This is a genomic window from Loktanella sp. F6476L (assembly GCF_023015725.1).
In the GTDB taxonomy this organism is placed as follows: Bacteria; Pseudomonadota; Alphaproteobacteria; order Rhodobacterales; family Rhodobacteraceae; genus Yoonia.
Genome location: NZ_JALKAR010000001.1, coordinates 173015 through 284346, shown reverse-complemented (window position 1 = coordinate 284346; position 111332 = coordinate 173015). Strand labels below are relative to the sequence as shown.

Sequence of the window (111332 nt, the reverse complement as noted above, 5' to 3'; positions counted from 1 at the left end):
CCCAAAAACAACCAAGACCCAAGCGCGATCACTGTGGCGACCATCGCTCCCCGCGCAAACGATCCGAAGATATACCCTGCCAGCAGTTCGCCCGCGGACAAGGGCGGCATCAATGTATCGACGATATTGCCCTGCACCTTGGCGGATGCCATCGACGACGATGTGTTTGCAAAAGCGTTCTGAATAACGGTCATCGTCAGGATTCCTGGGGCTAGAAACGTCATGAAGTCGACGCCCATCACATCGCCGCGGTTCGGGCCAATCGCAATGGTGAAAATCATCAGCAACAGGCCCGCATTGATCAACGGCGCCATAATTGTCTGCGACCAGACGTTCATAAACCGCCGGACTTCACGCTCCATTAAGGTCGCTGTGCCAGTCCAGTTCACGCGCCCAAACCGGCGTTCACCCATGTTTGCTGCTAAAGTTGTCTGTTCCGACATTGCCATACCTCATTTCATTTCAGCGGATGCGCTTCACATCCCCGCTTGCAATGCTTAGAATAGGGGATCAAGGAATTAGACAAGGCCAGATGTCAAAACATTCGGCACCCTGACATAAGGAAATTGCATGTCCTGGACAGACGAGCGCGTCGAGACGCTCAAAAAAATGTGGGGCGAAGGCCAGTCGGCAAGCCAGATTGCCAAGGAACTTGGCGGCGTCACCCGCAACGCGGTTATCGGCAAAGTGCATCGGCTTGGGCTTTCCAACCGTGCGGGATCAGGTGCGTCTGCGCCTGCCAAACCTGCGGCCAAGGAAAAAGCAGCACCCGCTGCCCCCACAAAGATGGAAACCAAACCCGCGATCAAGCCAAAGCCAGCCGCGCCAAAGGCATCCGTGCCTGCGGTGAAGGAAGAGGTTTTGCTGGACGAAAACGGTATTCCTATTTCCGCCGCCCGTCGCGCGATTATTCCGGCCGGTCAGCCGCTGCCGCCGCAACCGTCTGCGAACGAAATTTCGCCGGAAGCATTGGCTAAGGTCAATGAGGTTGAAAAGACGGCCAAGAAGATCAGCCTGATGGAATTGACCGAAAAGACCTGCAAATGGCCTGTTGGTGATCCTGCGACACCTGACTTCTGGTTCTGCGGCCTGCCTGTACAATCCGGCAAACCATATTGCGAAGCCCACGTCGGCGTGGCCTTCCAACCGATGAGCAGCCGTCGCGATCGCCGTCGGTAAGACCGACGAGCAAAACAGATTTAAAAGGGCGGCAGATCATCTGCCGCCTTTTTTGTGTCTGGCCGTTCGTTTCGACTGCAATCCCGAACGATCACCCCAACGACTTATCAGCTAAGAAGCCAAGCGGTTTCCGTTGCAGGCACTTCGCCCTTAAATCCACCCGGAACGTCCTGCGTTTTCAGGTTTGTCAGTGTGTAGCTGTCCGCATACAGCGCTTTGATCATATCCTCAGATATCGAAAACGGCGGGCCATTCATCCGGCTTTGATCGTAGGTGAACGTGACCACCAATTGCGCCGCATTTCCTGTAATTTCAAGAAGATGCATCGCGTATTTCCCGCGCACAGCATCCGGCAAAGCAACCAAAGCCGCACGATCAAACACCGCATCAATCGGCCCCAAAAGCTGTGCAGTCACTGCAAAAACATCACCAACAAAGACGGTGACATCACCGCTCGCGTATCGCTTGAGGTCCCCCAAATCGACGACTTCGGGAACGACGCCCATCTCTGCGAACAGGTCCTGCACTGCGATTTCGGACAGTTCCGCCCCGATGACCTTGCACCCTTGATCCCTGATCCATGCGATGTCGCGGGTCTTGCCGCATAGGGGCACAAAAACGCTCGCCCTTTTGGGTAATTTCAGGTGATCGAAATACGCGACCAACAGCGGGTTTCCTGCGCTCTGATGAAACCCGATCTGCTGCTTTTCCCATTTATCGTGCCAAAACGCAGCATCCATCAGTCAGCAACCCCTAGCCAAAGAAGCGCCAGCCATACCACGCCGACGCCAATAAAGATGATAGCCACAACGCCAAGCACAGGACTGGATAAAACTCCACCTAACCAGCCGATGCCAACACCGAGCGCAATCAAGATCAGCGGCGTCAGCGTCCAGAATGCAATGTCTTTCAAAAGACCCCAAAGAAATTGCACCACGTTATCGTCCCGTCATCGCTACCAGTTTCGCAACCGTGTTCATGTTTCGCGCGGTCCCCGCCGCGGCGGCGGGGATCATCAATTTCGACCCACCCTGCCCCCGCGGATAATGCACGTATATGTCGCGCGATCCCAGCGTAATGGCTTCGTCTTTGATATTGCGCGCCCGTGTCGCTGCATCCGTCGGGATCAGGTCGTCGCAAAAGATGGTCACGACCTTATTGCCGGCCGCGTCGGCATACGGATTAGCCGCCAGCACAGCCGCCATTTCGTCCGCCGTTCGGATCATGACAGGAACGGCCTTTCCGGCATACTGCGCGAGGCTTTGTTCCAATTTCGCTTTGGCGTTCCCCACATCCAACGCAGATGAAAATACGACGTTCCCGCTCGCAATGTAGGTGGCTACGTCGATGAACCCGATGTCTGCACACATCGCGCGCAAATCCGCCATCGGCAGCTTGCCCGTGCCGCCGACGTTCACCGCCCGCAGAAGGCCAACATAGCGGTTCATTTCACCACATTTCCTTGTAAAGACCGACAATCTCCGCCTCAGTCGGGACCTTCGGGTTATGTGCGGGCGATCCTGATGCCAGCGCTTGTCGCGCCATCAAACCCAGCATGTCATCATCTGCAACATGGCCCAACGCGGACGGCGACGGCACCGCCAGATCATCGTTCAACCGCCGCAAACCGTCGATCAGCTTGCCGCATGCTACAGTGTCTGTGTCCGTGACCTGCGCCATACCCATGACGCGCGCACAGGTCGCATATCGGTCTGGCGCGGCATCAACAGAATACGCGGTCACCGTTGGCAACAGCATCGCATTCGACAACCCATGGGCCACGTGGAAATGGGCACCAATCGGGCGGCTCATGCCATGTACCAATGCCACAGAGGCATTCGAAAAAGCCATTCCGGCCTGCCCTGCCGCCAACATCAATGCCTCGCGGGCGACGGCATCTTCTGGATCGGTATAGGCGCGGCGCACATGATCCGTGATCAACGGCATCGCGGACAGGGCAAAAGCGTCAGTATAGGGAAACGCGCGACGGCTGACGAAGGCTTCAATCGCATGGGTCAGGCTATCAACTGCAGTATCCGCAGTGATACGCGGCGGCTTTGTTACGCTAAACGTCCAGTCGATCAACGCGACCGTCGCAACACAGGCGAGGCCAGAAAGGTTATACTTTTCAGGGCTTTGCGTATCAGCAATCACGCACCAACGCGTCAATTCAGACCCTGTGCCGCCGGTCGTTGGGATCAACACAATCGGCACGCCACACCGATCAATCTGAAACGGCGCTTTATAATCGCGCACATGACCAGGGTTGACCGCCATGAACGACACGGCCTTCGCCGTGTCCATCGGACTACCACCACCAAACCCGATCACGCAGTCGAAATCACCCGCACGAAATGCTGCTAAGGCTTCATCGACACAGGTATCCGTCGGGTCTTCAACAACGCCATCAAACACCGCGTAGGACATCCCCGCAGCATCCAAAGGTCCGGTCACCGCGCCCAGATGGCCAAGCGACCGCACGCCCTTGTCCGTCACAATTAACGGACGCGACAAACCAAGCTGCGCTAAGGTTTCCGCGACTTCACCCGCAACACCGCCACCGATCCGAATTATCCGCGGCGATTGCACCCGCCCTATCGTTCCTGCCAGCATCCGTTCGTCCCCCAATTGATGCGACCAGCAAACCGGACGCACCCGAAACACACAAGGTTTTTCGCCCAATCGCCCAAGACTTTTGCAACGAACGGGAACCAATCGACCTGCCTGCGGTACCTCTAACGCAATGACAAACGGGCGTCGGACCCACTGACAAACACCATCCGACGACTTACATCTTCACAAAGCCTGCCACAAAAGGACGACATCACATGGCAAATACAGCACTTGTAACTGGCGCTTCCTCTGGGATTGGCGCGGAATTTGCACGGTATCACGCGGAAAAAGGCGGCGATCTGATCATCACGGCACGCCGTGGCGACGCGTTAGATGTGCTCAAAACCGAAATAGAGGCAGCCCACGGCGTCACGGTCACCACCGTCGCGCTTGATCTAGGCGCCGCAGACGGTGCGCAGGCGCTGTATGATGCGGTGAAAGGTCACAAGATCGACATTTTGATTAACAATGCTGGGTTCGGCGGGCACGGTTTGTTCATCGAACGCGATCTCGACGCGGACCTCGCGATGATCGACCTGAACGTCAAAGCCTTGGCATCGCTGTGCCACATGGTCGGGTCCGACATGGTCAAAAATGGCGGCGGCAAAATCCTGAACGTGTCGTCCACAGCATCCTACATGGCCGGACCGTTGCAAGCGACTTACTTTGCGACAAAGGCCTATGTGTCCAGCTTCTCGATGGCGTTAGACGAAGAACTGCGAGACAAGGGCGTGACCGTCACAGCGCTTGAACCGGGCTATGTCGAAACAGAATTCGCGACCTCCGCAAACCTCGAAGATACGCCTCTGACCAAATCCGGCGCGACGCCGCGTTCGGTCGCGAAATACGGCTACGACGCCATGCGGCGCGGCGAATTGCGCGCGATCAATGACGGAAAACTGCGGTTTATGTTGAACTGGGTGTTCCCATGGCTGCCAAACCGTATGAAGCTGAAGCAAGTCCGCAAAATGCAGGAAAAATCCAGCTAAAAGCGGCGGCTTGGCCAGAGCTTTCTGGCCAAGCGCAACTGACTACTTCTTCAGATACGCAAACAGATCATCCTTCAACGCGATCCGTTCTTTCCGCATCTGCGCAAGGTGATCATCCGACGTTGGTTCCACATCGGTTTCGGCACGATGAACGTCGCGGTTCAGCTGATGATAAGCATCGGCCATCTTCACAAAATGCGCATCCGTTTCACGCAGGCTGTGGATTTTGTCTGCAAACTCAGGCAAGTCCGCGGCGAGTTCGTGTGGGGTATGTGACATTGTAAGCCTTTCTTTTGGATAGATTTGTTGTTTTCAGCATCCACTAGAAATGCGGGGCGCTGTGCACCACATCATCGGGGTTGTGAACGATTTTGGGATCAGGTGCCTTGGCCACCTTCAGATCCTTATCCGGATAATCCAACACGGATAAAAAGTGACGCATGCAGTTCAAACGCGCCCGTTTTTTGTCGTTGGATCGGATCACGGTCCACGGCGCGTCGGCGGTGTCGGTGTAAAAGAACATCGCTTCCTTGGCTTCGGCATACGCGCCCCATTTATCCAAGCTGGCGCGATCAATCGGCGACAGTTTCCATTGCTTAAGCGGGTCGGTTTCGCGTGATGCAAAACGCAGCCGTTGCTCTTCTTGCGTGACCGAGAACCAATATTTGAACAGCCTAATCCCGCTGCGGGTCAACATGCGTTCAAATTCAGGCGTTTGGCGCATGAATTCGAGGTATTCATTCGGCTCGCAAAACTGCATGACGCGCTCGACGCCCGCGCGGTTGTACCAAGACCGATCATACAAAACCATTTCACCGGCAGTCGGCAAGTGTTTGACATAACGCTGGAAATACCATTGCCCGCGTTCTTCGTCCGTTGGTTTGTTCAGCGCGACAACGCGCGCCTGACGCGGATTCAGATGTTCGGTGAACCGCTTAATCGTGCCGCCCTTACCGGCGGCATCACGACCCTCGAACAAGAGCACAAACTTCTGATCTGTCTCCTCGATCCAGTGCTGCACCTTCAGCAATTCGACCTGCAACGCAGCCTTCTCAGCTTCATAAGCACGCCGGGTCAAACGCGTCGCATACGGATATTCGCCCTGTTCAAAACCAGTTATCTGTTGGGACCGGACCTTACGATCCTCACCCAGCTTCGTCTCTTCATCATCCACCATCGCGGCCCCCTCTTTGTTAAGGTCTACCTAACAAAGAGCAGCAGCGACGGCTTTGACCTGCGTCAAGAAGATCAAACGATAATGCCAGCGTATTGCCCCAGGCGTCGCACAACGTCGTGACTGGGAGGACTTAGTTCGTCACCCCAATTGCGCTGACGGCAAGCGTTGGCAGAGACGACCGATCTGCGAGGTTACCGTCTATCCGACCACCAAACGCGATTCCGCCTTCGACAAATGCCACTTCATTCGGCCCATGGACCGAAACGAATGTATTTTGCATGTCATCCGGCGCGTCAGGAAAGACCACCGAACCAATCAAATTAAGGCTTGCATCTATCGGTGCGGACGGGTTGACTCCTGTTTCATTCACGTTGCCCGTCATTGAAACTGAGCCAAGAACGGAACGCGCCCCAGCGGAATCGCCCAAAATGGTGGACCCTTCAGGAAAATATACAAACGATCTCGCTATGCCACGCATGTCATCACCGTTGAACGGTACAGTCAGGTTAAATTGGCCTGAAACGAAATCATCAGACATTGGTCCGGTATAGCCGTCAGCACGCCGAATTGTCATGATCCCATGGTAAAAAGCGCGTCCAACCGGCGCGTCCATGTTCGTCAATTCCGGGCCCGCGAAATCACCATTACGCAGCGCTAAAGCGACATCAGCTGCGTTATTCTGCAGTTCATCCAAGGCCTGAAATGAAGGCGTCTCGACAATAATTGGCTTTTCAACAGCTGGTACCGTCGGTTCGTCCGGCGTACCATCATCGACATTTCCTTGATCTTCATCGAACGCGAGGATTTCGTCAGTCACCTCGTCCACCGCTATGTCGGGCGTTTCGACATTTTGGATGGCTGGTCCGCCTGATCCACCACAAGCAGACATAAAAACGAAGCCAACAAGCCCCCAACAAATTCCTTTTAGCATGCGTACACCGCTCCATAGATTACAACCGTCGCTGAGGGATGCCTATTACAAAAAAGAGTGCCCGATCAAGCCCTCGCTGCCCACGCGATATCTTTCCATTCCCAACGCCCCGCACATCAGCTAAACCCGCCAAATGTCCCAGAATCCGCCAAATCTTCGCCCCGACCTTGCCCCGAAAGCCACTTTCACAGAGCCAAAGCGCCCTGATCAGCCGACCATCGGTATGGTGTCGCTGGGCTGCCCTAAGGCTTTGGTCGATAGCGAACGCATCCTCACGCGCCTGCGGGCCGAAGGATACGCGATTTCGCCTGATTACGCAGGCGCTGAGGCGGTCATCGTGAACACCTGCGGGTTCCTCGACAGCGCCAAAGCCGAAAGCCTCGATGCCATTGGCGAGGCCCTGCAGGAAAACGGCAAGGTTATCGTCACAGGCTGTCTGGGCGCCGAACCGGACTACATCCGCGAACACCACCCGCAAATCCTCGCCGTCACGGGGCCGCACCAATACGAACAGGTGCTCGACGCCGTGCATGCCAACGTGCCGCCCGCGCCCGATCCGTTTATCGACCTGCTGCCTGCATCCGGCGTGTCCTTGACGCCGCGCCACTACAGCTACCTCAAGATTTCAGAGGGCTGTAACCATAAATGTAAGTTCTGCATCATTCCGGACATGCGCGGCAAACTCGCGTCACGGCCCGCCCACGCGGTGCTGCGCGAGGCGGAAAAACTGGTCGATGCTGGTGTCAAAGAACTCCTCGTGATTTCTCAGGATACCTCAGCTTACGGGCTGGATCGTAAATACGACGTAAACCCGTGGAAAGATCGCGATGTGCGCAGCCATATCCTTGATCTTACACGGGAATTAGGGACGCTGGGGGCGTGGGTGCGGCTGCATTACGTCTACCCCTACCCGCATGTGCGCGACCTGATTCCGGTCATGGCGGACCCGTCGAACGGGGTTCTGCCCTACCTCGACATCCCGTTCCAACACAGCCACCCCGACGTGCTGCGGCGCATGGCGCGGCCTGCGGCGGGGGCCAAAACGCTCGATGAAATCGCAGCTTGGCGCGCCCAATGCCCCGACATCACACTGCGATCGACCTTCATCGTCGGCTACCCCGGTGAAACCGAGGCCGAATTCCAACACCTGCTGGATTGGCTGGACGAAGCACAACTGGACCGTGTTGGCTGCTTCCAATACGAAAACGTCGCAGGGGCACGGTCAGCCGCACTGCCCGACCACGTCGATGCAGCGGTAAAACAAGACCGCTGGGACCGCTTCATGGCCAAAGCCCAGGCAATTTCAGCGGCGAAGCTAGAGGCGAAAGTCGGGCGGACGCTAGAGGTTATCGTAGACGAAATCGACGACGAGGCCGCCACCTGCCGCACATGGGCCGACGCGCCAGAGATCGACGGGAACCTGTTCATCGACGAAGGGTTCGAGGGGCTTTCAGTCGGAGACGTCGTTCGCGTTGAAGTTGAAGAAGCTGGGGAGTATGATTTGTGGGGGTCACTCGCGAAATAGAATAAGGTCCAGTGGACCTTTTCAGCGAGTGACTGGCGGAGCCCGTGACGACGACGGGAGAATTGCTTCCCGATTTGGTGTTTGAGTAATACTCAATCAGTATTTACTTCAATTTCCGAAACCTTCTCAGCGATTGAGTCTGCTAGTTTGTTAAACTGCATAATAACCCTGACAGTCTCACTGTGTGCGTTTTCAATAGCAACAATGCCGATATTTCGTTGGCGCTTTACCGAACCGCCAAATAGACCAAAAGACATCGAACCCAGCTTATCTTTCATTGCGACAAATATTTCGGCCGCTTCTTCCAGCTCTGCTTCAAGCACAATCATTTTCTCCTCCTCGAAGGAAACACGTTTTCCGAATGTGTCTAACTTGGATGGAGTAATGCCACGGCCGCCGCTGAGTGAGTTAATTGCTTTATTAAGGCGCGACACGATTGCATCGCCCTTCTTTGCTATTGCCTCAACTCGGTCTAGCCGTTTGCCAGCAAGTTCCATAATTCCAGAAATCACTTGGGCATTGGAATTGGATGTTCCCGCATTCCAACCAGTTGTTCTTGACCACGACAAGCCTGTTCCCGGTATATTTGCAGTCTGGGTAACACCGCGTTTACCTACGTTAAGTGTAGCCCCCTTGCCTCCAACGCTGAGAGATGTTCCCCCACCCGACAGGTTCAGCTTTACACCAGGCATCACACGAACACTTTTTCGGAATCGCAACATGTTCCGTTTCTCCTCAAGCCACATTCAACCCTAGGTAACTCAGAATCGAAGGCCAGCCTCAAGCGAAATTGCGAGCAATTTTTTTGATTCTTCTGCATTTTGGCAATATCGCTATTTACATCGTCTCGCCCGGCATCGCCGGGCAGCGCCCGGACCTCCCCCATGGGGAGGGCGCTATACGCAACGATCCACCAACAACCATCATCAAAAATAGTATTAAGGGCTCGCCACACGACAGCCTCCCCGAGGTCCATGCGCTGGCCGACACTGTTCCGCGCAACAACAACCTCCGGCTGGCCGCTGGCCGGCTGCGTTCCGCCCTACTTCAACCCCGCAAACACATCCTTATTCACGCAATAGCTTGGCGCCGCGTCGAGCGTTGGTTTGTCCTCCAACAAACGTCCACACGCCGCGACGCCCCTACATCCACGGCACCGATTGATCATGGCTGCGTGGTCGGCTGTCGAAAGCTCTCCCTTGTCCCAAGCATCTGCTAACGACACCCCCACGGCGGCAGCCATATCGGTTACTTTCCAGTAATGATCCCGGGCCGCGCCCAAGGGTTTCAGGTTTGGTTTGGTATCCATCGCGTTCTCCTTTGGTGGGTTCAGCCTGCCCTGCCGGAAAACGCTGCGCTTTGCGCTAGATCAAATGACGCCCTCAATCGCCGCGAAGCCCGACATCGCGGTGCACGGGTTGTGCACGCCTTGTGCACGCAAGTCACAATTGGTTTTAGCCCAGATCGTCCAGATAGACGCGGACCGCATCTTGGACACGGCGGAACCGATCCCCGCCCAGTTTTGTGCCCCCGAACCAGCGGGTGACGACGATAATATGGCCCGTCAGGTCTTCGCGTTCGAGCATCCGCAAGATCACGATCCCCGCCCCGCTTTCGCCGTCGTCGTTCTTGATCGGGGTTCCGTCCGGCAGGATCACCGCCCAAGTGTTGTGCGTGGCCTTGGCGAATTTCTTGTTGCGGCACAGCTGTTTAACAAAGGCCTTGGCGTCGTCCTGCGTCGTTACAGGTCCGCCAGACACCGCGTATTTCGATCCACGGTCTGTTAACGCATTCATGATAGTCTTAATGACGCACCCCCTTGTCCGGTGCTGCCCAGACGGTATCTGTGTCTTATGACAAAAACCGACGTATTATATAATGGCGAATGTCCCGTTTGTTCGTTCGAGATGGATCATTACGCGAAAATCGCGGATCGCGATGATCTGCCGATGACGTTCCAACCGCTAAAGGATAACGCCGCCAATTGGGGCATTGATCCGGATGATGCGGCGAAGCGCATCCATGTGCGCCGCGATGGTCAGATTTATGTCGGTATGGATGCGTTCATTCTGCTGTGGCGGGATTTGCCCCGCTATGGGTGGCTTGCGACGCTGTGCTCATGGCCCGTCGTTCGGCCCGCGACCGTGTTTCTGTATGATCGTGTGGTTGCCCCGCTGATCCATGGCTGGCACAAACGCCGCCAACGCAAGGCTGTGACCTAAGGGAACGATTGACCCAGTGCCTCGCGGGCCGCACCCTATCGCCAAACGATAAAGAGGCCCAGATGTACCCCACCTACGCGAAATCAGAACGTATTGCCGACGGCAGCATGCACGCCATTGGCGTGATCGGCGCGTTGACCGGAACGATCCTGTTGATGGTTTGGACAGCGGGCGATGTATCGGCGTGGCAGATGACCGCGCTTGCCATTTATGGCGTTGGGCTGATCACGACCTTTGCCGCGTCTGCATTTTACCACATGACGCCCTGGCCCACGATCCGCCCGATCCTGCGCCGGATTGATCACGCCGCGATCTATCTCAAGATTGCCGCCACCTACACGCCCTTGGTCGTTATGGTCGGCACGCCATTTGCTTATACGATCCTTGGTGTAGTCTGGCTGTTGGGGCTGATTGGCATGACACTGAAGCTGTTCTTCTGGCAGACACCCGGTCGCTATGGTCCCGCCCTTTATCTGGTGATGGGTTGGCTGAGCGTCGGGCTGATCTGGTCGATCTGGCCTGTGTTGCCCGGGTCCGTCATCGCGCTGATCGCAGCGGGCGGGCTGACCTACACGGTCGGCGTTCTGTTCTACATCAGCAAGAAAAAGTACACGACAGCGATCTGGCATGGCTTTGTCGTGGCAGCATCCGCTTGCTTCTGGGCCGCGATTCTGATCGGTGCCATGTCGTCAATCTGACAGCGCATTCCGAAAAGGCGGGGAAACCTTACCCTGCATTCCCCTCAAAGTCAGGATTGCCTGACCTGACGTCAGGGATGGCCGTTTCTACAGTGTTCATACCGCACCGTGGACGGCCTCCCAAAGGACTATTTGCTTCCTTGTTCACGGTGCTCTTTTTGACAGGACACATAGAACGATGACGTATTTTAGCAGTCTCCCAACCGAAGTTCTCGACGCCATCGGCGTCGCGGGCTTCGGTTTATACGTTTTGAATTACAGCCTTTTAACCGTACAGCGGATCCAGTCCCATCAGGCCTTGTATTTCATGATCAATGGCTTGGCGGCGACCATGGTTTTGATTGGCCTGTTGAGTGCATTCAATTTGGCCGCAGCCCTGATACAGATCTTCTGGATCGTGATCTCGATCATTGCGATCTTCATCCGGCTGCGCAAACGGGTCGACCCCGTTTTTGCCCACCAATCCAAAAGCTAGAAACCAAACCGTGCGGCGGTCCGCTGCACGATTGCGACCCGATCAGCATTGGCCGGATGGGTGCCCAAGAACGTATTGCCCGGATCAGGAATACGGAAAAAGAAGTCAGCACCGCGCAACGGATTATAACCTGCTTTTGCGGTGATAATGGTGCCTAGCGCATCGGCCTCGAGTTCGAAGTCTTTCGAATAGGTCCGCGCCCCCAAGGCCGCACCAAATTCTTGCGCTGCCAACACAGCATCCGGATTTGCCCCCCCGATCAAGCCTGCCACCTGTCCAAAGACCGCAGCCCCTACGGTCGCGTTCTGACGCTGCCGCATCAAATGTCCTTCGATGTGATGGGCCGCTTCATGCGCAAGGATAAAAGCCATTTCGTCGCGATTACGGACCTCGACGATCAGCGGAATTGTGAATGCTACAATTGGCCGACCGTTGTCATCCAGCGTCTGATAGGCATTGGGCGGCAGGTTAGGACGGTCGTCCACAACGATGCGGAAATCACAGTTGGCTTGCGGGGCTCTTGCGCGGCATTCGGCTTCGGCGACCGGTTCGACGGTTTCGATCACTTCAATAAAACTGCGGACCGCATTGCGGGCAAATGCACGCGATCCTTCAGGAATGGTCGCGGGGTCAGGCGCGCTGACCTCTACGGGCGTTTTGGCGATTGTATCGGGCGTGTTGCCGCCGCGATCAATTGGAACCGCACATGCGCCAAGCAAACCACACAGAAGCAATGGGAGGTGTCTGACCATGTTGATCGGCGTCCTTATCGTTTGCATGGTGTTCTAGCGACCATTCATGAACAATCCTTGTATGACGGCAGCTTACGAAGCTTCGCGCAGTTCTTCTAGCCCTTCACAGCCCGTGATCACACGATTGGCATACTGTCGCTTGCAAACCGTCCGGACACAGGTAAGCTTCTGATATGTTTACAATCGAGCACACATTTGACTGTTCCGTTATCACCCTAGTGGACGAAGGACAGGCCCCCCTGAACGAAGACGTGATCCTGAATGCATTTGAAGACTGCATCACAGTCACGCAGTTTGATCCACGCACGGAAGAAGCTGTCAAAATCACGCTTTCCCTCGAACAGGTCCGTGATCTGGGGGCCGCTTTGGATCTGCCGGAAGGTATTTACCGGATCAGACCTGAACAAGATTAGGCGCGTGGCGCAGGCCCCTCCGGAGGGGGTATTTAAGGCCAAAAGTAACAAAGGGACCGATGATGACGACTGGGTTTTATTGGGATGAACGGTGCTTTTGGCATGGCGGCGGCAACTATGCAGGCACCTTGCCCGTCGGTGGTTTGGTCCAACCTTTGGATGGTGGGCTTCCTGAAAGTCCCGAGACAAAACGGCGGTTGAAGAATTTGATCGACGTAACGGGACTGGCCCGCGATCTTGATCTGCGGGGTGCGGCCTCTGCCAGTATGGAAGACCTTTTGCGCGTTCATCCCGAAAGCTATCTGGCGACGTTCAAAGCGATGTCAGACGCAGGCGGTGGAGAAATCGGCCTGCGCACGCCCTTTGGTCAGGGCGGGTTCGAAATCGCAGCCTTGTCGGCGGGGTTAGCGAAACAGGCTTTGATCGATGTTTTGGACGGTCATGTCAGCAATGCATATGCCCTTTCGCGCCCGCCCGGACATCATTGCCTACCCGATTTCCCGAACGGGTTCTGTCTGCTGGCCAATATCGCAATCGCGATTGAAGCCGCCATGGCACAAGGCAAGGCCCAGAAGGTCGCGGTGCTGGATTGGGACGTGCATCACGGCAATGGCACAGAGGCGATTTTCTACGACCGTGCAGATGTGCTGACCGTGTCCCTGCACCAAGAACACAATTACCCGCTTGATACCGGCGACTTTGCAGATCGTGGGCGTGGCACCGGCGAAGGCGCAAACCTGAACATCCCCCTGCCTCCCGGAACAGGCCATATCGGGTATCTGCAAGCGATGGATCGCCTTGCCCTGCCCGCGATCCGTGCTTTTGCCCCTGATGTGTTGATCATCGCTTGCGGTTTCGATGCAGCAGCGACAGACCCGCTGTCACGCACGATGGCGCATCAAGGCACGTTTCAAGCCATGACCGCCCGCGTCATGGACCTCGCCGCAGAGGTCTGCGCGGGTAAATTGGTGATGGTGCACGAGGGCGGGTATTCAGAAACCTATGTCCCGTTTTGCGGCCATGCGGTGCTGTCGGAAATGTCCGGCAGCGGGATCACGGCACCTGATCCTTACGGCGAAACCTGGATCAAACGCCAACCGGATGCCCGTTTCGATGCCTACCTCGACGGGATCATTACAGATATGGCACAAGCGCTGGGTTAACCTTATAACACGTCCAAACGGTCTTTCGGAGCTTTCATGCCTATACGTAACGACGCCGCCCTCGATTTCCTGATGACCCGCCGATCACGTCCTGCGAAGACGCTGACGGGACCTGTGCCAGATAGGGACACGTTGCTGACATTGCTGACGGCCGCAGCCCGCACGCCAGATCACGGTAAACTGGAACCTTGGCGCTTTATCGTTCTGGAAAAGCCGGCGTTGTTGCGCCTGTCATCGCTGGTTCTGGATCGCGGGACAGCTTTGGGTAAAGACAAGGACATGATCACAAAAGCCATTGATCAATATGCGAATGCAGAATTGGCCGTGGCGGTGATTAGCGCACCAAAACCGTCCGAAAAAATTCCTGCGATTGAACAAACCTATTCGGCGGGCGCGGTCTGTTTGTCGTTGCTGAACGCGGCGCTGGCTGCTGGATGGGGGGCGAACTGGTTATCCGGATGGGCATCACACGATGCAATCTTCGCGCGCGAGGGACTTGGTCTAGCTGATCACGAAACGATCGCGGGCTTTATCCATATTGGAACAGAAACATCTGCGCCGCCCGAACGCCCGCGTCCGGACATCGACGCGATCACCACATGGGTGGCCGAATGATATTCGACGATTTTTTCAAAGCCATCGGCCAAATGCCGGACCCACGATTCCGGCGGGTTCTGTGGCTAGGGATTATGCTGACGATTGCATTGCTCGTCGGGGCTTATGCGCTGATCCTGTGGTTCATTTCAGCCACCACCAGCGAAGGGATCGAGATTCCGGGCGTTGATGGTCCTGTGACATGGATTGGTGATTTGCTTGGCTGGGGATCACTTGCGATCATGCTGGTCCTGTCGGTGCTCCTGATGGTGCCCGTGGCGTCAGCGATTACATCGCTCTTTCTGGACGACGTCGCCCAAGCCGTCGAAGACAAACACTACCCACATCTCAAACCTGTGCCGCGCGTACCGTTCTTTGACGGATTGCGGGACACCGTGAATTTTCTGGGCGTTCTGATTGGCGCAAATATCCTTGCGATATTTGCTTATATGGCGCTGCCGTTTCTGTCGTTTGCCATCTTCTACGGTCTCAACGGCTATCTGCTCGGTCGGGAATATTTCCAAGTCGTCGCGATGCGGCGCTTGGGACACCAAGGCGCAAAAGACCTGCGCAAACAACACAAAGGCCAGATCTGGATGGCAGGTTGCCTGATGGCTGTCCCGCTATCGATCCCGCTGATCAATCTTGTGATCCCGATCTTAGGCGCGGCGACATTCACCCATCTGTTTCACAGGCTTAGTCAGCGCTGACTGCAGGGGTGGCCATCCGGTCGAACCAATCAAGATCGCGCACAGTGATGGCACCTGACAGGATCGTTCCCGCGATGATGACCCAAAGGCCAATCGCCCAATAGGTCGTGATCTTGGCCTTACGTTTCACCTGCGGGTGGGCGGGTGCGGACGCATGGGTGCCCGGCACGATTTCGCCTTCGTCGCCTTGACTGACCATGCGCAAGGGCAGCACCACAAAAAACACCATGAACCAGATCACGGCAAACAGAACAATCGCAGACGTAATGCCCATCATGGACCTTTCCGGGCACTAGGCCCTGTTTCTTTTGGCTCTAAATATCCCCGCCGGAGGCTCCGGCAAGGACCAATCGCGCAATCAGTCGTTTAGACCTGTTCAAGCTCAACCAAGCATCCGTTGAAGTCCTTGGGGTGCAAGAACAAAACCGGCTTGCCATGCGCACCGATTTTCGGCTCGCCGGATCCCAAGACCCGCGCACCTTCGGCCAGCAAATGGTCGCGTGCAGCAAGGATATCATCAACTTCATAGCAGATGTGATGGATACCACCTGCTGGGTTCTTTTCCAGAAAGCCGTTGATCGGGGATTCGTCGCCAAGCGGGTACAACAACTCGATTTTCGTATTCGGCAATTCGATAAAGACGACCGTCACACCGTGATCCGGTTCATCCTGAGGGGCGCCGACATTTGCACCAAGCGTGTTGCGATACTGCGCGCTTGCGGCTTCTAGATCAGGAACGGCAATAGCAACGTGGTTCAAGCGACCGATCATATCGGGTCTCCTTTGGATCAGGTATTCGTCTTTGACTTGGGGTGTTATGCCAGCCAACCCCTGCCCCCGCAATTGGCCAAGCTGCGGCATTCTGGCCTGTCTTAAGGGCCTGTTCACCTTGAGATGCGTCAATAGGAGCAGCTATCAGAATCGGGGAACAACATGGATGGCACAGAGGATCTATTTCTACACCAACCCGCCACCGCGCGACGGCCCCTTCTGGGATTGACCGTCTTGGTGGTCGAAGACAGTCGTTTCGCAAGCGAAGCAATCCGTCTGCTTTGCTTACGTTCAGGCGCACGTATTCGGCGCGCCGACAGCCTGTCGCATGCTGAACGACATCTGCGCATTTACCGGCCTTGTGTGATGATCGTGGATGTTGGCCTACCCGACGGATCGGGGCTGAAGCTGATTAACGATATGTCCAGCGCCGTGCCACGGATCGACGTTATTCTCGGCACCAGCGGTGACGATACAATGGCATCGCAGGTCATGGCAAACGGGGCTGACGGGTTTCTCGCGAAACCGGTCCTGTCATTGTCAGCGTTTCAAGACGCGATCCTGTCGCACCTGCCGCAAGACAGGCAGCCGCCCGGTCCGCGTTTGTTAAGCGATGAAGAAGTGCAGCCAGACATGATCGCGTTTCACGACGACCTAAGCCACGTGGCACAAGTGCTTGATGGCGGTCAAGAACTTGCATCGATCGACTACGTGACACAATTCCTTGGCGGCGTTGCGCGTAGTGTATCGGACCCTGACCTAGGTAATGCGGTCGACGAACTTGCCCTGCGACGCACCAATGGCGAACCGCTAAAGCCGCAAATCGCGCTGCTTGCAGCGCTGGTGCAGGCGCGATTAGCGAGCGCGGAGTTTATGTGACCGGATCGGCCTGAAACAGATATGGCCGCGTTAAATCGGCCAGCGACACCCGTTGTTGGCCAGCCGCATCGAAATTGGACGGATCGAACCATTTCACAAATGCAGACTGCACATTGGGCCAATCATCGTCCGTCAGCGCGAACCATGCTGTATCCCTGTTCCGGTCTTTCACAATCAGATGTTTACGAAACACGCCCTCATACGAAAAACCCATACGCTGCGCCGCTTTGCGCGACGGCATATTCAGCGCGTTACATTTCCATTCGACGCGGCGATATCCGTTGGCAATCGCCCAATCGATCATCAGGAAAAACGCCTCTGTCGCGATGGGTGTTCGTTGCAACGTGGGCGATAGGTTCACATTCCCGATCTCGATGCTGCCCATATCAGGGTCAACCGTCCAAAAGCAGGCATAGCCGAGCGGTTTTGGATCATCGGTCGCAGTGATCGTATAGCAAGGTTGCATGGGGCGTGATGCGTTATCGTGCACGATCTTGGTAAACGCTGCTTTGTCTGCGGGCGCTTCCCCGTAAAGGTAATCCCAGACCTGAGGCGCATCACGAAAGACGTCCCACAAACCATCGACGTCAGTCGCCGCGCTGAGCGGACGTATTGCGGCCCAACGTCCCGACAGTGTTAGATCTGCCGGACGTTTGGCAGGTTTCCAGTTCTCGACAATCGGACCAAGCGGGCGGGACATAATTCACTTTCTTTCTCGATTTTGGCCAACGTGGCCCAACTTGGTGGACATTTGCTAGGGCAAAACAACAAGACAGCGATCAAAAACGAAAATGGGCGCGGAAGCCAATGCCCGCGCCCATTCCCAAACTCTAATAATCTTTAGCTTTCGACCGGCAGAACGCGCAGGTTCAATTCGCGCAGCTGTTCGTTCTGCGGATCGTTTGGCGCGCCCATCATCAAATCTTCAGCGCGTTGGTTCATCGGGAACATGATGACTTCGCGAATGTTAGTGGCGTCGGCCAGAAGCATCACGATCCGGTCGATCCCAGCGGCGCAACCACCGTGTGGCGGGGCACCGTATTGGAATGCATTCACCATCCCGCCGAAGCGCTTTTCGACTTCGTCTGCGCCGTAACCTGCGATTTCAAACGCCTTGAACATGATTTCAGGACGGTGGTTCCGGATCGCACCGGACACCAATTCGTAGCCGTTACAGGCCAGATCGTATTGGTAGCCCAAGACATCCTCTGGATCGCCTTCAAGTGCGGCCATACCGCCTTGTGGCATAGAGAACGGGTTGTGTTCGAAATCGATTTTGCCAGTCTCTTCGTCACGCTCGTAGATCGGGAAATCGACGATCCATGCGAATGCAAAGCGGTTCGTGTCGGTCAGGCCAAGTTCGTCACCGATAGTGACACGAGCACGGCCAGCGACCGCTTCAAACGCTTTCGGCTTACCGCCAAGGAAGAAAGCCGCATCGCCAAGACCAAGGCCCAGCTGCTGACGGATCGCTTCGGTCCGTTCTGGCCCGATGTTTTTCGCCAGTGGCCCTGCGGCTTCCATGCCGCCTTCCACTTCGCCGGATTTCAGTTTGGCCTGCGCTTCTTTTACAGTGATCCCAAGCTCTTGGGCCACAGCATCCGCTGTCTTTTCGCGCCAGAAGATATAGCCCATGCCAGGCAGACCTTCTTTTTGCGCAAAGGCATTCATGCGGTCGCAGAATTTACGCGACCCGCCTGTTGGGGCAGGAATGGCGCGGACTTCGGTGCCGTCCTGTTCCAGTAACTTCGCGAAGATCGCAAAGCCGGAATCTTTGAAGTGTTCGGACACGACCTGCATCTTAATCGGGTTCCGCAGGTCAGGCTTATCAGACCCGTACCACAGGGCAGCATCGCGGTACGAAATCTGTTCCCACGTCTGGTCAACCTTACGGCCACCGCCGAATTCTTCGAAAATACCAGTGATGACAGGCTGGATCGTGTCGAACACGTCCTGCTGTTCAACAAACGACATTTCGAGGTCGAGCTGGTAGAAATCTGTTGGTGAACGGTCAGCGCGTGGGTCTTCGTCGCGGAAACATGGCGCGATCTGGAAGTATTTGTCGTAGCCAGACACCATGATCAGCTGCTTGAACTGCTGTGGGGCCTGCGGCAATGCGTAGAATTTGCCCGGATGCAGGCGTGATGGGATCAAAAAGTCGCGCGCACCTTCAGGCGATGACGATGTGATGATCGGCGTTTGGTATTCGCGGAAACCGGTGTCCCACATGCGTTTGCGCATGGACGCAACAACGTCTGACCGCAGCTTCATGTTCTCTTGCATCGCTTCACGACGCAGGTCGAGGTAGCGGTATTTCAGGCGTGTTTCCTCAGGATATTCCTGATCGCCGAATACCATCAAAGGCAGTTCTTTGGATTCACCCAACACTTCAATCGCGCGGATGAACACTTCGACTTCGCCGGTTGGCAATTTGCTGTTCACCAGTTCAGGATCACGTGCCTTCACTTCGCCATCGATGCGGATACACCATTCTGAGCGCACCTTTTCCACGTCCGCAAAGGCCGCCGAATCCGGGTCACATAGCACCTGCGTGATGCCGTAATGGTCGCGCAAATCGATAAAAAGGATACCGCCGTGATCGCGCACCCGATTGACCCAACCGGACAGACGAACAGTTTCGCCAACATTGGCGGCAGTCAGGGCGGCGCAGGAATGGGAACGATAGGCGTGCATTATAAGGTCCTTCACGAGACGAATTTGCCCCGTCTACACCTTGTTGCACAGCCAAAGTCAAGCAAACCACAGCGCGACATGGTCTGTTTTGTGCAAACAGCCCGACGCACCCCGAGTTTTCGCGAAATTTCATCCGATTTTTCCGGAAAAATCGCCGTGCCACGCCGACTGTGAAAAACATCCAAAATCTACCTTGCACATGCCCGCGCCATCCCTATAACGCAGGACAATTTGCACATACTGGGGGTCTACCATGCCAAAACGTGATGATATCAAGTCGATCATGATTATCGGTGCAGGCCCTATTATTATTGGGCAAGCCTGCGAATTCGATTATTCCGGTGCTCAGGCCTGTAAGGCGCTGCGCGAAGAAGGCTACCGCGTCGTTCTCGTGAACTCTAACCCTGCGACGATCATGACTGATCCGGGTCTGGCGGATGCGACTTATATTGAACCGATCACGCCTGAAGTCGTCGCCAAGATCATCGAAAAAGAACGTCCCGATGCGCTGCTGCCAACAATGGGCGGTCAGACTGGTTTGAACACATCCCTTGCCCTCGAAGAAATGGGCGTTTTGGAAAAGTTCAACGTTCAGATGATCGGCGCAAACCGCGAAGCCATTGAAATGGCAGAAGATCGCAAACTGTTCCGCGAAGCGATGGATCGCCTCGGCATCGAAAACCCGAAGGCCACCATCGTCACAGCACCTAAGAATGACAACGGCAAATTCGACATCCAAGCAGGTCTTCAGCTTGCGATTGATGCTATCGAATACGTGGGTCTGCCAGCCATTATCCGCCCTGCCTTTACTCTTGGCGGCACCGGCGGTGGCGTCGCATACAACCGCGAAGAATACGAATTTTACTGCCGCTCTGGGATGGAAGCGTCCCCTGTTGGTCAGATCCTCGTCGATGAATCACTGCTCGGCTGGAAAGAGTTCGAGATGGAAGTCGTCCGCGACAAAGCCGACAACGCGATCATCGTGTGTGCCATCGAAAACGTCGACCCAATGGGTGTTCACACGGGCGATTCGATCACCGTGGCCCCTGCCCTCACGCTGACTGACAAAGAATATCAGATCATGCGGACCCATTCGATCAACGTTCTGCGCGAGATCGGGGTCGAAACCGGCGGATCCAACGTACAGTGGGCTGTGAACCCTGCTGACGGTCGTATGGTCGTCATCGAAATGAACCCGCGGGTGTCGCGTTCGTCCGCTTTGGCATCCAAGGCAACAGGTTTCCCGATTGCGAAAATCGCCGCGAAACTGGCGGTTGGTTACACGTTAGACGAGTTGGACAATGACATTACGGGCGTCACCCCTGCGTCGTTTGAACCGACAATCGACTATGTCGTCACCAAAATTCCGCGTTTTGCGTTTGAGAAATTCGCAGGTTCTGAACCACATCTGACCACCGCGATGAAGTCCGTTGGCGAAGCCATGGCGATTGGCCGGACGTTCCACGAATCCATGCAAAAGGCGCTGGCGTCGATGGAAACGGGTTTGACTGGTTTTGACGAAATCGACATTCCCGGTGCGCCTGAAATTCCTGCGATCACCAAAGAGCTGGCCAAACAAACACCGGATCGTATCCGTGTGATTGCCCAAGCCATGCGGCACGGCTTGTCCGACGACGATATCCATGCGGTCACCAAATTCGACCCTTGGTTCCTCGCGCGTATCCGCGAGATCGTTCAGAAAGAAGCCGAAATCGCGGTGAATGGCCTACCCCTGACCGAGGCCGGTTTGCGTGCCGTTAAGATGATGGGCTTTACCGACGCCCGTCTTGCAAAGCTAACAGGTCGTGATGAAGATAACGTGCGCCGCGCGCGTCAGAACCTCGGCGTGAATGCATCGTTCAAACGGATCGACACTTGCGCGGCAGAATTTGAGGCGCAAACGCCATACATGTATTCCACCTACGAGGCCCCCGTGATGGGCGACGTGGAATGCGAGGCGCGTCCGTCTGATCGCAAGAAAGTCGTGATTCTTGGCGGCGGTCCAAACCGGATCGGCCAGGGGATCGAATTCGATTACTGCTGCTGTCACGCCTGTTTTGCGCTGACAGATCAGGGCTATGAGACGATCATGATCAACTGTAACCCAGAAACCGTGTCGACCGACTATGACACCTCTGACCGTTTGTATTTTGAACCGCTGACGTTCGAACACGTGATGGAAATTCTGCGGGTTGAGCAGGAAAATGGCACGCTTCACGGTGTGATCGTCCAGTTTGGCGGTCAGACACCGTTGAAACTGGCGAACGCGCTGGAATCCGAAGGCATTCCGATCCTTGGCACCACGCCAGACGCAATTGATCTGGCGGAAGACCGTGAGCGTTTCCAACAGCTTGTGAACAAACTTGGTCTTAAGCAGCCTGTGAACGGCATCGCATCGACAGATGCTGAGGCGCTCGAAATTGCTGAAGGCATCGGTTTCCCGCTGGTTATCCGCCCATCCTTCGTTCTGGGTGGTCGCGCGATGGAAATCGTACGCGATATGGACCAGCTGCGCCGCTATATTTCAGAGGCCGTTGTGGTTTCTGGCGACAGCCCTGTTCTGCTCGACAGCTACTTGTCCGGTGCGGTTGAGGTCGATGTTGACTGCTTGTCCGATGGCAAAGCGACCCATGTCGCGGGTATCATGCAACACATTGAAGAAGCTGGCGTTCATTCCGGTGACAGTGCCTGTTCACTGCCGCCGCACAGCTTGTCCGACGCGATGATTGCTGAAATTCGTAAGCAGACAGAAGCACTTGCAAAGGCGCTGAACGTTGTCGGCCTGATGAACATCCAGTTCGCGGTTAAAGACGAAGAGGTCTATCTGATCGAGGTGAACCCACGCGCATCCCGGACGGTGCCGTTTGTTGCAAAAGCAACGGACAGCGCAATCGCATCTATCGCTGCGCGTCTCATGGCGGGTGAACCGTTGTCCAACTTCCCGCTGCGCGACCCGTATCCGGTGTCTGAAAATCCAATGGATGTGCTTCCGATGGGCGACGCGTTTACATTGGCCGATCCAAACACACCGTGGTTCTCGGTGAAAGAAGCCGTACTGCCATTCGCGCGCTTCCCCGGTGTCGATACGATCCTTGGGCCGGAAATGCGGTCCACTGGTGAAGTTATGGGCTGGGATCGTAACTTTGCCCGCGCATTCCTGAAAGCGCAGATGGGCGCAGGTGTTGATCTGCCAACCGAAGGCACCGTGTTCCTGTCGATCAAAGATATGGACAAAACCGACGCGATGATCGAAGCCTGCACCATTATGACATCGCTTGGCTATGACATCGTGGCGACGCGCGGGACGGCATCATGGTTGTCCGAGAACAACGTTACCTGCGAAGTTGTGAACAAGGTCTATGAAGGCGGATTGACGATCGTTGACCGCCTGAAAGACGGGCATATCGCGCTTGTCATGAACACCACCGAAGGTGCGCAAGCTGTTGAAGATAGTCGTGAAATCCGCGCCGTCGCACTTTACGACAAGATCCCGTACTTCACCACGGCTGCGGCGTCCCACGCTGCCGCCTTGGCCCTGCGCGAACAAGCGGGTGGTGAAGTTGGTGTGCGGTCTTTACAGGGCTAACCTGACAACAATCGGTTTGAAGAATGGCTGTGCTGAAAAGCATGGCCATTTTTTATGGGATGATGATCCTCGGGTCGTCCGCGAACATAGTAAACGGGAATTCTAACCGCCCTTCCCCGAACCGTTGGGTCGCGAAAAGGCCGTGTTCCCCAAATCGAAACCACCACCCTTGGGTTTCACCGATGCCAGACTTGAACGCGGCACATGTGAGCACGGCAAGATTCACCCCGCCCTTATCGCGAACCGACGGGAACCGGATAATTTGGCCATCTGCCGCGCGAACTTGTGCCGCCAACGTGTGAGGTGCCGCATAACTCGTAGGGTCCACGTATGGCCCAACGTCGTCAAAAGTTGTGATATCAGCAGTTGCCCCCCCTACTTGCGTCCGAAACGCCGTCATCTCAAATGGGCGCGGTGACGGGGATGTATCGGGGCTTTCGAGGTAAAATAGCACACGATAGAAGGCGACTTCGGTCGCGCATGTTTCTACCTTTTCAGAGGCGTAGTAGACGCCGCGTCGGTCCCCTTTTTCGCGAAATCGCGTAGCATGACGGGCTGTGTATCTGAAGGGCGTGTATTGCAGATAGTGCAGGTGCTGGCAGGCCGCAGGCACAGGCGGCTTAGACACATCCAGCATGTCTTCCAGCAACGCCTGTTCATCCACGCTATCGACAAGTTTCATCGTGGAGGATGTATTCTGATCCTCTACAAACCGCCAACAGGCCCCCAGATAGGGGCTTAATTCAAAGGGGGGCGCGGCGTTGGTCAAGGTAGCTGACGGTATCAACGAGCCCGTAAACAGATTTCATGTACTGCAATGGCGGCGCACCCAATGCCGTGTTTTCATGACGCAACCAAGCGGCGGCAGTCATTTCGTCGCCACCAACGATCGCATCCAATGACCGATACGCACGGATAAAATGAGCCGCAAGTTCCGCAGGTTTGCTTTCCATCGCCAAAACGGCGGACCCAGATTTCAGGTTACTGACAAACGAAGGGGAAACGCCAATAATTTCAGACAGTTCCCTATTTGTGACCTTTAACAATGCCGCAGCGCGCAACACTGCCTTGGTCAACACAGTTGCCCTTTGATCAACGTCACGTGGTTTCAATTGTAAGGTCATTGGTGCTCCTTTACAGGATCAACATAGCAACACTGGTGCATTATTTCAACCAGTATTACACAGGTGCTCAATGACGGCAGCAGAATGCCCCCTATGCAATCACAGCTGTAGCTGCCAAACTCCATGCATTCCAATTATAGTAAGACGCTTGGCATTATCATGATCCTATTGCGACTGATTACAATGATTGCTGCCCTCTTGGGGTACAACTGGACAGCCAGCCCGCAACCCGTTGTGCCTGAGGCAATGATCGTGGTGCCAGATGCGCCATGGGATGGCGGTGATATCAACCGCGGGTCAGAACCCCCAATCGCAGAACTTTTCCCTCAAGCGGTGCCACCACCACCGGTCGCTGCCGCGCCGCCGCCAGTGCAAGACGAAAACTACGCGACCGTTGATCTGACCTTTGCAACAAACCGTGCCGAAATTCCCAACGCCCCGCTACCCGAGCGATTTGGCGGGGAACTGGCTGATCTCGTCTATGGTACAGCAACGGTATCGATCCCACACGACCACGAACCAGGTGTGCTTGAAAGCCAGAACTGGTTCATGTCGCTGATCGTCGCGCCGAATCCGGAAAGCCATGTGTTGGTCCAAGACCTTGCAGTCATTGACCGCGACACTGTTTTGTCGATCCTGAACGGTCAAGCCGCCGACGGGAACCGCGCCATTTTGGCTTACATTCACGGGTACAACACTAGTTTCGACAAGGCGGCGCGGCGCATGGGGCAGATGGCGTATGACCTGAATTGGACGGGTGGGACGTTCTTTTATAGCTGGCCGTCGCAAGGTCAGGCGAAGGATTATCTGGTTGATGACACCACGGCAGAACGATCCGTCAGGGTCATGAAACAAGTGCTGACTGACCTCGGAACGTCCGCAGATGCCGACCGTATCATATTGATTGCACATTCGATGGGAACGCGTGTTTTGAGCCGCGCACTGCAAGAACTTGTCGCCGAACGAAACCCAGCGGCGGACCGGATCACAACAGTCATCCTTGCCGCCCCTGACATCGACAAAGCGGTTTTCATAGACGATATCGCGCCGCGGCTAACCGCCATGACGAACGCGACCGTCACTTTATACGCGTCATCCGAAGACACCGCGCTGAAGGCATCACAGGCCGCACGCGGTTTTCCACGAATCGGCGATAGCAGCGACGGGCTTGTTCTGATCGACGGGATTGAGATCGTTGATGCGACAGGTGCGGAAAGTGATTTCTTTGGACACACGTATTTCGGGGATAATGCGCGGATCATCGACGACATGAGCGGGTTGATCAACGACGGATTGCCAGCTGCAAGTCGCCCTATGCTGTCGCCCGTTCCCTTTGGCGACGGTACATTTTGGCGCATACGTAACGTAGAGTAACGTGTCGTTAAGATGGACGCTCCGCCTAACCCCGCATAAGGTTTGCGGACCTAAAATGGATGGGCACATGTTCAAAGTTGCAATCACCGGCACCGGCGTCTTTACCCCTAAAGACGCGATCACCAACGACGAATTGGTCGTCGCGTTTAACGCCTATGCGGATAAGCAGAACGCCAAAAACGCGGACGCGATTGCGGCCGGAGATATGGACCCCGTACCGCATTCATCTGCGGACTTTATCGTTGCGGCATCGGGCATTGAACAGCGCTATGTCTTGAATAAATCAGGCATTCTTGATCCCGACCGTATGTCCCCATCGCTGGCGCCACGCGAAGACGACGCACCAAGCATCATGGCCGAGATCGGCGTCGACGCCTGTCAAAAGGCGTTGGACGAAGGAGGCATCGATGCCGCTGATGTCGATCTGGTGATCTGTGCAGCGTCCAACCATGAACGCGCCTATCCCGCCATTGCCGTTGAAATTCAACAGCTTCTTGGTGCGGGCGGCTTTGCCTTCGATATGAATGTCGCCTGTTCTTCTGCCACCTTTGGCATCCAGACAGCCGCCGACATGATCAAATCCGGATCGATCCGCCGCGCGTTGGTCGTGAACCCAGAGATTTGTTCGGCGCATCTGGAATGGCGCGACCGCGACTGCCACTTCATCTTTGGCGACGTTGCCACAGCGACTTTGCTGGAACGCGACGAAGGCCTGACCAAGCCGCATTTCAAAGTCAAATCGACGCGGTGTGCTACACAGTTTTCGAACAACATTCGCAACAACAATGGTTTCTTGCGCCGCGCCCATGACCAGATGGGTGATCAGCGCGACATGCAATTTATGCAGAACGGGCGTAAAGTTTTCAAAGAGGTCCTGCCGCTTGTCAGCCGCCATATTGCGGAACACATGGCCGACGAAGGCGTTCAAGCGGACGATTTGAACCGTCTCTGGCTACACCAAGCCAACAAGACGATGAACGATTATATTGGCAAAAAGGTACTGGGCCGTGAACCTGCCGAAGGTGAACAGCCGAACATTCTGCAAGACTACGCCAACACATCCTCTGCAGGATCGATCATTGCGTTTTCACAAAACTCCAAGGATTTGCAGGCAGGTGACACCGGAATCATCTGTTCGTTCGGCGCGGGCTATTCTGTTGGTTCGGTGATCGTCACACGCAGCTAAAGCTTGATGACACGCTCGTGCGTCTGTTCCAGCGTTTCAACGCGTTCGGAATAGCGATCTGTTAATTGCGGCCGACCCCGCGTCATGATCGTGAAACGCGCGAGTTCTTCCATCACGTCAACGATCCGATTGTAATGCGACCCGGGCAGCATCCGGCCCTTTTCAAACTTGTTGTAGGCGGCGGGTACGGACGACTGGTTCGGGATCGTGATCAGACGCATCCAGCGGCCCAGAATGCGAAGCTGGTTCACAGTGTTAAACGATTGCGAACCGCCACACACCTGCATCACAGCAAGCGTCTTGCCCTGCGTCGGGCGAATTCCGCCAATCGGGGATAAGGGAATATGGTCGATCTGCGTCTTCATCAAACCCGTCATCGCGCCATGCCGTTCAGGGCTGGACCACACCATCCCTTCGGACCACATCACAAGATCACGCAATTCTTGAACCTTACATTCGTCCGCTGTCGGATCATCCGGCGCGCCAAGACCTGTTGGATCGAAAAAGCGGACATCGCAGCCCAGAACACGCAAAACACGCGCCCCTTCTTCGGCGGCAAGCCGCGAATAGCTGTCAGACCGCAGGCTTCCGTAAAGAATCAGGATGCGTGGCGGATGTTGCGGCGCATCCGGCCCAGCGAGTGACGTAACGTCGATTGGATGCAATGCACCCGGCACAATCAAGGGGAGATCAACTAGATCGGTAGCTGACCATGAATCGTTATCACTCGTGCTCATCTTCTAGATGCAACTTCATTTCGATCAGAACTTTTTGCAAAGCGAGCGTTTCGCGCAGCAGGCGCTTTGCTTCGTTTGCAGAGATTACACCGTCTTCTATCGACTGATTGTATTCGCCCATCAACATCGCAAAACGCTGGCTCAGCATGATCACATCAGAATTGATGCCGCCTTCTTTGTTCGGACGTTCATCATTGTAAGACATTGTAATGCCGCGCATTTCTGCCAATGCTGACGTGACATGCGGATAGGATGCAGCTGCTTCCAATGCGGCAACAGCATCAACAGGCATGAACCGATCAGAATGCTCTTCGCTGTCCGAATAGTACCGTCCCAACGTTGCCTTGGACCGACCAGTTAGCTTACATGCGTTTTCGATACCGACATCCTTGACCAAGGCTTCGGTGTGCTTCTTTAGGTAACCGTTATATTCGGCCATCGTGTCCCCCAAGGTGTTTCATGCACTTTACGCACCCCACCACGTATAGGCAATGGAGGGGAAAAGCATTCTGTCATTCCCATTATTCAAATCACGGTTGTTTGTCATTTGGAAAGTGTCCTTGGGACGGGGGCACACAGAAGACCCGACCATCTATTGCATTCGCTTTCTGATTTGAAACGCGGTGCAGCCAGTTTCCAACAACTGGCCACTCACGGTTGATGGTAAGGGTCTGACGTCTGGTGGCTAAAGCGCAGATGACGATCTTGCATTTAGTCGCCAGGCGACGCTATTTGGGCGCATGGCAAAGCTCTATTTCAATTACTCGACAATGAACGCAGGCAAATCGACTGTCCTTTTGCAGGCATCCCATAACTACATCGAACGGGGCATGCAGACCTATTTGCTGACCGCCCAATTCGACAATCGTGCGGGCGAAGGACGTATTGCCAGCCGCATTGGTATTGGCGAAGATGCCGACACGTTCTGCCCCGGCGAAGACCTTTTTTCTAAGGTCAAAACCCGCCTCGACGCAGGTCCATGCGCTTGCGTCTTTATCGACGAAGCACAATTCCTAGGTGAAGATCAGGTTTGGCAACTGGCCCGTGCAGTGGACGATCTGAAAGTGCCGATTATGTGCTTTGGCCTGCGGGTCGATTTCCAAGGAAAGCTATTTCCGGGCTCTGCTGCATTGCTCGCGATTTGTGACGAAATGCGCGAAGTCCGCACGATTTGTCATTGCGGGAAAAAGGCGACGATGGTCGTTCGCAAAGACGACACTGGCCGCGTATTAACGGACGGGGATCAAGTATCCATCGGCGGAAATGAACGCTATGTTTCTTTGTGCAGGCGCCATTGGCGCGCCGCCGTTGGCGACACGAATTAACTACCCAAAAGAATAGCGACCCTAGCCGTAAGAATTTCCGGCGGTCACGGAAATTTGTTTGTTCTGCGCAACAATCGTTTCAATTCAAACGGATTGCGCCGGAGCGTTTCCATTTGACCACGCAATAATATTGTCCAAAGCCATTTGGCCCATCGCCTGCCGTGTTTCGACTGTCGCGCTGCCAAGATGCGGCAGTAGCACACAGTGATCCATTGCCTTGAGCGCATCAGGCACGACCGGTTCGTTCTCGTAGACGTCCAGACCAGCCCCCGCGATTTGTCCCGCTTCAAGCGCCGCGACCAATGCAGGTTCATCAACAACTTCACCACGACTGATGTTTACAAAAATGCTGGACGGTTTCATCGCCGATAGGGCGGCGCTGTCGATCAGGTGAGTTGTCGCGGCACCACCGGGTGTTGCCACAACGACAAAATCAGCGGCCCCCATCGTATCCGCGAGCGTGGGCAGTTGCGTCGCAGGAAAATCAACGGTCTTCGCGGAACGGTTGTAGAAAACGACGTTCATTCCGAAACCAAAATGGCATCGCCGCGCAATCGCTTGGCCGATCCGACCCATCCCAACGATCCCGACGGTTTTCCCTGTCACATGCGTGCCAAGCAGGTCCTTGGGGCCAAAGCCGCCCCAGTTGCCGGACCGGACAAGCCGTTCGCCTTCCCCTGCCCGCCGCGCCGTTGCCAAAATCAACGTCATCGCGATATCTGCTGTCGCGTCGGTCAGCACGTCAGGCGTGTTGGACACCAGCACGCCGGCCTGTTTTGCAGCGGCCACGTCGATATGGTTGTAGCCCACCCCAAAATTGCCCAGCATTTTGCAACGCATATTTCCAGCCGCCCCTGCAAACGCCTGCGCGCTGAATAGATCGCCCAAAGTCGGCAAAATAGCGTCGTAGCTTTGTAACGCTTGTTCCGCTGCGGCTTCATCCAATGCGCCCGTTTCGCTGACGGTCACATCAAACAATTCACGGGCTTGGTCGATCACCGCTTCGGCGATGGGTCGCGTAATCAGAAGTGTTTTCAATGTAGTCGCCCTCCCACGGGTACATTCTGGTCTGGCCCTACAAGCACCACACCACCATCTTTGTCCGGCATGCCAAGCACAAGAACCTCTGACATGAACTTACCAATCTGTCGCGGCGGAAAGTTCACAACGGCCAGAACTTGTTTGCCAATAATCATATCAGGATCGTAATGCGCTGTGATCTGAGCGGACGTTTTTTTCTCGCCAATCTCTTCGCCAAAATCGATCCAAAGCTTGATCGCGGGCACGCGTGCCTCTGGGTAGGCTTCGGCGCGCAGGACGGTACCGACACGCACATCTACCTTCAGGAAATCGTCAAATGTAATCTCGTCAGTCACGGCCCAATTCCTCTGATCTGTCAGCAGCAGCATCAACAGCGCGCGCTAATAACGCTGGAAAACCGTCATTCTGATTCATAAGCACATTAAGTGCCGCTTGCGTCGTACCACCCGGCGATGTCACGTTTACCCGCAATTGGTCGGGTCCTTCTTCCGCTTGCGCGGCCAGTGCACCCGCGCCAGCAACTGTCGCTTTCGCAAGCTGCATGGCCATATCCGCAGGCAGACCACGCGCTGTTCCTGCTGCGGCCAAGGTCTCTATCAGGTGGAAGACGTAAGCTGGGCCTGATCCAGACACAGCTGTCACCGCATCTATTTGTCCTTCATTTTCCAAACGCACCGTCTGCCCTACTGCCGCCAAAAACTGATCCGCGAGATCAAGCTGGGCATCGGTCACACGAGCATTCCCGATCAACGCTGTGATCCCCTGCCCGATGGCAGCGGGTGTATTTGGCATGGCGCGCACGATGGGGGTCTGTGCCCCCAAAACCTCTTCGAATGTCGCAATTGAGGTACCAGCAGCAACGGACACGAACAATGTTTCGCCATTGCCAAGCGCCTGTAGGCTGGGCAAAGCATCGCCCATCATTTGCGGCTTCACAGCGACCAAAATGATCGCGGGGTTAGCGGGTAAATCTGTATTGATATGAACGCCTTGGGCCTTCACCCAATCCGACGGATGCGGGTCCAACACCCAGACCGACGCAGCGGGCAAGCCACCCGCCAGCCATCCGGCCAGCATTGCAGATCCCATCTTGCCGCATCCCAGCAAGACCAAACCGCGTTCAGCGACATCGTTGTTTTGCATCACGTCCCCCTTTTTCAAAATGTCTAAGGGGTCATCGCACAAACGGCAATCAAATCAGGCGGAGTTTTTCAGCCAACCAAGGATGCTCTGCCACGGCCGGGTCAACGATCATGTCTTTGAGCAACGGGCGCAACCGTTCCGCGATCGTCGCGGGCATCGTTGACAGCACATCTCTGCGGGACGTCAGCGTGATTTTGCGTGAAATTGGCGCAAACGGCAGTTCAATCAGATCCACATCATCGCGGAACCGCGCAGCCCGCATCCAACCAAGCGGCGTCAGGATAGACCACCCTGCCCCTTCAGCGACCATGGCCATAATCGCGTGATAGCTGTCCAATTCGAACCTGTGGGACAACGTAATACCTTCTTGATCCAAGTGCGCTTTGACCATGCGCCCCATATGATGGCGCGTTGTGTATTGGATCAACGGCATGCGGCGTAGCTGTTTGGCGATGTCGCCTTCTTTGATCCGGCCCTTTGGCACAGCGGCGACAAACGGCTCTTCCATCAGCGGGTAAACTTCAACGCCCGGATCATGGCGACCTGTCTCAGCAGCAACGATAATATCCAAAGCCCGAGAATCGAGAAGTTCGGTCAGTTGATGGGTCGCGCCCGTCTCAAGCAGGAAGTGGCAGTTCATCAAATCAGCGGACATTTCGGCGAGTAAAGCTGGCGTCACATCCGCCGAGAAATCTTCGACCATCCCTAGACGTAACCGCGTCAGACGCGACAAATCTGCCATCGCCAATTCGGCGCGGGCTTGTTCCGCTTCGTTCAAGATCGTGTTCGCGCGGCGCAGGAACATTTCGCCAGCAGGTGTTAACGTCACAGGACGTGCGCCCCGATCAAGTAGGGTCGTGCCAATCGCGCCTTCAAGGTTCGTCAACTGTTGGCTTACCGTCGCTGCAGAGGTGCCCAGCCGCCGCGAAGCTGCTGAAATCGCTCCTTCTTCTGCCGTCGCCACAAAGACTTCGATCCCCCATAAGGTGACACGTCCGGCCGTCGTAACCATCGTTTTATCCTTCGCGCCGAAAAGGCGTTATTTGCCCATTTTGGCTAGTTTTTCTTGCAATGCGGACAGCTGGTCCTTGATGTCACTCAGATCGTCGCCGGATGATTTTTCGGCGGATGAACTGTCCGGTGTCGTGCCACCAGGCATCATGCCACCGGTCATCGCCTTCATGAACATCTCTTGCTGCGCACGCATTGCATCGAACCCAGGCATCGCGGCCATCGGGTTCACCTTGGTCATGTTTTCCATCGCTTTGGATTGACCGTTTTGCAGCATCTCAAAGCTTGCCCGCAGAAAATCCGGAACGACGGAAGACGCCTGACTGGTGTAGCTGCGCACGAGATCGGTCAGAATATCAACGCCCAACACGCTTTCGCCGCGGCTTTCATGTTCGGCGATAATTTGCAGCAGGTACTGACGGGTCAGGTCATCGCCAGATTTCAGGTCAACGATCTGGACCTCGCGCCCCTCACGAATGAACGTCGCGATATCTTCCAGCGTCACGTAATCGCTCGTCTCGGTGTTGTAGAGACGACGGCTCGCGTAGCGCTTGATAAGCAATGGTTTGTTAGCCTCGGCCATATGCTGTCCCTCCCTAGACGTACTGCATTGCAGCAAAGCCTAAGCGGCAGTGCCGCAAAAGAAAAGAAAAGAAAACGGGCGGGGTTGTCGCTGAGAAGGCAAAGGGGGCCGCGCGGCCCCCTTTTTTGGTTTGCTTAACCGACGATCGCAGTGATCCCGAAGAAGATCAGCGCAGACAAAATCGCGGCAGCAGGCACAGTAATGACCCATGCGGCGATGATCGTCATGAAGTGTGAACGGCGCACCAATTTACGGCGACGGCGTTCCTCTGGACCGTAGCTTGGCCGATCAGGCATCGCCTGACGCGCGGCTTTGATCCGGCGTTCCGCATCCCATTCGCGGAAGAAACCAACACCAAACACACCACCAACGGCAATGTGAGTAGAGCTAACAGGCAGCCCCAGCCAACTGGCCACGATTACGGTAATCGCCGCAGACAGCGCCACACAATACGCACGCATCGGGTTCAGCTTTGTGATCTGACCACCCACCATGCGGATCAGCTTTGGCCCGAACAGGAACAGACCAAAGGAAATCCCGAAAGCACCGATGATCATAACCCAAGCAGGGATGCTAAACGCCTGCGTGAAATCACCGGATTCAGCCACCTGCACAATCGCGGCCAATGGACCAACGGCGTTCGCAACATCGTTCGCACCATGCGCAAAGCTGAGCAATGCAGCCGACACGACTAACGGAATACCGAACAAAACCTTCAGGGATTTGTTGCGATTTTCCAGACCTTCGGATTGCTTTTTGATGACTGGGATCATCACCAGCCACGTGATCACGCCGATTGCAGCACCAATCATCAACGCTGTCAGGATGTCGATCTTGATCAGTTTCTTGATGCCTTTCAACGCCAGATAAGCGGCAAAAGCAGCCGCCATGATGCCCACCAAGATCGGCACCCACTTGCGCGCAGCGGCTATTTTGTCAGGCGTGTAAATGATCTTCGACTTGATCAACCACAAGAAACCGGCGGCAATCGCACCACCCAGCACAGGCGAAATCACCCAGCTTGCGGCAATCGCGCCCATCGTCGGCCAAGTCACCGCAGCAAAGCCAGCCGCGGCGATCCCCGCGCCCATCACGCCACCAACGACCGAATGGGTCGTGGACACAGGTGCGCCGACCCACGTGGCAAGGTTCACCCAAAGTGCGGCGGACAAAAGCGCTGCCATCATCGCCCACATAAACGTTTGGGCGTCGCCCATGCTTTCTGGTTCAATGATGCCCTTAGCAATCGTGGACACCACGTCGCCGCCTGCGATCAATGCGCCAGCACTTTCAAAGACAATCGCGATCCCAATCGCGCCGCCCATCGACAACGCATTGGCACCAACGGCTGGCCCCATGTTGTTGGCAACATCGTTCGCACCGATATTCAAGGCCATGTAGGCGCCCAAACATGCTGCGATCACAACGATCAAGGTGTTCGTCGTTTGTCCGAGGAACAACAAGGCCAACAGGCCTGCAAGTACGACGAACAAGATCGAAATCCCGGGCCCGACCATCGGGCGGGACACATATTGTGTCGCAAGTTCTAAATTTGAAAATCGTGCTAAGTCACGATCGAGCGTATCTAGGTGACGCCCGTCGTCGTTTTTGTTGGTCATGTCCCACTCCCGTATAGTCGGGGGCAGCTTTCAACGATTATTCGCAATAAAGCAACAAAAGCCTATCGTTTTAGATGCTGCGCAGAATGTTCTGCAATTCCGGTTCTTGCACCAGATCAGCGGCGTCGTCGGGGCTTACCCATTGACGTTTGCGCTGTGACACCTCTGGAAATTCATCCTCGATGGTTTCCACAGCGACAGGATAAACCATCGTCTCAACGGGTATGGACCAACCGGTCGACTGGCGTTTGTCGTATGTATACGTGCCAATCGCATCGGCATCAGTTGTGCCTTTACGCACGCCGGCTTCTTCCCACGCTTCCTGCATCGCAGATTGCGGGCCGTTTTTGCCGCGGATCGGCCAGCCCTTTGGAATAATCCAGCGGCCAGTATCGCGACTGGAGATCAGCAATACCTCTTTGTCCGCCCCATCGCCACGATAGCAAAGGGCAGCAACTTGCTGGCGCTTAGGACGCTGCAAAAGCGGGCCGAGGACGTTATCCCAGACGCTGTTAAAAATTGTGAACATTAGAAGAAACCGCTCAAGTCATTATTTTTATTGGAAACGTTATACGCACTTACGACAAAAGTTGCAAATCACAGCACTTCAGCGCGACGTGATCTGGATTGTTTTGCACCACCAACCTTCACAAATCGTTAACCGGATGTGACGGCTGTTCGGTACGAAAAAAGGCGGCCTGCATTGCAGACCGCCTCGAAATACCGACACCTAAGGGAGGAGAGGCGCGGTTAATTTCTTACGACGCTTACTTTGCAGAAGCAGTCGCTTTTTTCGCAGCTGTTGTCAGCTCTGTCTGTGCTTTCTTCGCAGCAGCAGTCATGTCTTCGGACATGTCTTTGCCAGCAGCCATCATCAGTTCCATTGTCTGAGTCTGAACTTTTTTCGCGATTTCAGCGAATGCTGACATGTGCTCTGCAGCAGCTTCAGCAGATGTAGACGCGAAGTCTGTCATTGCTTTTGCGTAATCAGCAGGCTCTGCCTTTGCTTTGGACATTGCTTCAACTTTAGCAAGTGTGTCCTGTGTCCATTTTGCGGACAGCTCAGCAGATTTGCCAGCAGCGTCGATTGCAACGCCGGACATTTTTTCAGCCAAAGTCGTGGAAGACTTGAACTGCTCTTCAACTGCTTTTGTGTCGATTGGGAAAGAACCCATCATGTCTTTAAAAACAGCTGTGAAATCTTGTGTGTTAGCCATGGTACTGACCTTTCAGGTAAATGGTTTCGCGGGGGAGGACCGCATCATTTCGTCTGACACCAATATGCATGCTGCAATGCGGCATTTCAAGTCTTTTTCTGCATTGCAGCATAAAAATTCTGCACATGCATATTATCCAGTCTTTACGTGGGGTTAAGTCGCATAGCCCTTAAAAACAGGGATCATACAAACATAAAAATTGGAAAAAACACGCTTCAGGCGAACGCGATTTCGCGACTCACTTGGCCACATATGTCCCCGGAGCAGGCCCAAGAACCGGGTGTTTTTTGTCCCCCGGCGTGCGCGCCTTCACCTGTTTACCTGACCGCGGCGCAAGCCATGCATCCCAACGTGGCCACCACGATCCTTCGTGTTTGTCCGCATCAGCGAGCCAATCGTCCGGCGTCAGCCCCAGTTCGGGATTGGTGTAGTGTCCATACTTCTTCTTGGACGGCGGATTGATGATACCCGCGATGTGACCAGACTCTGACAGAATGAACGTCTTGTCCTTCGACCCCATCCCCTGAACCCCACGGTAGCTGCTTTTCCAAGCCGCAATATGATCGGTTTCGCAAGCAATGGCGCAGATCGGCACTGTCACCTCTGACAGGCGCACAGTCGTGTCCGCGATATCAAAACCGGACGTCGCGAAATTATCGCCTTGGCAGAGACCCCTTAGGTATTCGACCGACATTTTCGCAGGCAAGTTCGTCCCGTCCCCGTTCCAATACAGCAGATCAAACGCAGGTGGGGCTTTGCCCAGCATGTAGCTTTTGATCGCCGGACCGTAGATCAAGTCATTCGAACGTAGGAAGCTGAACGTCCGCGACATATAATACCGGTCAAGCACGCCTGCTTCCGCGACTTCGGCTTCGATCCCGTCAACAAAATCGTCATCCAAGAACACACCAACTTCGCCCCGATCCGAGAAATCCGTTAGAGTTGTGAATAAGGTGGCTGAGTTGATCGACTTATCCCCGCGCTGCGCCATCAATGCCATGGTAATCGACAGGGTTGTGCCTGCGATACAATAACCAACTGCGTTCACCTTCTTGACGCCGCAAATCGATTTCACTTGATCAATCGCCGTCAGGTAACCGTCTTCGACGTAGTTTGTCATCGACGTGTCACGGTAGGTTGCGTCTGGGTTGACCCAAGACACCACAAAGACCGTGTACCCCTGCTCTACCGCCCATTTGATCATGCTGTTGGCTGGTTTCAGATCAAGGATGTAGAACTTGTTGATCCACGGCGGGAAGATCACCAACGGGATTTCATGCACCTTTTCGGTGCTCGGGGTGTATTGGATCAATTCAAACAGATGATTGCGGTACACGACCTCGCCGGGTGACGTGGCAAGGTTGCGCCCCACTTCAAACGCTTCCTTATCGGCAAGCGTCACAACCAGATCACCGTCGTTTGCTTCAAGATCACGGATCAGGTTTTCTAACCCCGCGACAAGGCTTTCACCTTCTGTCTCAGCGGCGAGACTTAATGCTTCGGGATTGGTGGCAAGGAAGTTTGTCGGGCTGAACATGTCGACAATCTGTTCCCCGAAATATTCGAGACGACGCTTTTCGCCGTCGTCCATCGTATCGATCGCGGAAATCGCATCACGTACGGCGTCTGCGTTCATCAGATACTGCTGCTTGATGAAATTGAAATACGGGTTCGTGTCCCACAGTTCATGGGCAAACCTACGGTCAGGCGCGGTTTCATCCGCGGGATGCGCCAATTTGCCTTGGGCAAGCAGATGCTGCGACTCAATATAGTGTTTGACCGATTTGCCCCAGAACGCGACCTGCTGTTCGATTATCTTGCCCGGATTGTTCATCATTTCGGTGACGTATGCGGATGCTGCTTTTGCATAAAGGTCTGGAGACGGGCCTTGCAACGACGTCGGGACGTGCCGTTTGGGATTCATTGCAATAAGCAACCGCTGAGTAAGCTCTTCTATTCGCGAAAGATTCGCTTCAAGGGTCGTTGCATTTGTTTCATTTATTGCGCGGTCGTCTGATTCAGTTGTTGTCATCTTAATCTATGCGTCCTACCGTGCAGCTGCAGCATTTCGTTACTTTTGTATTAACAGGCGTTAATAAATACCAAGTGCGCGCGAACAGGAGCCGTCTCAAATGAAATACATGATGACATACGACCTCATGGAAGCCACTCGCAACACCAACCAATGGTTGGGCGCAACAGCACGCGCATTTGCAGACTACCCGATGATGTCGCTTACCACAAACCCCGCGATGGACTGGTTGCGCGCTTGGGGCGAAGTAACTGAGCGGACATTTGGTCGCATGGTTGTAAAACCGGATTGGAATATCCCGCCTGTCCCGACAGGCGACGGCCGCGATCACCCTGTCGACGTCAAAGTTGTTCTGGAACGCGATTTCGGCGATTTGATCCATATCGAGGTCCAAGGCCGCGAACCTATGAAGCGTCGCGTTCTGCTGGCCGCACCAATGTCCGGCCACTATGCCACATTGCTGCGCAAAACGGTGATCAGCCTTCTGCCCGATTGCGAAGTCTACGTGACCGACTGGCACAATGCGCGCGACATCCCCGTCAGCGCAGGCAAGTTCGACGTCGAAGACTACACATTATACCTCGTTGATTTCATGAAAGAGCTTGGATCAGACATCCACGTGATTGCCGTTTGCCAGCCCGTGCCGCTCGCACTTGCTGCAACCGCCTATCTCGCGGGTGAAGATCCGACTGCCCAGCCTAAATCCCTGACATTGATCGGCGGCCCCGTTGACCCCGAAGCGAACCATACTGAAGTCACAGATTTTGGCCGGTCCGTCACCATGGGCCAGCTTGAACAGACTATGATCCAGCGGGTTGGTTTCAAATATGCAGGCGTTGGCCGCATGGTCTACCCAGGTTTGCTGCAATTGGCGTCCTTCATTTCGATGAACGGCGAAACCCACGCAAACGCATTCCGCGACCAGATTATTAAGTCCGCGAAGGGCGAAGCCCGCGATCACGACAAACACAACATCTTCTACGACGAATACCTTGCCGTGATGGACATGACCGCTGAATTCTACCTGTCGACGGTTGAACGTATTTTCAAAGGCCGCGACATCGCGCGCAACGCCTTTGTCGTGAACGGCCAACAAGTCGATATCGGCAAAATTGATAATGTCGCAGTGAAGATTGTCGAAGGCGAAGAAGACGATATCTCAGCGCCGGGCCAATGCCTTGCGGCCTTGGGGCTTTTGACTGGATTGGACGACAGCAAAAAAGCGTCACACCTCGAACCGGGTGCTGGTCACTACGGTATCTTTGCGGGGCGCAGCTGGCGGGACAACATCCGCCCATTGGTGCTGGATTTCATTGACGCCAATTCCGAAGACCCAGCACCCGCGGCAAAGCCAGCACCAGCTAAGGCTGACCTGAAGGTCGTCGCAGACAATCCACCGAAGAAACCTGCCGCCAGAAAGACCAAAGCGGCCCCGAAGGCCGAACCGGTGAAAGCTGCGGAAAAGCCGGAAAAGAAGCCGACCAAAGCGAAAGCAGCCCCCAAAACAAGGGCCGGACGCAAAGCGGCAAACAGCAAGAAATAAAAGAAGGCGGTCCCAGCGACCGCCTTTTTCTTTAGCGCAACACCAGCGGTTGGCGGCACCAATCCCTGAGTATCTTTGACAACTGCGCGGGCTGTTCAAGCGATGGCAAAAGCCCTGCGCCTTTGATCACCTCGTGTTTGGCATACGGGATCATCTCGGCCACGAAATCTTGCCTGCGTTTCGTGTTGTCTGGGTCGCTGTCGCTTGAAATCACCAATGCAGGCTGCTTGATCTTGCGCAGCACTGCTTGTTGGTCTTTGCGGCGCTGGACCGCACGCGCCTGCTTTACGAACGCCTCTGCGCCAATGCCCTCCGCCATATCCTGCAGCAACGGCATCAAGGCTGTGACGTCGGTGTCGTCGCAAAACCGTTCTGGTGCGAAGCGTTCGGCGATCACATCGTTAAAGCGGCCCGCCTTGGCGGCAATGATGATCGGTTCGCGGTCTGCTGCGGTTTTAGGTGTATCGGCTTGGGCATTCACATTGATGAACGCCACACGCGTGATGCGTTTGGGCGCGCGGCGCAGCAATTCAAGCGCGACCATGCCGCCCATGCCACCGCCAGCCAAAGCAAATTCCTGCGGTGCCCATGACAATATCTGGGCCGCAATCGCCTCGATCGTATCCATGTCGCGCGTGGGCGCAAACAGGACGGGGTGGTCGCGCGACAATTCCGCGATTTGATCCGCAAAAACACGGGCATCGCATAACATTGGCGGAATAAAGACTACCGGATCGCCCATACTAACTGAGGGCCTTGAACAATTTCATGGGTCTGCTTGCCTGATACTTTTTTGATTGTGACGACACTGCCGTCCGCATTCTTTAGGCGCAAGTCTTTCCCCAATGGAAGAGGGAAAGTCAGAGATTATGTGCCCATTCGACAATACGTGCCGCAAGTGGCGCAGTTTGGCCGGGACTAAAGACATCACCCGCCATGACGTGTCCCATGGCGTCGTCATCCTTGGTCTGCTGCAGCGCCAACTTATAGGTTGGGCCGCCCCATTCCATCATCACTTTGCGGGCACGCGTCGGGTTAATCACCTGATCATCCGGGTTCACGGCCATAAACATTGGCGTATCAATGGCTGACAAATTGGATCGCATCGCCGCACGTACCGCATCCCCCATCGGTTTTACCGCCTTGGTCGGATAGCGTGTCGTCCAGAACTGAGCGTGACCATCGCTAATGATGTCGAATTTGCGTTCTTTACCAATTAAATAAGGGGCCCAGTATTCCGAAAACGGGATGTCCAACACGGCCTGCGCTGCCTTGTGCCGCAGTCCAAAATTGGGTGAAACAAACACCGCGCCCAGCGCCGTGTCTGGTGAAATATCACCATTCGTCAGCCCCAAGGTCGTCAGCGTGCATCCCGTCGAACAGCCGATGTAAAGCACTTTTTTGCCAAGGCTTTGCCCGATGGCTGCTGCCTCGCGCACGTCAGCGCGCCATCCATCCAACGTGGCGCGACCCATTGCGTCGCCGTCTTGGCCATGCCCCATCAAACGCGTGCAAAACAGGTTTGCGCCCAGCGCCTCTGCGATCATTTCTGGCAATGGGCGCAATTCACCGCATGTCGCTGAAAACCCGTGGATAAACACGACGGCCACATCCGTTTGTACGCCTGCGTCCCCTGCCCAACTGATACATTTGGCACATCCATCACGTAGATGGTCTACCTTTGCTTCCGCCGCCGCGATGTCCGCTTCAAGCGTTTGGATCTCATACATTTATCTGCCAAGTGCTGCCTGTGCCAACGGTCGGTATACCAAACCCAGCCCCAAAAGAGAAACCACCAAAATGGCTGCAGGGATCAATGTGATTGCGACATGCAGCATTGTGATCGCGGTCGGTTCTTGGGTCACCACGCCTGCCGTTGTCTCTAGCCAGCCCGCTGCCTGCAAGAAAAGCCCCAACACCAGCGGTGCCAACGCGTTCGCCAGTTTTTGACCGAACAGCCAGACCGCAGAAAACGCACCTTCGATCGCAGCCCCCGTCTTGGCCCGCGTGACATCCATCAGATCAGGGTACAACGCCCAAGGGATTTGCTGGTACGATCCGTTCGCAAAACCAGCGAGCACAAACATCCCCGCCATCGCCGTGACATTGACCGACGGCAGCACAGAAAAAAGTCCGCACAGCAACGTCACATACAAAACCAGTCCACCCTGCAACGCCGCTAATTTGCCGATCTGATTAGACAACCGAACCCAAAACGCTTGGCTGACGATAGAACCGACAACAAAGGCCGCGAACATCAAGCTGAGCGTCGTCAACGCCTCGTCCACGCCTGACAGCGCGTTGTCCCCCGCATCAACGATGAGATAGATCGCAGCAAACGGCAATCCGGCGGTGATCAGTGCAATCGCAAGGGTCATCACGCCGTAAAGCGCCACCAACACCATGAAGGCGCGGTTGTCGAAAACCAAACGATAGGCTTCTTTCAACGGGATCGGGGCGTCTTGCGCCAGTCGCGGGGCTTTGCGCGTCGCAAACAGGGATATCCAGATCGCACCGATGATCAGGGGGCTGACGGCCACAGCGGCCATGGCGTATCCCATGTTTGCGGCCAATCCGGGCACCAATGCGCCGCCGATTAGGATACCAACACTCGCGAAGCCCATGCGCCAACCGGTCATGGCGGACCGTTCACGCGGATCCTGGGTCATTTCGCCCGCTTGCGCACTAAACGGGATCGCAACCATCGTGAAGCCAATGGTGGCGACACCAAAAAATGCGATGACCCAAGCCAGATCGCCGGCTAAGGGCAACCCATCGGGCACAGCAAACAATGCGGCCATTCCTGCTGCCATCACAACCGCGCCAACCGCCATCCACGGGGCGCGTCGCCCGAACCGGCTATGGGTTCTGTCGCTATAGTGACCGACAAGCGGGTCTGTAATCATATCGAAGATCAACACAGCCGTGGTGACAAACCCTGCGATCCCGACAGGGACCCCTAAAACGGACGTCAGGAAAACCAGCACAAGCAGTTGCTTGACCACGACAAAGACCACGATGCCCATGTCGGCCAGCCCCCAGCCCGCCTTTTGCCCCAAAGATAACGCCATGCCTTAATCCTCCCACGTATTTGGTTGGATCGTGCCTAAGCGGTCTGTGACGCTGTCCCTAGCGTGACGTCACGTTTGATCGGCTTTAGGTCAGGGACTGCAGCACGTCCACGACGGAAGTTTGGATCAGATCAAGGCAGGTCTCATCAGAAAACCGGTGATCCGCCCCATCCACAAGCGTCAGCCGCATGTCAGGACCACTGGCATGATCAAGCAGGCGCAATGCGACGGACATATCCACATCTGCGTCCGCCGTACCCTGCAAGAATCGTGTCGGGAACGGCAGATCCAGCGGATCACGCAGGACAAGGCGATCACGCCCTTCTGCGATCAGGCGCTTTGTGATTATGTAGGGATCACCATACTCTGACGGCAATGCGACCTGCCCGTCAGTTTCCAGCGCCGCCTTCTGCGCATCATCAAATCCGGCCCACATGCTGTCTTCGGTAAAATCAGGAGCGGCAGCGATGGTCACTAACCCTGCAATCCGTTCAGGCATATCGCGGGCCAAAAGCAACGAAATCCACCCGCCCATGGAGGACCCGACCAAGACAACCTTGCCTGCGATCAAGCCGATGGCGGCGCGCGCATCTTCGAACCAGTCGCCAATCGCGCCGTCCGTAGAGGCGCCGTCGCTTTCCCCATGCCCAGAATAATCGAACCGCAAAAAAGCACGACCTTCACGACGCGCCCATTCTTCAAGGAACACAGCCTTGGTGCCCATCATATCGGATTTGAAACCGCCTAGGAAAACAACCGCAGGCGCGGCGCCGTCCGTCAGGTGATAGGCGATACGACGGCCTTGCGGCGTCACGAAAAATGCGGGATCAGATGTCTGTGTCATGATGCCAAATGACCACACAGCCCACCGCCCCGCAAGATCGTATTGTGCAGGTTGCGCGACTACTGGCGTTCGACGATGAACCCACCCTCAAGTGTCGAAGTAATAATTGGCCCGTCGCCTGGCAATTGCCAGTCATAATCCAATTCGACAAGCCCAGCCACGATTTCGCCGCTGTCGCCTGCGACACCTCCACCTAAGATGCCTTCTACGTCTTTCACTTCGCCGTAAATCTCTAGGTCACCGGACACTTCCGCACCGACGAAAACCCCGTCTGCAAAAGCAAAAGCCGCGCCGTTCGACAGGGTCAAAGCACCGTCAAGAGCTTCGCCATCGCGACTGTAAAAATCGACAACTTCACCAGTCACATCGCCGGTATCGAAATCGACGCCCATGGTCATATTACCGCCCAAGCCGATCCCACTAAATGTGTCAGGCAGTAAACCAACCGCCAAAACGCCTTTAAATTCGGCGCCTCCGGTGACTGCAACTGAATCGGCGGGCGTGACATCGAGCGTCTCGCCTATTGCGGCAAGTCGGGACGTTTCCGCGCGGAGCGCATTAATCCCAGATATTGGCGGCGGATTTGACGTACTTCCCCCGCCACAGGCCGACAGGATCGCCAAAGTGAAAAAAACCCAGTAAAATCTCTTTCATTAGATGACACCTTGCTCATAAGAATACTACTTGGCGCCGTTTTGCCGTCCAATTGTGGCACAAGGACGGATGGTGAATGGCGATAGCGTGTCGCGCGTCGTCACCTTTCAAGATGACGGATCGTGACCGCACAGGTGGTGCCTTGACCGCTTCGCGAAGTTTCGCCATTTAGGCCGAACACATAACCCGCAACCGGGCGCTTCGTAGGCGCCAAACTGACGAGGAGCCCAATAGCATGGCCCAAATCTCTCTTACATTTCCTGATGGCAACGCGCGCCAATACGAGGCTGGCATCACTGCGGCTGACGTGGCTGCTGACATTTCAAGCAGCCTGCGCAAAAAGGCGATTTCTGCGACTGTGAACGGTCAGCATTACGACCTGCAGTGGCCGATTGAAGAAGACGCGTCTATCGCCCTGCACACCATGAAAGACGAAGAGCAAGCGCTGGAACTTGTTCGTCACGATTTGGCGCACATCATGGCGCGCGCTGTCCAAGAATTGTGGCCAGATGTGCAGGTCACCATTGGGCCTGTGATCAAAGACGGTTGGTACTACGACTTTGATCGCAAAGAACCTTTCGTTCCAGAAGATCTCGCGACTATCGAAAAGAAGATGAAGGAAATCATCAACAAGCGTGATGAAGTCCGGACCGAAATTTGGGACCGCCCACGGGCAATTCAGCACTACAAAGATAAGGGCGAACCGTACAAGGTCGAACTGATCGAAAGCATCCCGGGTGATGAACCGCTGCGCATGTATTGGCACGGCGATTGGCAAGACCTGTGTCGTGGGCCGCACCTGCAGCACACTGGGCAGATCGCGGGCGATTGTTTCAAACTGATGTCCATCGCAGGTGCCTACTGGCGCGGCGACAGCGACCGTCCGATGTTGCAACGTATCTACGGCGCGGCCTTCACCAACAAGGAAGGTCTGAAACAACACCTGCACCGTCTGGAAGAAGCAGCCTTGCGTGATCACCGCAAACTGGGCCGCGAAATGGACCTGTTCCATATGCAAGAAGAAGCCCCCGGTCAGGTCTTCTGGCACCCTAACGGCTGGCAGGTATACACCGAACTGCAAGACTACATGCGCCGCCAACAGCGCAAAGGCGGCTACGTCGAAGTGAACACACCACAAGTCGTGGACCGCAAATTGTGGGAAGCATCAGGTCACTGGGAAAAGTACCAAGAAAACATGTTCATCGTCGAAGTTGACGAAGACCATGCACGTGAAAAAGCGGTCAACGCGCTTAAACCGATGAACTGCCCCTGCCACGTGCAAATCTTTAACCAAGGTCTGAAATCCTACCGCGACCTGCCGTTACGTATGGCTGAATTTGGGTCCTGCGCACGGTACGAACCGTCAGGCGCGCTGCACGGCATCATGCGCGTGCGCGGTTTCACCCAAGACGACGGGCACATTTTCTGCGCCGAAGACCAGATCACAGCGGAAACCAAAGTCTTCATCGACTTCCTGTCCCGCGTCTACAGCGATCTCGGCTTTGACGACTGGACCATCAAACTGTCCACACGTCCTGAAAAACGGATCGGGTCGGATGAGACTTGGGACCAAATGGAAGCAGCCCTTGGCGATGCATGTCGTGCAGCCGGTCACGAATTCGAGATTCTCGAAGGTGAAGGCGCGTTCTACGGGCCGAAGCTTGAATTCACACTAACCGACGCGATTGGCCGCGACTGGCAATGTGGCACACTTCAGGTGGACGCAAACCTTCCCGAACGGCTCGACGCGAGTTACATCGGTCAGGATGGCAACAAACATCAGCCGGTTATGCTGCACCGCGCGACCCTCGGATCCTTTGAACGCTTTATCGGCATTCTGATCGAGGAACACGCAGGCAAACTGCCGTTCTGGCTGGCACCGCGTCAGGTCGTCGTGGCCTCGATCATCTCGGATGCCAATGACTACGTGCACGAAGTTGTTGCGGCGCTGAAAGCTGCGGGCGTGCGGGCTGAAGCCGACATTCGCAACGAAAAGATCAACTATAAGGTCCGCGAACATTCGCTCGGCAAAGTGCCTGCGATCCTCGCAATCGGTGCGCGTGAAGTAGAAGAACGGACAGTCAACCTGCGTCGTTTGGGCGAAAAGCAGACCAAGGTGATTGCACTCGACGAGATCGTCAAAGATCTCGGCCTAGAAGCCACCCCGCCCGATCTCCGAACCTAACGCAAAAGGGGGCCACCGCGGCCCCCTTTTCTTTTGGTCATAAATATCTCGGGGGTTTGGGGGCTGGCCCCCAATCATCGCCTACGCCAAAATACAGCTGCTAAAAATGGGCCTTTTCTTCGTCAGGTTTCCCCGCGGCAATCGCCAACAGACCGCCCAAACCAGCGAACCCGATCGGGAACATTGTACCGATATTAAACCCGAACGCCGTGTAGAACGCCGCACAAGACAGCAGCAACGCGATCCCGGCCCACAGGGCGCGGGTCTTGGCCATCGCACCACCCGCAATCGCGAATAACGGGGCCAGAAAGCTCATCGCGCGGATGTAATCAGGGTTTTCAAGCAACCAGAATGTCTCGCCTACCTCTGGCACATTCGCAGTCAGTTCGGCATAGCCGTAGCCCACCAATCCAACCACGATCCCCATCAGGCCCGCGATAATTCCTAAAATGCCAGCAGCATTACGCATGTCGTTCTCCTTTGACTGTAGGTATGAACGGCATGCTTATGCGCCAAGCCATTTGGCCTGCGTGGCTTTGTCCCAGCCGATGGTCCATTCGTCACCGATCAGCACCGGGCGCTTCATCAATGTCGGATGGGCGCGCAGCAAGCCCTTGGGATCGCTTTCTTTTTCGGCATCACTCAACCCACGCCACGTGGTTGAAGCCTTGTTAATCGCCTTAGCGGGGAATTTCTCGACGATTTGCTCAATTTCGGCGTCGGTCAATCCATCGGCCCTAACATCGGTGACCTGCACATCATATCCAGCAGCCTCTAACGCCTTCAGCGCCTTACGGCACGTGTCGCAGGTTTTCAGTCCAATAAAGCGCATTTCCGCCTCCTTTTTAGGCAATTCGAGCGCCTTTAGATTTTATTGCCGCTCAGATTTGCCTTCTCAAAAATCGCCCTATCCTTACGTGAAGCAATATCCAAATTGAAGACAACATCGAATGACTAGGAGACGTCCAAATGCCAAGCGGGACAGTAAAATGGTTCAACACAGCCAAGGGTTTCGGGTTTATTGCCCCTGAAGAAGGCGGCGCCGACGTTTTCGTGCATATCTCTGCGGTTGAACAATCAGGCCTGACGGGCTTGGCAGATGACGAAAAGGTCACCTACGAATTGATCGACGGACGCGATGGTCGTCAGATGGCCGGGAACATTGTGAAGCAATAAGACACTTGTGGGCCTGTCAGTGCCCTAGTCCATATTGCACCCAAAAGTGCGGCGGTGATGGTCGCCTCACTTAACCAATTCGCGCAACACGCAGGCGGGTCCTTCTGTGCGCAACACATGCTGGCCGATCTGACGCCATTCGGTTTCATCGAATGTAGGGAAAAAAGTATCGGCGTCAGGCACAGTCAGGTCAACTTCGGTGATCAAGAGCCTGTCCGCCAATGGAAGTAGCGCCCCATAGATACCCGCACCGCCAATCCCGTAGACACGGGTGTAGCCCGCCGCCTGACACGCCGCGATGGCCGCTTCGATTGATCCGACAACGTCATCGGGTCCATCAAGCGCAGACCGCGTAACCACGACATTATGGCGCCCTTTGAGCGGCCGGTACGCCTCGGGCAGGCTGTCCCATGTCCGCCGTCCCATGATGACCGCCCCACCCCGCGTTTCGCGTTGGAACATCGCGAGGTCTTCGGGCAGGTGCCAAGGCATATCCCCGTCCCGCCCGATTGCGTTGTTTTTGGCCCGTGCTACGATCAGTGTAATCATGGTCTAAACCGCCACTGGCGCTTTGATCACCGGTTCCGGATTGTAGTTTTCGAACGCAAAGTCGTCGAACTTGAAGTCAAAGATGCTGTCGACTTTCCGTTTTATGACCAAACGCGGCGCTTCGTGCGGCGTGCGCGCAAGCTGGGTCGCGACCTGATCCATGTGGTTCGAATAGATATGCGCGTCGCCCATCGTGTGAATGAATTCACCCGCTTTGTACCCCGTCACATGGGCCAACATTTCCAGCAGCAGTGCGTAAGACGCGATGTTGAACGGCACCCCGAGGAACATATCCGCAGAGCGTTGATAAAGCTGCATATGCATCGTGTCGCCCTGGACGCGCACCTGCCACAACGTATGACAAGGCGGCAGCGCCATGTCGTCAACGTCGCCGGGGTTCCATGCGGACACGATATGACGGCGCGACGATGGGTTGGTTTTAATCGCCTCTACCAGTGCTGCGATCTGGTCGATCTCGCCCACACAGGTCCCGTTTTTCACCTGCGGAAAATGCCGCCATTGGTAGCCATAGACAGGCCCCAAATCACCATCTGCATCGGCCCATTCATCCCAGATGCGGACACCGTTTTCTTTCAGATATCCAATGTTTGTATCACCAGCGAGAAACCACAGCAGTTCGTGGATAATCGACTTAAGATGCAGCTTCTTGGTCGTCACCAGTGGAAAGCCGTCGCGCAGATCGTAACGGCATTGCATCCCGAAATAAGACGTCGTGCCGGTGCCGGTCCGGTCATCAGACGGCACCCCTTTGTCCAGAACGGTTCGAAGTGCGTTAAGATATTCTTGCATGCCGGTCCCCCTGTGACGCTCGAATCGCGGCGCCTTGTGAAGGCAAGACTTAACGGAGCAGGCAGGACCGACAAGGGTACTACTGGAATCAAGGCCCGCGATTTACCGCCGATCCAGACAAAAACACCGTGCAAACACATGAATAATTAACCATTTTCGCGCAACGTGTGGTGGAATGGAAATGTCTTGCTACAGCTATTTCAGGCCTAAAAATTGCCATTTTGATCTGTCACCAGACAACTACATATAGGGCGGCGTTGCCGAAATTCCGCGATATCACGTGGAAAATGCGTATATTTTCGCCTCTCGCACGTTGACACGCAGCCCCCCAAACACGAGAGTGACACAAATCTTGACTTTGCAGAAAAAGCGGACGCCACCTATGACACGCACCCCACTTACACTGGCCATGCTGGCCGTTCTCGCGGCTTGTGGCGATGGACAGCCGCTTTTCGATGTCGAAGACGCGACTGATGGCACCGAAACAGACATCCCCTTTCAGGACGTAGAGCCGGATGATGTTGACGAACCGGAAGACGTCTTGAACGCCGGTACTATTGCGCCACCGCTGCGCGGCGTATTGTCTGATCGCGGCGACATTGTGCGTGTAGAGGCCCCGAATGAAATCGGTGGGGGCGTCACGTCGCTATTCAACTATAGTGGCGATGGCGACGTTTTTGTCATCGACGGGATCGCATTTGATGGCCTGAACCAATACGAACGGTTCGAAGCGCTGCCACAAATTGGAACTGTTGCTGTTTACCAAGGCGACCTGCAAGTTACGGATTCCTTGTCCGGCAACCAGATCGACCAGATCGTTCCGTATTTTGCTTTGTACGATGTCAGTGACGTCATCGTCGGCGAAGGTGAAGATGATCAAGCTTTCCGGACATCATTCGCAGTTGTACGGACCGGCGGATACGGCGACTACGGTTTTGGTACCTTTGCCTATCAACGCGCGGGTGATTTCACCGTTCCGACGACCGGCCAAGCCACATTCAACGGCACATATGCCGGTGTTCGTGTTTCGGACACATTCGCAACGTCTGACTTGCCAGTGCGTGATATCCTGACGTCAGCTGACATCAATATTGATATCGATTTCGACGACTTTAACGGAACGCCTGGTATCAAAGGTGTCCTTAGCAACCGTCAGGCCTATAACGAATTCGGCTCTGCCATTGAAACGAACCGCAACATTGATGCGTCGCTTGGCAGCACAAATGCAGTCCAACTGCCGAACCTGCCATTCATTATCCGCGAAGGCGGCACGACAATTTCCGAGAATGGCGAAATTGGTGGCAACCTTTCCAACACAATTATCGACCGTACTGGCGCGATCCGTGTCTACGAAACGGGAACATACGCTGGTATCATCGCAGGTGACCTGACCGATGCGGCTGATGGTGGTGAAATTGTTGGTGTGATCGTGATCGAATCCGAAGATTCGCGTTTTCAGGGTGTAAACTTCCAAGAGACCGGAGGCTTTATTGCCACACGTTAAACAATTGGGGCGGCGCGTCTGCGTCGCCATTGTTGCGGCAACCCTAAGCGTTTCACCGGCTGTATCCCAGCAGTTGCAATTGACTGCAGGACAAGTGCAGCAAATCGCGCTTGCCGCTCTGCAACAAGGTGATGCACGCGTAGCCGCCCAAGCGGCCAACGCGCTCCTCGTACGTGATCCCCAAAACGCCGGCGCGCTAATTCTACGCACCGAAGCTGCACTACTCGCAGAGGATTTTACTGGTGCTGTTGATTTTGGTAGCCGTGCACATTGGAATGCAGCGACAGCAAATCAGCGCTTTTCAGCAGCGCGTTTGGTCGCATTCGCGCACGTCGAACAAGAAAACTACACGCGATCCCAAGCTTGGCTGCGCTTGGCGCGGCAGGATGCGCCAAACGATCAGGCGCGTGAAGCGGTCGCTCGCGATTTCCGCGCCGTTCGGTCCCGTAACCCGCTGTCCGTCAATTTGCGTTTCGGCATCACGCCATCGACAAACGTGAACAATGGCAGCTCCAGCGAGACGACAGATCTTTTCGATCTTGGCCTGCCCTTCGTACTCAACGGCGATGCGCGCGCCTTATCCGGTTGGGAAGCCTCGGCAAGTGCAAACCTGCGTTATCGCGCCCATACAAACGAGACGTCAGCGACATTCTTGGATCTCGGATTCTCCGGCCGCACCTATTGGCTGACGGAAAATGCAAAAGACCAAGCTGGTGAAGGCGTCACAGGCGGTGATTTTTCAAACGCGACGCTCAGTCTTGGCGCAACACACCGCTTCCTCCTTTCGCCAGACATGCAACCGACCAGTGCGACGCTGTCCTTTGGGCAAAGCTGGTATGGCGGCGATGCGAACGCGCGTTTTGTAACGGCATCGGCATCCCAGTCGTGGAAGTTGTCGGATGTAGATACGATCCTGCTGTCCGGTTTTGCGCAAAAGCAAACGAGCCTCGAAGACAGTGATCCGGTCATGACATATAACCTGCAAACGGTTTGGGCGCGTGACCTTGCCGACTACGGTAATTTGGCGGTGTCTTTTGCTGTGCGCGATAGCCAGTCAAACAACCGTGACGCGGACTATGATTCCGCCCGCGTTGGCATCAACTATGATTTCCCAGAGCCGCTATTTGGTGTGCAAATCGGCACGACCTTTAGTTACGAAGCACGCGATTTCGAAACGTCCCGTTTTAGTCCTTTATTTGGGCGCGACGAGACGATCAAATCCGCCAGCGTTCGCGCGGTGTTCACAGATATCGAATATCTTGGCTTCCAGCCGGTCGTGAACATCGAACGCACGGTTCAAGAATCGTCGATCGACCTGTTTGACCGTGAATTCACGAACTTCGGGTTTGATATCACGTCATCGTTCTAACCGATTGCGCTTGGCCAAAGCGCGGCAGCGCCCTAGGTTGTGACCACAATCAAGGAGCCTTTAATGTCACTTAAATATTTGCACACCATGGTGCGCGTGAAAGACTTGGACGCGTCTATCGCGTTTTTTGAACTGCTCGGGATGAAAGAAACAAAGCGGCACGAAAATGAAGGTGGTCGTTTTACGCTACTGTTCATGGCCGCCCCCGGCGATGAAGATTGTCCTGTTGAGCTGACGTATAACTGGGACGGCGACGATGGCCTGCCATCCGACAGTCGCCACTTTGGTCACCTCGCCTATCGTACATCCGATATTTATGCGTTGTGCCAACACCTTATGGACAATGGCGTGACAATTAATCGACCGCCGCGCGATGGCCATATGGCTTTTGTCCGCTCACCAGACAATGTGTCTATCGAGCTGCTGCAAGAAGGTGAAAACCTACCTGCTCAAGAACCATGGGCGAGCATGGAAAACACCGGCCATTGGTAAGACACGCTGTCTTTTGTTTGATATTTGCGTGGGCAGCATTGCCCGCGCAAGCCTGCCGTTTGGCGCTCGTTCTTGCCATTGATGTCTCGAATTCTGTCGATGAAGCCGAAGATCAGTTGCAGCGCCAAGGTCTTGCCAGCGCCTTACTCGCCCCTGACGTACAAAGCGCGTTTTTTGTAACAGACGATCCCGTTGCTTTGCTAGTTTATGAATGGAGCGGGCGTTATCACCAGAAAGTTTTGGTCGAATGGCGCGACATCACACGTGAACAAGATTTGCAGGACGTATCCAGAAGTATCGCAAATTCGACGCGGGGACAGCGCGATTTCCCAACCGCGATGGGCTACGCGCTTGGCTTTGCCGCAACGCGGCTACGCGAACGGCCTGATTGTTTCGCAAAAACCGTTGATATCGCCGGAGACGGTAAAAACAATGACGGTTTTGGCCCGGCCGAAGCCTACAATGCGTTTGCGTTTGAAAACGTGACGGTGAATGGTCTGGTCGTCGATGCGTCCATTCTTGAAACGCGGGACGACCTTGTGGCTTTCTTCCAAGACGAAGTCATTCGGGGGCCAGCGTCTTTCATCGAAATCGCCGATGGCTTTGCTGACTACGAAGATACGATGCGTCGGAAACTGATCAGAGAGCTTCTATCTCAAATGATCGGGGATGCAGCACCGCCGCCATCCCCTACCCCACGCGGTTGATCAATAGATATAACGGATTTGTTCAGTCCAATAACGTTCGACTCGACGCAAAGCCGTCGTGATGTCGTCCATACCCTGATGATCAAGCACGCCGCGTCCCATCAGACCATCGGCGTGTGTCGCAAATAGTTTCGCCACTATAGTTCGGATATGCCGCCCTTTTTCCGTTAGGCTGACCCGCACGGATCGGCGATCAACCTCGGACCGTTGATGGTGCATATACCCCATATCAACGAGTTTCTTCAGGTTATAGCTGACATTGGACCCCTGATAATACCCGCGGGACTTCAGTTCGCCTGCCGTCACTTCGTTGTCGCCGATGTTGAACAACAGCAGCGCCTGTACCGCATTAATTTCCAACACGCCGACACGTTCAAATTCGTCTTTGATCACATCAAGCAATAGCCGATGCAGCCGTTCCACCAGCGTCAGACCTTCAAGGTAACTGGCCATAAACGCGACGGTGCTGGCCTGTTCGGGCGCTTTTTCATCTGTCGCCAAATGGGAATGAATGCTCATCACTATCTCCGTCAATCACTGCTTCATTGAGCAATGACAGGAGAATCCCAACATTTCGTTAAATTTTCCCCAAAAACGGGGGACCTAATTTGGTCGGGTCAATCCAGACGCGAGGCCCATGATCACGGTCATAATACCTGCGTATTCTTCCGGTGCCTCGCCTTGGCCCGTGATCCAACCGTAAATATCGTGATCGTATTCTTTGAGAAAGCTGTCGTAGGTCTCAAGCTCTTCGTCCGACAGATCCGGCATATAGTCCGTGGCATAGGCCGTCAGGATCAGGTCCATTTCCTTGATCCCACGGCGTATCGAGCGCATATGAAGCCGCTTGATTTTGGTGTCTCGTGTCTCTGTCATCATTCGGTCAGCGACTTACGCAACCTTTTCTCCAGCTCGCCCAGCTTTACGGACGATTTTGCGATTTGTGCCCGTAGGCGGCGCATCTCGACCAACATGTCATTCACGTCATTCGAAATTTCGGTGCCGTCTTCAGGGTTCTCCGGACCTTCGCCGACGCCTGTCAGTAACCAACGCAAAGATACGCCCAACAGGCCCGTCAGCATTTGTAGCCGGTTCGCCCGTGGTTCTTTCCAGTCGTTTTCCCATGCATCAAGCGTCGTCACTTTGACACCAAGTTGCGTGGCAAGTTCCACTTGGTCCAAGCCGGCTGCAGATCGTGCCGCAACCAACCGGTCCCCTAGCGTTGCTGCGTCGTCGCTGTACCAATTATCATCGTCAGTCATCATGTCGTCCTTGTCGCTTGCGTCAGGGGCCGTGTCCACCCTATGACATGGCTAACCTTAGTTGACCACAGGACCAGCGCCATGAACTTTCTGTCCGCGACACTCGACCGCGTTAAGCCGTCACCGACCATTGCAGTGACCACGAAAGCGCAGGAACTGAAGGCCGCTGGCCGCGATGTAATCGGTCTGGGTGCTGGTGAACCTGATTTCGACACGCCGCAGAACATCAAGGACGCAGGCATTGCTGCGATTAACGCGGGCAAGACCAAATATACCGCTGTCGATGGTATCCCTGAGTTGAAGCAGGCAATCTGCACCAAATTCAAGCGTGACAACGATCTGGACTATACCCCTTCCCAAGTGACCGTAGGGACTGGCGGCAAGCAGGTGTTGTACAATGCCTTTATCGCAACGCTGAACGCGGGTGACGAGGTGATCATTCCCGCCCCCTATTGGGTGTCCTACCCTGATATGGTGAAGCTGGGCGGCGGGGAGCCGGTGTTTATCGAAGGCGCGATGGAACGGGGATACAAGATCACCGCCGACCAGCTAGAGGCCGCGATTACGCCCAAGACAAAGTGGTTTCTGTTCAATTCCCCGTCCAACCCCACCGGTGCGGGCTATTCGTGGGACGAGTTGAAGGCGCTGACCGATGTGCTGGTCCGCCATCCCCATGTTTGGGTGATGACCGACGATATGTATGAACATCTGGCCTATGGGGATTTCAAATTCTGCACCCCGGCGCAGGTTGAACCCGCATTATATGACCGCACGTTGACCATCAACGGCGTGTCCAAGGCATATGCGATGACAGGTTGGCGGATCGGCTATGCAGCAGGGCCCGAGATGCTGATCAAGGCGATCCGCAAGGTCCAATCGCAGTCCACGTCGAACGCCTGCACGATCAGCCAATGGGCGGCGGTAGAGGCTTTGAACGGCACACAAGATTACCTTGCGCCAAACAACGACCTGTTCATCACCCGTCGCGATCTGGTGGTGGACCTGCTGAACAAGGCCCCTGGTATCGTCTGCCCGAAACCGGAAGGCGCGTTCTATGTCTATCCGTCGATTGCTGGCTGCATCGGAAAAACGTCGAAAGCGGGCGTGACGATTATTGATGACGAAGTCTTTGCAACAGCGCTTCTGGAAGAAACGGGCGTCGCTGTCGTGTTTGGCGCTGCGTTTGGTTTGTCACCGAATTTTCGGGTCAGCTATGCCACCTCGAACGAGGCGCTGCGCGAGGCCTGCAACCGGATTATCACGTTCTGTGAAGGCCTTTCCTGATCAGCAAAGCAAGGTAGCTTGTGCATCATCCTACTGCTAAGGTTCATGCATAAGCCCTGTTGATCACACGAGTTTCGCCATGTCCGCCGAATTACCAGACTACTACTTCCGCGTTCGCGAAAACGGCGCGTTTGTGTTTCGTGTCGACACGGAAAACCGTCAGCGCCGGATCGAGATGGATCAGATTGCGGTCGTGAATGTGCGCAACGGCGAGGTCAAACCACATGGCGACCGCGTACTATCAGAAGCGGACATCGCAGCCATCCAAGATTGGTTAAACGACCGCGTCGCTTTGTTGGCCGAACGTGATGTCGATGACATTCTGCGCGCCGTGGATCACATGAACCTGACAACGCAATGGGTTCAATCACGGGCAACAGAAGAGCAACTGGATCAGGTGACAGATTCCTTACTGCTGGCTATGCATGATCTTCGGACGGTACTTGTACGGAAAAAAGCAGACCGTCTTTTGCGCGAAAGCAGCAATGAATAATTCAGCTCCTGCGCTGTATATTTCTATCCAGATGCCGCTGTTCTTTTAATTCTATGAGCGCATCACAATCGCCCAAAACGACGACGCGAATTGAAATCTGTAATAGACGAATTCAGGTCGTAGCCTTCAATAGAATTGCCAGCACTCAAGATGGTCGCCCGTGAAAACTGAACACTTAATGTTTTTAATCAATCAAAATCAATAGCTTAAAGAAGAGATCCCACCTTTCTCACGTTTTTCTTGAATTTCACCGCAACCATTTTCGTTCCGCCCAGTTGCTATATCAACCGCAGCAAGCGGATAACGAACTAACGGAGACGAAAATGAAAAACCTTATTAAACCAGCTGTCTTGAGCCTTTTTGCAATTACTGCTGCTAATTCAGCATTTGCCGACGCACACGAAACAGCAACTGATTTGACATGTGCTGAATTCATGGAAATGGAACGCATTGACCAAACACAGGCACTGAACGCGCTGACAGGCGAAGTTGACGGCGTAATGAAAGACGACGATTCAATCGCAGAGATCGCAGTACTGTGTAACGGACGTGACGACGATAACCTTGCGGAAATCCTTGACGATGATGCGGATTCCTAAATCCAGCGTCTCGCGCAAGTGAGATATTATGGGGCGTGCCAGCGATGGTGCGCCCTTTATCGTTTTAGGCGTGACTGTTGATCCGCACCGACCGTCCCCAGAACCGCCACAACAGCAGAACTGCAGCAACTGCCAGCCCGACGACTAACCCGAGCCATAGTCCCACGCCCTCTAGGCCAAGCGGGAAGGCCAGGATGTAACTGATCGGCAGTCCGATCACCCAGTAGCTGATCGTCGCCATGACCATCGGCACGCGTGTATCCTGAACCCCGCGCAAAAGGCCAAGCGCCATGACTTGCAATGCGTCCACAACTTGGAACAATCCCGCGCAAGCCAGCAAGGCGACCCCAATTTTCAAAAGCTCTGCTTTGGCTGGTTCATCCGGATCGATAAAGGCCGAAATCAAGGGTTCGGGAAAGAAGAAGAAAACAAACATCGTGAACACGGCAAAGACAGCCGACAATGTGATCGCAACCTTACCGCCCCGCCGCAGACTGTCTTCGTCGCGCCGCCCCAATGCACGTCCCGCCCGCACAGTTGCCGCTTGGGAAAATCCAATGTGAACCATGAACGTCAGGCTTGCCAACTGGATTGCGATGCCGTGTGCCGCCAATGGCAACGGCCCCAGCCATCCGATCATCACAGCGGACGCACTAAACAATCCGCCTTCCGCCAAAGCCGTCAAACCGATGGGCCAGCCCAGCGCAAAGACCCGCTTCATGACCTCTGTATCTGGCGCAAAGACATTGCGCAGCAATTGGAACTGCGGCGTCTTCCACAACGCGTAGATCAACAGGATCACGACGTTCAAGATCGTCAGGCTTAGCGATGCAATCGCGGCCCCTTTGATCCCAAGTTCAGGTGCACCCCAGTTACCGAAGATCAGCGCGTAGTTCACGAACCCGTTCAGCACCGCTGATCCAATCGTCGACCATAGAATTATGGCCGTTTTTTCCAGTGCCGCCAGAAAGCTCTTCAGCGTCATCACCAGCAAGGCCGGGATCATCTGGAATGCCACGATGTGCAGGTAAATTTGGGCTTCGGCTGCAACCGCTGGGTCTTGGCCAATCGCGATCAAAAGCGCCTCAGTCCAGATAAACGGGATCATGATCACCCCGCCATAAATAATCGACAACCACAGTGCCATGCGTGTTGCGCGGCGGACCTGCTGGTCATCGCCTGCCTCTGCTGCGGCTGCGACCAATGGCGTCACGGCCTGCGCAAAGCCGGATCCAACGATGAACGTCAGAAAGAAAAATGTCCCGGCAATCGTCGATGCCGCAAGCGCGGTGACCGAATACCACCCCAGCATCACAGTGTCCGTGATATGGATCGCGAATTGCGCGAGATTACTCAGGATCAACGGCATTCCGAGCTTCATGATAGCGCGCGAATGTTCCGGATATGTGGTAGCTATTTGTTGCATGCCGTAGGCTTAGGCCTAGGGTTGGTATGCGTCCAGCCCTATCGCGCTATGGGCGCACATTTTGGATATTGGTCAGACGGCTGCATCGAACCCAATCAAGCTTATTGCATGATCGCAGCCGATTGTGCGGGATTGGCGCCGCGCAACAGCGAGCGTGCGTATAGTTTGTGAAGCGGGGTAATGGCCCGCACGACAACGCCATCACCCGGTGTGACCGCCGATCCAAAATGTAGCCGCGTACCACCGTCTATGGGCGAAACCATAAACCACGACCGCGTGTGTCCCGCCATATCGCACAGAAGCACTTGGTCTTCGGTCCGATCTTCCACGGTCCATGCTGCGAATTCTTGCGTGTCGCCATGTGCGACGGCGTGGACGTCTTCGTCTGTCGATGGCCGACGGACCGCATATTTAAGAATCAGCCGTTCCGCCCTGAACAACGGGGTCGTATAAAAAGCGGTAATAAAGTCCGACAGACTGACGTGACCTGCGATGTCCTTCACGTAGCAATCAGTGTAGTTTTTCGGGTCTACAGTGTAGCGTTGCAGCAGCGCGTCTGCTGGTAACGGGATTGCGTGTACGGCGGCGTTGGCAGGCATCGATTGATCCTCTCATCATGGTACAGGCGCACGATGCTCCCACGCTGATCAGATGACAACGGTCTTCGGGTGCGACAGATTCACCCCGATGCCGCGTTGAATTTCCTCATCAGGTAATCCCCAAAGGTGATAGGCGGATACGCAGCTGATCCATCCAGCGGCTTGATCACCGCGTCCCAGTTCGGTTGGTAAAAGTAGGCGAGCGACAGGCGTTTAGGCTGGTCAGGTTTGGCCACGACACGGTGCAATGTGCTGACCCAACGGTCCGCGGTCCAACGCGCCATAAGGTCACCGATATTGATCACAAACGCATCTTTCGGCGCATCGACATCAACCCAGCCGTCATCTTGCTTTACCTGCAAGCCCTGCGATCCTTGCTGCGGCAACAGGATTGTCAGCGCCCCATAATCCGTATGCGCACCCGCCCGTTGCTGGCCGACGAGCGCCTGCCCCTGTGTGGCTGGATAATGCAAAGCACGTAAGGCGGACGCCGGTTCTGTGCCGAAGGGGGCAAAGAAATCCGTCGGCAAATCAAGTGCTTCGGCAAAGGCACACATGATGCGACCACCTAGATCTTCCACGGCTTGGTAATAGGCCACCCATGCCTCGCGAAACCCTGCCAATTCGGGCCAAGGCGTTCGCGCGGACGCAAATGCCTGCGATTGCGGATCATCGACTTGAACCTGAAGCGGAAACGCGCGTCCGTTAAAGCTTTCCTTGAGGTCCGGAGGTGTATCCACGCCTTTGCTTTTCGCCAACGCTTCTTGGTCGGGACCAAGGTAACCATAGGGGCCTCCAGCGACCGGAGGGCGGGCCGCCTGTTTTGATGCACTATCCAGCGCAAAAAACGCATCGGCTGCAGCCCACATGTCGCGGATCGTTTTTGCAGCGACCCCGTGACCTGACAGCACTATAAACCCTGTCGTGCGGCACATTTCGTCAAGGGTAGCAGCACGCGCTTTACGGTCAGCCCCTGTGGCAGCTTCGAACGCAGCAAGATCAAATGCCCCAATGCTCACGCTTTTGCCCTGCCACATGGCAGTTGCGTCACGTCACGACAGCCGATCGTCAAAACACGCATCTAGATATCCTTCAGCTTTGTACTATCGTTCTGGTTATCTGAGCAGCGCACGCCGCGAATAGCAATGCTTGTCGGTGTGCCGTTCACGTCTCATCTTTGGAGGAAGATACCCGATGCAAACCAAGACCACGGCCCTTGCCTTGTCCCTTATAGCAGGTTCTGCCCTTGCCGATGGCCACGCCACGAACCGCGTTGACGGGTTGCGCCCCGATGCGCCCGCGCTTGCAGCACTCGGCGATTATAAGGTGGGGGTGCAGACATTCAGCTTCACCAATCCCGACCAGATCGACATCGTCAACACAGCCGCAGAAGGTGACATTGCGCGCGCGGGTCGCACATTGGATGTAGAAATCTGGTATCCCGCTGATGCGACGACACAGGCAGGCGGCACCTATGAAACCGTCACCCGCGACGGCGTCACGGCCGTCGTACTTCACGGTCAGGCCGCGCGTGATGCAGCACCGATGACTGGCGAAACCTATCCGCTTGTGATCCTCAGCCACGGCTATCCAGGCGATCGTTTCCTGATGTCCCACTTGGGCGAAAACCTAGCATCCAAAGGCTACGTTGTAGCGTCGATTGACCACACCGACAGCACCTATTCGGATCAGGCAGCGTTTGGATCAACGCTCGTAAACCGACCATGGGACCAACGGTTTGTATTGGACCAAATTGCGGCGCTCGACGGCGACTTAGGCGCGATGACGGACGCGGATAACAGCGCCGTTGTGGGCTATTCGATGGGCGGATACGGGGCGTTGATCTATGCAGGCGCAGGCGTAACCGAGGTCAGCACGACCTACGAATGGGGCGCGCCGCAAGGGTTGCTGAGCCGGAACCTTGCCGGATCAGAAAGCCATGCCGCACTGGAGGATGACCGCGTGAAAGCATTCGTGGCCATCGGTCCGTGGGGCAAAAACACTGGGTTCTGGGACGATACCGGCCTTGCAGGTATCACCAAGCCCTTGATGTTGATTGCTGGTGGCATTGATGACGTGTCCATCTACGACGCAATCCGCGAAATTTTCGCAAGCACAGTCAACACAACGCGTCACCTGTTGACGTTTGATAACGCCAACCACAACGCCGCAGCACCGATCCCTGCCCCCGCCGAAAGCTACGGCATTTCGGACGCCTTAGGGCGCAGCACCTTTGACCACTACAGCGATGCGGTTTGGGATAACGTACGGATGAACAACATCACCCAGCATTTTGTCACCGCTTACCTCGATCAACATCTCAAGGGCGCGGATACCACTGACTTCCTCGACCTGACACCAAACGCCGCCGATGGGGTTTGGGATATCGCGGAAGACGGCACCGTCGGCGCGGATCACACCTATTGGGCCGGTTTTGCAGATCGAACAGCCGTTGGGCTGCGGTTCGAAACACTGACCCAAGGCGAATAGCCCCAACATCTTGTGGATAAGGGCAAGGATGCGATTGCCCTTATCCACGCCGCACATCATAATGCGTCCAAACAAATAAGGGGCGGCAGTATGGCGAGCGATCTTCTTTCAGGCTCTGGCGGCAACGAGAAAAATACATATGACGCATCCAGCATTCAGGTGCTGGAAGATATGGAACACGTCCGCCTGCGCCCCGGCATGTACATCGGCGGTAAAGACGACCGCGCGTTGCACCATATGGTCGCGGAAATTGTCGATAACTCGATGGATGAAGCGGTGGCTGGTCACGCCACGTGGATCGAAATTGAACTGCACGAAAACGGCCATTGCACGGTGCGCGACAACGGACGCGGTATCCCGACCGATCCGCACCCCAAGGACCCCAGCAAAACCGCGCTCGAAATCATCTTCTGTACGCTAAACGCTGGTGGTAAATTCTCGGGCGATAGCTACGAAACCTCAGGCGGTTTGCACGGTGTGGGGTCATCCGTTGTGAACGCGCTGTCCGATCACCTACGGGTTGAAGTGGCGCGCAACAAAGAACTGATGATGATGGAATTTTCGCGCGGTGTGCCTCAAGCCCCGCTGGCGAAAATCGGTGCCGCCCCAAACCGACGCGGCACCTCTGTGACCTTCCATCCTGACGCGGAAATTTTTGGGTCGTTGAAGCTGAAACCTGCGCGCCTGTTCAAAATGGCACGGTCCAAGGCGTACCTTTTCTCGGGCGTGGAAATCCGTTGGAAAACGGGCATCGACGACGGGGAAACGCCGAAAGAGGCGATGTTCAAATTCCCCGGTGGTCTGGCCGATTACCTGAACGAAACGCTGTCGGGCGCTACAACATACGCGGATGCACCTTTTGCCGGAACTGTTGATTTCAAAGATAAATTCAACGTACCGGGCAAAGTCGAATGGGCCGTGAACTGGACCCCGACGCGCGACGGTTTCATCCAGTCCTATTGTAATACCGTGCCAACGCCTGAAGGCGGGACGCACGAGGCCGGTTTCTGGTCCGCGATCCTGAAAGGCATCAAGGCGTACGGCGAACTTGTGTCGAACCGCAAAGCCAGCACGATCACCCGTGACGACCTGACAACGGGGGCCGGCGCGCTTGTGTCCTGCTTTATCCGCGAACCGGAATTTGTGGGGCAAACGAAGGACCGACTGGCCACGACCGAAGCACAGCGTATGGTTGAAAATTCGGTCCGCGACCACTTTGACAACTGGTTGGCAGCGGACACGAAATCAGCGGGTGCGATTTTGGACTTTTTGGTGCTGCGGGCCGAAGAACGGCTGCGCCGCAAACAGGAAAAAGAAACCGCACGGAAGACAGCGACAAAGAAACTGCGCCTACCCGGCAAGCTGGTCGATTGTTCAGCCACGAACCGCGAGGGCACAGAGCTGTTTATCGTCGAGGGTGATTCCGCGGGTGGTTCTGCCAAAATGGCGCGAGACCGCAAAACGCAGGCCCTGCTTCCGCTGCGTGGTAAGATTTTGAACGTCCTCGGGGCCGCGTCGAACAAACTGGGCTCCAACGCAGAAATCAACGATCTGACACAAGCGCTTGGCGTGCAACTGGGGCCAAAATTTGTCGTGGATGACCTGCGCTACGACAAGATTATCATTATGACCGATGCGGACGTCGACGGCGCGCATATCGCGGCGCTGCTGATGACATTCTTCTTTACGCAGATGCGGCCGATGATCGACAATGGGCACCTCTATCTGGCCTGCCCGCCGCTGTACCGCCTGACCCAAGGCGCCAAACGGTTGTACGTGGCCGACGACGCCGAGAAGAACGTGATGATGGAGAAAGGTCTGGGCGGCAAAGGCAAAATCGACGTGCAGCGCTTTAAGGGTCTGGGCGAGATGGACGCAAAAGACCTGAAGGACACGACCATGAACCCCGAAACCCGCAAACTGATCCGCGTGTCCATCGACGACGACATGCCGGGCGAAACGGGCGATCTGGTGGAACGGCTGATGGGCAAGAAACCCGAATTACGGTTCCAATACATCCAAGAAAACGCGCGGTTCGTGGAGGAGTTGGATGTTTGATATCGAAATTGGTACTTTTACGGATTCGAAAGTTTTGCGCCGCAACTTTATTTGACTACAACCAAGTTATAACCTGACGGTGAAATAGGGGACGGATTAATAAATGAGAGTAATCCTAAGAGCCGTGTTTGTGTCTACGTTTCTATTCTTTTCTAGCCCCCCGGTGGCATCAATGACCTTAGAAACTTTAGGAGAATACTGTAAGGGATCGGCTCCCCAGTCAGAAACCGCTTTGGATGGAAGCTCCCAAATTGGCTATTGTTTGGGTTTGCTTCAAGGCACGGCCTATACAATGCATAACAACTGTATTTTTGGCCGGAATGCGCAAGCCATCGGAAAAATTGGACACATGCCAGAGAATGCAACCTCAGTCTCAGATTTTTTAGGATGGGTAGACGACAACAGCGAGCTCGGACCGATGGACGCCCCACTTGGGCTTATGATTGGCTTGCAAGCAATTTATCCATGTAACTGAGTGCTCCAATTGATCGCGTAGGGATTACTTGTAAACAAGCCCTATGCATGGCCCGCTTGACAGCAATCGCCTCCAAAGAACGAGATTCGAGAGTTACCGAGTGTTTAACTAATTTCAATTAAGGCTACGGTCGCCCCCCCTGTGACGCCCGTCACATCCCTCCCCCGTTAGAATCGTTAACACTTTCCGTATCAACTTATTACGGAAGGCTTTGATCATGACATTTTCTCGCAACTTCGCGCTATTACTCGTCCCCTTTACCCTCGCCGCTTGTGGCGGAACGACGACGCCGCCCGAATTCGAAAATCCTGATCCCCCTGCCCCGACAACCCAGGCGGTGGCCCGCGCCGATGTTGCCTCTGCGTCGGTCTTTTCCGATTGGGTCGAGGCAGGTGATACCCGTACGGTTCTGCGCACCCGTCCATCGGATGGGGACACGACCACCTATGCGTTGACCCTTGAGGATGTGGATGCGTTGAACGGTTCCACGTTTTCATCATTTTCCAACACCGATAGCGGCCCCCGCTGGCGGATGTTCGAAGCAAAGGGTCCAGGAGGCGCTGTGGCCCGTTTGACCGGATTTATGGATGATCGGGGCAACCTGTCTTACGCCCCCCAATCCGAATTTATCACGACAGGCGGATCCATTCCCTTGACCGGCAACGCCAATTATAGCGGCGATTATGTGGGCACGTTGACCTTGGGATCGGGCACGCTAAACCCGAATTATACTTCGAACTATGTGACCGGTGACGTCTCAATCACCGCCGATTTCGGAAACGAAGTGTTGGATGGGCGCATTTCGAACCGTACCGCGTACAGAACGGCAAGCAACAATGAGATTTTCGATCTTGCGGATGTGACGCTTGGTCGATTGGAGCTAACGGGCGGACGCAGCAACGCCCCTTATGGTGGTGGCACGTTAGGTGGTACAATTCAGGCGTCCGGATATACGCCGCAGAATTCCACGATCAACGGGTCATGGAATGCGGCAGCGTCCGGCGATGCGGCTGAAGCAATCACGGGTTCAGTTTCGATCAACCACGCGTACACTGGCACAACGCGCGACCAGACCGAAACCGGCGTTTTCGTCACAACGCAAGATTAATCCAGATCGGGGCGCGCGTTAAGGGCGCCCCTTATTCACCATCTCGATCGCTGCACGCAGATGTTCAAGCCGGAACGAATGTCCCCCTTCAAACATGCAGAACCCCAAAGTTAGATCTTCGGCATTATCGCGCACAGCACAGTCAAGTCCGCCCACTTGCTGTGAAACCGCGTTCCCAAAGCCTCCGTGGCGTGCGTACATGCCAAGGGCCGTCGGGACGTCGCCTTGATGCGACGTCCTGATCGCGCGTCCTGATAGTGGCACGGTAGGGTCGTTATCGCCGTGAATGTGGATAACGCTAATGGGTGGCGTATCGCAGGTGGTTGGGATGTCTTCCCAGAACGTGCCGGACATCGGCACAGCCGCACGCAACAAATTGGATCGGTCGCAGATTAAGTTCCACGTCATCATCCCGCCCGCCGAAAAACCGGTTGCGATGATGTTGTCTTGATTGATGCCAAACTGCGTTGCTGCATCGTCTAAGACAGCTTCGAAATAGGCCAGTTCTCCTGCCCCGTCCGATGACGGATTTGACGGGCTACCCGGCAGGTCCCACGTCCCATCCACGCCATTTGCCGCGATCAACGCGTACCCCATGTCGGCCGCAAGCCTGCGCAACCCGCCGTTGTTCATGACCCCGCGCGCTGATCCGCGATGCCCATGTGAAAACACGATAGCACCGGGGTTTTCCACGGTGTCCGGCATTGCGATCCGGTAGCTACGGTCGCCCACCACACAATCCGTGTCAGCGCCGCATGCCATCCCTCCGGTCGGAAGGATCGCAAGCGCCAATGCAGCAAACCACCGCATCAGTTAAGCGTCAGGTTGCCGATGGCGGCCCGGATCGTGCTGTCCGTGTCATCGCTATCGCCGGATACAGCAATGCCCACAAGCGATCCCGGCTGGCCACCAAACGCCTGCGCATAGTCCGCAGCCAGATTGACGTTTTCGCTATACGACCCTGTGCCCGCCTGCCGCAGCATCACATTCACGCCTTGGCCCCGCAGATACGGTGACTGGAACTGTGATCCACGTGCATGGTTTCCGCCCCATACGTACAGCAGAACGCGGACGTCATCATTGCCGAGCAGTTGCCGGATGCTCGCGTTTTGCAGACCTGCCGCCTGATCATCGGGCACAAAAACAAAGTAGAGCGACATATTCCGATCATCGCCGCCTTTTTGGCGCAGGTCAGTCGCCGGCACGGACTGTTCAACCGTCCAGTTCCACCGCCCGTTTGTCGACTGCCAGTCGCTTTGTGGAATGCGTTTCCACGCAATTGATACGCCACCGTCCGACGTCATGCTCAACGTGTTTCCAAAGCTGTAGCGATTGTTGGAAAACAGCGACAACTTTTGCTCGGACCAGCCGCTGGAAAAGCTGACCGGGCCGGCGGCCGCGGTGTTTGCGACCAAAGTCGCTGCAATCGCTAAAGTACGGAAAAACGTCATGGGGTGCTCCTTTAGGTGACCTGTTGACCAAGTCACGTAGCAGGATCACCCAAAGTTTCACCACACGTTTGCGTGGGTCACGGGAATGTCAAAGCTCTTGGATGCTTTCAAGGTAATCGGCGAGCGCGATCAACCCGACTGGCGTCGGTGTGCCAAGACCATCTTCACCTTCGACAATCACAGCTTCGCCGAGATCACCTGCGCCAAATTCCGGCATCGCATTGGAAAAGTGCGGATCGCGGTCCAAACCGTCGATGATGGCCATAATGTCCTGACGTGGGAACGTTCCCCCATTGCGCGCGGAAATCATTGTCAGATCGGCCGCAATAAGCCCAACGCCCGTGACAAGCGGTCCGGACCCTTTGCCGTCAACACCGTGACAACCTGCGCAATTTTCCATGAACGATGCACGTCCATCTGGAATTTCGAGTTCTTCTACACATGCCGCCAGCATGAGTGGAATGAAAAGTGCCGATAGTCGCATCTTGGCCTCCCTGTTTTGTTCGTTTTTCCGAGCGTCGCCGAAATTGGCGGTTGTTACTTTGATATGGATCAGACTGCTTCTAAGCTAGTCATATATGAGGAGCCCAGATGCACAATTCCTATCTTATCATGCTCGCCGCTGGTATCGGCGTGCCCATGCTGGCCGCTTTGAACGCCGCGCTTGGCCGGACCATTGGGTCACCTGCTGTTGCAGCAGCCACGTTGTTCTTGGTCGCCTTTGCATCGGCGGCCATAGTGGCGCTTTTGACCGCCCCGCAGGCCGCTGCAAAAATCGCGACAGCCCCGAAACATCTGCTGCTTGGCGGCGTGCTAATCGCGTTTTACGTCCTGTCTATCACTTGGATCGCACCGGTTATCGGTGTTGGTAACGCGGTGTTCCTCGTCCTGATCGGGCAAATGATTGCAGCAGCAACGATTGATCACTTTGGTTTGTTTGGTGCTAACGTCGCACCGCTAAACGCAACACGTGCGGCGGGCATATGCGTCATGGCAGCAGGCGTTTTCATCACTCAAAAAGCCTAAGCAGACAGGCCCTTCACAGACGCCCAAAGCGCGTCAGGTACGTCAACATCGACCAGAACCTTGCGGTTCGCGCCGGGAATGCGTCCGCCGTCTTGTTCTGCAATCGCGTCCGCCACACGGGCAAACCGATCCGCGAAATGGTCCCCGTGGGTTGCCGGATCAATCAGAATGTAAAACTGACCGAGCCCGTGGGGGGCGCCGTCCGGCAGTTTTAGCCCACTTACGTCAAGCGAATTGACGCTGCCCGTCAGACCAGCGGCCAACAGTTCCACCATCAGGCCGAAACCCCAGCCTTTATAACCCCCGGCAGAAACCAATGCGCCTTTCAACGCCGCCTCTGGGTCGGTGGTCGGTTGCCCGTCTTGATCAACGGCCCAGCCAAGCGGGATAGTCTCGCCTGCGGCTTTCGCCATCGTGATCTTGCCCAATGCCACGGCAGAGGTTGAAAAGTCGAAATGCATTGCAGGCGCGGGATCACCCGGCACCGTCATCGCAATCGGGTTTGTGCCGATCACGGCCTTGTTCCCACCCGGTGGCGCGACCACGGGTGACGCGTTGGTCATCCCGATCCCGATCAAACCCGCCGCCGCGATTTGTTCGGTAAAGAAGCCTAGCGATGTACACGTATGCGCATGCGCGACCGACAACGTCGCGACACCCATTTCGCGCGCGGCCTCTATCGCGCGGGGCAGCCCTGCGGCAAAGGCGGGTTGTGCAAAACCGAATTTCGCGTCCGCCATGATGGACGCAGGGCGCGGCGCTGACACGACTGGCGTGACTTGGCCATCGACCCGTCCAGACTTCAGCTGCGTGCAGTAGCTTTCAAGATAATACAGACCGCAGATGACATTGCCTGTTTCTTCGGCCCGCGCGACGGCCTTGGCAACATGGGCCGCTTGTTCTGTGCCTGCACCGTGATGAATCAACGCGGCGTAGGTGGCATCATAGATTTCAGACACAGTCACTTGCATGTCGTCTCTTCCTTTGCGGTTTCGTCAGACAGGTGCCAACGTGCCTGCGGTCATCCGTACCGTCCGGTCCATCCGTGCGGCCAATTCGAGGTTATGTGTCGCGATCACAGCGGACAGACCAGTCCCACGCACCAATTCCATCAGCGCGTCAAACACCCTATCCGATGTGTCAGGGTCAAGGTTGCCTGTCGGTTCATCCGCCAACAAAAGCGACGGATTATTCGCCAATGCGCGGCAAAAGGCGACCCGTTGCTGTTCCCCGCCTGACAAGGCAGCGGGACGGTGTTTGGCCCGCGTATCAACACCAACTCTGCCAAGCAGATCCATCGCGTGTTCTGTCGCAGCACCTTCTGCGACACCATTTGCCAATTGCGGTAGCACGATGTTTTCCAGCGCTGTGAACTCGGGCAGCAAGTGGTGGAATTGGTAAATAAAACCGACCTCAGACCGTCGCACCGCCGTCCGTTTGCGATCCGACAGTTTCGTCATATCGGTGCCATTGATCGTCACCGTGCCGTCGTCGGGACTGTCTAGCAGGCCAGCGATGTGCAAAAGCGTCGATTTACCGGCACCCGACGGGGCCACCAGCGCCACAACTTCGCCCGGTGCAACAGCCAAATCAGCGCCTTGAAGCACGGTCACCGCGTTGGGTTTGCCTTTGTTATAGGTCTTTGTGATCCCAGCCACATTCAAAACGTTATTCATAGCGCAGCGCCTCAACGGGGTTCATCCGTGCCGCACGACGCGCAGGGAAAATGGTGATGATCCACGACAGCGACAGTGACAACGTCACAGCAGAGATCACGTCTTTCAACTGCAGTTCCGCAGGCAACCGGTAGATACCCCGAATGGACGGGTCCCAAACGCCGCCGTTGCCGATGGAATTCACGAAGCCAAAGATTTGGTCGATATAAAGCGCAAACAAGCAGCCCAAGATCACACCAAACAACGTGCCTGCCGTTCCGATCCCTGCCCCGCAAATGAAGAAAATCCGCAGGATCGACCCTTCGGTCAGGCCCATTGTGCGCAGAATACCGACGTCGCGGCCCTTGTTTTTAACGAGCATGATCAAGCCGGAAATGATGTTCATCGACGCGATCAGGACGAGGATCGACAGAATGACGAACATCACGTTGTCCTCGACTTCAAGCGCGCGCAAAAATGCGCCAGCGCTGTCGCGCCATGTCCAGACGTAGCCGCCTTCACCGATGGTCGCCATGACCTGCGGCAGGTACTTTTCAATCTCGTCAGGGTCTTCGACCATGACTTCGATCTCTGTTGCGACGCCATCGCGGTTAAAGAACAACTGCGCCTCTGCGATCGGCAGATAAGCACGGATTTTGTCGATGTCGTAGCGGCCAGCCGTGAAGATATAGACGACGTCATAAACGTTCACCCGTGGCGTGGTGCCAAGCGCGGTACGTGCCCCGTTGGGCGAAATAATCTTGATCCGGTCGCCGACCCCAACGCCAAGATCTTTGGCCAAGGCCGATCCAATCGCGATACCGTCTTCGAAGTTGTTGATATCGCCCGACGAATCCTCAGGGTTCGCGATACGTGGGATCGTTAGAAGATTGTCAAAAGAAATGCCGTAAACGTCCACAGCCGCGTTGTTATCACCGTAGTTGCCCATGACCTGACCGCGAACCAACGGTGCTGTCCGCGTGACGCCCGGGATAGCGGCAAGGTCAGTGGCCAATTCGTCGTAGCCCTTAATCAGCTGCGTATAGCGGCCTGAATCCGGTACCACCTCGGACTGGCGGTAAACGGCGACATGGGCGTTCGAGCCAAGGATCGTGTCGACAAATTCCGCCCGAAACCCGGACCGCACGGCCAAAGTCGCGATCAACGCAAACACTGCAAGCGTCACGCCGATCAGGCTGATCCACGTCATGACGCTGACACCACCTTCGGCCCGTTTCGCCCGAATGTAACGCCACGCGATCATCCACTCAAATTTCGCAAATGGGGCTGTTTTGCCTGCCATTTTCGGCCTCCTACTGCTCGGATTGCAAACTGGGGCTTGCGGGGTGCAAGGTCAAGCGCTGGGATGCAGCCCAAGCGGACAAACGTCATTCAGCCGAGTTTGCAGAATATCACGCAAAGACAGGATGTTCGCAGCTTTCGCTTCAAGTTCTGTGATCTTGGCTTGCAGCAAACTGCCGACATCATCCGCCGACATCTGCGCATCTTGCAGTGCTGACGTCAGATCCGCGATTTCGCGCAGAGTAAAGCCAAGCTGCTGTGCGAGCCGGATCATCTTAAGCAATTGTACCGTCGCGGGGCTGAAATCGCGGTACCCATTGGCCCGCCTGTCTGCCGCGATCAATCCGCGTTTTTCGTAGAACCGAATGGTGTCCGTGGTGACCCCCAGTGAATCTGCAAGTTCCCCGATACGCATGATAAACCTCTTGACCTTGGATCATACTCCAAGGTGTAGGGCTATCCGGTCAATTGCAAGAAAGGAAATTGCAGATGCTATCGGAAACAACATTCCGGCGGATTTACCGGATAGGATCGTGGTACGATTTGATCGTCACATGGCCGCTCGCTACGCCGATCACGTTGGCCATGCTTTGGGCAACCATGGGCGGCATTCACACCCAATTCGGGCTCCCACCCTTGCCCACACTGGACACCTACGCGGTCCTTTTCGCCAATATGGCTGGCACGGTCGTCCTGATCTGGACCGTGCTGCGGATCGGGTGGGACGACTTGCGACTAGCGCGTTACGACGCCGTCGGGCGCTTCGCGTTTTCAACGTGGATGATCGTGGCACTTAGCAACGGGGGCAGCCCAATTCTGTACGGGTTTCTGGCATTCGAAGTGACGTTCGGCGTTCTACAGGCATTGCCGTATCGCCGCGACACTTAAAAAACGGCGCCCCGACCACAAAGTCGGGGCGCTACATTACCAGTGATTGCCAGCCGTTTGCAGCGGGCTAAGATCACGCCCCTTCGCGGCCTCTTTACTATCAGCCGCCCAAAGCACACCGCGTTTGATCATTTCAAACGCGGGTCCAGTGGCCACAACATTCGCCTGATGGCCCAGCGCGTTGTAGTAAACGCGGCCAAGCCCCCACGTCCGCGTCCAAGCCACCGGCATATCCACTGCGCCGTTCGGCGTGTGATACCAATCGACGACATCGGTGCGGGTGGTCGCAAGCACTTTGTTCGCCGGATCGACGTGCAGGTAATATTGCTCTGTCTCGACGTCAAAATCGCCGATACCCGCAACAAGCGGATCGTCAGATGTGATTTGCACCCGATGTTTCACCCCGTCACCGCCCGGATGTGCGACCCAATTGGCCCCCGTCATGAACTGCCACAACGGCACCCCACGAAAAGCGTCACACATCCCGCCATGACAGCCTGCCAGACCTGTGCCATGTGCAACGGCTTCGGACACGTTGGTGGCGGCATCACGACTAATATCGCTCATGGTCCAGACCGGAATGATCAGGTCGTAAGTCTTCAACTTGTCCGCATCGTCGAAGCAATCGAGGCTGTCAGTAACGTCCGGCGTGCCGCCAGCATCCGCAATGATGGACCGGAAAATCTCGGCAACTTTGTCGGGCTCATGGCCATCCCAGCCGCCCCATGTGATCAGTGCTTTCATGGTCTTGTCTCCCCCATCAGGCGCGGTGCCTGACTTACGTTTTGATGTGGTCGCCGGATCGGCGGATCGCGGCGAATTGAAACTTGATCGGGTTTTGCGGGTTTCGTCCGGCGACGGCGGAACGGCAGCGCAAGCAGTGACAGAATGGCCCCCAAGCCAGCCCAACCACCCAGAAACCCAGCCGCGGCAGACGTCAGCCCCGCTGTCGTCATGGGCACTGCAGGCGCGAAATCAGCCCACGTATTACGCAGAATTTCGGCATCGTTCATCCGATGAAACAGGGCCAAACGCTCCATCTCTGTCGCACTGCGCAGCTGGCTCAGCGCCGTCGTCAACGCTGTATGCCGCGCAAATGTCGTTTGCATATCCGCTTGGCGGGCATCCAGAAATGCGGTTCCGGACAATTGCGCCAAAGCCTGCGACCGCGTCAGCCCAGCGTCCAACGCAGACTGGTCAAAATCCGCGACGATCACATCCAACGCATCAACTTGTCCGGCCAAACGCTGGACATATTGCTGTGCAAATTCAGGATACTGGGACAAAACACCTGCCCCGCAAAGCCCGGCACATAATGAAAAGACGCGGATCATCGATCCGCCCAACGGGTATGGGAAAGTGTCATGTCTGCCTGCCTGTATTTTTGAAAACTTTACCATGGAATTCAGATTCGGGGAGATCGATTTTGGGGTATCGTGTTTGATATTATTGACTCAGTGTAAAATATTTTATACCTTGAGTACAGAATCATTAACCTGAGGTACCCATGTCCCACGAAGAACGCAATACCTTTGCAGGCATTATCACCAGCCTGATTGTCATCCTTTATTTCGGTAGCAAAATCCGCAGTAACTGGGGTGCCGGTCTTTACGACGGGCCGAATGGCGCAAGCGTTTGGGCCCAAGATGTTTTGTGGATGATTCCTGTCTGCATCGTTTTGATGATTGCCCTGACAATCGCGTTCAATATCCTGCACGCGATCATCACGAATACGCCGAACCCCAGCTCTCTCACTGACGAACGCGACACCATGATCGGACGACGGGGGTCCATTGCAACGATGATTGTCGCCAGCATGGGATTTATCGCGGCCCTGATCGGTATGGCGATGGGCTGGACGGCGCTGGGTGGTCTCAACATGATCTTGGTCAGCTTCGCGGTGGCTGATCTGGTCGGGAACGTGACCAAGGTCGCAGCCTACCGGTTTGGCATCTAAAACATGGCCAAGTCGCATATCACCAACACGATCCGCAAATGCCGCTTTGACGCGGATGAAATGACCCAGAAAGCCTTGGCCGAAAAGGTCGGCGTCACTCGCCAAACCATCATGGCTATCGAGAACGCAAAATATTCACCGACGTTAGAGCTCGCGTTCCAGATCGCGGCTGTCTTTGGCAAAAACCTAGACGAAATTTTTAAGTACGACCCTTAGTCAACCAACAAAGGTTATTTCTATGAAACGCATTTTTGTGCGCCCTATTGTGGTGCCGTTGGTACTGTTTCTGATCAGCGGCATGACAATTCTTTTCGCGTCAGTCCAAGCCGTTCAAATCCCAACAGGCACCCTTCCCGCGGAAAGCGCACGGATCGCCACTGCCCCAATCGGTCACTTCGCCCACGTAATCGGCGGGATCGTCTTCGGTGTGTTAGGCCCAATTCAATTTGGCCGCGTTTTGGCCCGCAAATTCGGCAGGCTTCACCGCATCATGGGCCGCGTTTTCGTCTTGGCAGGCGCATGTCTGGCACTCAGTTCGCTGAGCCTGTTATGGGCGTTTCCCACCGCCGCTGGCAACCTCGTGAACATAGGTCGTTTGGTATTCGGGATCGCGCTGGCAATTGCATTATGCATCGCCATGCAGGCCATCCGTGCCCGCAATATCCCGCGTCACCGCGACTGGATGATCCGCGCCTATGCCATTGGTATGGGCGCCACATTGGTGTCTGTCGCCTTCCTACCGATCTTCCTGATTACGGGAACGCCTCCGTCAGGTTTGATGTCTGACGTTATCTTTATCGGATCTTGGGCCGCGTGCATTGTGTTCGCAGAATGGATCATTCGCAGGGCGCAGCCCCGCACAACAGCAGGAGCAATCGCATGAGCCGCGACGTTACATTTTGGAACCTGATGGCCAAACGTTATGCAAAGTCCGACATCGCGGATGTAGCCGCCTACGAACGAAAACTGGCAATGACCCAAGCGGTCATGCACCCTGACATGGACGCGCTAGAATTCGGCTGCGGCACGGGATCAACCGCCGTGATCCATGCGCCATTTGTGAAACAGATGACGGGAATCGACTATTCCCGGAACATGATCGAAATCGCGCGGGCCAAGGCGGAAACGGTGCAAAACCTGCAGTTTGAAGTGTCCGAATTGGGCAATTGGCCGGCAAGTAATGCCAGCTACGACATCATTCTAGGCATGAACATTCTGCACTTACTGCCTGACCATCGCGCAGCTTTGGCCGATGTCCGACGCCTGATCAAAACGGGAGGTTATTTCGTCAGCACCACAGTTTGTCTGGGTGATATGTCCGGTATCTTGCCACGGCTGTTGCCGCTACTTTCAGCCACAAGGCTCATCCCAAAGGTGGTGCCGATCGCGTCGGACACGTTGGCTCAGGATATCCGCGACGCCGGTTTCGAAATCGTAGAGAACTGGCGGCCCGAACCGGGCCGCTCAGCTTTTATCATCGCAAAGGCGGTTTAAAGCGTCGCGTAAATCGCTTTGATCTTCGCGATTGCATCGGCGGCAGGCATTTCCTCGCTCTCGCCGGTGCGGCGCGATGTGACTTCGACAACACCGTTTTTGATGCCGCGCGGGCCAACAGTGATCCGCCATGGCAGGCCGATCATATCCATGGTGCCAAACTTGGCCCCTGCACGTTCGTCACGGTCATCGTAAAGCGGGTCGAGACCTGCGGCGATGAACTGCTTGTACAGGTCTTCACACGCCGCATCGCAAGCATCGTCGCCCGCACGCATGTTCAGAATACCAACGTCGAACGGTGTCACGCCTTCTGGCCAGATGATACCCTTGTCGTCGTGTGACGCTTCGATGATCGCGCCAAGCAGACGGGACACGCCGATACCGTGCGACCCCATGTGAACGTTCACTTTACCGCCCTGACCATCATCGACAGCGGCGTTCAGTGCGTCAGAATACTTAGTCCCGAAGTAGAAGATTTGACCAACTTCGATGCCGCGGGCCGTCTTGCGACGTTCTTCCGGCACCTCGTTGAACAACGCCTCGTCATGCGTTTCGTCGGTACGGGCATACTTCGTGGTGAATTCTTCCATCACTGCCGCGCAGGCCGCTTTGTCATCAAAATCGATCTCGCGGTCGCCGAAGGTCAGGTCAGTGACGGCGCTATCGTAAAACACTTCGGATTCACCGGTTTCGGCGAGCACGAGGAATTCATGCGTATCTTCACCACCAATCGGACCGGAATCAGCCCGCATCGGGATCGCCTTCAGGCCCATGCGTTCGTATGTCCGCAGGTACGACACAAGATGGCGGTTATATGCGTGCAGCGCATCTTCTTTTGTCAGATCAAAGTTGTATCCGTCTTTCATGTAAAATTCACGACCACGCATCACGCCAAAACGCGGGCGCACTTCGTCGCGGAATTTCCACTGGATCTGGTACATCGTCAGCGGCAGGTCTTTGTAAGACGTGACGTTGGCGCGGAAGATATCGGTGATCAGTTCCTCAGCCGTTGGCGTAAACAACATATCGCGGTCGTGACGATCTTTGATCCGCAGCATTTCGTCGCCGTAGGCATCATAGCGCCCGCTTTCGCGCCACAGATCAGCCGACTGGATCGTTGGCATCAGCATCGCGTGATGACCGGCCTTGGCCTGTTCTTCGTGCACGATGTTTTCGATCTTTTTCAGGACTTTGTAGCCCAATGGCAGCCAAGAATAGATACCAGCGCTGGCCTGTTTGATCATGCCTGCTTGCAGCATGTAGCGGTGCGACACGACCTGCGCCTCGCGCGGGGTTTCTTTGAGGACGGGCAGGAAGTAGCGGCTCATGCGCATGGGAGGCGACCTTTATCACGAGGGATGTTTCAGCGAACGGGTTTAAGGGCCGCACGCCAGCGTGGCAAGGTCGCGCGACGTATCTAGCGCGGTTTTGGATCAAAGATTTCACAGGCCTGACATTGTTGTCAGCCAAGTGAACCAGCCCCACAGAACCCGCGTAAACCTTATCACATGCACCAACGCATGACGGGAAATTTTTAGGGGAAGACAAATGACCGTGACCAAAACCTTCGCAATCGCCGCAGCAGCCGCGCTGACCATGTTCGCAGGATCAGCCAAAGCCAACACAATCGTCGACATCGCTGCCGCGGACGACCGGTTCTCAACACTCGTCGCAGCCGTCGGTGCCGCAGGCCTTGCCGAAACGCTGTCCGGTCCGGGTCCATTCACAGTTTACGCGCCATTGAACGATGCGTTTGACGCACTGCCAGCGGGGACCGTCACCACATTGCTTCAGTCTGAAAACAAAGACCAATTGATCAACGTTCTGCTGTACCACGTAGATGACCGCGAACTGCAGGCGTCCGATTTCGCAGCCGGTGCGAACTACTACAAACCCGTTTTGGCATCCGAACGTCTTTGCATCACCAGCCACGGTGGCGTTTCAATCACTGACGGGACAGGCGACACAGCCAACGTCGTTGTCGCAAATATCCAAGCGAGCAACGGCGTGATCCACGTCATCGACAAAGTACTGCTGCCAGGCACGCGCCCTGCTTGCCACTAAACCGAACGATCGGGCTGGCCGTATTTCGGGATGGTCAGTCCGAGACTTGAATACACGTCCAGACTTGCGCCTCCGGCCCCTTTGTCCCATTTATTAGGGAATTGGCAGGGGATGAAGACACATGGCGCTGAGCGTGCAACAACAAACGGTCTATTGGGGCGTCGCGACAGCGGTGTTCTGCGGTGTGTTGTGGGTCTTGGGCGACGTAATCATGCCGTTCATCCTTGGCGGGGCGATTGCATATTGCCTTGATCCGGTAGCGGACCGGCTCGAAAAAATGGGTCTTAGTCGTGTATTATCCGTCACGCTGATCACCCTCGCCGCATTCCTGATCTTCATTCTGTTGGTGCTCTTGGTCATCCCGACGCTTGTCACCCAAGCAACCGCGTTGATCGAAGCGGCTCCAGACGCGCCCGCACGTCTACGCGAATTCCTGACGACGAACTTCCCCGCCTTGCTGGACGAAGAAAGCACCATCTACAAACAGTTGCTCGCGATTGGTGAAACGATCCAAGCCAAGGGCGGCGAACTGATCAGCGGCTTGCTAAGCTCAGCCGCGGGATTGCTGAACGTCCTTGTTTTGCTGGTCGTTGTCCCTGTTGTTGCATTCTACCTTCTGCTTGACTGGGACAACATGGTTGCCCGTATTGATGACCTGATCCCGCTGGATCACGCTGATACACTACGCCATTTGGCAAGCGAAATTGACGGCACATTGGCGTCGTTCATTCGGGGTCAAGGCACGGTATGCCTCGTGATGGGGACGTTTTACGCGGTCGGTCTGATGTCTGTCGGACTGAACTTTGGGCTGGTCGTTGGGGCATTCGCGGGTTTGATTACATTCATCCCATACGTCGGCGCGCTTGTTGGCGGCGTCTTGGCAATTGGTCTGGCCATCTTCCAGTTCTGGGGCGAATGGGGCTGGATGGCCGCTGTCGCCGCGGTCTTTGCGTTGGGCCAATTCCTAGAAGGCAACATCATCACGCCGCGCCTTGTTGGTAATTCTGTGGGCCTTCATCCTGTCTGGCTGATCTTCGCATTGTCGGTTTTTGGCGCATTGTTCGGATTCGTTGGGATGCTGGTTGCGGTTCCTGTCGCGGCGATGATCGGCGTACTGATCCGCTTCGGGATCACAAAATACAAAGAAAGCCTGCTATATCGCGGCAAGTCAGGCACCTAATAGATGGCAGAGCAACTTACATTCGACCTTCCGGCTGGGGTCGCGTTGACGGCTGGGGACTTTTTCGTGTCCGAAGCCAACGCTGCGGCCTACGTGCTGGTCACCCATGTTGACAGCTGGCCTGAACGTAAACTGGTTCTGACAGGTCCTGAAGGGTCCGGCAAAAGCCATCTGGCCCGTGTTTTTGCGACCAACGAAGACGCCATCATCATTCCTGCGGCGACCCTGACCGGCGAAATGACACGCCCGAAGAAACCCGTCGTGATCGAAGATATCGAAACCCTGACCGCATCGGGCGAAACGGCCCTGTTCCATCTGCATAACCATATGCGCGACGTTGGTTTGCCGCTGCTGATCACCGCCCGCAGCGCACCAACGCGTTGGAACATCGCGCTGCCCGATCTGGCAAGCCGCATGCAGGCTGCGACCCCGACTGTAATCGGTGATCCTGACGACGATCTGCTGACTGCGATCATCATGAAGTTGTTCGCCGACCGTCAAATCATGCCGTCGCCGAAACTGCCGTCTTATCTGACACTGCGGATTGAACGATCTTTCCGCGCTGCTGCTGAAATCGTCGAAGCGATGGATGCTGCGGCACTGACCCACAAACGGGACGTGAACGAAAAGCTGGCGGGTCAGGTCCTTGCGCAAGTAGAGGCCGAAGTCTAACCTGCAAAGATCACCGCTAAACCGTCATAAAACCATCGCTTTTCAGCTTTAAGCAGGGCCCATGATTAACGCAGACTTCCTAGAAAGCGATACGGCCACGCCGCAATCGCTTGAACTCGATATGACCTCTGACGCGCGGTTCGTGAACCGCGAATTAAGCTGGCTTAGCTTCAACAACCGCGTGCTTGAAGAAGCCGAAAACCCGCGCGTACCATTGTTAGAACGCCTACGTTTCCTATCGATTTCGGCGACCAACCTTGATGAATTCTATACGGTGCGCGTGGCAGGCCTGCGTGAACTGGCCCTTGCTGGCAACGTGACCCCGGGTTTGGACGGTCGCACGCCAGCCGAACAGTTGAAACTAATCGACGTCGATGCGCGCGCGCTGTTGCATCGTCAGCAGGACGTGTTCCGGACCCTGATTGCCGAGATGGCCGAGCAAGACATGCATCTGCTCAGCCGCGCCACGATCACCGAAGACGACAAACCCTTCCTAAGCGAAATGTTCTTGGATCAGGTGTTTCCGGTCCTATCGCCCTTGGCAATTGATCCGGCGCACCCGTTCCCGTTCTTGCCGAATGAAGGGTACGCACTGGCGCTCGATCTGGAACGCGCGAGCGACAAACGCCCGTTGCGCGCCCTGCTACCTGTGCCCGCGCAAATCGACCGCTTCATTTCGTTGCCAACCGAAAAAGGCCACCGGTTCCTGCCGCTCGAAGAACTGCTGTTGATGCATGTGGGACAGCTTTTCCCAGGCTACAAACTGAAAGGCCACGGCGCGTTCCGTGTGCTGCGCGACAGTGACCTTGAAGTCGAAGATGAAGCCGAAGATCTGGTCCGCGAATTTGAAACCGCCCTGAAACGCAGGCGTCGTGGTGAAGTCGTGCGGCTGAAAATGGCGGCGCGTGCGCCCGATACGCTCAAGGCGTTTATCATGGCCGAAATGCACCTGACGGCAGATGAAATGATCGAGGTAAACGGGCTCATCGGCATCGCTGACCTCAAGGAACTGGTCATCGATGACCGCGCAGACCTGCTTTGGCCCGCGTTCACGCCACGCGTGCCTGAACGAGTGCAAGACCACGACGGCGACATGTTCGCGGCCATCCGCAAAAAGGACATGCTGCTGCACCACCCCTACGAAACCTTCGACATGGTCGTGCGGTTTCTGCGCCAAGCCGCCCGCGACCCAAATGTCGTCGCGATCAAGCAGACGCTATACCGGACGTCGCGCAAATCCCCGATTGTCGAGGCACTATGCGAAGCCGCCGAAGACGGCAAATCGGTCACAGCACTCGTCGAACTCAAGGCCCGCTTTGACGAAGCCGCCAACATCCGCCAGTCGCGGCGTCTGGAACGGGCCGGCGCACATGTCGTGTACGGCTTCCTAAACTACAAAACCCACGCCAAGATCAGCACCGTTGTGCGCCGCGAAGGCAGCAAATTGGTCACTTACACGCATTTTGGCACCGGCAATTACCACCCGATCACCGCGCGGATTTACACCGACCTTAGTCTTTTCACCTGTGACGCCAAACTTGGGCGCGACGCCACAAAAGTGTTCAACTACCTGTCTGGTTACGCCCAACCCGAAGGTCTGGAAAATCTCGCCATTTCACCGATTGATCTGAAAAAGACATTGCTTGAACGGATCAAAGGCGAAATTGAGAACGTCAAAAATGGCAAACCCGGCGTGATCTGGGCCAAGATGAATTCACTCATCGAACGCGACGTGATTGACGCCCTCTACGAAGCATCACAGGCGGGCGTGAAGATTGATCTGGTGATCCGCGGTATCTGTGGCCTGCGGCCCGGCGTGATTGGATTGTCCGAAAATATCCGTGTGAAATCAATTGTCGGGCGTTTTCTGGAACATTCCCGGATTGTGTGTTTCGGGAACGGTCACAAGCTACCGTCGAAAAAGGCCGCCGTGTTCATTTCCTCTGCGGACTGGATGAGCCGGAACCTGAACCGCCGTGTCGAAACGCTGGTCGAAATCAAGAACAACACCGTTAAAGCCCAGATCGTCAGTCAGATTATGGCTGCAAACCTTCATGATGTGGCGCAAAGCTGGGTCATGGGGCCGGAAGGCGATTTCACTCGTCCTATCATCCCCGATGGCGAATTTGCGTTTAACTGCCACCGCTTCTTCATGGAAAATCCGTCGCTGTCAGGGCGCGGATCAGCGGGTGCATCCGACGTGCCACAGTTGACGCATACCGAAGAAGACCCAGCTTAACCTTCGCTGTGAATTGACATGCGGGGCATGCCTGTCACAAGGTCGTTCTACGAATAAGGGGAGACACCATGCTGGGACCTGACAGCTCTGACGACGCCATCGACTGGGGCGGATTTGGCAGACCTTTGTTCGAAGATGCAGCCGCCATGGGACTTGGCCGCGTTGGCGTGATCGACGTTGGGTCCAACTCTGTCCGGATGGTTGTGTTTGATGGCGCTGCGCGGTCGCCTGCCTATTTTTACAACGAAAAAATCATGTGCGGCTTGGGCGCAGGCCTGTCGGAATCGGGACGTCTGAACCCCGAAGGCCGCGTTCGCGCCCTATCCGCCATCCGCCGCTTCGCCGCATTGGCCGAAGGCATGGGCATCACGCCGCTGACAGCCGTCGCGACAGCCGCGGTGCGCGAAGCATCCGATGGCCGCGATTTCCGCGATGAAGTTGAACGCAAAACAGGCATCAAAATCTGGATCATTGATGGGCGTGAAGAAGCGCGCTTGTCAGCCCAAGGTGTCTTGCTTGGATGGCCCGGGTCCTACGGTCTGGTGTGTGACATTGGCGGGTCGTCCTTGGAGTTGGCTGATCTCGCAGAAGGACGCGTTGGCAGACGCGTGACATCGCCGCTTGGCCCCCTGAAACTGCGAGATATCAAAGGCGGCAAGAAAGCAAAAAAGGCCCACATCAACGAAGTCATGACCCAATTGCACACCGAAATGGGCACGCCCAGCGCGATGCGCCTGTTTCTGGTTGGTGGATCATGGCGGGCCATTGCGCGGATTGATATGGAACGGCGCGGTCATCCGCTGACCGTTCTGCATGAATACCGGATGACGGCCCGTCAGGTGTCGAAGACAGCGGATTACATCGCCAAATCCGACCTGCAGGAATTGCGGGCGAAATGCCATATCTCTGACAGCCGAATGTCGCTGGTGCCGTTGGCCATTCTCGTTTTGAAATCACTGGTCCGCAAATTCAAACCCAAAGACATCGCCATTTCATCCTACGGTATCCGCGAAGGGATGTTGTACGAACAAATGCCGCGCGAACTGCGCGAACGTGATCCACTGATCGAGGCATGCCGTTTTGCCGAAAGCAAAGATGCGCGCCTGCCCGGCTTTGGCCGCATCCTGTACGATTTCGTCAAGCCGTTGTTTCCACGCGCAAATTGGCAACGCAAACGGATCATTAAGGCCGCCTGCCTGCTGCATGATGTCAGTTGGCGCGCCCACCCGGATTACCGCGCAGAGGTGACATTCGACAACGCCACCCGCGCCAATCTTGGTGGGTTGAAGCACTACGAACGGGTCTTCATGGGCTTGGCGTTGATGTATCGCTACACGTCGAAACCCGGTGGTGGCCGCTTTAGCGATCTGATCGACATGCTGGATGATCGGCAAATCAAAGACGCCGAAATCCTCGGGCGGGCCATGCGGTTGGGGGCCATGTTGTGGGTCGATGGAAAACAGGACCCCGGCACGCTGAAATGGAAACCGAAGTCCGGCGAACTGCATCTACGGTTGACCAAAAACGCCGAACCTTTGTTCGGTGAAGTCGCCGAGGCACGTTTTAATGCGCTCGCAACGGCGCTGAACGGCACGGGCAAGGTCAAATTCGCGAAATAGCCCGCTAAAGTTCGATGTCCTCAGGCAGTTCAGGCGTAAATTCCGGCGCGTCGTCACGTCTGCGAATGATAATGTCCCCGTTCGGCAGAAACTCTGGTGCCTGATACTGGGTGATATCGTCGATCTGATCCAACAGGTCGGCAAAGGCAGGTCCCATCTGATCCGTTAGCATTTGCATTCGCGGCCCCATGTCTTCGGCAAAGTCCTGTAGATCATCCAACGCGGGTTCCATTTCCGTCAAAAGCCCGCGCAGCAACAGCTTGGCCCCCTCTTCCATCAGGCTCACGCCATCATCTTCGGGTGTGGGAGCATCGGTTTGCGCAGCAAGCGGGCTTACGGCAAGGGACAGGGCGAAAACGGGGATCAATATCTGTTTCATGCCCATAATATAGGGACACGATGCCGGTTTTCCAAATCAGAGCGTCAGGTCGAGCGTGACAGGAAAATGATCAGACGCGGCAAGCAGCGCTTCGCGCAACGGTAAATTGTCATAACAGGCGGGATGATCAAAAGGGTGCCAAATCTGCCAGTTTGGGTCCATTTTGCGCAGGTTTGGTGACACCATCACGTAATCCAAAAGCGCGTTCAAATAGGTCCCGTTGCGCTGCTTGAACCGCGACGTCGCAGGGGCCACGCCGATCCGACGCCCAAGCACAAGCGCCGCGTGCGGATCATATAGTGGGGCTGCGTTTTCTTCGCCCAGCACAATTTCGATACTTGAATGGCCAAACAGCTTTTCGAATTCATCCAGCCCCGGACCATCGTTAAAGTCGCCCATCACGATTAGGTCGTCGCCCGCATCAAGATGTTGGTTCACCCGCTGCCGCAGCCAGATACATTGCGCGAGCTGTTTGCGGCGGTTCTGAATAGAAATCCGCGCAGCTTCCGCATCATTACGCGCGCCATGCGGGGCCTTTGACTTCGCATGCACACCTATGAACCGAAACGCTTTTTCGCCGACCTTCGCTGCAATTTCCAACGGCGGTTTTGACCACCTGACCACATCAAGCGCCGCGTCAGAATCAAGATCGACACGTAATTCGGCATCAAAACGCGGCGCAGGGCTTTCAACGTCCAGATCGCCTATTGGATTATGCACCGCCGTGATCACATCGGGATCGTAGAGAAACGCAATTTCCTGTTGCGTATCATTCGTAAAACCGATGACGGCTTTGCGTGCCCGCAACCCAAAATGCGCAGCAAATGTTTCCAACGCAGTGACACCGTCGCGGTTACGGCTACTGTCAGGCGCTTCGATGATCATGATGCCATCGGCATCCATCGCCTGAAACACCAGCCCCAGCGCCGCTGTTTGTTGGGCGCGCGTAACATTCCAGCGCCCTGACCATTCGTCTGAATTATGCAAAGCACCCGCGTCGTCAAACAACGTATTAAACCATTCCACGTTATAAGTGGCGATGCGCAGTTGTTTGGTCATGCGGGTGTGAAATCATCGTGATTGGATCGCGCCGCGTTGATCTGTTCCCACGCCTTATTCACGGCAATCAAACGTGCCTCAGCTAGTTTCACGGCTTCTTCCGGCACCCCGCGTGCGCGGAGCTGGTCTGGGTGGCTTTCGCGTACCAATTGGCGCCATGCCTTACGCACGGCTGCCATGTCTGTGCCTGTAGGCACGCCCAAGACGTCATAGGGATCGCGATCAGCATCGGGCACGAATTGCGACCGAATGCGTGTAAATCTTTGGTGGCTGAACCCGAAAATCCCCGCAACTTCTTCAAGGAAGACATTTTCGTTCGGGTGGTATTCGCCGTCCGCCAAGGCAATGTGGAACAACCCCTCCATAAGGTCGCAAAGCGGCGCGTCGTCCTGCGCGTACATCGCTTTGATTCGCCGTGCGTAGTCATCGAAACCGGTCACATCCTGCCGCGCGAGGTTGAAAACGCGGGCTGCTTTTGGTTCATCTTCGGGCGCGATGTGGAACACTTCGCGAAAGGCTGTGACCTCATCACGGGTCACGTGGCCGTCCGCTTTGGCCATTTTTGCGCCTAAAGCGATGACTGCGATGGTAAACGCCACCGATTTGTCCGGTGACGTCCGCAATCGATCAAACACAGCAGACAGCCCTTCACCAGAGGTAAGGGCGGACAGCGCGTCAGCAATGCGGGACCAAATCGACATGACCCAAGTTTAGCGGTTTGTGCCCCGGATGTCAGAGCCGTTTTTGCATAAAAATGAGATCAAGCGATTTGCCCCACTTTTGCCCCGCATCAAGCAGTCGCCCGACCTGCGTAAACCCGTTGGAAAGATGAAACTTGATCGCGGCATCGTTGTCGCTGCTTACAGCACCGATGATCTGCTTTATCGTGTTAGAACGGGCCAGATCACATAAGTCATTCAACAAAGCCCGCCCCGTGCCGTGCCCTTGCGCCGCTTCTGACAAGGCAATCGAATATTCAGCGACATGCGCATAGCCGGGGCCTGTGCGGAAACTGAAATAACGTGCGTAGCCGGCAACCTCGCCGTCAAAATCAACAACAAGACAGGGTTGCGGTGGCGAAATTTCTGCCGCGACCTGATCAACCGTTTTTGTCACGGTCGTAAAGGTCGCCGTCGTATCGGTAATGATTTGATTCATGATCTCCGCCACCGCTCGCGCGTCCGCACGGGTAGCGGGGCGAATAATCACAACACAACGGTCCCGTTTGGCGTCTCGAAGGTGGCTTTGAAACCGATCGGACCAGACTGAAAACAAACAACGTCGCTATCAAGGGTGATCGCCTCGCGCAGCCAATCGGCTTGCGGATGCCACACTTCCCATTTGGTCAGGCGTACACCGCTAGCGGGCAATGATCCGGACGGCGGCGTAATCCCTGCACCCCATTTCAATAGAGACGGATACCCGCCTTGCATCGGCAGCGATCCATCATCAGGAACCGTCAGTTGCCAGTGCAAATCATCCCGCGTCAGCGACACAGGCGGTCCTGTGATCGCTTGTGCATTTTCAACGTCATCACTGCGACAAATCCAATTGGCAAGGCGCGGCGGTCCGGTGAAATTGTCCAAATCGAACCAAGTCGGGCGATCAATGGGCGCGTCTGGGTTCTTCGCAATCACCTCTAGGTACAGCCCGTCATCCAAGCCCAGCAGGCGGTTGTGCGTCCCGAAATGCGCGTGCTGTCCGCCCGCTTGCATCTTAACGCCCAGCCGTTCTTCGGCCCACGCGACGCCCTGTGCGAGGTCAGTGCAGCCAATCGCGATATGATCAAGCTGGTAGGTCATCTAGCCCCGTGTTTCGCGGATAATGCCAAGAATATCTTCGGCGGCTTTCGGGATGTTCGTGCCCGGCCCAAAGATTGCTTTAACGCCGCTGTCGTACAAGAATTGATAGTCTTGCTGCGGAATCACGCCACCGCAAATCACGATGATATCCTCGGCACCGGCTTCTTTCAGCGCCTCAACCAATTTCGGGGCCAGCGTTTTATGTCCGGCGGCCTGCGAACTGATGCCGATCACATGCACGTCGTTGTCGATGGCGTCTTGGGCGGCTTCCGCAGGCGTCTGGAACAATGGGCCGACGTCCACGTCAAATCCAATGTCGGCAAAGGCGGTCGCGATGACCTTGGCACCACGATCATGCCCGTCTTGGCCCATTTTCACGACCAGCATGCGCGGGCGACGGCCTTCTTCTTCCGCGAAATCATCGACTGACTTCTGGATCGCGGCGAAACCTGCGTCACCTTCGTAGGCCGCACCATAAACGCCTGCCAATGTCTTCACCTCGGCGCGGTGACGCCCGAATACTTTTTCCATCGCCATTGAGATTTCTCCAACAGTTGCGCGTGCGCGAGATGCCGCGACCGCTGCCTCCAACAGATTGCCGCCTTCTTCCGCACGACGGCTCAGTTCGGCCAATGCAGCATCACATGCCGCCTGATCACGCCCTGCCTTCGTCCGTTCGATCCGCGCGATTTGCGCATCGCGCACAGCGGCATTGTCGATATCGCGGATATCAATCGGGTCTTCGTTGTCTTTGCGGTATTTGTTCACCCCGACGATCACTTCGGTGCCGCGGTCGATCATCGCTTGGCGTTTGGCGGCGGTTTCTTCGATCCGCAGTTTCGGCATCCCCGATGCGACGGCCTTGGTCATGCCGCCCATTTCTTCGACTTCTTCGATGATCGCCCATGCCTGTTCGGCCAATTCATGCGTGAGATTCTCGACGTAGTAGGACCCCGCCAAAGGATCGACGACATTGGTCACGCCGGTTTCTTCCTGCAAAATCAACTGTGTATTCCGCGCGATCCGGCTAGAGAAGTCGGTCGGCAAAGCAATGGCTTCGTCCAAGGCATTTGTGTGCAACGATTGCGTGCCGCCCAACACCGCCGACATCGCTTCGTACGCCGTACGGATTACGTTGTTGTAGGGGTCCTGTTCTTGCAACGACACGCCAGACGTCTGACAATGGGTCCGCAGCATAGACGATTTTTCGTTCTTCGGCTCAAATTCCGCCATGACGCGCGACCAAAGCAGACGCGCTGCCCGCAGTTTCGCGGCCTCCATGAAAAAGTTCATACCGATAGCAAAGAAGAACGACAGACGCGGCGCAAATTTATCCACATCCATGCCTGCCGCAATCGCGGTGCGCACGTATTCGCGTCCATCCGCGATGGTGAAGGCAAGTTCTTGGACAAGGTTCGCACCCGCCTCTTGCATGTGGTAGCCCGAGATCGAGATCGAGTTGAACTTCGGCATCTCGTTGGCTGTATACTCAATAATATCCGCGATGATCCGCATCGATGCTTCTGGCGGATAGACGTAGGTATTGCGGACCATGAATTCCTTCAGAATGTCGTTCTGGATCGTACCTGCGAGCAGTGATTTATCGTGGCCTTGTTCTTCGCCAGTCACGATGAAATTCGCGAGAATTGGAATAACAGCGCCGTTCATCGTCATGGAAACGCTGACTTTATCCAGCGGGATACCATCAAACAGGATCTTCATATCCTCGACGCTATCAATCGCCACGCCGGCCTTACCAACGTCACCTTCAACCCGTTCGTGGTCACTGTCATAACCACGGTGCGTCGCCAGATCGAACGCCACCGACACGCCTTGCTGACCAGCCTCCAACGCCTTGCGGTAGAATGCATTGGATTCCTCAGCCGTCGAAAAACCCGCGTATTGCCGGATCGTCCAAGGACGGCCCGCATACATCGTGGCCTTTACGCCGCGGGTGTAAGGCGCCTGCCCCGGAATCCCGCCCATATGTGGCAGATCAGCGGTATCATCAGCCGTATAAAGCGGCTGCACAGGAATGCCTTCCAGCGTGTTCCACGTCAGGTCGTCCAGTGGTTTGCCGCGCAGTTCTTTCGCGGCGATTTCGGACCATTTGGCTTTATCTGTCATGTCAGGCTCCGGTGTTGGGCGATAAGTTGGATGCAGGGTTAGCAATCCGCACAAATGCACCTATATCTTTTGGTATGAAGAGAATTTTGATGATTGCAGCGCTGATCGCAGCCCCATTTGCCGCCAGCGCTGATACGTTTGAAGCGTGGCTGGCAGACCCCGCAAAAGTGTTCGCGCCAGAAGAGGTCGATCTCGACGATCTGCAGTGGCAATTGCGCGCGCTAGTCGTGTTTGGCCAAGGCGAAAACGATCCGTTGTTCCGCGAACAAATGGAATTGATCACCGCACGGATGGACGAACTGATCGAACGTGACGTGATCGTCATTGCCGACACGGATACCAGCACACTAAGCGATTTGCGCCGCAAACTGCGCCCGCGTGCGTTCATGATGGTATTGATGGACAAAGCGGGCCAAGTCGAATTGCGCAAACCGGCCCCTTGGGACGTGCGTGAATTATCACGCTCCATCGACAAGATGCCGTTACGCCAGCAGGAAATCAGCGACCGACGCACGGGGGCATTGCCCCCGCTATAGGTGGTGACGCGGATCACTCAAACTCCATGATCACGTCATCAACGGCAAGGTTGTCACCCGCCGCCGCATTGATCTTGGACACGACGCATTTCTTTTCGGCCCGCAGGATGTTTTCCATTTTCATGGCTTCCACGGTGCACAGCGCCTGACCTTCTTGGATTTCGTCACCAACTTCGACGTTCACAGTGACGATCAGACCCGGCATCGGGCACAGCAACAATTTAGATGTATCCGCCGCAACCTTTTCCGGCATCAATGCGGCCAGTTCGGCCTGACGCGGTGTGTAGACGTTCACAGGCATATCTGCGCCGCGATACCGAACGCGGAAACCACCTGGCAATTTGCTGATTTTCAATACCAACGGCTTTCCGTCGACCATCAGCTTGGCCAGCGGCTGGCCCGGTGTCCAGTCGCTTTCCACGCGGAACACATCGTCGCCAATGCCGATGGTCGCACCATCTTTATCAGCAGCGACAGTCGCTTCAAGCGATTGATCTTGCAAGCGAACAACCCAGTCACCGCCAACCACACGTTCGTGGTTATCCATCCGGCCCGAAATACGTGACCGCCGGATTTCAGCGACACGGTGCATGGCAGCGGCGGCAGCGGCGATACGGTTGATGTCTTCATCCGGCAGCGTCACACCTTCGAACCCTTCGGGATATTCTTCCTCGATGAACGCGGTGGTCATGTTGCCGGACGTAAATTTCGGATGGTCGTATACGGCGGCAAGGAACGGCAGGTTATGCCCGATGCCCTCAACCTCAAACGCATCCAGCGCAAGGCGCATTTCCTCAATCGCATCCGCGCGGTTCGGCGCCCAAGTGCACAGTTTCGCGATCATTGGATCGTAATACATGCTGATTTCGCCGCCTTCATAGACGCCAGTGTCGTTCCGGACAGCGCGCGTCGGCGTGGCCTCTTCTGCAGGTGGACGGTACCGGGTCAAACGCCCAATAGACGGCAGGAATCCACGATATGGGTCTTCGGCATACAGGCGGCTTTCCATCGCCCAGCCGTTAATTTTCAGATCTTCCTGCTTCATCGGCAGCGTTTCACCGTAAGCGACACGGATCATCTGTTCGACCAGATCAACGCCTGTGATCAGTTCGGTGACAGGGTGTTCCACCTGCAAACGTGTATTCATTTCAAGGAAATAGAAGTTACGGTCACCATCAACGATGAATTCCACTGTACCAGCAGAGGAATAATCAACGGCCTGCGCCAAAGCGACAGATTGCTTGCCCATCGCCGCACGAGTTTCTTCATCAAGGAATGGGCTTGGTGCCTCTTCAATGACTTTCTGGTTCCGACGCTGGATCGAACATTCGCGTTCGTGCAGGTAAACGCCGTTGCCGTGTTTGTCGCAAAGCACCTGAATTTCGATGTGACGCGGCTGTGTCACGAATTTCTCAATGAAAATACGGTCATCGCCGAATGAATTAGCCGCTTCGTTCTTAGACGACTGAAACCCTTCACGGGCTTCCTCATCATTCCACGCGATACGCATACCCTTACCACCGCCACCGGCAGAGGCTTTAATCATCACGGGATAGCCAACCTCGTTGGAGATTTTCACCGCGTGTTCCGCGTCGTCAATCAAGCCCATGAAACCGGGCACAGTTGATACGTTCGCTTCTTTTGCCAATTTTTTGGACGTAATCTTGTCGCCCATCGCTTCGATCGCGCCTTTTGGCGGCCCGATGAAAGCAACGCCAGCGGCCTCTAATGCTTCTGCAAACTTGGAGTTCTCGGAAAGGAACCCGTACCCCGGATGCACGGCTTCGGCACCAGTTTGCTTGATCGCATCCATGACCTTGTCGATCACGATGTAGGATTGGTTCGCAGGGGCCGGTCCGATATGCACCGCCTCATCCGCCATTTTCACATGCAACGCATTGCGATCCGCGTCAGAATAGATGGCGACCGTTTGGATACCCATCTTTTTAGCGGTCTTAATGACGCGGCAAGCAATTTCGCCACGGTTCGCGATGAGGATTTTCTTAAACATATGCGGTGTCCTTTGAACGCAAAACAGCCGCCAAGGACGGACCCTGACGGCTGTTCATGATAGTGTGACGCGCCAGAGCGGCGCGAAATGTCTTAGCGTGACGCGCGGCAGATGCCTGCGTCGTCGCACAGTAGGCCAGCAGCTGCGCCCGCAAGTGCTGTCGCTGTTTGGTCTGTGCCAAGCGCATCTGCAGCAACCGCACCAGCGGCTGCGCCAACAGCGCCACGCTGCAAATCTGTTTCCAAGCAACCCGCGAGAGCGAATGAAGCAGCTGCTGCGATGATCCAAGTTTTCTTAAGCATGTTTTTTTGCCTTTGTCTGAAATTTCAATAGCCAATAATGTGACTGTATCGGACGTAACAACAAGAGCAACCAAAAGGTTCCGGCATTTTTTTGCGCATACGTCAAAAAAAGAAACCGGCTGACCCTTTGCAGGGGCAGACCGGTAGGAGTGAGGGTCACGCACGAGACAGTAGGCTATTAGACGTGGGGTCCAACTATGCGTGCCCAATCGGTGACATGCCGCCCACAAACCTGCAAAGGTTTCTACAAAACCGAAACGCGGATGCGCTAAGTCTTGCTGAAATTGCAGGTCACTACGCGAATTCATGCCGAAACGTGCCATAACTACAGCCCCGGCACTTCGGGGAAACTGATCCGCGCACGTGCGGTATCGATCTGAAGCAACGCGTCATAACTTTGCGGATCAAACGGATCTTCAGCCGGAATAACCTCGCGCCCGAACAACCAACTTAGCCGTCCTGCATCCAGGTTTCCGCGCACGAACGGTTCGTCGCCAAACTGTTCCCAAAGCGCCTGCATGAACCCCGCATCAGCCCGCCGGTCCGCTGGCTTGCGGTCGGGATGCCGTGTGCGTTCCGTGATTTCGGTCGCGACACCGTCTTTGGTGCCACGGCGAATGGTGAACTGAAAATCAGTACCGGGTAATCTGCCGGGGAAGCCGCGATGTTTTTCCATCACAGACCTGCCCGCGCGGAGGCGCTAGTTGATGGGCGTGCTGACCGGTGCGCTGTGCAACGTGTCCGCGTTTGACGCGCCGATGCTTCCGAAGAATGCGGCGACTGCCATGAACGCCGCGACCATGAAGGTCTTGGTGCCAAATGCCATTGGGTTGTCCTGCTCTGCTCTGTTGGTGCCGGATCGTTCGATCTCATCCACCTGCCTGTCGATGGCATAGCAATAGCAGAACACGGTTGATCCCCAAAGGGGGCCGTTCCGAATTCGTTGATCTGTGTTTGGGGTGCATCAGCGGAATTCCCCCATTGGTGTGTCTGTTTCATTCTCAGAAATCCTCCCACATGCAGGCACCTGCCTGAATACTGAAAGGCTGGAAATACTGGACAACCTCAGGGCTGGCCACGCCAAACTCGACCTCGGACGCAGAAAGTGAAATCACCACGTCCCCATCCGTCCAGCCGTTTTCGGCCAGTCCCGGCACGACGATCTTATCACACAGGTACTGCAGGTCAGGTACGACATCCGTGAATGTGGCCCCATTTTCGATACCAATTTGCGGAGCCAAAAACCGGAACCGCGCGGTCTGTTGAGCGGGCTCCAAGATCACATCGTACAGCGCAATATCCAAACCTGACGGGACAGACACCTGCTGGGCGCCCCCCATGGACGTGGTCAGAACCAGCGCGATTGCGGCAAAACATCTTTTCATCATCACTGGCTCCTTTCTATTCTTTTGGCTGCAAATATCCCGGGTGAGGCCGCAGGCCGAGGGCAGCGCCCTCTTCTACAACGGAATGTTATCGTGCTTTTTCCACGGGTTCTTAGCTTGCTTGCCGCGCAGTGACGCAAAGGCCCGACAGACGCGTTTGCGTGTGGAATGCGGCATGATCACTTCGTCGATGAAGCCCTTTTCAGCGGCGACAAACGGGTTCGCGAACCGATCCTCGTAATCTTTGGTGTGCTGCGCGATCTTGTCAGCATCGGCCAAATCGGCGCGATGAATAATCTCGGTCGCGCCCTTCGCCCCCATCACAGCGATTTCGGCAGTTGGCCACGCGTAGTTGAAATCGCCACGCAGGTGTTTGGACGCCATCACGTCATAGGCCCCACCGTAGGCTTTACGCGTGATGACCGTGACCTTCGGCACAGTCGCCTCACCATAAGCGAACAGCAGCTTCGCGCCGTGTTTAATTACGCCGCCATATTCCTGCGACGTCCCCGGCAAGAAGCCCGGCACATCGACAAGCGTCAGGATAGGAATTTCAAACGCATCACAGAAACGCACAAAACGCGCCGCTTTACGCGAACTATCAATATCCAAACAACCGGCCAGAACCATTGGCTGGTTCGCGATGACACCAACGGTCTGACCTTCCAGCCGGATAAAGCCGGTCAGGATGTTCTTCGCGTAGTCTTCCTGAATTTCATAGAAGTCACCTTCGTCACCCAGTTTGGTGATCAGTTCCTTCATGTCATATGGCGTGTTCGCGTTGTCAGGGATCAGCGTATCAAGACTGTCCTCCAACCGGTTCACGTCATCAAAGAACGGACGCACGGGCGCTTTCTGGCGGTTGTTCAACGGCAGGAAATCAACCAAACGGCGCACTTCGATCAACGCCTCGACATCATTTTCAAACGCGCCATCCGCAACCGAAGACTTCTTCGTGTGGGTCGATGCACCACCTAGTTCTTCCGCCGTAACCACTTCATTCGTAACTGTTTTCACAACATCAGGGCCAGTGACGAACATATAAGACGTGTCTTTCACCATAAAGATGAAATCGGTCATCGCAGGCGAATAAACCGCACCACCTGCACAAGGCCCCATGATCACACTGATCTGCGGGACAACGCCGGACGCCATAATGTTGCGCTGGAAAACCTCAGCGTAACCGGCAAGTGACGCCACACCTTCTTGGATACGTGCGCCACCAGAATCGTTCAGGCCAATCACAGGCGCACCGTTTTGCACGGCCATATCCATGATTTTACAAATCTTTTGCGCATGTGTTTCTGACAGCGATCCACCAAAGACGGTGAAATCCTGAGAGAACACATAAACCATACGGCCATTGATTGTGCCCCAACCGGTCACAACACCATCACCCGCAGGCCGTTGTTCTTCCATGCCAAAATCGGTGCAGCGATGTACGACGAACATATCGAATTCTTCAAACGACCCATCATCCAGCAAGAGATCGATCCGCTCGCGCGCGGTCAGCTTGCCCTTGGCGTGCTGCGCCGCAATTCGTTTTTCACCACCACCCAAACGGGCCGTGTCGCGGCGATCTTGAAGCTCTTGCAGAATATCCATGGCGTGTCTCTTTTGCTGCGGTTCTGCAGACCCTAGGTCTAATCGGTAAATTTCTAAAGAACGAATGAGCAGATTTGCAAATAAACCAAGTTACCAAATTCACGATTTGAATAGTTGCAAATTTTATCTCTGCATTTTTGCACATAGCTGTCGCAGCGCCAGCCATGGACAGGCCAATACGACAGGCATAGGTCTTGGGCATGACAACGCTTCCGAATGTGCGCTTCTTATCTCGCACCACACCGCCTCACATCGTGACTCTTGTTTTACTCGCCGGCATCGGCGCGTTGAACATGTCGATCTTTTTGCCGTCGCTCAACGCCATGACGGATTACTTCGACACGACCTATGCCGTGATGCAGATTTCCCTGTCGGGATATCTGGCGGCAACGGCGGCGCTGCAGATATTTATTGGACCAATCTCGGATAAAGTTGGGCGACGCAAAGTTGTTTTGGTCGCGATCGGCATTTTTATCCTCGCCACAATCGGCGCTATGTTTGCAAAATCCGTTGAGGTTTTCCTGGCTTTCCGGCTCTTGCAAGCCTCGGTCGCGACTTCGCTCGTCCTAAGCCGCACAATCGTGCGCGACATGGTCCCACAGGACCAAGCGGCCTCCATGATTGGCTATGTGACAATGGGGATGGCATTGGTGCCTATGTTCGGCCCGATGATTGGCGGCGTCCTGCAGGAACTTTTCGACTGGCACGCGACCTTTGCGTTTCTAGCACTAGCCGGAATCGGAGTTTTTGCATTGGCCTACTTCGATCTTGGCGAAACCGTGCAAGACGGCGGCATGGGCTTCGGCGAACAGATCAAAAGCTACCCCGCCCTGTTCGCGTCACCACGTTTCTGGGGCTACGCATTATGCGCGGCATTCGCCAGCGGCGCATTCTTTGCGCTCCTAGGTGGCGCATCTTTCATCGCCAGCAGCGTCTTTAAACTATCTCCATTCTGGAGCGGCGTCGGCCTCGGCGCCCCCGCCATCGGCTACGCTGCGGGCAACTTCTTGTCAGGCCGCTATTCCGTGCAGCTCGGCATCAACAAAATGGCGTTGATCGGCACAATCGTCACCTTGGTCGGCATGGGCGCATCACTGGGTCTGTCGCTAGCTGGTTTCAATCATCCCCTTGCTTTCTTTGGCTTTTGTACATTCTTGGGCCTCGGCAACGGCATGTCGATGCCCAACGCAACGGCAGGCTTATTGTCCGTGCGCCCGCGCCTTGCGGGCACCGCAAGCGGGTTGGGCGGTGCCATCATGGTTGGCGGCGGCGCGGCGTTATCGCAATTCGCAGGCGGCTTGTTAACCGTAGAAAGCGGCACGATCCCACTGCAATGGCTGATGTTCATCGTCTCTGCACTGGCAATGGTGTCGCTGTTGCTGGTCATGCAACGGACACGACAGATCAACGCTTGATTTGCAATATTTGCAGGCGCTATGACGGTGCCTAGCTAAATTGCAAAGGGCGGCACCATGGCGGTTCAGAAACTTTACGCGGGCGCGAAGCTGCGCGAGCTACGTGGTCGCGTATCCCTGACGCAAAAAGCGTTTGCCGACAGGTTGGGGGTGTCCCTTCCGTATCTGAACCAAATGGAAAACAACAACCGGCCGGTCAGTACTGCAGTTGTTCTTGGTCTTGCGCAGGAATTCGGGTTCGATGTGACAGAATTGCAGGCAGGCGACGAAGCCCGTCTTGTCAGCGATATGCGCGAAGCTTTGGCCGATCCCGTGTTCACAGGCCCTACCCCGCCTCTTGTAGATTTACGACTTGCGGCAGCAAACGCGCCCGCATTGGTCCGCGCGTTTTTGGATTTGCACACGGGCTACCGTCAAAGCCAAGAACGCCTCGCTTCGCTTGACGAAGCATTGGGTCGTGAAGACGCCAGACCCACCCCAAGCCCTTGGGAAGAGGTGCGCGACTTCTTTCACTATTGTGATAATTACATCGATCCGGTCGACCGTGCCGCTGAACGTTTTACGCAGACAATTCCGCCTGACGAAACGCTGATGCAAGCCACGACATCCGCATTGTCAAAGGCAGGTGTGCGGGTCAGGATCGAACCCGTTGATACTATAAGGTCCTATGATGCCAGCACAAAAACGCTGACCCTGTCGCAGTTCGCGCCCGCCGCGACACAAAGCTTTCAGCTTTTACTGCAACTGGCGCTGCTCACCCGCAGCGACCTGCTCGAAGCCACGCTCGATCTTGCACGTTTCCAATCTGACGCAGCGCGCAACATCGCCAAGGTCGGCTTGGCCAACTACTTTGCCGGGGCTGCGTTGATGCCCTACACTGCTTTCTTGGAGGCAGCGCAAAACACCCGCCACGATCTGGAAATCCTGTCTGCACGATTTGGCGCATCGCTTGAACAAATCGCACATCGATTGTCCACGCTGCAACGACCCAACGCCAAAGGCATCCCCTTCTTCTTTGTGCGCGTTGATCAGGCAGGCACAATCACAAAACGGCATTCAGCCACGACATTGCAATTCGCACGTTACGGCGGCGCGTGCCCGCTGTGGAACGTGCACCGCGCGTTTGAAACCCAAGGCCAGTTTCTACGTCAATTGGCTGAAACGCCTGACGGGGCACGTTATTTTTGTCTCGCCCGCGACGTCAGTAAATCAGGTGGATCCTACACGGCCCCCGTCCGCCGCTATGCCATCGGTCTAGGCTGCGAAGTCAAACACGCAGATGCCGTCGTCTACGCCGATCACATGAACACCAGCGCGCCAGAAGCCTACGAACCCATCGGAATTTCTTGCCGCATTTGCGAACGTAAAACCTGCCACCAACGCGCAGTCCCGCCATTAGAACGAGAACTGCACGTTGATCCAAACCATCGCGGAATGCTGCCGTATCAGGTCGATTAACGCTGTTCGGTTGCCCACCGCGGATGAATCCACGGCTGGTCATTTGCAGGCGCAAGCGGCTGTTTTCCAAGCACAAAGTCAGCGATTTTTTCACCAACCATGATCGACGGCCCGTTCAAATTCCCGTTCGTAATCCGTGGGAAAATCGAACTATCAGCAACCCGCAAACCGTCAACGCCAATGACACGTCCTTCGGGATCAACAACTGCGTTCGGATCATCTGCCGCGCCCATCTTACACGTGCCACACGGATGGTAAGCGCTTTCAACGTGCTCTTTGATGAAAGCATCAAGCGCTTCGTCGCTTTGCGCATCTTCACCCGGTTGGATTTCCTTACCACGGTAAGGTGCGAATGCATCCTGTCCGAAAATTTCGCGCGTCAGGCGAATACATTTCCGGAAATCAGCCCAATCTGACGGATCAGACATGTAGTTGAACAGGATTTTCGGATTGTCCTTCGGATCAGCCGACCGTAGCGAAACATGCCCCCGCGACACGGACCGCATTGGGCCAACATGGGCCTGATATCCGTGCCCTTCCGCCGCGACTTTTCCGTCGTAACGCACTGCAATTGGTAGAAAGTGATACTGAATATCCGGATACTTAACGCCTGCTTTCGACCGAATAAACGCGGCACTTTCGAACTGGTTCGATGTGCCAAGACCGGTTTTGCGGATCAACCATTCAAGACCAATTCGGCTTTTCCACAGCAGCGTCCAATATTTGAACAAAGACACAGGTCGGATGGCGGCCTGTTGAATGTAAAGTTCAAGATGGTCTTGCAGGTTTTGCCCCACACCTGGTCGATCTGCGACCACATCAATGCCGTGCTCAGCCAAATGCGCCGCTGGCCCAACGCCAGACAACATCAACAGTTTTGGAGAGTTCAACGACGACGCCGCCACAATGACTTCGACATTAGCCTTGATAATTTGCGTCTGCCCTTTGATGTCGACTTCAACCCCAACCGCTTTCCCATTTTCAATCACAACCCGCCGTGCGAAGGCGCGGACGAGGTTGCAATTGTCTTTTTTCAACGCGGGCCGCAGATAGGCGTTGGCTGCAGACCAACGCCGCCCCTTCCAGATCGTCGCATCGAAAGGACCAAAGCCTTCCTGCTGTTCACCGTTGTAATCGTCGGTCGTCTCATAGCCAGCTTGCTTGCCCGCCTCGACGAAAGCAAGCGTCAGCGGGTTTTTCCGCGGCCCGCGCGTCACATGCAAAGGGCCGTCCTCGCCGCGCCACGCCGGATCGCCGCCGTGACCGCCGGAATGCCAGCTCTCCATACGCTTGAAGTAGGGAAGCACATCCGCATAAGACCACCCATGCGCGCCGCTTTCCGCCCAATGGTCGTAGTCCATCGCGTGACCGCGCACGTAGATCATACCGTTGATCGAAGATGATCCACCGATGACTTTACCGCGTGGGGTGACAAGGGTCCGACCATCCAAATGTGGTTCAGGTTCGGTCTGTAAGCCCCAGTCATACATCGACATATTCATCGGATAGGACAAGGCGGCAGGCATCTGGATGAATGGACCACCGTCCCAACCGCCGTGTTCGATCACAAGCACATCTTTGCCCGCTTCGGCCAATCGGTACGCCATCGCGCAGCCAGCAGACCCCGCCCCGATGATTACATAATCCGCTTGCATCAGAATGGTGCCTCAACGTCTGTCATCGCCACATAAACGCCCTTTACCTGCGAATAGTGGTCAATCGCTGCCTTCGAGTTTTCACGACCAACGCCGGACATTTTCATCCCGCCAAACGGGGCTTCGACCGGCGCGAGGTTATAAGTGTTAATGTAGCAAGTGCCTGCTTCAAACCCCGCGACCATCCGATGCGCACGCGTCAGATCTGCGGTAAAAACGCCAGCGGCCAGACCAAATTCGGTGTCATTGGCGCGGCGCAGCACTTCCTCTTCAGTGTCGAAATCAAGAACGGACAGAACCGGTCCAAAGATTTCTTCGCGCGCGATGGTCATGTCATCAGTCACGTCGGCAAAGACGGTCGGTTCGATGAAAAACCCATCGCGATCAACGCGTTTGCCACCAAAAGTGATCCGCGCGCCTTCCTCAACGCCCTTCGCAATATAGCCTTCCACGATGTCGCGCTGGTTTTCCGACACCATAGGTCCGAAATTCGTATCTGGGTCCTGCGGGTCCCCCATCACAACACCACCAAGCCGTTCAGACATCCGTTTCAGAAACGCGTCCTTGATGCCTTTTTGAACGAACACACGGGTGCCGTTGGAACAGACCTGCCCCGTCGAATAAAAGTTGCCAAGGATCGCGCCAGACACGGCATTTTCCAGATCGGCATCGTCAAAGATCACCAGCGGAGATTTCCCGCCCAGCTCCATCGTGACGTGCTTCATGCCAGCGGCAGCAGCAGCGTAAACCTTTTTACCCGTCGGAACCGACCCCGTCAGGGACACCTTATCAACGCGCGGATCGGTCACCAGCGATGCACCAACGGCGCCAAGCCCTTGCACCACATTGTAAATCCCCGCAGGTGCACCCGCTTCCATCAGGATTTCGGCGACTTTCAACGCAGACAATGGCGTGGTTTCAGACGGCTTGAATACCATCGCATTCCCGCAGGCCAGCGCTGGTGCGCCTTTCCAACAGGCGATTTGCGTCGGGTAGTTCCACGCACCGATGCCAACGCAAACGCCAAGCGCTTCGCGGCGGGAATACACGAAATCTTCGCCCAATTGGATGTGTTCGCCCGTCAGGCTACCCGCCAAGCCACCGAAGTATTCCAATGCATCAGCGCCCGATGTCGCATCCGCAACGGACGTTTCTTGATAGGGTTTGCCCGTGTCGTAGGTTTCCAGCACGGATAGATCGTGATTGCGTTCACGCATGATATCCGCAGCACGGCGCAGCACACGGCCACGTTCGGTGCCAGTCATCGCGGCCCAATCTTTTTGCGCGCGCTTCGCAGCGTCCAAGGCTTGGTTAATGATCGCAGGGGTCGCTGCATGCAGCTTTGCAATCACTTCGCCCGTTGCAGGGTAGATCACATCAAAGGCTTCGCCCGCTGTGTCTTCGATATACTGGCCATCAATAAAATGGCTGGCTTTAGGTTGTTGGTGCATAGGTCGGATACCTTCGGAAGGAGATGTCAGGACAGGTGAATGCGGTCATTCACCCCTTGGAAACCGTTGATTTTCTTCGAGAACATTCAGGTCCATGTGATTGCGCATGTACCGTTCGGACGCTTTTTGCAGCGGCTGGAAATCCCACGGAAAATAGGCGCCATTGCGCAAGGATTCGTAGACAACCCAGCGGCCCGCTTGGGAATGTCGGACGTCCGCATCAAACGCTGCAAGATCCCAGCGCTTTTCAGCTTTGGCTTTGATCGTGGTTAACGTGCCTTGGTGATCGGGATGATCCGCAAGGTTCGTCAACTCATGCGGGTCGTTTTCCATGTCAAACAGCTGATCGGGATCAAGGCTGCACATGTTGAACTTCCACTTACCATACCGCAGGGATACGACAGGCGCATAAGATGCCTCTGCCGCGTATTCCATCGCGACAGGTGTGTCGCGCGTGGCACCTTGCCCAAGCGGCTTGATGCTCTCGCCCCGCGTCCACGGCATCACCTCAGACATGTCAATATTGGCCAAATCACACAGCGTCGGACAGACGTCGATGTTGGAAACGGGCGTCGTGACCAACCCCGGTTCCATATCAGGGCTGCTGATCATCATCGGCACGCGGGCGGACCCGTCGTAGAAGGACATTTTGAACCAAAGCCCGCGTTCGCCCAGCATATCGCCGTGATCGGACACAAACAGGATCGTTGCTTCTTGCCGCGTGTCTTCAAGCGTTTGCAGCAATTCACCAACCTTATCATCAAGGTAGGAAATATTCGCAAAATAGGCCCGCCGCGCCCGTTTGATCATGTCTTCCGTGATGTTGAAATTATCGCGGTCGTTCGCGTCCAGAATACGCTGGGAATGGGCGTCCTGATCTTCGTACGGGATCGGCCCAATTTCTGGCATCAGGTGGTCGCAATCCTCGTAAAGGTCCCAGTATTTCTTGCGGGTCACGTACGGATCATGCGGATGTGTGAAGCTGACGGTCAAGCACCACGGACGGTCGTCATGCCCGCGGGACAGGTCATACAACTTGCGGGTCGCGTGATACGCCACCTCGTCATCGTATTCCATCTGGTTGCTGATTTCAGCAACGCCAGCACCCGTCACAGACCCCATGTTGTGATACCACCAGTCAATCCGTTCACCTGGTTTGCGGTAATCGGGTGTCCAACCAAAATCGGGTGGGTAGATGTCAGTCGTCAGGCGTTCTTCGAAACCGTGCAACTGATCGGGGCCAACAAAGTGCATCTTGCCGGACAGACATGTCTGATACCCAGCGCGGCGCAAGTGATGGGCATAGGTTGGCAAACTGGACGCAAATTCAGCGGCATTGTCATACACACCCGTCCGCGACGGCAACTGGCCAGTCATGAACGACGCACGCCCCGGCGCGCACAGCGGGGACGCCGTGTAACACTGCTGGAACCGTGTGGATTTTGCGGCCAGTTTCTTCATGTTCGGCGCATGCAACCAGTCCGCAGGACCGTCGGGAAACAATGTCCCGTTTAGTTGGTCCACCATGATTATCAGGATATTTGGCTTGGTCATGCAGCACCTTTTGTTAAAGAGGAAAGTAGCGCCAAAGCTTGGCCTTCAGGGTTCGCGTCCGGCCCCGTTAGGGTCGCGCGGATATACAATCCGTCGATCAGCGCGGCCAACATGTCGGCCGCCGCTTGTGGATCTTCGCACATCGGACGCAAGGCATCCGTCAGGTTTGAGCGAAGTCGTTTTTGATAAATCCGCAGCAAATGCAAGGCGTCAGGATTTGTCTGGGCCTGCGCGTAAAACGTCATCCATGCGCTGACCGTGGCTGGTGCAAAGCAGGATGCAGCAAAACTGGCACGGATAATTGCCTGTGCCCGCCCAGCAGGTGTCTTTGCCTTTGCTAGCTCCGCACGCACCTCAGCCCCGTACTCCGTCAGAATATGGCGCATGGCTGCGACAAAAATCTGGTCCTTGCCACCAAAGTAATGGTGGGCCAACGCGGACGACATGCCAGCACGCTTAGCAATCTTGCTAACCGTCACATCAAGCGATCCCGCCGCGCCGATTTCAGCAATCGTCGCTTCGACCAAAGCTGCGCGTCTGATGGGTTCCATTCCGATTTTAGGCATTGAAGGCTCCTTTCCCGACCTCTCGCATTATTTTAATTGACTCGTCAATCAATAAAAAATCCGCGCGAAATGAGCTGAAGACCCACATCGCAGGTTTTCATTGGATCAGAGTTTTGTCGCGGGTACTGACGGCGTCACGGATCGACGGGCGACGGCTTCGCGCCATGTGATAAAGCTAACGGACGCCATGATGACCAAACCACCCACCACAACCCAGCCATCCACGGCTTCGTCAAAGACCAGAAACCCAAGCAAAACCGCCCAGATCAATTGTAGGAACGTGACAGGTTGCGTGACCGTCAATGGGGCGGCCGCGAAGGCCAATGTCATCGTGTAATGACCAGCGGTCGCAAAGCAGGCGACCAAAAACAGCCAGCCCAGTTGCGCAAGCGTCGGCGTGACCCAAACCGCAATCGCAAAAGGTGCCAGACCGATTGTCACGGTCACCGACAACATCCCAACGACAACAGCCGGAGAAACCTCGCCCGACAATTGCTTCGCAACAAGGTATCCGACCGCAAACAAAAGCGCCGTGCCGATCATGGCAATGTGCCCTTCTTCGACCGCTTTGATGCCCGGACGCAGAATAATCATGGCGCCGATTAAGGCGATAATCACAGCCGCTAACCGGCGGGGTGGCAATTTCTCTTTCAAAAACAGGGTCGCACCGATCGTGACATAGATCGGGGAAAGGTAATTCATCGCGGTCACTTCGGCGATCGGAATGCGCGCCATGGCAAAGAACCACAGAATGACGGCAAGCGTATGCGCCACGCCGCGCATCGCGAACAGCTTCAGCTGACGACCGGTCAAACGGGCCGCCAGAATGGGCCGGATCATCGGAATGAGGAAGACAAGACCAAGTACATAACGCAGAAAAGCGCCTTGCGCGGCAGGCACGTCCGACCCGACGTGCTTCACCAGCGCCGTCACGGCCACAAAGTTGAGGCCGGTCATCACCATCCAAAAAATGCCAAGTGCGGGACGCGGGTTTGTCATGGCCTAGCGGTGACACCTGCCCCACCAAATGACAAGAGGCGAACCGATAACGGTCCGCCCCAAAATTTTCGCGATAGATCGTGGTCGCACTTAGCTTTCAGCGTAGGCGGCCATGACTTCGTCAGACGCTTCAAAGTTGGTTGTGACGGTTTGCACATCGTCATCATCTTCCAGCGCTTCTACCAGCTTCATCAGCTTGGTCAGGCTTTCAAGATCCAGATCAGTCTGGATATTCGGCTTCCAGATCAGTTTCGAACTTTCGCTTTCGCCCAAATCAGCCTCCAACGCGTTCGACACTTCGTGCAAATCGGTGTCGCCTGTGTAGATCACGTGGCCTTCTTCATCGCTTTCGACGTCTTCTGCGCCAGCTTCGAGGGCTGCCATCATCACAGTGTCCGCATCGCCGACTGACGCCGGATATGTGACCATGCCCTTACGGTCGAACATGAAGCCAACAGACCCCGTTTCGCCCAAGTTGCCGCCGTTTTTCGTGAACGTCGACCGCACCGTTGACGCGGTCCGGTTGCGGTTGTCGGTCATCGCCTCGACAATTACAGCGACGCCGTTTGGACCGTAGCCTTCATAGCGGATTTCATCGTAGTTTTCCGCATCACCACCAGTGGCTTTGTTGATCGCGCGATCAATCACGTCCTTTGGCACAGAAACAGATTTCGCTTCTTTTACCGCCATCCGCAAGCGCGGGTTTTTATCCGGATCAGGGTCGCCCATTTTGGCGGCGACAGTGATTTCTTTACTCATTTTCGAGAACACCTTGGCGCGGATTTTGTCCTGACGCCCTTTACGGTGCTGAATATTCGCCCATTTGGAATGGCCTGCCATGGGAAATCCCCTTTGTCTTACCTGTCGGCTGTACTGTCATAAATCTGCGCCTCTATAGGGCACCGAAGGGGTGTGTTGCAACGTCAATGGGGGCTTTGCCCCCGCACTTGCGTGCTCCCCCAGGATATTTCAGGCCAAAAGAAGATCAGAGCGGCCAGATGAACGGGATCACGAAGGACACAATGGGCGCGAGCGACAAGTTCAGCGGGACCCCGAATTTCAGGAAATCGCTGAATTTGTACCCGCCTGGCCCGTAGACCAGCGTGTTCGTTTGATAACCGATTGGCGTCGCAAAACTGGCTGACGCCGCGACCATAACGGCGACCACGAGCGGGCGCGCGTCAACGCCAAGTGCTGATGCCAAACCGATTGCGATAGGTGTCATAACAACCGCAACGGCATTGTTGCTGACTAATTCCGTCAGAAGACTGGACAGCAGGTAAACGGCCAACACTACAAAGAACGGCGGCAAGGCCAGCATAACAGGCGACAGCGAATCCGCGACCAACTCGACCGCCCCGGACGATTGTAGTGCGGCACCAACCCCGAGCATGGCGAAGATCAACGCAAGCAGGCGACCATCTATGTAAGAAAACGCTTCTTCGGCATCAATGCAGCCCGTCATCAAAACAATCGTCACGCCGATCATCGCCAGCATCAAAATCGGCGCGACATTCATTGCGGCAAGCATGACAACACCCGCAAGCACAGCCATCGCGATCCACGATTTTTCACGCCGGAAAGCTCGCGCCGAAGGTTTGGAAACGTCACCAAGATTCATGTCGTCAGAAAGGCGCTGGATATCCTCTGGCGATCCTTCAAGCAAAAGTGTGTCGCCAACTTTAACAACGATATCATCAATTTGGCGATTGATGTTCGCGTCACGACGATGGACCGCCAGCGTATAGACCGCATAGCGACGCCGCAGCCGCAGGGAAGCCAAGGTGCGCCCGACCATCCGGCAGTTTGGTGTGATCAACACTTCAACAGTCGTGGTTTCTACCGCAGACAATTGGTCGACACGGCGCAGATCCTTCGTGGCCTGAAGTGACAAAAGTTCTGTCATCGCAGTACGAAGGATCACGCGATCCCCGATTTGAAGTTCCACATCGTCCATATTGCGCCGCAACGACGCATCACCACGGACGATATCGATCAACCGCACACCGTCCCGTTGGAACAGTTTCACGTCTGTGGCTTGGCGACCGATCAGGTTACTATCGGGCGGAATAATGGCCTCCGTAAAGAACCGCATCTTCGACCGGTCGGACAGCATTTGACCCATCGACGCACGTTCTGGCAGCAGACGCGGCCCTGCAAAATAAAGGTAAATGAACGTCCATGTCACGACGACCAATCCGATTGGCGTGATTTCGAGGATGCTGAACGGCTCCAGCCCGGACGCACGTGCAACACCATCGACAAGCAAGTTGGTCGATGTTCCAAGCAGCGTCATCGTCCCGCCGACAATCGCGGCATAACTCAGCGGGATCAGCAGCTTAGACGCCGTTGTTCCCAAGGTTCGCGCAAGCTGGATGAACACTGGGATCATGACAACGACAAGCGGCGTGTTGTTCATAATCGCACTGGCAAAGGCCACAAAAACCAGTGATCCCGCAATCGCGCGGGCCGGATTGATTTTGGCTTGCCGTTCCGCAATTTCGGTCAGCGCATTCAGCGCCCCTGTGCGGACCAAGGCACCCACAATGATGAACATCGCGGCGATCGTCCAAGGGGCAGGATTGGCCAAGGCGTTTACCGCATCGTCGTAAGACAAAACACCCGCAACCAACAGGATCGACACACCGATCATGGCCACGACTTCGGTCGGATACACCTCTTTCAGGAACATCCCGAACATGCCGACGACGACAGCCAACGTCAAAAGGGCGGCCTGCGTATCGGATAGGAAGGAAAAGTCGGTCATGATGCTGCCCTATGCTCGCTTCACAGTGTTACGCTTTGCGCACAGGCTTGCAAGCGTCGTCAGGCAGGTCCCGCTTGGGCAAGCCGTCCACCTTGGCGCACCATTTCAACGCGTGTTGCCTTGCCTGTCAGGTCATCGGTTTCGACATATAGCCCGCTCAGCGTGGCCTCGCCCGCCGCAGGGGTGAACCGCGCCTTGGGCATGCCCGTGATAAAGCGCCGCAGAGGTTCTTCTTTTTCCATGCCGATCACGGAATCATAATCGCCACACATGCCCGCATCCGACAAATACGCAGTCCCGCGCGGCAAGATCATCGCGTCAGCCGTCGGCACATGCGTATGCGTGCCCACAACGATGCTGGCACGACCATCGCAGAAATGACCAACGGCCATCTTTTCGGACGTCGCTTCGCAGTGGATATCAACAAGGCTGGCTTGAACCTGACCGCCAATCGGATACTGGCGCAGCGTCGCATCAAGGGCAGAAAACGGGTCATCAAAGGGGCGTTTCATGAAAACTTGGCCCAAGACCTGCGTAACCAACACTTTGCGACCACGCGTGGCTTCGAACACGCGCGCGCCAATGCCCGGTGCCTTTTTCGAGAAATTCATCGGGCGGATGATCCGCGTTTCTTTCTCGATATATGTCAGCATGTCCTTTTGATCGAAGGCATGATCGCCCAAGGTCACAACATCTGCACCAGCCGCAAAAATCAGTTCAGCATGTGCGCCGGACAGGCCCATGCCAGAGGTCGCATTTTCGCCGTTCACAACAACAAAATCCAGCGCCCATTCGGCCCGCAAACGTGGCAGATGTTCAGTGATGGCCGCACGGCCCGCGCGACCCATAACGTCGCCAAGAAACAGTATTTTCATAGCACTGCCTTATGGGCTAGGGATCGAATTTTCTAGGAAATTCGTACCCTTTTCCGCGAAAAATCAGCGTGCGTGACTAGGGTTGGATCACTCCACGTTCCGTCACAATCAAATCCAGCGGCTGGTCCGTGGCTTCCAACGGCAAATCATCCGCCTCTTGATCCGCATAGGCAAAACCAATCGCAAGCGTGGGCTGTTTTGCACGCAGTTGTTCCAGCGTCCGATCATAAAAACCGCCGCCATATCCCAAACGCCCGCCGGCCTTATCGAAAGCCACCAAGGGGACAATCACGATTTCGGGCGTGATCCAGTCACCCGCCTCGGGAATTGCGGCACCAAATGTACCCGGAACCATAACACTGTCCGGAGTCCATTGCCGGAACTTCAACGGTTGCCCCGCGCCGATGATCACCGGAACGCCGACGGGTCCATGTGCGGCGGCCTCTTCCATCGCAGCACTTGGGTCAATTTCAGTCCGCATCGCCATATAACCAGCGACAGGCACGCCGCGGTAGCCCGCCAAAACCTCGGACAGATATCCAGCCGTCCCCTGCCCCAGATCATGCACAACCTTACGACGGGCAAAGGCGGCCTTACGTGCTTTTACTTTTACGTCCGCCAGATCCATTACAACAACCACATCGCAGCCAGCCCCAAAAAGGCAAAGAAACCAACAACATCGGTTACCGTCGTCACAAAGGCACCGGACGCCAGCGCGGGATCGACCCCTACTTTTTCCAACACCACGGGGACCATCGTGCCGGCTAAGCCTGCCACGATTAAGTTAATCACCATCGCCGCTGCAATCACGACACCCAACATCGGCGTGCCAAACCAAACCGCGCCAATTACGCCCATCACGACCGCAAAAATAGCACCGTTGATCAGGCCGACCAACGCTTCACGACGGATAACCCGCCACACGTTTGAACTGGTCAAATCACGCGTCGCAAGTGCGCGCACCGCCACCGTCAACGATTGCGTACCAGCGTTCCCGCCCATCGACGCCACAATGGGCATCAGGACAGCCAGCGCCACAGATTGCTGCAACGTGCCCTCAAATAACGAAATGACCAAAGACGCAAAAATAGCGGTCACAAGGTTAACAGCCAGCCACGGAAATCGCTGTTTTGTGGTGTCGATGACCCTGTCGGACAAACTGCCTTCGCCAACGCCGGCCAAGCGCATCAAATCTTCTTCGGCCTCTTCTTCGATAAAGGCCATCGCGTCATCAATCGTGATCACACCGACGATCCGGTCGTCATCATCCACCACTGGGGCCGTGATCATGTGGTAGTGGTTGATCGCATTCGCGACCTCTTCCACGTCTTGGTTCACGTTGAAGGTGCGGAAACTATCCTCTGCGATATCAAGCAGTTTCACATCGCGGCGGGTCGACAAAATCCGGCCAAGCGTCACATATCCCACCGCCTTCATCCGTGGATCAACAAGGATCAGATGATAGAACTGGTCCGGCAAAGTGTTGTCGTCGGATCGCAGGTAATCAATCGCCTCGCCCACATTCCAATGGGTAGGCGCACGCACCAATTCCACCTGCATGTGACGACCAGCGGATTCTTCCGGATAGGCCAACGCCTTTTCGACCGCGACACGATCAGGGGCGTCCAATGCACCCAGAACAGCTTCTTGTTGCTCTGACCCCAGATCTTCGACCAGATCAACGACGTCATCGCTGTCCAACTCGCGCACCGCCTCTACCAATTCGGCGGGTGCGAGGCTGTCGATCACCTCTTCACGTAGGTTTTCATCCAGCTCTGACAGCACTTCACCGTCGAGCCCGCCTTTCCAAAGGGTCAACAATTCGGTCCGGCGGCGGCCGTCGATCACTTCGATCAAATGCGCGATGTCGGCAGGGTGGACGTCTTCCAACATGCCGTCCAACGCGACGGAATCGCGGTTTTCAATCGCTTCAAGAACTTCATCGACGAATAAGTCGTTGATACCGAATGCTTCGTCTTCGGCGTCTGGCGTGAATTGGTCTGAGTCTGTCATGCCCGCCTCCTGCATTTGTTCGCAACATAGTCGAACGCCAAACGTTCACAATGGGTTTCACCGATTTACGTCCGCTGATTTCGGTCGTAGGTCAGTGGCATGAAACAATATCTTCTTCTTGGACAAACACTGTCGTTCTCGGGCAATCCATTGCTGACGCCGTGGGAAAATGTGACGCATCACAATAGCGCAGGCGGTGTGCTGATCACTGGTGACCGGATTACGGCAGTGGACAATGCCGACACGCTGAAACGCGCCCATCCCGACGCTACAATTGTTGATTATGGCGACGCGTTGATCCACGCCGGATTTGTCGATGCGCACATGCATTATCCGCAAACGCGGATGATCGCGAGCTGGGGCAAACAGCTGATCGATTGGCTCAACACCTACACATTTCCAGAAGAATCCCGCTTTGGTGATCGCGCTTATGCAGATGCCGTGGCCGCCGACACGCTTGACTTGGCACTGGCGCACGGCACCACAACGCTGACCAGTTTCTGCACCATTCATCCTGAAAGCGTCGACGCATTTTTCGGGGCTGCAGCCCAACGCAATATGGCTGTGGTCGCGGGTAAAACCTGCATGGATCGCAACGCGCCTGACACTTTGGTCGATACAGTGCAGTCAGCTTATGACGACAGCAAAGCACTGCTGGAAAAGTGGCACGGCATAGGTCGCGCGACCTACGCGATCACGCCACGCTTTTCACCGACATCAACACCGGACCAATTGCAGGTATTGGGCGATCTGTGGGCTGAAAACCCTGACTGCCTGATGCAAACACATCTCAGCGAACAACTGCCTGAAATCGCGTGGGTCAAGGACCTGTATCCGACGTCTCGCGACTACCTTGATACCTACGAAACGCACGGCCTGTTGGGGGCAAAGGGGCTCTACGGCCATTCGATCTACCTTGAACCGCGAGAAATTGATCGCTTGGCAGAGGTGGGCGCAGCCGTCGTGCACTGCCCGACATCAAATACCTTTATCGGATCGGGCCTATGCGATGTGCTTGGCTTGGCCCGCGCGGGCGTGGCGATGGGGCTGGCAACGGACACGGGGGGTGGGTCATCATTTTCGATGCTCCGCACGATGGCCGCGGCCTACGAAATCGGCCAGTTGCGCGGCGACGTCTTGCATGCGGCCCAATTGATGTGGTTGGCAACCGAAGGATCGGCGGCGACGCTGCATCAATCAGGCCAGATCGGGCACCTCGGGACAGGTGCCATGGCCGACATCACCGTACTTGACCTTGCCGCGACCCCGCTGATCGCCCAACGGGTCAAATCAGCGGAAAACGTTTGGGATCAGCTATTTCCGACCATCATGATGGGGGACGACCGGTCCATCAAAGATGTGTGGGTGGCAGGTTCCCGCGTGACTTAACAAGGCAGCGCGAAGACAAGCGTCCAGTAATCCCCTGCCCGACCAATACCATAGCTGGCGTAGTTGCGGTTCAACATGTTGCGGCGATGGCCTGGCGAATTCATCCAAGCAGCGATCGCTTCTTCGACAGATTTCTGGCCTTGCGCGATGTTTTCGCCGATCCCACACCGCGTGACACCCGCACGATGCACACGGCCCTGTGCCCGCAGGCCATTGCGATCTTCGTGGGAAACGTAGTTATACGCGCGCATATCGACACTATGCGCCAATGCGGACGCATCTAGCCCCGCATTAGACCGCAACGGCGGCAACCCATTTTGGGCCCGCAACGCTGCAAATTGACGATCAAACCCGGCAATCGCGGGGGCGGTTGCGGCCAACGGTGCTTCGCTCGGGCGATACGACCCCGAGGATACGGTCACGGGAACAGGCACAATAATGCAGCCCATCAAAGAGGCACACAGGCCCATCATCATCAAAATTCGCATAAGTTTGGTCCGTCGATCAGATTTCAGCTAGCTTTCGCGCTAACTTATTCTGTCTTACGATGGCTTCATTAAGACCGAATGAAACCATTCTTGTGTCAGCCACGATTTGCCGACCTTCGACAAAAAGATCGCGAACTTTCGCCGGTCCGGCCAAAATCAGCGCCGCAGGATCCCAGCTACCCGCACTTTCAACGCCGCTCACGTCCCAAATCGCAATGTCCGCGCGTTTGCCAACTGCAATCTGACCGCAATCATCGCGCCCCAAAACCTGCGCACCACCGCGCGTGGCAATTTCAAGCGCTTCACGCGCGCTCATCGCATCAGCCCCGTTTGCCACGCGTTGCAGCAACATCGTTTGACGCGCCTCCGACATCAGATTGCCGACATCGTTGCTCGCCGATCCATCGACACCCAGCCCAACAGGCACGCCCGCATCCCGCATCGCACGCACAGGCGCGATCCCGGACCCAAGGCGGCAATTCGAACATGGGCAATGCGCGACACCCGTCCGGCTGCGCGCAAACAGATCAATCTCGCGGTCATCCAATTTGACACAATGCGCATGCCACACATCATCGCCGGTCCAACCCAAATCTTCGGCATATTGCCCCGGGCGGCACCCGAATTGAGACAGCGAATAGGCGATATCTTCATCGTTTTCAGCTAGATGCGTGTGCATCATCACGCCCTTGTCCCGCGCCAGAATAGCGGCGTCGCGCATCAATTCGCGGCTAACCGAAAACGGGGAACAGGGCGCCACGCCGACACGCACCATCGCCCCCGGACTTGGGTCATGAAACGCATCAATCACACGAATACTGTCGTTCAGAATGGCGGCTTCATCTTCCACCAAGTGATCAGGCGGCAGGCCGCCGTCGCTTTCCCCGATGCTCATCGCGCCACGCGTCGGATGAAACCGAATGCCGACCTCTGCGGCAGCGGCAATCGTGTCGTCCAAGCGGGACCCGTTGGGATAAAGGTACAGATGATCCGACGTCATCGTACAACCGGACAAGGCCAATTCAGCCAACCCGATCTGGGCAGAAACGAACATCTCTTCGGGGCCAAACTTGGACCAAATCGGATAGAGCGTCTGCAACCACCCAAACAGCAACGCATCTTGCCCACCGGGCACCGCGCGGGTCAGCGTCTGGTATAAATGATGATGCGTGTTCACCAACCCTGGTGTCACAACGCAACCCGCGGCATTGACGATCTCGGCGTCCGCCACAGACAGGTTCTGTCCGACCGCCGCAATCACGCCATCGCTGATATGGATGTCACAATCTGAAATTTCCGCCCTGCCATCGTTCATCGTTAGAACAATCTGGGCGTTCTTTATCAGCGTGTTAGCCATCGATACTGTCCTGAAGAATAGATAGCGCCAAGGCGTGAATTTCGCTGTTCGCGGCCGCAATAACGCGCCCGCCATTATGCGCAGCACCGCCTTGCCAATTCGAAACAACGCCGCCCGCAGCTTTGATCACG

Annotated in this window: 122 protein-coding genes (2 of these 122 running past the window's edge); 44 read left to right on the top strand and 78 right to left on the bottom strand. The window is 55.6% G+C overall.

Annotated features, from left to right (window positions below):
• Positions 1–443, bottom strand: the 5' portion of a protein-coding gene (locus MWU61_RS01385) for an ABC transporter permease (protein ID WP_247126143.1). 373 nt of this gene lie to the left of the window's left edge; 443 of the gene's 816 nt are visible here — the first part of the coding sequence; the start codon lies at positions 441–443; its stop codon lies off the left edge, out of view.
• A gap of 127 nt (positions 444–570) precedes the next feature.
• On the opposite strand from MWU61_RS01385, the gene MWU61_RS01380 reads away from it, so the two are divergent.
• Positions 571–1179: a GcrA family cell cycle regulator gene (locus MWU61_RS01380; RefSeq protein ID WP_247126140.1), complete on the top strand. Its 609-nt coding sequence runs from the start codon at positions 571–573 to the stop codon at positions 1177–1179.
• A gap of 107 nt (positions 1180–1286) precedes the next feature.
• Here MWU61_RS01380 and tmpT read toward each other — a convergent pair whose 3' ends face one another.
• From tmpT to MWU61_RS01360, 4 genes are read right to left on the bottom strand one after another with little or no spacing between them, the layout of a single operon-like run.
• Positions 1287–1919 (bottom strand): thiopurine S-methyltransferase, encoded by a 633-nt coding sequence (tmpT, locus tag MWU61_RS01375; RefSeq protein WP_247126139.1) that lies wholly within the window; start codon positions 1917–1919, stop codon positions 1287–1289.
• Positions 1919–2116, bottom strand: a complete 198-nt coding sequence (locus MWU61_RS01370; RefSeq protein WP_247126138.1) for a hypothetical protein — start codon at positions 2114–2116, stop codon at positions 1919–1921. The genes tmpT and MWU61_RS01370 overlap by 1 nt, the downstream gene beginning before the upstream one ends.
• 1 nt (position 2117) lies before the next feature.
• On the bottom strand, positions 2118–2627 hold the full coding sequence (locus MWU61_RS01365; RefSeq protein WP_247126136.1) for a DUF1697 domain-containing protein: 510 nt from the start codon (positions 2625–2627) through the stop codon (positions 2118–2120).
• A gap of 1 nt (position 2628) precedes the next feature.
• The gene (locus tag MWU61_RS01360; protein WP_247126134.1) at positions 2629–3792 is read right to left on the bottom strand and encodes an iron-containing alcohol dehydrogenase; all 1164 of its coding nucleotides are present in this window, start codon (positions 3790–3792) and stop codon (positions 2629–2631) included.
• 215 nt (positions 3793–4007) lie between these two features.
• Here MWU61_RS01360 and MWU61_RS01355 point away from each other — a divergent pair, with 215 nt between their 5' ends.
• Entirely contained in the window at positions 4008–4781 is a 774-nt protein-coding gene (locus tag MWU61_RS01355; protein WP_247126132.1) for an SDR family oxidoreductase, read from the top strand.
• A 42-nt stretch (positions 4782–4823) separates the two neighbouring features.
• Here the strand turns inward: MWU61_RS01355 and MWU61_RS01350 are convergent, their stop codons facing one another.
• The 3 genes from MWU61_RS01350 to MWU61_RS01340 form a co-directional block, all read right to left on the bottom strand.
• Positions 4824–5060, bottom strand: coding sequence for a DUF465 domain-containing protein (locus MWU61_RS01350; protein WP_247126130.1), 237 nt, complete (start codon positions 5058–5060; stop codon positions 4824–4826).
• A 43-nt stretch (positions 5061–5103) separates the two neighbouring features.
• Positions 5104–5958: a polyphosphate kinase 2 gene (ppk2, locus tag MWU61_RS01345; RefSeq protein WP_247126128.1), complete on the bottom strand. Its 855-nt coding sequence runs from the start codon at positions 5956–5958 to the stop codon at positions 5104–5106.
• A 130-nt stretch (positions 5959–6088) separates the two neighbouring features.
• Positions 6089–6889, bottom strand: coding sequence for a hypothetical protein (locus tag MWU61_RS01340; protein ID WP_247126126.1), 801 nt, complete (start codon positions 6887–6889; stop codon positions 6089–6091).
• Between the two features lie 133 nt (positions 6890–7022).
• Between MWU61_RS01340 and rimO the strand changes: the two genes are divergently transcribed.
• Positions 7023–8414, top strand: a complete 1392-nt coding sequence (gene rimO, locus MWU61_RS01335; protein ID WP_247126124.1) for a 30S ribosomal protein S12 methylthiotransferase RimO — start codon at positions 7023–7025, stop codon at positions 8412–8414.
• Positions 8415–8506: 92 nt separating this feature from the next.
• Here rimO and MWU61_RS01330 read toward each other — a convergent pair whose 3' ends face one another.
• The 3 genes from MWU61_RS01330 to MWU61_RS01320 form a co-directional block, all read right to left on the bottom strand.
• Positions 8507–9136: a DUF4236 domain-containing protein gene (locus MWU61_RS01330; protein WP_247126122.1), complete on the bottom strand. Its 630-nt coding sequence runs from the start codon at positions 9134–9136 to the stop codon at positions 8507–8509.
• 320 nt (positions 9137–9456) lie between these two features.
• Positions 9457–9723, bottom strand: a complete 267-nt coding sequence (locus MWU61_RS01325; protein ID WP_247126120.1) for a DUF6455 family protein — start codon at positions 9721–9723, stop codon at positions 9457–9459.
• A 145-nt stretch (positions 9724–9868) separates the two neighbouring features.
• Positions 9869–10210: a YigZ family protein gene (locus MWU61_RS01320; RefSeq protein WP_247126118.1), complete on the bottom strand. Its 342-nt coding sequence runs from the start codon at positions 10208–10210 to the stop codon at positions 9869–9871.
• Between the two features lie 57 nt (positions 10211–10267).
• On the opposite strand from MWU61_RS01320, the gene MWU61_RS01315 reads away from it, so the two are divergent.
• The 3 genes from MWU61_RS01315 to MWU61_RS01305 all read left to right on the top strand — a co-directional run bounded on the left by MWU61_RS01315 (position 10268) and on the right by MWU61_RS01305 (position 11809).
• A complete protein-coding gene (locus tag MWU61_RS01315; RefSeq protein ID WP_247126117.1) occupies positions 10268–10636 on the top strand; it encodes a DUF393 domain-containing protein in 369 nt (122 codons plus the stop codon).
• A gap of 8 nt (positions 10637–10644) precedes the next feature.
• On the top strand, positions 10645–11334 hold the full coding sequence (locus MWU61_RS01310; protein WP_348645570.1) for a hemolysin III family protein: 690 nt from the start codon (positions 10645–10647) through the stop codon (positions 11332–11334).
• A 178-nt stretch (positions 11335–11512) separates the two neighbouring features.
• Positions 11513–11809, top strand: coding sequence for a hypothetical protein (locus MWU61_RS01305; RefSeq protein WP_247126116.1), 297 nt, complete (start codon positions 11513–11515; stop codon positions 11807–11809).
• On the opposite strand, the gene MWU61_RS01300 is transcribed toward MWU61_RS01305, so the two are convergent.
• Complete coding sequence (locus MWU61_RS01300) at positions 11806–12561, bottom strand: M48 family metalloprotease (RefSeq protein WP_247126114.1); 756 nt, start codon at positions 12559–12561, stop codon at positions 11806–11808. The genes MWU61_RS01305 and MWU61_RS01300 overlap by 4 nt on opposite strands.
• Before the next feature lie 173 nt (positions 12562–12734).
• Here MWU61_RS01300 and MWU61_RS01295 point away from each other — a divergent pair, with 173 nt between their 5' ends.
• The 4 genes from MWU61_RS01295 to MWU61_RS01280 all read left to right on the top strand — a co-directional run bounded on the left by MWU61_RS01295 (position 12735) and on the right by MWU61_RS01280 (position 15441).
• Positions 12735–12974, top strand: a complete 240-nt coding sequence (locus tag MWU61_RS01295) for a hypothetical protein (RefSeq protein WP_247126112.1) — start codon at positions 12735–12737, stop codon at positions 12972–12974.
• Between the two features lie 62 nt (positions 12975–13036).
• Positions 13037–14137, top strand: coding sequence for a class II histone deacetylase (locus tag MWU61_RS01290; RefSeq protein ID WP_247126111.1), 1101 nt, complete (start codon positions 13037–13039; stop codon positions 14135–14137).
• Between the two features lie 36 nt (positions 14138–14173).
• On the top strand, positions 14174–14752 hold the full coding sequence (locus MWU61_RS01285; protein ID WP_247126109.1) for a nitroreductase family protein: 579 nt from the start codon (positions 14174–14176) through the stop codon (positions 14750–14752).
• A complete protein-coding gene (locus MWU61_RS01280; RefSeq protein ID WP_247126107.1) occupies positions 14749–15441 on the top strand; it encodes an EI24 domain-containing protein in 693 nt (230 codons plus the stop codon). The genes MWU61_RS01285 and MWU61_RS01280 overlap by 4 nt, the downstream gene beginning before the upstream one ends.
• Here the strand turns inward: MWU61_RS01280 and MWU61_RS01275 are convergent.
• Together MWU61_RS01275 and mce are read right to left on the bottom strand one after the other, a co-directional pair.
• Positions 15428–15715 (bottom strand): DUF1467 family protein, encoded by a 288-nt coding sequence (locus tag MWU61_RS01275; RefSeq protein ID WP_247127191.1) that lies wholly within the window; start codon positions 15713–15715, stop codon positions 15428–15430. The genes MWU61_RS01280 and MWU61_RS01275 overlap by 14 nt on opposite strands.
• Before the next feature lie 92 nt (positions 15716–15807).
• A complete protein-coding gene (gene mce / locus MWU61_RS01270) occupies positions 15808–16212 on the bottom strand; it encodes a methylmalonyl-CoA epimerase (RefSeq protein ID WP_247127189.1) in 405 nt (134 codons plus the stop codon).
• A 162-nt stretch (positions 16213–16374) separates the two neighbouring features.
• Between mce and MWU61_RS01265 the strand changes: the two genes are divergently transcribed.
• Positions 16375–17091 (top strand): response regulator, encoded by a 717-nt coding sequence (locus MWU61_RS01265; protein WP_247126105.1) that lies wholly within the window; start codon positions 16375–16377, stop codon positions 17089–17091.
• Here MWU61_RS01265 and MWU61_RS01260 read toward each other — a convergent pair.
• Positions 17084–17791 carry a GNAT family protein gene (locus MWU61_RS01260; RefSeq protein ID WP_247126103.1) on the bottom strand — a complete coding sequence of 236 codons (708 nt, stop codon included), beginning with the start codon at positions 17789–17791 and terminating at the stop codon, positions 17084–17086. The two genes, MWU61_RS01265 and MWU61_RS01260, sit on opposite strands and share 8 nt — an antisense overlap.
• A gap of 140 nt (positions 17792–17931) precedes the next feature.
• Positions 17932–19785 carry an aspartate--tRNA ligase gene (gene aspS, locus MWU61_RS01255; protein ID WP_247126101.1) on the bottom strand — a complete coding sequence of 618 codons (1854 nt, stop codon included), beginning with the start codon at positions 19783–19785 and terminating at the stop codon, positions 17932–17934.
• 253 nt (positions 19786–20038) lie between these two features.
• Here aspS and carB point away from each other — a divergent pair, with 253 nt between their 5' ends.
• Positions 20039–23371, top strand: coding sequence for a carbamoyl-phosphate synthase large subunit (carB, locus tag MWU61_RS01250; protein WP_247126099.1), 3333 nt, complete (start codon positions 20039–20041; stop codon positions 23369–23371).
• A 52-nt stretch (positions 23372–23423) separates the two neighbouring features.
• On the opposite strand, the gene MWU61_RS01245 is transcribed toward carB, so the two are convergent.
• Entirely contained in the window at positions 23424–24053 is a 630-nt protein-coding gene (locus MWU61_RS01245) for an RES family NAD+ phosphorylase (RefSeq protein WP_247126097.1), read from the bottom strand.
• 61 nt (positions 24054–24114) lie between these two features.
• Positions 24115–24495, bottom strand: coding sequence for an MbcA/ParS/Xre antitoxin family protein (locus MWU61_RS01240; RefSeq protein WP_247126095.1), 381 nt, complete (start codon positions 24493–24495; stop codon positions 24115–24117).
• A gap of 123 nt (positions 24496–24618) precedes the next feature.
• Between MWU61_RS01240 and MWU61_RS01235 the strand changes: the two genes are divergently transcribed.
• Both MWU61_RS01235 and MWU61_RS01230 read left to right on the top strand, forming a co-directional pair.
• Entirely contained in the window at positions 24619–25869 is a 1251-nt protein-coding gene (locus tag MWU61_RS01235; protein WP_247126093.1) for an alpha/beta hydrolase, read from the top strand.
• Positions 25870–25936: 67 nt separating this feature from the next.
• Positions 25937–27055, top strand: coding sequence for a beta-ketoacyl-ACP synthase III (locus tag MWU61_RS01230; RefSeq protein WP_247126091.1), 1119 nt, complete (start codon positions 25937–25939; stop codon positions 27053–27055).
• Here the strand turns inward: MWU61_RS01230 and arsH are convergent.
• Both arsH and MWU61_RS01220 read right to left on the bottom strand, forming a co-directional pair.
• Complete coding sequence (arsH, locus tag MWU61_RS01225; protein ID WP_247126090.1) at positions 27052–27792, bottom strand: arsenical resistance protein ArsH; 741 nt, start codon at positions 27790–27792, stop codon at positions 27052–27054. The genes MWU61_RS01230 and arsH overlap by 4 nt on opposite strands.
• Complete coding sequence (locus MWU61_RS01220; RefSeq protein ID WP_247126089.1) at positions 27779–28231, bottom strand: hypothetical protein; 453 nt, start codon at positions 28229–28231, stop codon at positions 27779–27781. The genes arsH and MWU61_RS01220 overlap by 14 nt, the downstream gene beginning before the upstream one ends.
• Before the next feature lie 301 nt (positions 28232–28532).
• On the opposite strand from MWU61_RS01220, the gene MWU61_RS01215 reads away from it, so the two are divergent.
• Complete coding sequence (locus MWU61_RS01215; protein WP_247126087.1) at positions 28533–29117, top strand: thymidine kinase; 585 nt, start codon at positions 28533–28535, stop codon at positions 29115–29117.
• Positions 29118–29201: 84 nt separating this feature from the next.
• Here the strand turns inward: MWU61_RS01215 and MWU61_RS01210 are convergent, their stop codons facing one another.
• The 9 genes from MWU61_RS01210 to phaC form a co-directional block, all read right to left on the bottom strand.
• Positions 29202–30155, bottom strand: coding sequence for a D-glycerate dehydrogenase (locus MWU61_RS01210; RefSeq protein WP_247126085.1), 954 nt, complete (start codon positions 30153–30155; stop codon positions 29202–29204).
• Positions 30152–30493, bottom strand: coding sequence for a tRNA-binding protein (locus tag MWU61_RS01205; RefSeq protein ID WP_247126083.1), 342 nt, complete (start codon positions 30491–30493; stop codon positions 30152–30154). Before MWU61_RS01205 ends, MWU61_RS01210 begins: the two co-directional genes overlap by 4 nt.
• Positions 30486–31301, bottom strand: a complete 816-nt coding sequence (gene proC, locus MWU61_RS01200; protein WP_247126081.1) for a pyrroline-5-carboxylate reductase — start codon at positions 31299–31301, stop codon at positions 30486–30488. The genes MWU61_RS01205 and proC overlap by 8 nt, the downstream gene beginning before the upstream one ends.
• Positions 31302–31350: 49 nt before the next feature.
• Complete coding sequence (locus tag MWU61_RS01195; RefSeq protein ID WP_247126078.1) at positions 31351–32313, bottom strand: LysR family transcriptional regulator; 963 nt, start codon at positions 32311–32313, stop codon at positions 31351–31353.
• Between the two features lie 27 nt (positions 32314–32340).
• Complete coding sequence (gene phaR, locus MWU61_RS01190; RefSeq protein WP_247126076.1) at positions 32341–32895, bottom strand: polyhydroxyalkanoate synthesis repressor PhaR; 555 nt, start codon at positions 32893–32895, stop codon at positions 32341–32343.
• Positions 32896–33029: 134 nt separating this feature from the next.
• Positions 33030–34514 carry an inorganic phosphate transporter gene (locus MWU61_RS01185; protein ID WP_247126074.1) on the bottom strand — a complete coding sequence of 495 codons (1485 nt, stop codon included), beginning with the start codon at positions 34512–34514 and terminating at the stop codon, positions 33030–33032.
• Positions 34515–34584: 70 nt separating this feature from the next.
• Positions 34585–35043 (bottom strand): NUDIX hydrolase, encoded by a 459-nt coding sequence (locus tag MWU61_RS01180; protein ID WP_247126072.1) that lies wholly within the window; start codon positions 35041–35043, stop codon positions 34585–34587.
• Between the two features lie 238 nt (positions 35044–35281).
• A complete protein-coding gene (locus MWU61_RS01175; RefSeq protein ID WP_247126070.1) occupies positions 35282–35731 on the bottom strand; it encodes a phasin family protein in 450 nt (149 codons plus the stop codon).
• 238 nt (positions 35732–35969) lie between these two features.
• Positions 35970–37655 carry a class I poly(R)-hydroxyalkanoic acid synthase gene (gene phaC, locus MWU61_RS01170; RefSeq protein ID WP_247126068.1) on the bottom strand — a complete coding sequence of 562 codons (1686 nt, stop codon included), beginning with the start codon at positions 37653–37655 and terminating at the stop codon, positions 35970–35972.
• Between the two features lie 208 nt (positions 37656–37863).
• On the opposite strand from phaC, the gene phaZ reads away from it, so the two are divergent.
• Positions 37864–39306 carry a polyhydroxyalkanoate depolymerase gene (phaZ, locus tag MWU61_RS01165; protein WP_247126066.1) on the top strand — a complete coding sequence of 481 codons (1443 nt, stop codon included), beginning with the start codon at positions 37864–37866 and terminating at the stop codon, positions 39304–39306.
• A 31-nt stretch (positions 39307–39337) separates the two neighbouring features.
• Here phaZ and MWU61_RS01160 read toward each other — a convergent pair whose 3' ends face one another.
• The 5 genes from MWU61_RS01160 to MWU61_RS01140 all read right to left on the bottom strand — a co-directional run bounded on the left by MWU61_RS01160 (position 39338) and on the right by MWU61_RS01140 (position 43619).
• Positions 39338–40048: an alpha/beta hydrolase gene (locus MWU61_RS01160; protein WP_247126064.1), complete on the bottom strand. Its 711-nt coding sequence runs from the start codon at positions 40046–40048 to the stop codon at positions 39338–39340.
• A gap of 118 nt (positions 40049–40166) precedes the next feature.
• A complete protein-coding gene (locus tag MWU61_RS01155; protein WP_247126062.1) occupies positions 40167–41036 on the bottom strand; it encodes an alpha/beta fold hydrolase in 870 nt (289 codons plus the stop codon).
• Positions 41037–42377 carry an MFS transporter gene (locus tag MWU61_RS01150; RefSeq protein WP_247126060.1) on the bottom strand — a complete coding sequence of 447 codons (1341 nt, stop codon included), beginning with the start codon at positions 42375–42377 and terminating at the stop codon, positions 41037–41039.
• Positions 42378–42462: 85 nt separating this feature from the next.
• Complete coding sequence (locus MWU61_RS01145) at positions 42463–43221, bottom strand: alpha/beta hydrolase (RefSeq protein ID WP_247126059.1); 759 nt, start codon at positions 43219–43221, stop codon at positions 42463–42465.
• 59 nt (positions 43222–43280) lie between these two features.
• Entirely contained in the window at positions 43281–43619 is a 339-nt protein-coding gene (locus tag MWU61_RS01140) for a hypothetical protein (protein ID WP_247126058.1), read from the bottom strand.
• Between the two features lie 491 nt (positions 43620–44110).
• On the opposite strand from MWU61_RS01140, the gene thrS reads away from it, so the two are divergent.
• On the top strand, positions 44111–46060 hold the full coding sequence (thrS, locus tag MWU61_RS01135) for a threonine--tRNA ligase (protein ID WP_247126056.1): 1950 nt from the start codon (positions 44111–44113) through the stop codon (positions 46058–46060).
• Between the two features lie 100 nt (positions 46061–46160).
• Here the strand turns inward: thrS and MWU61_RS01130 are convergent, their stop codons facing one another.
• Both MWU61_RS01130 and MWU61_RS01125 read right to left on the bottom strand, forming a co-directional pair.
• A complete protein-coding gene (locus MWU61_RS01130; protein ID WP_247126054.1) occupies positions 46161–46529 on the bottom strand; it encodes a hypothetical protein in 369 nt (122 codons plus the stop codon).
• Between the two features lie 36 nt (positions 46530–46565).
• Positions 46566–46892, bottom strand: a complete 327-nt coding sequence (locus MWU61_RS01125) for an ArsC/Spx/MgsR family protein (RefSeq protein WP_247126052.1) — start codon at positions 46890–46892, stop codon at positions 46566–46568.
• A gap of 137 nt (positions 46893–47029) precedes the next feature.
• On the opposite strand from MWU61_RS01125, the gene MWU61_RS01120 reads away from it, so the two are divergent.
• On the top strand, positions 47030–47236 hold the full coding sequence (locus tag MWU61_RS01120; RefSeq protein WP_247126051.1) for a cold-shock protein: 207 nt from the start codon (positions 47030–47032) through the stop codon (positions 47234–47236).
• Positions 47237–47302: 66 nt separating this feature from the next.
• On the opposite strand, the gene MWU61_RS01115 is transcribed toward MWU61_RS01120, so the two are convergent.
• Positions 47303–47785 (bottom strand): dihydrofolate reductase, encoded by a 483-nt coding sequence (locus MWU61_RS01115; protein ID WP_247126050.1) that lies wholly within the window; start codon positions 47783–47785, stop codon positions 47303–47305.
• A gap of 3 nt (positions 47786–47788) precedes the next feature.
• Positions 47789–48595 (bottom strand): thymidylate synthase, encoded by an 807-nt coding sequence (locus tag MWU61_RS01110; RefSeq protein WP_247126049.1) that lies wholly within the window; start codon positions 48593–48595, stop codon positions 47789–47791.
• A 382-nt stretch (positions 48596–48977) separates the two neighbouring features.
• Between MWU61_RS01110 and MWU61_RS01105 the strand changes: the two genes are divergently transcribed.
• From MWU61_RS01105 to MWU61_RS01090, 4 genes are all read left to right on the top strand, one after another.
• Complete coding sequence (locus MWU61_RS01105; RefSeq protein ID WP_247126048.1) at positions 48978–50099, top strand: hypothetical protein; 1122 nt, start codon at positions 48978–48980, stop codon at positions 50097–50099.
• Positions 50086–51468, top strand: a complete 1383-nt coding sequence (locus MWU61_RS01100) for a surface lipoprotein assembly modifier (protein WP_247126047.1) — start codon at positions 50086–50088, stop codon at positions 51466–51468. The genes MWU61_RS01105 and MWU61_RS01100 overlap by 14 nt, the downstream gene beginning before the upstream one ends.
• Before the next feature lie 63 nt (positions 51469–51531).
• Complete coding sequence (locus tag MWU61_RS01095; RefSeq protein WP_247126046.1) at positions 51532–51960, top strand: VOC family protein; 429 nt, start codon at positions 51532–51534, stop codon at positions 51958–51960.
• Positions 51961–52019: 59 nt separating this feature from the next.
• Positions 52020–52667: a DUF1194 domain-containing protein gene (locus tag MWU61_RS01090; protein WP_247126045.1), complete on the top strand. Its 648-nt coding sequence runs from the start codon at positions 52020–52022 to the stop codon at positions 52665–52667.
• On the opposite strand, the gene MWU61_RS01085 is transcribed toward MWU61_RS01090, so the two are convergent.
• The 3 genes from MWU61_RS01085 to MWU61_RS01075 form a co-directional block, all read right to left on the bottom strand.
• The gene (locus MWU61_RS01085; protein ID WP_247126044.1) at positions 52668–53186 is read right to left on the bottom strand and encodes a winged helix DNA-binding protein; all 519 of its coding nucleotides are present in this window, start codon (positions 53184–53186) and stop codon (positions 52668–52670) included.
• Between the two features lie 84 nt (positions 53187–53270).
• Positions 53271–53504 (bottom strand): succinate dehydrogenase assembly factor 2, encoded by a 234-nt coding sequence (locus tag MWU61_RS01080; RefSeq protein ID WP_247126043.1) that lies wholly within the window; start codon positions 53502–53504, stop codon positions 53271–53273.
• A gap of 38 nt (positions 53505–53542) precedes the next feature.
• The gene (locus tag MWU61_RS01075; protein WP_348645569.1) at positions 53543–53929 is read right to left on the bottom strand and encodes a helix-turn-helix domain-containing protein; all 387 of its coding nucleotides are present in this window, start codon (positions 53927–53929) and stop codon (positions 53543–53545) included.
• A gap of 81 nt (positions 53930–54010) precedes the next feature.
• On the opposite strand from MWU61_RS01075, the gene MWU61_RS01070 reads away from it, so the two are divergent.
• The 3 genes from MWU61_RS01070 to MWU61_RS01060 all read left to right on the top strand — a co-directional run bounded on the left by MWU61_RS01070 (position 54011) and on the right by MWU61_RS01060 (position 56305).
• On the top strand, positions 54011–55213 hold the full coding sequence (locus MWU61_RS01070; RefSeq protein ID WP_247126041.1) for a pyridoxal phosphate-dependent aminotransferase: 1203 nt from the start codon (positions 54011–54013) through the stop codon (positions 55211–55213).
• A gap of 79 nt (positions 55214–55292) precedes the next feature.
• Positions 55293–55706, top strand: a complete 414-nt coding sequence (locus tag MWU61_RS01065; RefSeq protein ID WP_247126040.1) for a hypothetical protein — start codon at positions 55293–55295, stop codon at positions 55704–55706.
• Positions 55707–56029: 323 nt separating this feature from the next.
• On the top strand, positions 56030–56305 hold the full coding sequence (locus MWU61_RS01060; RefSeq protein WP_247126038.1) for a hypothetical protein: 276 nt from the start codon (positions 56030–56032) through the stop codon (positions 56303–56305).
• A 64-nt stretch (positions 56306–56369) separates the two neighbouring features.
• Here the strand turns inward: MWU61_RS01060 and MWU61_RS01055 are convergent, their stop codons facing one another.
• From MWU61_RS01055 to MWU61_RS01045, 3 genes are all read right to left on the bottom strand, one after another.
• A complete protein-coding gene (locus MWU61_RS01055) occupies positions 56370–57731 on the bottom strand; it encodes an MATE family efflux transporter (protein WP_247126037.1) in 1362 nt (453 codons plus the stop codon).
• Between the two features lie 101 nt (positions 57732–57832).
• A complete protein-coding gene (locus MWU61_RS01050; RefSeq protein WP_247126036.1) occupies positions 57833–58330 on the bottom strand; it encodes a hypothetical protein in 498 nt (165 codons plus the stop codon).
• A gap of 80 nt (positions 58331–58410) precedes the next feature.
• On the bottom strand, positions 58411–59349 hold the full coding sequence (locus MWU61_RS01045) for a 2OG-Fe(II) oxygenase family protein (RefSeq protein WP_247126035.1): 939 nt from the start codon (positions 59347–59349) through the stop codon (positions 58411–58413).
• A 175-nt stretch (positions 59350–59524) separates the two neighbouring features.
• Here MWU61_RS01045 and MWU61_RS01040 point away from each other — a divergent pair, with 175 nt between their 5' ends.
• The 3 genes from MWU61_RS01040 to MWU61_RS01030 all read left to right on the top strand — a co-directional run bounded on the left by MWU61_RS01040 (position 59525) and on the right by MWU61_RS01030 (position 64461).
• Positions 59525–60820 carry an alpha/beta fold hydrolase gene (locus tag MWU61_RS01040; protein ID WP_247126034.1) on the top strand — a complete coding sequence of 432 codons (1296 nt, stop codon included), beginning with the start codon at positions 59525–59527 and terminating at the stop codon, positions 60818–60820.
• Between the two features lie 90 nt (positions 60821–60910).
• Positions 60911–62878, top strand: coding sequence for a DNA topoisomerase IV subunit B (locus tag MWU61_RS01035; protein ID WP_247126033.1), 1968 nt, complete (start codon positions 60911–60913; stop codon positions 62876–62878).
• A 692-nt stretch (positions 62879–63570) separates the two neighbouring features.
• Complete coding sequence (locus MWU61_RS01030) at positions 63571–64461, top strand: hypothetical protein (protein WP_247126032.1); 891 nt, start codon at positions 63571–63573, stop codon at positions 64459–64461.
• Positions 64462–64479: 18 nt separating this feature from the next.
• Here the strand turns inward: MWU61_RS01030 and MWU61_RS01025 are convergent, their stop codons facing one another.
• From MWU61_RS01025 to MWU61_RS01015, 3 genes are all read right to left on the bottom strand, one after another.
• A complete protein-coding gene (locus MWU61_RS01025) occupies positions 64480–65271 on the bottom strand; it encodes a polyhydroxybutyrate depolymerase (protein ID WP_247126031.1) in 792 nt (263 codons plus the stop codon).
• The gene (locus MWU61_RS01020) at positions 65271–65912 is read right to left on the bottom strand and encodes a DUF3047 domain-containing protein (protein ID WP_247126030.1); all 642 of its coding nucleotides are present in this window, start codon (positions 65910–65912) and stop codon (positions 65271–65273) included. Before MWU61_RS01020 ends, MWU61_RS01025 begins: the two co-directional genes overlap by 1 nt.
• 88 nt (positions 65913–66000) lie before the next feature.
• A complete protein-coding gene (locus MWU61_RS01015; protein ID WP_247126028.1) occupies positions 66001–66396 on the bottom strand; it encodes a cytochrome c in 396 nt (131 codons plus the stop codon).
• A gap of 107 nt (positions 66397–66503) precedes the next feature.
• Here MWU61_RS01015 and MWU61_RS01010 point away from each other — a divergent pair, with 107 nt between their 5' ends.
• Positions 66504–66938, top strand: a complete 435-nt coding sequence (locus MWU61_RS01010; protein WP_247126026.1) for a DMT family transporter — start codon at positions 66504–66506, stop codon at positions 66936–66938.
• Here MWU61_RS01010 and MWU61_RS01005 read toward each other — a convergent pair.
• Genes MWU61_RS01005 through MWU61_RS00990 form a run of 4 tightly spaced genes read right to left on the bottom strand, consistent with a single transcriptional unit; the run spans position 66935 to position 70310 of the window.
• Positions 66935–67909 carry an Ldh family oxidoreductase gene (locus tag MWU61_RS01005; RefSeq protein ID WP_247126025.1) on the bottom strand — a complete coding sequence of 325 codons (975 nt, stop codon included), beginning with the start codon at positions 67907–67909 and terminating at the stop codon, positions 66935–66937. The two genes, MWU61_RS01010 and MWU61_RS01005, sit on opposite strands and share 4 nt — an antisense overlap.
• 24 nt (positions 67910–67933) lie before the next feature.
• Positions 67934–68614 carry an ABC transporter ATP-binding protein gene (locus tag MWU61_RS01000; protein ID WP_247126023.1) on the bottom strand — a complete coding sequence of 227 codons (681 nt, stop codon included), beginning with the start codon at positions 68612–68614 and terminating at the stop codon, positions 67934–67936.
• Positions 68607–69896: an ABC transporter permease gene (locus MWU61_RS00995; RefSeq protein WP_247126021.1), complete on the bottom strand. Its 1290-nt coding sequence runs from the start codon at positions 69894–69896 to the stop codon at positions 68607–68609. The genes MWU61_RS01000 and MWU61_RS00995 overlap by 8 nt, the downstream gene beginning before the upstream one ends.
• A 51-nt stretch (positions 69897–69947) precedes the next feature.
• Positions 69948–70310 (bottom strand): MerR family transcriptional regulator, encoded by a 363-nt coding sequence (locus MWU61_RS00990; RefSeq protein ID WP_247126019.1) that lies wholly within the window; start codon positions 70308–70310, stop codon positions 69948–69950.
• A gap of 74 nt (positions 70311–70384) precedes the next feature.
• Between MWU61_RS00990 and MWU61_RS00985 the strand changes: the two genes are divergently transcribed.
• On the top strand, positions 70385–70783 hold the full coding sequence (locus MWU61_RS00985; protein WP_247126018.1) for a hypothetical protein: 399 nt from the start codon (positions 70385–70387) through the stop codon (positions 70781–70783).
• Between the two features lie 36 nt (positions 70784–70819).
• Here the strand turns inward: MWU61_RS00985 and MWU61_RS00980 are convergent, their stop codons facing one another.
• Together MWU61_RS00980 and MWU61_RS00975 are read right to left on the bottom strand one after the other, a co-directional pair.
• Positions 70820–71527 carry a ThuA domain-containing protein gene (locus MWU61_RS00980; protein ID WP_247126016.1) on the bottom strand — a complete coding sequence of 236 codons (708 nt, stop codon included), beginning with the start codon at positions 71525–71527 and terminating at the stop codon, positions 70820–70822.
• Positions 71524–72117, bottom strand: coding sequence for a DUF2937 family protein (locus tag MWU61_RS00975; protein ID WP_247126014.1), 594 nt, complete (start codon positions 72115–72117; stop codon positions 71524–71526). The genes MWU61_RS00980 and MWU61_RS00975 overlap by 4 nt, the downstream gene beginning before the upstream one ends.
• A 173-nt stretch (positions 72118–72290) precedes the next feature.
• Between MWU61_RS00975 and MWU61_RS00970 the strand changes: the two genes are divergently transcribed.
• The 4 genes from MWU61_RS00970 to MWU61_RS00955 are packed head-to-tail and all read left to right on the top strand — an operon-like array spanning position 72291 to position 74234.
• Entirely contained in the window at positions 72291–72740 is a 450-nt protein-coding gene (locus tag MWU61_RS00970; protein ID WP_247126012.1) for a hypothetical protein, read from the top strand.
• 60 nt (positions 72741–72800) lie between these two features.
• On the top strand, positions 72801–72956 hold the full coding sequence (locus MWU61_RS00965) for a helix-turn-helix transcriptional regulator (protein ID WP_281501951.1): 156 nt from the start codon (positions 72801–72803) through the stop codon (positions 72954–72956).
• A 22-nt stretch (positions 72957–72978) separates the two neighbouring features.
• Positions 72979–73623, top strand: coding sequence for a DUF2306 domain-containing protein (locus MWU61_RS00960; protein ID WP_247126010.1), 645 nt, complete (start codon positions 72979–72981; stop codon positions 73621–73623).
• Positions 73620–74234, top strand: coding sequence for a class I SAM-dependent methyltransferase (locus tag MWU61_RS00955; RefSeq protein ID WP_247126009.1), 615 nt, complete (start codon positions 73620–73622; stop codon positions 74232–74234). The genes MWU61_RS00960 and MWU61_RS00955 overlap by 4 nt, the downstream gene beginning before the upstream one ends.
• Here MWU61_RS00955 and proS read toward each other — a convergent pair.
• A complete protein-coding gene (proS, locus tag MWU61_RS00950; protein ID WP_247126007.1) occupies positions 74231–75568 on the bottom strand; it encodes a proline--tRNA ligase in 1338 nt (445 codons plus the stop codon). The genes MWU61_RS00955 and proS overlap by 4 nt on opposite strands.
• Before the next feature lie 214 nt (positions 75569–75782).
• Here proS and MWU61_RS00945 point away from each other — a divergent pair, with 214 nt between their 5' ends.
• The 5 genes from MWU61_RS00945 (at position 75783) to MWU61_RS00925 (ending at position 82008) form a co-directional block, all read left to right on the top strand.
• Complete coding sequence (locus MWU61_RS00945; RefSeq protein WP_247126005.1) at positions 75783–76298, top strand: fasciclin domain-containing protein; 516 nt, start codon at positions 75783–75785, stop codon at positions 76296–76298.
• Between the two features lie 121 nt (positions 76299–76419).
• Positions 76420–77478 carry an AI-2E family transporter gene (locus MWU61_RS00940; protein WP_247126003.1) on the top strand — a complete coding sequence of 353 codons (1059 nt, stop codon included), beginning with the start codon at positions 76420–76422 and terminating at the stop codon, positions 77476–77478.
• Between the two features lie 3 nt (positions 77479–77481).
• Positions 77482–78150, top strand: a complete 669-nt coding sequence (locus MWU61_RS00935; protein WP_247126001.1) for a chromosomal replication initiator DnaA — start codon at positions 77482–77484, stop codon at positions 78148–78150.
• 61 nt (positions 78151–78211) lie between these two features.
• The gene (locus MWU61_RS00930) at positions 78212–80389 is read left to right on the top strand and encodes an RNA degradosome polyphosphate kinase (protein WP_247125999.1); all 2178 of its coding nucleotides are present in this window, start codon (positions 78212–78214) and stop codon (positions 80387–80389) included.
• A 68-nt stretch (positions 80390–80457) separates the two neighbouring features.
• Complete coding sequence (locus MWU61_RS00925) at positions 80458–82008, top strand: Ppx/GppA family phosphatase (protein WP_247125997.1); 1551 nt, start codon at positions 80458–80460, stop codon at positions 82006–82008.
• A gap of 4 nt (positions 82009–82012) precedes the next feature.
• Here the strand turns inward: MWU61_RS00925 and MWU61_RS00920 are convergent, their stop codons facing one another.
• The 6 genes from MWU61_RS00920 to scpA are packed head-to-tail and all read right to left on the bottom strand — an operon-like array spanning position 82013 to position 87375.
• A complete protein-coding gene (locus MWU61_RS00920) occupies positions 82013–82387 on the bottom strand; it encodes a hypothetical protein (protein ID WP_247125995.1) in 375 nt (124 codons plus the stop codon).
• A gap of 36 nt (positions 82388–82423) precedes the next feature.
• Positions 82424–83434 carry an endonuclease/exonuclease/phosphatase family protein gene (locus MWU61_RS00915; RefSeq protein ID WP_247127188.1) on the bottom strand — a complete coding sequence of 337 codons (1011 nt, stop codon included), beginning with the start codon at positions 83432–83434 and terminating at the stop codon, positions 82424–82426.
• An 8-nt stretch (positions 83435–83442) separates the two neighbouring features.
• Positions 83443–84147, bottom strand: coding sequence for a molecular chaperone DjiA (locus MWU61_RS00910; protein ID WP_247125993.1), 705 nt, complete (start codon positions 84145–84147; stop codon positions 83443–83445).
• Between the two features lie 31 nt (positions 84148–84178).
• Positions 84179–84655 carry an N-acetyltransferase family protein gene (locus MWU61_RS00905; protein ID WP_348645568.1) on the bottom strand — a complete coding sequence of 159 codons (477 nt, stop codon included), beginning with the start codon at positions 84653–84655 and terminating at the stop codon, positions 84179–84181.
• Positions 84652–85248: a VOC family protein gene (locus MWU61_RS00900; protein WP_247125989.1), complete on the bottom strand. Its 597-nt coding sequence runs from the start codon at positions 85246–85248 to the stop codon at positions 84652–84654. Before MWU61_RS00900 ends, MWU61_RS00905 begins: the two co-directional genes overlap by 4 nt.
• Positions 85249–87375, bottom strand: coding sequence for a methylmalonyl-CoA mutase (scpA, locus tag MWU61_RS00895; protein WP_247125987.1), 2127 nt, complete (start codon positions 87373–87375; stop codon positions 85249–85251).
• Between the two features lie 89 nt (positions 87376–87464).
• Here scpA and MWU61_RS00890 point away from each other — a divergent pair, with 89 nt between their 5' ends.
• On the top strand, positions 87465–87911 hold the full coding sequence (locus MWU61_RS00890) for a DUF4174 domain-containing protein (RefSeq protein ID WP_247125985.1): 447 nt from the start codon (positions 87465–87467) through the stop codon (positions 87909–87911).
• Positions 87912–87924: 13 nt separating this feature from the next.
• Here MWU61_RS00890 and MWU61_RS00885 read toward each other — a convergent pair whose 3' ends face one another.
• The 3 genes from MWU61_RS00885 to MWU61_RS00875 all read right to left on the bottom strand — a co-directional run bounded on the left by MWU61_RS00885 (position 87925) and on the right by MWU61_RS00875 (position 90900).
• Positions 87925–89922, bottom strand: a complete 1998-nt coding sequence (locus tag MWU61_RS00885) for an acetyl/propionyl/methylcrotonyl-CoA carboxylase subunit alpha (RefSeq protein WP_247125983.1) — start codon at positions 89920–89922, stop codon at positions 87925–87927.
• Positions 89923–90014: 92 nt separating this feature from the next.
• Entirely contained in the window at positions 90015–90224 is a 210-nt protein-coding gene (locus MWU61_RS00880) for a hypothetical protein (protein ID WP_247125981.1), read from the bottom strand.
• 325 nt (positions 90225–90549) lie between these two features.
• Positions 90550–90900, bottom strand: coding sequence for a hypothetical protein (locus MWU61_RS00875; RefSeq protein ID WP_247125979.1), 351 nt, complete (start codon positions 90898–90900; stop codon positions 90550–90552).
• Between the two features lie 31 nt (positions 90901–90931).
• Here MWU61_RS00875 and MWU61_RS00870 point away from each other — a divergent pair, with 31 nt between their 5' ends.
• Positions 90932–91120, top strand: a complete 189-nt coding sequence (locus tag MWU61_RS00870) for a hypothetical protein (protein ID WP_247125978.1) — start codon at positions 90932–90934, stop codon at positions 91118–91120.
• Positions 91121–91225: 105 nt separating this feature from the next.
• Here MWU61_RS00870 and MWU61_RS00865 read toward each other — a convergent pair whose 3' ends face one another.
• Together MWU61_RS00865 and MWU61_RS00860 are read right to left on the bottom strand one after the other, a co-directional pair.
• Positions 91226–91612, bottom strand: coding sequence for a DUF6497 family protein (locus MWU61_RS00865; protein WP_247125977.1), 387 nt, complete (start codon positions 91610–91612; stop codon positions 91226–91228).
• A 72-nt stretch (positions 91613–91684) separates the two neighbouring features.
• On the bottom strand, positions 91685–93214 hold the full coding sequence (locus tag MWU61_RS00860) for an acyl-CoA carboxylase subunit beta (protein WP_247125976.1): 1530 nt from the start codon (positions 93212–93214) through the stop codon (positions 91685–91687).
• Positions 93215–93414: 200 nt separating this feature from the next.
• On the opposite strand from MWU61_RS00860, the gene MWU61_RS00855 reads away from it, so the two are divergent.
• Entirely contained in the window at positions 93415–94629 is a 1215-nt protein-coding gene (locus MWU61_RS00855; RefSeq protein ID WP_247125974.1) for a multidrug effflux MFS transporter, read from the top strand.
• 57 nt (positions 94630–94686) lie between these two features.
• Positions 94687–96087, top strand: a complete 1401-nt coding sequence (locus MWU61_RS00850) for a helix-turn-helix transcriptional regulator (protein WP_247125972.1) — start codon at positions 94687–94689, stop codon at positions 96085–96087.
• On the opposite strand, the gene betA is transcribed toward MWU61_RS00850, so the two are convergent.
• The 10 genes from betA to mgtE all read right to left on the bottom strand — a co-directional run bounded on the left by betA (position 96084) and on the right by mgtE (position 107967).
• Entirely contained in the window at positions 96084–97742 is a 1659-nt protein-coding gene (betA, locus tag MWU61_RS00845; protein ID WP_247125970.1) for a choline dehydrogenase, read from the bottom strand. The genes MWU61_RS00850 and betA overlap by 4 nt on opposite strands.
• Positions 97742–99193: a betaine-aldehyde dehydrogenase gene (gene betB, locus MWU61_RS00840; RefSeq protein ID WP_247125968.1), complete on the bottom strand. Its 1452-nt coding sequence runs from the start codon at positions 99191–99193 to the stop codon at positions 97742–97744. Before betB ends, betA begins: the two co-directional genes overlap by 1 nt.
• A gap of 45 nt (positions 99194–99238) precedes the next feature.
• Positions 99239–100747: a choline-sulfatase gene (gene betC, locus MWU61_RS00835; RefSeq protein ID WP_247125967.1), complete on the bottom strand. Its 1509-nt coding sequence runs from the start codon at positions 100745–100747 to the stop codon at positions 99239–99241.
• A complete protein-coding gene (betI, locus tag MWU61_RS00830; RefSeq protein ID WP_247125966.1) occupies positions 100744–101313 on the bottom strand; it encodes a transcriptional regulator BetI in 570 nt (189 codons plus the stop codon). Before betI ends, betC begins: the two co-directional genes overlap by 4 nt.
• Before the next feature lie 105 nt (positions 101314–101418).
• Complete coding sequence (locus MWU61_RS00825) at positions 101419–102312, bottom strand: DMT family transporter (RefSeq protein ID WP_247125965.1); 894 nt, start codon at positions 102310–102312, stop codon at positions 101419–101421.
• Positions 102313–102402: 90 nt separating this feature from the next.
• A complete protein-coding gene (locus MWU61_RS00820) occupies positions 102403–103152 on the bottom strand; it encodes a YebC/PmpR family DNA-binding transcriptional regulator (protein ID WP_247125964.1) in 750 nt (249 codons plus the stop codon).
• 145 nt (positions 103153–103297) lie between these two features.
• Positions 103298–105079: an SLC13 family permease gene (locus MWU61_RS00815; RefSeq protein ID WP_247125963.1), complete on the bottom strand. Its 1782-nt coding sequence runs from the start codon at positions 105077–105079 to the stop codon at positions 103298–103300.
• A 59-nt stretch (positions 105080–105138) separates the two neighbouring features.
• Positions 105139–105954 carry a TIGR00282 family metallophosphoesterase gene (locus MWU61_RS00810; protein WP_247125962.1) on the bottom strand — a complete coding sequence of 272 codons (816 nt, stop codon included), beginning with the start codon at positions 105952–105954 and terminating at the stop codon, positions 105139–105141.
• Between the two features lie 76 nt (positions 105955–106030).
• Positions 106031–106582: a 5-formyltetrahydrofolate cyclo-ligase gene (locus MWU61_RS00805; protein WP_247125961.1), complete on the bottom strand. Its 552-nt coding sequence runs from the start codon at positions 106580–106582 to the stop codon at positions 106031–106033.
• On the bottom strand, positions 106582–107967 hold the full coding sequence (gene mgtE, locus MWU61_RS00800) for a magnesium transporter (protein ID WP_247125959.1): 1386 nt from the start codon (positions 107965–107967) through the stop codon (positions 106582–106584). Before mgtE ends, MWU61_RS00805 begins: the two co-directional genes overlap by 1 nt.
• 99 nt (positions 107968–108066) lie before the next feature.
• On the opposite strand from mgtE, the gene guaD reads away from it, so the two are divergent.
• A complete protein-coding gene (guaD, locus tag MWU61_RS00795) occupies positions 108067–109356 on the top strand; it encodes a guanine deaminase (protein ID WP_247125958.1) in 1290 nt (429 codons plus the stop codon).
• Here guaD and MWU61_RS00790 read toward each other — a convergent pair.
• The 3 genes in view from MWU61_RS00790 to MWU61_RS00780 are tightly spaced (at most 16 nt apart) and all read right to left on the bottom strand, a layout consistent with a single transcriptional unit that may run on beyond the window.
• Complete coding sequence (locus MWU61_RS00790; protein WP_247125956.1) at positions 109353–109844, bottom strand: CAP domain-containing protein; 492 nt, start codon at positions 109842–109844, stop codon at positions 109353–109355. The genes guaD and MWU61_RS00790 overlap by 4 nt on opposite strands.
• A gap of 16 nt (positions 109845–109860) precedes the next feature.
• Complete coding sequence (locus MWU61_RS00785; RefSeq protein WP_247125955.1) at positions 109861–111201, bottom strand: 8-oxoguanine deaminase; 1341 nt, start codon at positions 111199–111201, stop codon at positions 109861–109863.
• Positions 111194–111332, bottom strand: the end of a protein-coding gene (locus MWU61_RS00780; protein WP_247127187.1) for an inositol monophosphatase family protein. The gene runs 665 nt beyond the window's last position; only the last 139 of its 804 coding nucleotides appear in the window; its start codon lies off the right edge, out of view; it ends in the stop codon at positions 111194–111196. Before MWU61_RS00780 ends, MWU61_RS00785 begins: the two co-directional genes overlap by 8 nt.

What these genes read in the sequence shown, in the direction of transcription:
- MWU61_RS01380 (WP_247126140.1), top strand. Translation starts at nt 571, where the DNA reads ATGTCCTGGACAGACGAGCGCGTCGAGACGCTCAAAAAAATGTGGGGC.
- tmpT (WP_247126139.1), bottom strand. Translation starts at nt 1,919, where the DNA reads ATGGATGCTGCGTTTTGGCACGATAAATGGGAAAAGCAGCAGATCGGG.
- MWU61_RS01365 (WP_247126136.1), bottom strand. Translation starts at nt 2,627, where the DNA reads ATGAACCGCTATGTTGGCCTTCTGCGGGCGGTGAACGTCGGCGGCACG.
- MWU61_RS01360 (WP_247126134.1), bottom strand. Translation starts at nt 3,792, where the DNA reads ATGCTGGCAGGAACGATAGGGCGGGTGCAATCGCCGCGGATAATTCGG.
- MWU61_RS01355 (WP_247126132.1), top strand. Translation starts at nt 4,008, where the DNA reads ATGGCAAATACAGCACTTGTAACTGGCGCTTCCTCTGGGATTGGCGCG.
- MWU61_RS01350 (WP_247126130.1), bottom strand. Translation starts at nt 5,060, where the DNA reads ATGTCACATACCCCACACGAACTCGCCGCGGACTTGCCTGAGTTTGCA.
- ppk2 (WP_247126128.1), bottom strand. Translation starts at nt 5,958, where the DNA reads ATGGTGGATGATGAAGAGACGAAGCTGGGTGAGGATCGTAAGGTCCGG.
- MWU61_RS01340 (WP_247126126.1), bottom strand. Translation starts at nt 6,889, where the DNA reads ATGCTAAAAGGAATTTGTTGGGGGCTTGTTGGCTTCGTTTTTATGTCT.
- rimO (WP_247126124.1), top strand. Translation starts at nt 7,023, where the DNA reads ATGTCCCAGAATCCGCCAAATCTTCGCCCCGACCTTGCCCCGAAAGCC.
- MWU61_RS01330 (WP_247126122.1), bottom strand. Translation starts at nt 9,136, where the DNA reads ATGTTGCGATTCCGAAAAAGTGTTCGTGTGATGCCTGGTGTAAAGCTG.
- MWU61_RS01325 (WP_247126120.1), bottom strand. Translation starts at nt 9,723, where the DNA reads ATGGATACCAAACCAAACCTGAAACCCTTGGGCGCGGCCCGGGATCAT.
- MWU61_RS01320 (WP_247126118.1), bottom strand. Translation starts at nt 10,210, where the DNA reads ATGAATGCGTTAACAGACCGTGGATCGAAATACGCGGTGTCTGGCGGA.
- MWU61_RS01315 (WP_247126117.1), top strand. Translation starts at nt 10,268, where the DNA reads ATGACAAAAACCGACGTATTATATAATGGCGAATGTCCCGTTTGTTCG.
- MWU61_RS01305 (WP_247126116.1), top strand. Translation starts at nt 11,513, where the DNA reads ATGACGTATTTTAGCAGTCTCCCAACCGAAGTTCTCGACGCCATCGGC.
- MWU61_RS01300 (WP_247126114.1), bottom strand. Translation starts at nt 12,561, where the DNA reads ATGGTCAGACACCTCCCATTGCTTCTGTGTGGTTTGCTTGGCGCATGT.
- MWU61_RS01295 (WP_247126112.1), top strand. Translation starts at nt 12,735, where the DNA reads ATGTTTACAATCGAGCACACATTTGACTGTTCCGTTATCACCCTAGTG.
- MWU61_RS01290 (WP_247126111.1), top strand. Translation starts at nt 13,037, where the DNA reads ATGACGACTGGGTTTTATTGGGATGAACGGTGCTTTTGGCATGGCGGC.
- MWU61_RS01285 (WP_247126109.1), top strand. Translation starts at nt 14,174, where the DNA reads ATGCCTATACGTAACGACGCCGCCCTCGATTTCCTGATGACCCGCCGA.
- MWU61_RS01280 (WP_247126107.1), top strand. Translation starts at nt 14,749, where the DNA reads ATGATATTCGACGATTTTTTCAAAGCCATCGGCCAAATGCCGGACCCA.
- MWU61_RS01275 (WP_247127191.1), bottom strand. Translation starts at nt 15,715, where the DNA reads ATGGGCATTACGTCTGCGATTGTTCTGTTTGCCGTGATCTGGTTCATG.
- mce (WP_247127189.1), bottom strand. Translation starts at nt 16,212, where the DNA reads ATGATCGGTCGCTTGAACCACGTTGCTATTGCCGTTCCTGATCTAGAA.
- MWU61_RS01265 (WP_247126105.1), top strand. Translation starts at nt 16,375, where the DNA reads ATGGATGGCACAGAGGATCTATTTCTACACCAACCCGCCACCGCGCGA.
- MWU61_RS01260 (WP_247126103.1), bottom strand. Translation starts at nt 17,791, where the DNA reads ATGTCCCGCCCGCTTGGTCCGATTGTCGAGAACTGGAAACCTGCCAAA.
- aspS (WP_247126101.1), bottom strand. Translation starts at nt 19,785, where the DNA reads ATGCACGCCTATCGTTCCCATTCCTGCGCCGCCCTGACTGCCGCCAAT.
- carB (WP_247126099.1), top strand. Translation starts at nt 20,039, where the DNA reads ATGCCAAAACGTGATGATATCAAGTCGATCATGATTATCGGTGCAGGC.
- MWU61_RS01245 (WP_247126097.1), bottom strand. Translation starts at nt 24,053, where the DNA reads ATGAAACTTGTCGATAGCGTGGATGAACAGGCGTTGCTGGAAGACATG.
- MWU61_RS01240 (WP_247126095.1), bottom strand. Translation starts at nt 24,495, where the DNA reads ATGACCTTACAATTGAAACCACGTGACGTTGATCAAAGGGCAACTGTG.
- MWU61_RS01235 (WP_247126093.1), top strand. Translation starts at nt 24,619, where the DNA reads ATGCATTCCAATTATAGTAAGACGCTTGGCATTATCATGATCCTATTG.
- MWU61_RS01230 (WP_247126091.1), top strand. Translation starts at nt 25,937, where the DNA reads ATGTTCAAAGTTGCAATCACCGGCACCGGCGTCTTTACCCCTAAAGAC.
- arsH (WP_247126090.1), bottom strand. Translation starts at nt 27,792, where the DNA reads ATGAGCACGAGTGATAACGATTCATGGTCAGCTACCGATCTAGTTGAT.
- MWU61_RS01220 (WP_247126089.1), bottom strand. Translation starts at nt 28,231, where the DNA reads ATGGCCGAATATAACGGTTACCTAAAGAAGCACACCGAAGCCTTGGTC.
- MWU61_RS01215 (WP_247126087.1), top strand. Translation starts at nt 28,533, where the DNA reads ATGGCAAAGCTCTATTTCAATTACTCGACAATGAACGCAGGCAAATCG.
- proC (WP_247126081.1), bottom strand. Translation starts at nt 31,301, where the DNA reads ATGCAAAACAACGATGTCGCTGAACGCGGTTTGGTCTTGCTGGGATGC.
- MWU61_RS01195 (WP_247126078.1), bottom strand. Translation starts at nt 32,313, where the DNA reads ATGGTTACGACGGCCGGACGTGTCACCTTATGGGGGATCGAAGTCTTT.
- phaR (WP_247126076.1), bottom strand. Translation starts at nt 32,895, where the DNA reads ATGGCCGAGGCTAACAAACCATTGCTTATCAAGCGCTACGCGAGCCGT.
- MWU61_RS01185 (WP_247126074.1), bottom strand. Translation starts at nt 34,514, where the DNA reads ATGACCAACAAAAACGACGACGGGCGTCACCTAGATACGCTCGATCGT.
- MWU61_RS01180 (WP_247126072.1), bottom strand. Translation starts at nt 35,043, where the DNA reads ATGTTCACAATTTTTAACAGCGTCTGGGATAACGTCCTCGGCCCGCTT.
- MWU61_RS01175 (WP_247126070.1), bottom strand. Translation starts at nt 35,731, where the DNA reads ATGGCTAACACACAAGATTTCACAGCTGTTTTTAAAGACATGATGGGT.
- phaC (WP_247126068.1), bottom strand. Translation starts at nt 37,655, where the DNA reads ATGAATCCCAAACGGCACGTCCCGACGTCGTTGCAAGGCCCGTCTCCA.
- phaZ (WP_247126066.1), top strand. Translation starts at nt 37,864, where the DNA reads ATGAAATACATGATGACATACGACCTCATGGAAGCCACTCGCAACACC.
- MWU61_RS01160 (WP_247126064.1), bottom strand. Translation starts at nt 40,048, where the DNA reads ATGGGCGATCCGGTAGTCTTTATTCCGCCAATGTTATGCGATGCCCGT.
- MWU61_RS01155 (WP_247126062.1), bottom strand. Translation starts at nt 41,036, where the DNA reads ATGTATGAGATCCAAACGCTTGAAGCGGACATCGCGGCGGCGGAAGCA.
- MWU61_RS01150 (WP_247126060.1), bottom strand. Translation starts at nt 42,377, where the DNA reads ATGGCGTTATCTTTGGGGCAAAAGGCGGGCTGGGGGCTGGCCGACATG.
- MWU61_RS01145 (WP_247126059.1), bottom strand. Translation starts at nt 43,221, where the DNA reads ATGACACAGACATCTGATCCCGCATTTTTCGTGACGCCGCAAGGCCGT.
- MWU61_RS01140 (WP_247126058.1), bottom strand. Translation starts at nt 43,619, where the DNA reads ATGACCATGGGCGTCGATTTCGATACCGGCGATGTGACTGGTGAAGTT.
- thrS (WP_247126056.1), top strand. Translation starts at nt 44,111, where the DNA reads ATGGCCCAAATCTCTCTTACATTTCCTGATGGCAACGCGCGCCAATAC.
- MWU61_RS01130 (WP_247126054.1), bottom strand. Translation starts at nt 46,529, where the DNA reads ATGCGTAATGCTGCTGGCATTTTAGGAATTATCGCGGGCCTGATGGGG.
- MWU61_RS01125 (WP_247126052.1), bottom strand. Translation starts at nt 46,892, where the DNA reads ATGCGCTTTATTGGACTGAAAACCTGCGACACGTGCCGTAAGGCGCTG.
- MWU61_RS01120 (WP_247126051.1), top strand. Translation starts at nt 47,030, where the DNA reads ATGCCAAGCGGGACAGTAAAATGGTTCAACACAGCCAAGGGTTTCGGG.
- MWU61_RS01115 (WP_247126050.1), bottom strand. Translation starts at nt 47,785, where the DNA reads ATGATTACACTGATCGTAGCACGGGCCAAAAACAACGCAATCGGGCGG.
- MWU61_RS01110 (WP_247126049.1), bottom strand. Translation starts at nt 48,595, where the DNA reads ATGCAAGAATATCTTAACGCACTTCGAACCGTTCTGGACAAAGGGGTG.
- MWU61_RS01105 (WP_247126048.1), top strand. Translation starts at nt 48,978, where the DNA reads ATGACACGCACCCCACTTACACTGGCCATGCTGGCCGTTCTCGCGGCT.
- MWU61_RS01095 (WP_247126046.1), top strand. Translation starts at nt 51,532, where the DNA reads ATGTCACTTAAATATTTGCACACCATGGTGCGCGTGAAAGACTTGGAC.
- MWU61_RS01085 (WP_247126044.1), bottom strand. Translation starts at nt 53,186, where the DNA reads ATGAGCATTCATTCCCATTTGGCGACAGATGAAAAAGCGCCCGAACAG.
- MWU61_RS01080 (WP_247126043.1), bottom strand. Translation starts at nt 53,504, where the DNA reads ATGCGCTCGATACGCCGTGGGATCAAGGAAATGGACCTGATCCTGACG.
- MWU61_RS01075 (WP_348645569.1), bottom strand. Translation starts at nt 53,929, where the DNA reads ATGACTGACGATGATAATTGGTACAGCGACGACGCAGCAACGCTAGGG.
- MWU61_RS01070 (WP_247126041.1), top strand. Translation starts at nt 54,011, where the DNA reads ATGAACTTTCTGTCCGCGACACTCGACCGCGTTAAGCCGTCACCGACC.
- MWU61_RS01065 (WP_247126040.1), top strand. Translation starts at nt 55,293, where the DNA reads ATGTCCGCCGAATTACCAGACTACTACTTCCGCGTTCGCGAAAACGGC.
- MWU61_RS01060 (WP_247126038.1), top strand. Translation starts at nt 56,030, where the DNA reads ATGAAAAACCTTATTAAACCAGCTGTCTTGAGCCTTTTTGCAATTACT.
- MWU61_RS01055 (WP_247126037.1), bottom strand. Translation starts at nt 57,731, where the DNA reads ATGCAACAAATAGCTACCACATATCCGGAACATTCGCGCGCTATCATG.
- MWU61_RS01050 (WP_247126036.1), bottom strand. Translation starts at nt 58,330, where the DNA reads ATGCCTGCCAACGCCGCCGTACACGCAATCCCGTTACCAGCAGACGCG.
- MWU61_RS01040 (WP_247126034.1), top strand. Translation starts at nt 59,525, where the DNA reads ATGCAAACCAAGACCACGGCCCTTGCCTTGTCCCTTATAGCAGGTTCT.
- MWU61_RS01035 (WP_247126033.1), top strand. Translation starts at nt 60,911, where the DNA reads ATGGCGAGCGATCTTCTTTCAGGCTCTGGCGGCAACGAGAAAAATACA.
- MWU61_RS01030 (WP_247126032.1), top strand. Translation starts at nt 63,571, where the DNA reads ATGACATTTTCTCGCAACTTCGCGCTATTACTCGTCCCCTTTACCCTC.
- MWU61_RS01025 (WP_247126031.1), bottom strand. Translation starts at nt 65,271, where the DNA reads ATGCGGTGGTTTGCTGCATTGGCGCTTGCGATCCTTCCGACCGGAGGG.
- MWU61_RS01020 (WP_247126030.1), bottom strand. Translation starts at nt 65,912, where the DNA reads ATGACGTTTTTCCGTACTTTAGCGATTGCAGCGACTTTGGTCGCAAAC.
- MWU61_RS01015 (WP_247126028.1), bottom strand. Translation starts at nt 66,396, where the DNA reads ATGCGACTATCGGCACTTTTCATTCCACTCATGCTGGCGGCATGTGTA.
- MWU61_RS01010 (WP_247126026.1), top strand. Translation starts at nt 66,504, where the DNA reads ATGCACAATTCCTATCTTATCATGCTCGCCGCTGGTATCGGCGTGCCC.
- MWU61_RS01005 (WP_247126025.1), bottom strand. Translation starts at nt 67,909, where the DNA reads ATGCAAGTGACTGTGTCTGAAATCTATGATGCCACCTACGCCGCGTTG.
- MWU61_RS01000 (WP_247126023.1), bottom strand. Translation starts at nt 68,614, where the DNA reads ATGAATAACGTTTTGAATGTGGCTGGGATCACAAAGACCTATAACAAA.
- MWU61_RS00995 (WP_247126021.1), bottom strand. Translation starts at nt 69,896, where the DNA reads ATGGCAGGCAAAACAGCCCCATTTGCGAAATTTGAGTGGATGATCGCG.
- MWU61_RS00990 (WP_247126019.1), bottom strand. Translation starts at nt 70,310, where the DNA reads ATGCGTATCGGGGAACTTGCAGATTCACTGGGGGTCACCACGGACACC.
- MWU61_RS00985 (WP_247126018.1), top strand. Translation starts at nt 70,385, where the DNA reads ATGCTATCGGAAACAACATTCCGGCGGATTTACCGGATAGGATCGTGG.
- MWU61_RS00980 (WP_247126016.1), bottom strand. Translation starts at nt 71,527, where the DNA reads ATGAAAGCACTGATCACATGGGGCGGCTGGGATGGCCATGAGCCCGAC.
- MWU61_RS00975 (WP_247126014.1), bottom strand. Translation starts at nt 72,117, where the DNA reads ATGATCCGCGTCTTTTCATTATGTGCCGGGCTTTGCGGGGCAGGTGTT.
- MWU61_RS00970 (WP_247126012.1), top strand. Translation starts at nt 72,291, where the DNA reads ATGTCCCACGAAGAACGCAATACCTTTGCAGGCATTATCACCAGCCTG.
- MWU61_RS00965 (WP_281501951.1), top strand. Translation starts at nt 72,801, where the DNA reads ATGACCCAGAAAGCCTTGGCCGAAAAGGTCGGCGTCACTCGCCAAACC.
- MWU61_RS00960 (WP_247126010.1), top strand. Translation starts at nt 72,979, where the DNA reads ATGAAACGCATTTTTGTGCGCCCTATTGTGGTGCCGTTGGTACTGTTT.
- MWU61_RS00955 (WP_247126009.1), top strand. Translation starts at nt 73,620, where the DNA reads ATGAGCCGCGACGTTACATTTTGGAACCTGATGGCCAAACGTTATGCA.
- proS (WP_247126007.1), bottom strand. Translation starts at nt 75,568, where the DNA reads ATGCGCATGAGCCGCTACTTCCTGCCCGTCCTCAAAGAAACCCCGCGC.
- MWU61_RS00945 (WP_247126005.1), top strand. Translation starts at nt 75,783, where the DNA reads ATGACCGTGACCAAAACCTTCGCAATCGCCGCAGCAGCCGCGCTGACC.
- MWU61_RS00940 (WP_247126003.1), top strand. Translation starts at nt 76,420, where the DNA reads ATGGCGCTGAGCGTGCAACAACAAACGGTCTATTGGGGCGTCGCGACA.
- MWU61_RS00935 (WP_247126001.1), top strand. Translation starts at nt 77,482, where the DNA reads ATGGCAGAGCAACTTACATTCGACCTTCCGGCTGGGGTCGCGTTGACG.
- MWU61_RS00930 (WP_247125999.1), top strand. Translation starts at nt 78,212, where the DNA reads ATGATTAACGCAGACTTCCTAGAAAGCGATACGGCCACGCCGCAATCG.
- MWU61_RS00925 (WP_247125997.1), top strand. Translation starts at nt 80,458, where the DNA reads ATGCTGGGACCTGACAGCTCTGACGACGCCATCGACTGGGGCGGATTT.
- MWU61_RS00920 (WP_247125995.1), bottom strand. Translation starts at nt 82,387, where the DNA reads ATGAAACAGATATTGATCCCCGTTTTCGCCCTGTCCCTTGCCGTAAGC.
- MWU61_RS00910 (WP_247125993.1), bottom strand. Translation starts at nt 84,147, where the DNA reads ATGTCGATTTGGTCCCGCATTGCTGACGCGCTGTCCGCCCTTACCTCT.
- MWU61_RS00900 (WP_247125989.1), bottom strand. Translation starts at nt 85,248, where the DNA reads ATGACCTACCAGCTTGATCATATCGCGATTGGCTGCACTGACCTCGCA.
- scpA (WP_247125987.1), bottom strand. Translation starts at nt 87,375, where the DNA reads ATGACAGATAAAGCCAAATGGTCCGAAATCGCCGCGAAAGAACTGCGC.
- MWU61_RS00890 (WP_247125985.1), top strand. Translation starts at nt 87,465, where the DNA reads ATGATTGCAGCGCTGATCGCAGCCCCATTTGCCGCCAGCGCTGATACG.
- MWU61_RS00885 (WP_247125983.1), bottom strand. Translation starts at nt 89,922, where the DNA reads ATGTTTAAGAAAATCCTCATCGCGAACCGTGGCGAAATTGCTTGCCGC.
- MWU61_RS00880 (WP_247125981.1), bottom strand. Translation starts at nt 90,224, where the DNA reads ATGCTTAAGAAAACTTGGATCATCGCAGCAGCTGCTTCATTCGCTCTC.
- MWU61_RS00875 (WP_247125979.1), bottom strand. Translation starts at nt 90,900, where the DNA reads ATGGAAAAACATCGCGGCTTCCCCGGCAGATTACCCGGTACTGATTTT.
- MWU61_RS00870 (WP_247125978.1), top strand. Translation starts at nt 90,932, where the DNA reads ATGGGCGTGCTGACCGGTGCGCTGTGCAACGTGTCCGCGTTTGACGCG.
- MWU61_RS00865 (WP_247125977.1), bottom strand. Translation starts at nt 91,612, where the DNA reads ATGATGAAAAGATGTTTTGCCGCAATCGCGCTGGTTCTGACCACGTCC.
- MWU61_RS00860 (WP_247125976.1), bottom strand. Translation starts at nt 93,214, where the DNA reads ATGGATATTCTGCAAGAGCTTCAAGATCGCCGCGACACGGCCCGTTTG.
- MWU61_RS00855 (WP_247125974.1), top strand. Translation starts at nt 93,415, where the DNA reads ATGACAACGCTTCCGAATGTGCGCTTCTTATCTCGCACCACACCGCCT.
- MWU61_RS00850 (WP_247125972.1), top strand. Translation starts at nt 94,687, where the DNA reads ATGGCGGTTCAGAAACTTTACGCGGGCGCGAAGCTGCGCGAGCTACGT.
- betA (WP_247125970.1), bottom strand. Translation starts at nt 97,742, where the DNA reads ATGCAAGCGGATTATGTAATCATCGGGGCGGGGTCTGCTGGCTGCGCG.
- betB (WP_247125968.1), bottom strand. Translation starts at nt 99,193, where the DNA reads ATGCACCAACAACCTAAAGCCAGCCATTTTATTGATGGCCAGTATATC.
- betC (WP_247125967.1), bottom strand. Translation starts at nt 100,747, where the DNA reads ATGACCAAGCCAAATATCCTGATAATCATGGTGGACCAACTAAACGGG.
- betI (WP_247125966.1), bottom strand. Translation starts at nt 101,313, where the DNA reads ATGCCTAAAATCGGAATGGAACCCATCAGACGCGCAGCTTTGGTCGAA.
- MWU61_RS00825 (WP_247125965.1), bottom strand. Translation starts at nt 102,312, where the DNA reads ATGACAAACCCGCGTCCCGCACTTGGCATTTTTTGGATGGTGATGACC.
- MWU61_RS00820 (WP_247125964.1), bottom strand. Translation starts at nt 103,152, where the DNA reads ATGGCAGGCCATTCCAAATGGGCGAATATTCAGCACCGTAAAGGGCGT.
- MWU61_RS00815 (WP_247125963.1), bottom strand. Translation starts at nt 105,079, where the DNA reads ATGACCGACTTTTCCTTCCTATCCGATACGCAGGCCGCCCTTTTGACG.
- MWU61_RS00810 (WP_247125962.1), bottom strand. Translation starts at nt 105,954, where the DNA reads ATGAAAATACTGTTTCTTGGCGACGTTATGGGTCGCGCGGGCCGTGCG.
- MWU61_RS00805 (WP_247125961.1), bottom strand. Translation starts at nt 106,582, where the DNA reads ATGGATCTGGCGGACGTAAAAGTAAAAGCACGTAAGGCCGCCTTTGCC.
- mgtE (WP_247125959.1), bottom strand. Translation starts at nt 107,967, where the DNA reads ATGACAGACTCAGACCAATTCACGCCAGACGCCGAAGACGAAGCATTC.
- guaD (WP_247125958.1), top strand. Translation starts at nt 108,067, where the DNA reads ATGAAACAATATCTTCTTCTTGGACAAACACTGTCGTTCTCGGGCAAT.
- MWU61_RS00790 (WP_247125956.1), bottom strand. Translation starts at nt 109,844, where the DNA reads ATGCGAATTTTGATGATGATGGGCCTGTGTGCCTCTTTGATGGGCTGC.
- MWU61_RS00785 (WP_247125955.1), bottom strand. Translation starts at nt 111,201, where the DNA reads ATGGCTAACACGCTGATAAAGAACGCCCAGATTGTTCTAACGATGAAC.